Genomic DNA, 115343 nt, shown 5'->3' with positions numbered 1-115343 from the left:
GTCGTCCTCGTCCACCACCACGGCCATCCCCGCCGGGTCGGCGATGATGCGCTCGGTCAGCATGCCCAGCGGGTCGTCCAGCCCGGCGGTCACCGGGTCCCTGCGCACGTTCCTGGACACCAGGGCGGCGTGGCCGTCGTACGGCAGGTCGGCGGACAACCAGTCCATCTTGCCCACCCCGTAGTCGTACACCTCGCCGAACCCCAGCCGTTCGAGCCGGTGCGCGGCCCGCGGGCTCAGGTCGCAGAGCCAGTCGTGGCAGTACACGATGACCGGGCGACCCCGCTCCAGCGGCGGCTCGCCGTCGATGCGGCCCAGCGGCAGGTTCACGGCGCCCGGCAGGTGCGCCCACTCGAACTCACGCTTCGGCAGCACCTCGACGAGCTGCGCCTGCCTGGTGGCGAGCAGGTCGTGCACGGCCTCGCGATCGATGATGTGCGTCATGACCTCCCCGTACCCAGAGTCGGGGGACGCAGCGGACGATTCGTGTCACGATGACGGCGCGTCCTCTTCAGGGAGTATCCGATGTGTGACGATCCGCTGCTGCCTCCCGCCGTCGCCGCCGCGCTGGTGGACTACCGATCGCTGCGGGACACCCACGACGTGCGCTGGGGCGAGCCGCCCCTGGGATACGTGGTGCAGGCCTGGGCCACCGTCTTCCTCGACAACCGCTACGGCTACTGGGCCGCGGCCCTGCGCCAGGTGGCCGAGGGGCACCCCGGCATGCGGGCGGGCGACCTGGAGGACCACCTCGGCGAGGTGGATCCCGACCGGGTGGTGCGCGACGCGCTCGGCGGTGACGTCCTGGACAACCTGGCCGCGCTCCGCCTGACCCCCGAAGGGTGCCTGCTGGAGGCCGACACGCAGGTCGTGCTGGGCGACGCCCGCTTCCGCACCGGGTTGCTGCTCGACTCCAGCCGGGACGAGCCGGTCACGGTGGTCGTGGACGGGATCCCGTACACGCTGGGGCCGCGCGGCGCCAAGGTGGTCGAGGTGGCCGAGTCCGTGCTGGTGAGCGGGCGGCCGGTCGATCTGTCGCCGCTGAGCAGGCGGGCGGAGGCGGCTCTGATCAGGGTGCGGGCCGGGCTCCCCTGCCGGTGGAGCGTCATGGGAGCGAACGGGCAGGGCTGGTATCCGCGGGGCGCTCCGCCCAAGCGGGACGCGCACCGGCGGCCGTACTTCCACGGTGACGATCTCGTCGTCGAGGTGCCCGCCGAGGAGCCGGTCACCGTGAGCGTGGCCAGGGGCATGGAGTACACCACCGCCGAGATCGTGCTGACCCCGGAGGCCGGGGCGCCGACGCTGGTGGAGCTGACGCCCGAGCGGCTGTACGACGCCGCCGCCCGCGGCTGGTACGGCGGCGACCTGCACGTCCATCTGAACTGGATGGGCGAGGAGCCGGCCGCGCCCGCCCTGGCCGCCGCGGCGCAGCACGGTGAGGACCTGCACGTGCTCAACCTCGTGGCGGGCAACGTCGCCGGTGAGCGGGTCTACGACGTGGAGGCGCTGGAGCACTGGGCGGGCGAGGACCTGCCGTGGTCCGACGACCGGCACCTGGCCAGGCTCGGCGTCGAGTACCGCAACGACCTGATCGGCCACTGCACCGCGTTCGGGCTGCGCGAGCCGCCGCGCCGCTACCACTCGGGCTTCCGCGACACGGCCGACTGGCCGCCGAACGCCGTGGCGCTGGAGGAGCTGCGGGCGCTGGGCGGGGTGACCGGGTACGGGCACCCGTTCCACACGCCGTTCGACGACGACGACCCGCCGGACATCGCGATCGACCGCGGACGCTCCTGCGCGGCCAGGGAGATCGTGGCCGACGCGGCGCTGGGCCTCATCGACACCCTCGACGTGCTCAACCACTCCTCGATCGCGGCCACCGCCGCCGTCTACCGCCGCCTGATCGGCGCGGGCAACCGGCTGGCGGTCACGGCCGGCACCGACGCCGTGCTGTCGTTCTGCCGCCGCGGCACGGCCTCCTCCCCGCCCGGCTGGGAACGCGTGTACGCCGACGTCGCCGGCCCGCTCACCGCCGAGTCGTACGCCGAGGCGATCCTGCTCGGCCGCACGTTCGCCACCACCGGGCCGTGGCTGGAGCTGACCGTGAACGGGCACGGCCCCGGCGACACGCTGCAGCTGGCGCGCGGGCAGGAGGTGGAGATCGCCGTCTCCTCGATCGGGCCGGAGGTCGAGACGCTGGAGATCCGCACCGCGGACGGCGTGCTGGCCAAGGGCCCGCCCGGGCGGCTGACGGCCCGCGTGGCGATGCGCGAGCCGACGTACGTCGTCGCCGTCGCCTCCGGCGGGCCGCACCCGCGCAGCATGCACCGCTCCGGCGCCTACGCGCACAGCAGCCCGGTGTACGTGGACGTCGCGGGCGGGCACGTGGCCAGGGAGGCGGACGTGCGGTGGTGCCTGGCCTGGCTGGATCGGCTGGAGGTGGTTCTGCGCAGATTCGGCACGTTCGAGACGCCCGAGCAGCTCGGCGACCACCTCGCCCTGTACGAGCGCGCCAGGGAGGTATACCGGCGACGGCTCCCCTGAGGCGCCGGTTTCCTGAACCCCTCGGCGGGCCTGGCTCGCCTCAGGGCACGCGCGGCTCGATTGGGGACACGCCGGCGAGAACCCGTTCCAGGCCCCAGCGGAACTGGTCGGTGGAGACGTAGGCCGCGATGGCGTCGGCGGCGGCGTGCGTGCGGGGGAAGGCTTGGTCGTCCGCCGCGGTGGTTCATCGCGCTGGGTGCGGCCTCCGCCGTGGCCGTGGCCGCCGGGGTGGTGGCGCCGCTGGGCGCGCCGGGGGCCGATCTGGCGAACTTCGCCGGGTATGTGGCGTGGAGCGGATGGGTGCTGGCCCTCGCCGTCCTACGCGACCGTCTCCTGCCCGCACCCGCCTGAGTCTCGCCTCACCTCAACCATGCCTCACCCCAGCCTCACGCCACCCTCACCTCAGCCTCGCCTCGCCTCATCCGCGTCCACCGGCCGCCTCGCTCCCCTGGTCGCGTCCTGCGGTCACCCCTGTTGGATCGTCTGGATGTACGCGGTCGCCGTCGCCACGGCGACGGGCTCGCCGTCGGGGGCGAGCAGTTCGCCGGACAGGAAGCACACCTGGCGCCCCCGCCGCACGACCCTGCCCCGGCCCACCAGCCGGCCGGGGCGGGCCGGGCGGAGGAACTGGACGTGCAGGTCGAGCGTCGGCGCGAACTGCCCGGGCGGCAGCATCGCGCCCAGTGCGGGCCCGAGCGTGTCGTCGAGCATCGCCGCCAGGAAGCCGCCCTGGACCACGCCCATCGGGTTGGTGAAGCTCTCGTCGGCCGTGAACGCCACCTCGATCGTGCCCCCGTCGGGATCGACCTGCAGCAGCTCCCAGCCCAGGGTGGTGGCGGCGGGCGGCGGGGGCAACCGGCCGGCCATCACGTCCCAGAACGGCCCTTCGCGGGTGGGGGTCTCCATGCGGGATATTCAACGTCAGGGCACCGACAGTTCCGGGTCTGGTCGCCTGGCCTGCGGAAACCGGCTTCGCACACCCGGGGTTAGGCTGCTGTGAGGAAGCCGATGGACGAGCAGAGGAAGGCGGCTGACCGCATGAGCGCGCCGGGCCATCTGACAGCGGAGGCCGGAAGTAACCAGGGGGCCACGCTCGCCGACCAGGTGAATCGCATGATCGCGCTGGCGGAGGAGGCGCGGGCGGAGGAGACGTGGGCGTTCGATGCGCTCAGCCGGTTCGTGGCGGGGTGTGCGGAGCTGGGGCTGGATCCGCTCGCGGCGGTCGAGGGGGCGCGCGCCCGCGAGGCTGCCGTCGGCGCTGCCACGCGCGAATCCGGCAGCGCTTCGGCGCATGATGGCGACAGCGCTTCGGCGCATGATGGCGCTGGCGGCGCTGCGGCGCAGGATGTGGCCGGTGCTGCACGCGATGCGGACGCCGCGCCGGAGGTCGGTGCGGTGAGTGATCGCCTGTTGAAGGTGCTCGAAGACATCGTGCGGGCCGGTCACGACGAGGGTGCGCTGCGTGCGGACGTCGGCGCGGGTGATGTGGCGGGGGTCGTCGGGCTGCTCGTCCGGGGGCTGCCGACTGTGCCCGCCGGGTTGGGCGAGGAGTTGCGGGTACGGGCAGCGCGCCTGGTGCTCGCCGGGATGCGTGCCCATCCCGCGCCGGTCCCGCCGGGTGCGGCGCTGACGGCCGGGGAGCTGGCGCGGCGCGTTTCCGGCTAGGGCTTGGCGCCGTCCGCTTTGCGCCGAGTCCCACCGCACGACAACGCGCCGACCCGGCGCGTCAAGACAACGCGCCGCCACCCGGCGCGCTTGGGAACATGCCGCCCCGGCACGCTTGGGGGCATGCCGCCACCCGGCGGGCCATGGCAACGTGCCGCCAGGTGCTGCGCCAAGGCGACACGTTGCCGGACAGGGGCGCCGGGCCGGCGTGACACCGGCTCGGCGCGGTGGCGGGCCGGGGCCCGTGGCGGGTCAGGTGGGCGGGTGGAAGCCGGTCAGGCCGTCGGGCATGCCGCGCCGTACGGCCTGGACGATCTCCTGGTGGAGGCGCGGTCCAGGACCGGTGGCCCGCCCCAGGGGGCTGCCCTCGACCTCGTACCACTCGTCGGCGTCCAGGTACTGCACGCGTACCGTCACCAGCTCGCCGACCACCACCGTGCGCACCGTCACCTCACCGGTGATGACGCCGACCTCCTCGGTCATCACGCCACCGGGCCCGGCGACGACGTTGCTCTGGTAGGCCTCGGCGCCCACTCAGACCCCGGTGCGCCCGTAGCAGGTCGCCACCATCTCGCTCAGCGCGTCCCGCTCGGCCTCGGTGACGGTGAGGTCGTAGCGGGACTTGACGTCGATCCAGGCCCGGCTGTACGTGCACCAGTACGACCGCAGCGGCGGCTTCCACTGGTCGGGTGACTGGTCGCCCTTGGAGCGGTTGGAGGCGGCCGAGACCGCGAGGAGCTGCGGCCCTTCGAGGTCGTTGGCGAACTGCCTGCGGCGGGCGTCGGTCCACGTGTTCGCACCCGACCGCCACGCCTGGGCCAGCGGCACCATGTGGTCGATGTCGAGGCTCGAAGCGTCGGTGAAGTCCTTGCCGTCGTAGACGCTGTGCCAGGTGCCGCTGTAGGCCCGGCAGTTCTCGTCCTGTTTGACGTCGACGCCGTCGCGGGCGAGGACGGTCTCGCGGGTGTCGCAGGAGTACCCCTGCGCCGTCCAGTGCGGGAAGCGGGAGCGGCTGTAGCCGGCCATCGCACGGGGTTCGGCGATGACGAGCTGCTGGAGCTGCGCCTGCGCGGCCGGGGCGGAGAGGGTGGGCGGGAGTTCGGCGGGGGAGGCGGCGCCCGCGCCGGCCGCCGGGACCAGGGCCAGGATGGTCATGGTCGCGGTGGTCGCCGTGCGGGCGGGCCATGATCGCAATGAGAACATGGCCCATGACTACTGCGATGATTACGCTAAGTAATCAATGGCGCGCCCCCCTTGTCACTTAGAGTGACAGACTTGGGTTTGACTTGATCAGGCGGTGCCCGAGAGGCGTTCGACGCCGCGCAGCAGCGCCGAGTGGTCGAGGGCGCCGTCGCCGACCGCGTTCGCCGACGCGACCAGCTGGGCCACCAGGGCGCCGAGCGGTAGCACGACCCCGGCCTCGCGGGCGGCCGAGGTGACGACGCCCAGGTCCTTGTGGTGCAGCTCGATGCGGAAGCCGGGCTCGAAGGAGTGGCCGGCCATGTTGGCGCCCTTCTGCGCGAGCACGGCGGAGCCCGCCAGGCCGCCGCCGAGCACTTCCAGCGCCGCCTCCAGATCCACCCCGTACGCCCGCAGGAACACCACCGCCTCCGCCAGCGCCTCGATGTTGGCCGCCACGATGAGCTGGTTGGCGGCCTTCACCGTCTGGCCGGAGCCGCTCGGCCCCACGTGCACGACGGTCCTGCCCACCGCCTCGAAGACGGGCCTGGCGGCCTCGAACGCGTCCGCGTCCCCGCCCACCATGATCGACAGCGCCGCGTTCCTGGCGCCGGCCTCGCCGCCCGAGACGGGGGCGTCGAGGTAGCGCAGGCCGCGGCGGCCCGCCTCCTCGGCCAGCTCACGCGTGACGTCGGGGCGGATCGAGGAGAAGTCGATGATCAGCGTGCCGGGGGCGGCGTGCTCGAAGACGCCGCCGGGGCCGGTCAGCACGTCCTGGACGTCGGGCGAGTCGGGCACCATGAGCGCGACGACCTCGGCGCCCGTCACGGCGTCGGCGATCGACTCCGCCGCCCGCCCGCCGGCCGCCGTCAGCGGCTCGGCCTTGGCGGGCGTGCGGTTGTAGCCGGCCACGGCGTGCCCGGCCTTGACCAGGTGTACGGCCATGGGGCTGCCCATGATGCCGAGGCCGATGAAGGCGATGGCGGTCACGTCGGAAGGTCCTTTCGTGTCGAGTTCGGTGGACGTCACGCGGACGGTCGCTGCTCCCTGGGCAGCCAGGCGAACGCGTCCGGCCCCTTGGCGAGGTATTCGAGGCCGACGTGCCCGTCGTACCCGCCGGCGCGCAGGTCGTCGATCCACTGCCGCAGCGGCAGCTCGCCGCTGCCCGGCGCGCCTCTGCCCGGCGCGTCGGCGATCTGCACGTGGGCGACGCGCGAGCCGTACCGCTGGATGGCGGCGGGCACGTCGTCACCGTTGACGGCCAGGTGGTAGAGGTCGGCGAGCAGCCCCGCACCCGGCACGCGGTCGAGCACGGCCACCGCGTCGGCGGCCGTCAGCAGCGGGTAGCGCGGCGCGCCGCTGACCGGCTCCAGCAGCACGGTGCCCGGCACCCCCGCCACGCAGGCGGACAGCAGCTCGACGGCCAGCTCGTCCTGCTCCTCGGCGGCGGCCCCCTCGACGCGGTTGCCGTACAGGGCGTTGAAGGCGCGGCAGCCCAGCCGCTCGCCGATGGCCGCCACCACGGGGATGTTGTCGCGCAGCTCGCGCGAGCGGCCCGGCCACGACACCACGCCGCGGTCGCCGCCGGGCATGTCGCCGGCGAAGAAGTTCAGCCCGGTGAGCCGGACGCCGGCGTCCTCGATCGCCCGCACGAACGCGTCCACGTCGCGGTCGCCCGGCGCCGCCACCGGCCACGGCCACCAGAACTCCACCGCCGTGAACCCGTCGGCCGCCGCCGCGGCGGGACGTTCGAGCAGCGGCAGGTCGGTGTAGAGGATGGAGCAGTTCACCGTCCACTTGGTCACGCGCGGGCCTCTTCCGGATCTTCAGGTCGTTCGCGGCGGAGCCGGCTCGGGGCGCCGTCGCCGATCCCTTGAGTATGTCGCCGTGCTCGCGCGCGGCGTTCGCCAGGGGCCGTGCGAGCCGGGCATGGGGCGGGTGTGTCATGCGGGCAACATGAAGCCGCAGCGGGTCTATGATGTTGGAAAGTAAAGCGGCGGGAGGTCGGGCATGCGGATGTCCCAGTGGGCCCACGACACGTTCGGGCAGCGCGTTCCCCTGATCAGACAGGGCGTCGCCGAGGCGCTGTCGGTGGCGCTGGAGAATGCGCTCGACGCCCAGAAGGTGGCGCAGACCGATCATCTGCATCCGTTCGGGTTCACGCTGATGTCGCGCAAGTTCGAGGCGCTGGCCGAGGCCTTCGAGGACCTGGGCGACGTGCGGGTCGTCAAGCCCGGCGGCTCCCAGCACGAGCTGGTGCTGCTCGACGGCAAGCTGCTGTTCCCGTTCCGCTACGCCAAGGACCGCTCGATCAGCGTGATGAGCGCGCGCATCGGCGACGGGCGGCCGTCGGCGCTGGTGCAGGCGCTGTTCAACCGGTTCGGGCCCGAGCCGCGGATGCGGCAGCTCGCGCTGCACGACGTCGCGCCGCACGCCGTCCCGGTCGCCGAGGCGCTGGGCGACCTGCCCGAGGACACCCGGCTGGTGCTGATCGCCTACGCCTGCAACGCGCACGCCGGGCTGCTCGACGCCTGGTGGGGCGAGGCCGAGCTGCTCGACCGCACCGGCAGCCTGCGCTGGCACCACTGCGAGGAGATCCCGCTGGCGCAGGAGAGCGCGGCGCCCGCCCGGAGCGAGGGCGAGGCCGCGGCGTTCGACGAGGGGGTGCCGCCCGCGCCGGCGCTCAATCCGCGCAGGGGCGCCGCGCGCCTCGTGGCGCCGGTCAGCGAGCAGCTCCCGTTCGGGCCAGAAGCCGCCAGCGGTGCGTGACTCCGGCACGGGCGGGCGGCCGCCGCGTGACGCGAGCGGCCGGGGCTCCAGGGTGGGCGGGCCGAGCCCGCAGGCGGTCGCCGACGCGTTCGACGCCACCCGCCTCACCCAGGCCCGCCACCTGGCCGCGCTCACCAAGAAGGAGGTCGCCGAGCACCTCGGCGTCTCCCCCGCCGCGGTCGGCCAGTACGAATCGGGCGTCACCCGGCCCCGCCCCGACCTGATCCCCCGGCTGGCCGAGGTGCTGTCGGTGCCGGCGGCGTTCTTCCTGTCGGGTCGCCCGCACGGCAAGCTCGACGGCTCCATGGCGCACTTCCGCAGCCTCCGCTCCACCCGCGCCTACCAGCGGGCCAAGGCCGTGGCCTTCGTCGAGCAGGTGTGGGAGCTGACCTACGCGCTGGAGAAACGCGTCCAGCTTCCCCTTGTCGACCTGCCCGGGTTCGCGGGCGGCGAGATGCACTCCGACCTGCCGCGCGACCCGGCGGGCGCGGCCCGCGCGCTGCGCGCCCACTGGGGGCTGGGCACCGGCCCGATCGGCCATCTCGTACGCCGCATGGAGTCGCACGGCATCGTCGTGGCCTTCCCCCGCCACGACCCCGACGCGGTCACCGTCGACGCCTTCTCCACCTCCAGCCTGCCGCGGCCCATCGTGGTGCTGACGCCGAACCGGTTCGACGACATCTACCGCCACCGCTTCACCGCGGCCCACGAGCTGGGGCACCTGGTGCTGCACGGCGACACGGCGGCGGGCGATCCGCAGCAGGAGCGGGAGGCCGACGCGTTCGCGGCCGAGTTCCTCACTCCGCGCGACAGCATCCTGCCCCGGCTTCCGCTCCGCGCCGACCTGCGGCGGCTGGCCGAGCTGCGGCAGACGTGGGGGGTCTCGGTCGACTCGCTGCTCTACCGGTGCAGGGAGACGGGGCTGCTGTCCGACTCCGCCGCCGGTCGTGCCTACCAGCGGCTGGCCGCGCTGCGCGATCAGCCGGGCTTCACCAACGAGCCGGTCTCCGGCTATCCGGGCGAGCAGCCGGTGCTGCTGGCGCAGGCGTTCGAGCTGGCCGGCCGGGAGAGCGGGCTGAGTGTCGCCACGCTGGCGCAGGAGCTGGCCTGGCCCGTCGCCCGCGTACGCGAGCTGATCGGCCTGCCCGACCGGCGCCCCTCGCTGACGCTCGTGCCCTGACCCGCGTCCGTCCGGGCGCCTGGGCCGGGGTGCGGCGGGCGCGTCGAGCGCGGGTGAGTCGAGGTGGCGGGGTGGTCAGCGTTCTTCCGGCCGCGGGGTGGCGGGGTGGTCAGCGTTCTTCCGGCTGGGGGGTGGCGGTCAGGGCGAGGCTTCCCGGCAGGGCCGCCACCGCGTCGCGCACGCGATCGGCGAGCGCCGGCACGGAGGGCCGCTCCCCCGCCTCGGCCACCCACTCGCCGACCGCGACCCGCCACGCCGCCACCAGCATGTCGCCCGCGAGCCGGGTACGCCGATCGCCGAGCAGATCGAGCCGCCGGTGCAGCACCTCCACCACGGACCGCATGGTGCTCTCGCAGAAGTGCAGGTTGTACGCATCCATCGTGGACGTCTCCTGGGACAGCCGGTAGCTCAGCGCCGCCCGCCCGGCCCACGCCTCGTCGGCCACCCGCTCCAGCGCGCCCAGCAGGGCCGCCTGCATCAGCTCCACCAGCGGCCGCCCGTCGGCGGGGATGGTCTCCAGCTCCACGAGGAAGGCCCGCCACATGTCCTGCAACGGCGCCATCGCCACGTCCTCCTTGCCGGCGAAGTACCGGAAGAACGTGCGCTTGGACACCTCGACCTCCTCGCACAGCTCGTCCAGGGTGACCCCGCCGAAGCCGCGGCTGCCGAACAGGTGCAGCGCGGCGTCGATCAGGGCCTGCCGGGTGCGCTGCTTCTTGCGTTCGCGCAGGGGCGGTGCGGAGGTCATGCATGGAAGTGTAGGCGAGCGGCGAACGCCACTTGCGCGCTTATGCCACTGAGTGGCATAAATGAGCCGTTCCTCTCTTCCGAAAGGCGTGAACTCATGCGTGCTCTGCTGATCGACCATTCCACCGCCTCCGGCCTGCGCCTCGGCGAGACCGCCGATCCCGTACCGGAGCCGCACCAGGCCCTGGTCCGGGTGCACGCCACGTCGCTCAACTTCGGCGAGGTCAGGCACGGCATCGAGCACGCCGGCGACGGTGCCGTGCTGGGCTGGGACGCCGCGGGCGTGGTCGAGCGCGCCGCGGCCGACGGCTCGGGCCCGGCCGCCGGCACGCCGGTGATCACCATCGGCTACGACGGCGCGTGGGCGGAGCTGCGTGCCGTGGACACCTCGATGCTCGGCGTCGTGCCGGCCGGAGCCGACCTCGGGGCGATCAGCACGATCCCGGTGGCGGGCGCGAGCGCGCTGCGCGCGTTGCGCAGGATCGGGCCGCTGCTGGGCAAGCGGGTGCTGGTCACGGGCGCCACGGGAGGTGTGGGCCGGTACGCCGTGCAGCTCGCCCGCCGCGCCGGCGCCCACGTCGTCGCCTCGACCGGAGACCCGGCGGGGCACGGCGACGGGCTGCGCGCGCTGGGCGCCCACGAGGTGGTCGCCCGCCCCGAGCTGGCGGACGGCCTGGTGGACGGGGTGGTGGACAACGTCGGCGGGCCCCAGCTCGTGGCGGCGTTCGACAGGCTCGCGGCGCACGGCACGCTCGTCTCCGTCGGCCACGGCACGGGCGAGGCGGAGGTCTTCCCGTTCGGCGCGCTCTTCGGCGACGAGGGGCGGCACGACCGCTCCGTCGTCACCTTCTACCTGCTGGACGGCACGGACCTCGTCCCCGACCTGACCTGGCTGGCCGCCCGCGTGGCCGCCGGCGACCTCGACCCCGGGATCTCCTGGCGCGGCGAGTGGAAGCGGGCGGACGAGGCCGTCGCCGCCCTGGTGGAGGGTCGGCTGCACGGCAAGGCGGTGCTCGACGTCGGCTGACGACTTGACCTGAAGCAAAGTTGAGGTTGCACGCTCGTAGGGAGCAACCGGACAGAGCCCTACGGGAGAACACCATGCACGCCGTCGTCCTGCACGCCTTCGGTCCCGCCGAGAACCTGAGTTACGAGACCGTCCCCGATCCCGAGCCCGGCCCCGGTCAGGTGCGCATCGCCGTCAAGGCGGCCGGGGTGCACCTGGTCGAGACCATGATGCGGTCCGGCCTGGCCAGTGACTCGCTGCCGCCGCTGCCCGAGCTGCCGGCGATCTTCGGTGGCGAGGTGTCCGGGCAGGTGGACGCCGTGGGGCCGGGAGTGGACCCCGCCTGGATCGGCCGTGACGTGGTCACCTCGGGCGGACAGCCCGGCGGGTACGCGGAGCTGGCCGTGGCCGGCATGGACGGCCTGCACCGGCTGCCCGCCGGGGTGAGCCACGAGGCCGCCGTCGCGATGATCGTCACCGGCGTCACCACGCTGCAGTTCCTGGACGTGGCCGAGCTGACCTCCTCGGACGTCGTCCTGGTGACCTCGGCGGCGGGCGGGATCGGGCGGCTGATCATCCAGTACGCGCGCCGCCTCGGCGCCCAGGTGATCGGCGCGGCGGGCGGTCCCGGCAAGGTCACGGCCGTCCGCGAGCTGGGCGCCGACTTCGCCGTGGACTACGACGCGCCCGCCTGGCAGGAGGAGGCCGGCGCGTGGCTGGGCGGCAGGAAGGTCACCGCCCTGCTCGACGGGGTCGGCGGCGGCAAGGCGCGGGCGGCGTTCGAGCTGCTGGCCGACGGCGGCCGGTACGTCACCATCGGCAACGCCTCCCAGGGCGACTTCACGCCGGACCCCGAGACCGTGCGCGAGCGCGGCCTTACCGTGACCAACGCCCTGCTCCTGCTGCTCGGCCGACCGGACGACCGGCCCGCGTACGAGGTCAGGGCGCTGGCGGCGGCGGCCGACGGGACGCTGGTGCCGGACGTGCAGGTGTTCCCGCTGTCGCAGGCGGCCGCGGCGCACGCGGCGCTGGAGTCCCGGCAGACCACGGGCAAGGTCGTCCTCGTGCCGTGATCGCCGGGCGTCCGCTCGCGGTGCCCCTACCGCTGGATCCGGACTCGGCGCTCAATAGGGTGCAAGACATGGCGGAACGGACGATGAATCCGGGCACCCCTGACTGCCGCAGCGCCGGGCGGTACCTGTGGTGGCTCGTCACCCAGCAGCGCGGCCGGGTTCTGGCGGGAGCCTGCCTGGGCACCGCCTGGATGGTCTGCCTGACGCTGCCGCCGTACTTCCTGTCCCGCGCCATCGACGACGGCCTGGCCAGGGGGCGCTGGCCCGTGCTGGCCGGATGGACCGCCGCCGTGTTCGGCATCGGCCTGCTGAACGCCTGGCTGGCCATCATGCGCCACCGGACGATGACCCGGGTGCGCATGGACGCCGCGTTCCGGACCGTACAGGTGGTGGCCCTCCAGGCGACGCGCCTGGGCGCGGCGCTGCCACGCAAGGTGACGGCCGGGGAGGTCGTCACGATCGGGTTCGGCGACGCCGCCATGATGAGCAGCACCCTCACCGTCACCGGCCCGGGCGTCGGCGCGGTCCTGGCCTACGCCGTGGTGGCCGGGCTGCTGCTGACCGTCTCCCCGCTGCTGGCCGCCGTGGTGCTGCTGGGAGTGCCGCTGCTGGTCGTGCTGCTCGGCCCGCTGCTGGGCCGGTTACGGGGCGCGGAGACGGCCTACCGGGTACGGCAGGGCGAGCTCGCCGCCCGGTTCGCCGACATCGCGGGAGGGCTGCGGGTGCTGAACGGCATCGGCGGCAAGGACGTCTACGCCGCCCGCTACCGGCACGACTCCCAGGAGCTGCGGGAGCAGGGTTACCGGGTCGGGGCGGTGACGAGCTGGATCCACGCCCTGGGGGTGGGCCTGCCCACGCTGTTCCTGGGCGCGGTGACGTGGCTGGCGGCCCGGATGGCGGTGCAGGGGGACATCACGGTCGGGGAGCTGGTGGCGGTGTACGGGTACGCCGCCGTGCTCGTGGTGCCGGTCTCGTTCTTCGTCGAGGGCGGCTACGACATCGGCCGCGGCCTGGTCGCCGCCCGCAGGGTCGTGCACTTCCTGACCCTGAAACCCGACACGCCCGGCGGCGAGCTGGACCCTCCGGCGTCGCCCGCGCCGTTGCACGATCCGGCGTCCGGCGTCGAGATCGCGCCCGGCAAGCTCACCGCGCTGGTCAGCGCCCGGCCGTCGGAGCCGGTCGCGGTGCTGGACCGGCTGGGCGGCTTCGCCGCGTCGGACGCCACCTGGGGCGGGATGCCGCTGCGCGACCTCGATCCGGTACGGGTGCGCGAGCGGATCCTGGTGGCCGACAACGAGGCGGACCTGTTCGCGGGCACGCTGCGCTCGATCGTCGCCAGCCGCCACGACACGCCGGACGCGGCCGATGCCGGCCGCCCACACTCGCCGGGCCAGGCCGATGGAAGAGACCCACGCCCCTCACGCGAGTCCCGTGCAGGCAGCACGCACCCGTGCCACGAGGCCGGCGGGGATCGCGTGCGTTCGCTGGACGAGGACGTGGCGCGCGCGATCCACGCGGCCATGGCCGACGACATCGTGCAGGCGCTCCCGGGCGGGCTCGCCTCGGCCATCGCCGCCCAGGGCCGCAACCTGTCGGGCGGGCAGCGGCAGCGCCTGCGGCTGGCCCGCGCGTTGCTGGCCGACCCGGAGATCCTCCTGGCCGCCGAGCCCACCTCCGCCCTGGACGCCCACACGGAGGCGACGGTGGCGGGACGGCTGCGCGCGGCCCGTGCCGGCCGCACCACGGCCGTCGCCACCACCTCGCCGCTCGTCCTGGATCGCGCGGACGTCGTGCACTACCTGGTGGACGGCGCGGTGGCGGCGTCGGGCTCCCATCACGACCTGCTACGCGACCAGCCCGGCTACCGAGCGCTGGTCTCGCGCGGAACGGATGACGACGAGAACGGCATGGACACCGACGGCGCTGACGGCGACAGCGGGAGCGGCGTCGAGCGTGGCGACGCCGACGGTGGTGGCGGGAGCGGCGGCCGGCGTGGCGGCGTTGCGACCGAGGAGCGGGTCCGATGAGCACCGCCGGTCCGCGGTCGGCCGGTGCCGCCCAGGGCGACGACACCGGCCGCCTGCCCATCGCCGAGGCCAGGCAGACCCGGCGGGCCGCGCTGCGCCTGATCCGCGTGGACGGTCGTGCCTTCGCCTGCATGCTCGCCCTCAACGCCCTGGCCGCCACCGCCGGCCTGGCCGCGCCGTGGCTGCTGGGGCGCATCATCGACGAGGTCAAGGCCGGTGCGAGCCTGACCACGGTGGACCGGCTGGCGCTGGCCATCCTGGTCTGCGCGGTGGCCCAGCTCGTGCTGTCCCGGTACGCGAGCTACGTCGGCCACCGCTTCGGCGAGCGCACGCTGGGCCGGATCAGGGAGCAGTTCGCCGAGCGGGCGCTGGCCCTGCCGTCGCCGGCGGCCGAGCGGGCCGGCACGGGGGACCTCACCACCCGGGGCACCACCGACGTCGCCTCCGTCGGGGCCACGCTGCGTGACGCGGGGCCGGACGTGGCGATCGCCGCCGTGCGGGCGGTGTTCGTGCTGGTCGCCGTCTTCGTGCTGAATCCGCTGCTGGGCGCGTGCGGGCTGCTCGGGCTGGTGGGCATCTGGTTCGCCTCCCGGTGGTACCTGCGCCGGGCGGTCACGGCGTACCTGGACGAGGGCGCGGCGAACTCGGCGCTGGCCGAGGAGCTGGCCTCGACGACCGGCGGCGCCCGCACGATGCAGGCGCTGCGCCTGGAGCGCCGCCGCATCGACGCGTGCCAGGGCGCGATCGAGGAGTGCCGCCGCACCCGGCTCAGGACGTTGTCCCTGCGCAGCGTGCTGTTCCCGGTGGTGGACGTCTCGCACGTGCTGCCGGTCACCGCCGTCCTGCTGCTCGGCGGCGCGCTACTGCTGCGTGAGCCGAGCGCCGTGTCGCTGGGGACGGTGGTGGCCGCGGCGCTCTATCTGACCCAGCTCTCGGAGCCGCTCAACACCATCCTTGAGCAGCTCGAACGCCTGCAGAGCAGCACCGCCTCGTTCGCCCGCGTGGAGGGGCTGGCGCTGACCTCGCGGCCCGCAGAGGTCTCCCCCGTGCCGGCCGACGACCGCATCGAGGTGTCCGGCGTGAGCTTCGCCTACGACGGCGGGCCCGACGTCCTGCACGGGGTGGATTTCCGGGTACGCCCCGGCGAGCGCCTGGCGATCGTCGGCCCCTCCGGCGCGGGGAAGACCACGCTGGGCAGGCTGCTGGCGGGCATGGACGTCCCCGGACAGGGCTCCGTCACGGTGGGCGGCGTGCCCGTGGCCGACCTCGACCCGGCCCGGCTCCGCGAGCGCGTCATCCTCGTCACCCAGGAGCACCACGTCTTCCTCGGCACCGTGCGCGACAACCTGCGCATCGCCGCCCCTTCCGCCACGGACGCCGAGCTGCGCGCGGCCCTGGCGGCGGTGGGCGCGGACTGGATCGGCGACCTCGCGGACGGCCTGGACACCGACCTGGGCCACGGCGCCCACCGCCCGGACGGCGCCCAGGCCCAGCAACTGGCGCTGGCCCGCGTGGTGCTGGCCGACCCGCACACGCTGATCCTCGACGAGGCGACCGCGCTGCTGGACCCGCGTACGGCCCGGCACACCGAGCGCGCCCTGGCCGCCGTGCTGCGGGGCCGCACGGTCATCGCCATCGCGCACCGGCTGCAGACGGCGCACGACGCGGACCGGGTGGCGGTGATGCGGGACGGGCGGCTCACGGAGCTGGGGACGCATGACGAGCTGGTCGCGGCAGGCGGGGCGTACGCGGACCTCTGGCACTCCTGGCACGGCCGATGAGCGCACCCGATGAGCCGGAGCGCGGTGCGCCGGAGCCCGGTGCGCCGGAGATCAAAGGCTGAAAAATATCTTCGCAAAGATCTCGCCTGAGAAGGAAAATGTTGAGACGCTGAACTGCACCACGCGCCCCAGCCCGAGGAGTGCCCATGCGCAGACTGTTGGCGATCTCCCTCGTCGCCGTCCTCCCGTTAAGCAATATCAGCGCAGCCCACGCCCAGGAGCCCGCCGACCGCCAGCAGGCGTTCGCCGCGGCCGCCGAGGAGTTCCAGGTACCGCAGAGCGTGCTGCTGGGCGTCTCCTACCTGGAGTCCCGCTGGGACGCCCACGCCGGCCAGCCCTCCAGCGACGCCGGCTTCGGCCCCATGCACCTGACCGACGCCGCCGCGTTCACCGCCGGCAACCACCACGACGACGGCGCGGAGGACGCCCGCGGTGACGAGAGCCGCCCGCTGCCCGCGCCCGCCGAGCAGCCCGCGCCCGCCGACATCCCCGCCTCGCTGCGGACCATGGAGCGGGCCGCCGCGCTGACCGGTGAGAGCCACGAGAAGCTGCGCACGGACGACGCCGCCAACATCCGCGGCGGCGCGGCGCTGCTGGCCGACTACCAGAAGGCGCTCGGCGCGCCGCTCAGCGACGACCCCGGCGAGTGGTACGGCGCCGTCGCCCGCTACTCGGGCGCCGAGGAGGCCGGGGCGGCCAAGTTCTTCGCCGACGAGGTCTTCTCGGTGATCGAGCAGGGCGTCACCCGGACGACCGACGACGGCGAGCAGGTCGCGCTCAGGGCCGTGCCCGGCCTGGACAAGATCGAGAAGTGGCTGGAGAAGCTCGGCCTGCGCCCGACGCGCACCGACGGCGTGGAGTGCCCCGCCTCGATCTCCTGCGAGTGGATCCCGGCCGCCTACCAGGAACTGCCGGGCGACGACTACGGCCACTACGACCTGGCGAACCGCCCGTTCAGCCAGAAGGTCGACTACATCATTATCCACGACATGGAGGGATATTTCCTGCCCTCCATCCGCCTCAACCAGGACCCGAACTACGGCGCGAGCTGGCACTACTCCCTCCGCTCGTCGGACGGCCACATCGCCCAGCACATCAAGACCAAGGACGTCGGCTGGCAGGCCGGCAACTGGTATGTCAACGCCAAGTCCATCGGTCTCGAACACGAGGGCTTCCTGGCCGAGGGCGGCACCTGGTACACCGAGGCGATGTACCGGTCGAGCGCCCGCCTGGTCCGCTACCTGGCGCTCAAGCACGGCGTCCCGCTGGACCGCGGGCACATCCTGGGCCACGACAACGTCCCCGGCACCCTGCCGACGACCGTGCGCCAGATGCACGAGGACCCGGGGCCGTTCTGGGACTGGGCGCACTACTTCCGGCTCATGGGCGCCCCGATGCACGCCTTCGGCGGCCCCGGCGCCGGATCGGTCATGATCAGGCCCGACTTCGCCACGAACAAGCCCTACTTCTACGGCTGCGACCGCAAGAACCCCGAGGCCGCCTGCCCGCCGCTGCCCGCCGGCACCGTCTGGCTGCGTACCGAGCCGCGCGCGGACGCGCCGCTGGTCAAGGACATCGGCAAGCACCCGACCGGCGAGTCCCTCTACAGCGTGTACGACCACAGCGCCCGCGCGAGCACCGGCCAGCGCTTCGCCGTGGCCGAGCGCCAGGGCGACTGGACGGCCATCTGGTACCTCGGCCAGAAGGCCTGGTTCCACAACCCGGCGAGCGCGCCGACCGCGGTGCCGTCGATGGGCCTCGTGGTCACGCCGAAGCCGGGCAAGGCGACCGTCCCGGTGTACGGCAGGGCGTACCCGGAGCAGGAGGCGTACCCCGAGGGTGTCCCGTACCAGGCGGTGACGCCGCTGCAGTACACGTTCTCCGCCGGGGAGAAGTACACGCTCGCGGGCCCGGCCGCCACGGAGTACTACCGCGCGGTCACCTTCAACCTGGAGGACCACCAGGTGGTCCGGGGCAAGACCAGGTACCTGGAGATCCAGTTCGGCCACCGCGTGATGTTCGTCAAGGCTGACGACGTGCGGGTGACGTTCTCCGGGTGAACTCCTTGACGGCGCGCCTGGTGCTCGCCAGCGCCTCCTGGGAGGAGTCGAACGTGCGCTGGGCGACGCCGACGAACAGGCAGTCGACCACGAGGAGCTGACTGATCCGGCTGGCCAGGGCGCCGGGACGGAACTCCGTCTCGCGCCCGGCCGAGATCAGCACGTGCTCGGCCAGCTCCGCGATGGACGAGCGCGGGTTGTTCGTGATCGCGACCGTGGTGGCCCCGGCCTCCTTGGCCCGGCTCAGCGGCTCGATCACGTCGGGGGTCTCGCCCGAGGTGCTGATGCCGATGGCGACGTCGCCCTCGCGCAGCAGCACCGCGCTGGTCAGCGCCAGGTGCGCGTCCTGGAAGGCGTGGCTGGACAGGCCGATGCGCAGCAGCTTCTGGGCGACGTCCTCGGCGACCAGCCCGGAGGCGCCGACCCCGAAGGCGTCGATCCGCCTGGCCCCGACGATGGCGTCCACGACCAGGCCTAACCGCTCGGAGGTGAGCTGGGCGACGGTGTCGTTGATCGCCTCCGACTCGGCCCGCGCCACCTTCTGGATGACCTCCGACAGGGGGTCGTCGGGGGCCAGGTCGCCGGGCACGAGCCGGTCGGGCTGCGCGGCCGCCGCCGCCAGGGCCAGCCTGAGCTGCGGATATCCGGCGAAGCCGAGCAGCCGCGCCGTGCGTACGATCGTGGCCTCGCTGGTGCCCGAGGCGGCGGAGAGCTCCGTGATGGTGCTCCTGGCCACCGTCGCGGGATCCTCCAGGATGAGGCGGGCGACGGTCTGGGCGGCAGGCGTCAGGGACGGCAGCACACCGCGGACCGTGGCCACCAGAGTGTCGGCGCGCAAGCCGTTCCCACTGTCGTCCACGGACCGATTATGCCGCCTGTGCCCGATAAGCGAGCGCCACGTCTCCCGCCGTACCGCTCCTGCCGCAGGATGCCTCCCGCCGTGCCGCCCGGCGCAGCGTGCCTTCCGCCGCTCCGCTCCTAGCGCAGCGTGCCGTTCGTCATCCCCGCCGGCTCCTCCGGAACGGCGATCAGGCCGAGCTCGGCCGGGGTGGCGAGCAGCGCGTGACTCGGGACCACGCGCACCGTGTAGCCGAAGGCGCCGGTGCGGTCGAGCGGCACGGCCCCGGTGTAGTGGGCGCGGCCGTCGTCGTCCACCGAGCGCACGGTCAGCTTCGTGTACGAGGGGTGCACGAGCTCGTCGTGCGGGCCGACCTTGCCGTGCGCGGCCTCCACCAGCACGTCGTCCGGCTCCAGGTCGCCGAGCGCGATCGTGGCGTGCAGCTCGATGGCGGCGCCGACCTCGGGGGTGTCGCCCACGCCCGCGGCCTCCACGTGCTCCACCCGCACCCCTGGCCAGGCCCTGGTGACCCGCACCCGCCAGGCGGCGAACGCCTTGGCCGGAGCGTAGGAGTCGGCGCTCAGGGCGCGGGCCGCGGCGGCGGCCGGGTTGTACAGGTCGACGACGTAGTCGCGCAGCATGCGCCCGGCCAGCACCTTCGGCCCGAGAGAGGTCAGCGTGTGCTTGACCATCTCCATCCAGCGCCGCGGCAGGCCGTCGAGCGCCCGGTCGTAGAACCGGTCGGACACCTCGTGCTCGATCAGGTCGTACAGGGCGGCGGCCTCCAGCTCGTCACGCCGGTCGGGGTCGCTCACCCCGTCGGCGGTCGGGATGGCCCAGCCGTTGGTGCCGTCGTACCACTCGTCCCACCAGCCGTCACGGATCGACAGGTTGAGCCCGCCGTTCAGCGCGGACTTCATGCCGGACGTGCCGGACGCCTCCAGCGGCCGCAGCGGGTTGTTCAGCCACACGTCGCAGCCCTGGACCATGAGCTGCCCGAGCGTCATGTCGTAGTCGGGCAGGAAGACGATCCGGTGCCGCACACCGGTGCGGTCGGCGAACTTGACGATCTGCTGGATGAGCTTCTTGCCGCCCTCGTCGGCGGGGTGGGCCTTGCCCGCGATGACGATCTGCACCGGCTTGTCGGGGTCGAGCAGCAGCTCGCTGAGCCGCTGGGGGTCGCGCAGCATGAGCGTGAGCCGCTTGTACGACGGCACCCGCCGGGCGAACCCGATGGTCAGCACCCCGGGGTCGAGCGCGTCGTCGATCCAGCCCAGCTCGGCGTCGGAGGCCCCGCGCTCGCGCCACGACCGGCGCAGCCGCGCCCTGGCCCCTTCGACGAGCCGGCGGCGCAGCACGCCGCGGATCTCCCAGATGTCGGCGTCGGAGATCTTCTGGATGGCGTCCCAGCCGCGGGCCCGCTCCAGCAGCGAGGGCACCTCGCGCCCGGCGAGCTCCATGAACTCCCTGCCGACCCAGGTCGGCGCGTGCACGCCGTTGGTGATCGAGCCGATCGGCACCTCGTCGAGGTCGAATCCCGGCCAAAGATTCTTGAACATCTCCCGGCTGACCTCGCCGTGCAGCTCGGACACCCCGTTGACCCGCTGGGCCAGCCGCATGCCCATGACGGCCATGTTGAACCGCCCGGGGTCGGATTCGGCACCCAGCGCGAGGATGCGCTCCACCGGCACCGTCGGCCAGGCGTTGGCGCCGCCGAAGTGCCGCTCGATCATGTCGACGGGGAAGCGGTCGATGCCGGCGGGAACGGGGGTGTGCGTGGTGAACACCGTGCCCGCGCGCACCGCCTCCAGCGCCTCGTCGAACGTCATCCGCGCCTCGGTCAGCTCGCGGATGCGCTCCAGGCCGAGGAAGCCGGCGTGGCCCTCGTTGGTGTGGAAGACCTCGGGCTCGGCATGGCCGGTGATCTTGCAGTAGGCCCTGATCGCGCGCACGCCGCCGACGCCGAGCAGCAGCTCCTGCATGAGCCGGTGGTCGGTGCCGCCGCCGTAGAGGCGGTCGGTGATGTCGCGGGCGGCGGTGTCGTTGTCGGCCACGTCGGAGTCGAGCAGCAGCAGCGGGATCCGCCCGACCTGCGCCACCCACACCTGCGCGTGCAGCACCCGGTCGTCGGGCAGGGCCAGGCGGATCTTGACGGGCGCGCCCTCGGCGTCCTTCAGCAGGCTCAGCGGCAGCCCGCCCGCGTCGAGCGACGGGTAGTGCTCCAGCTGCCAGCCCTCGGGCGACAACGACTGGGTGAAGTAGCCGTGGCGGTAGAGCAGGCCCACCGCGAGGATCGGCACGCCCAGGTCGCTGGCCGCCTTGAGGTGGTCTCCCGCCAGGATGCCGAGGCCTCCGGAGTACTGCGGCAGCGCGGCGGCGATGCCGTACTCGGGGGAGAAGTACGCGATGGCCCGCGCGCCCTCGGGCAGCGTCTGGTACCACCGCGGCGATGTCATGTATTCGCGCAGGTCGTCTGCGGCGTCGGCGAGGCGGCGCAGGAAGCGGCGGTCGGCCGCCAGCTCGCTCAGCCTGGCCGGCGTGACGGCGCCGAGCAGCGCGACGGGATCGTGCCCGACCTGTTCCCACAGGGCGGCGTCCACTTCCGCGAAAAGGTCCATCGTCTCCGGGTGCCAGGACCATCGGAGATTGTGGACGAGCTCGCCGAGGGCGGCCAGCTCCGCGGGTAGGACGGTGCGGACGGTAAACCGGCGGATAGCTCTCACGTTTCTGCACCCTACGGGCTAGGAGGGACCTCTGAGTCCTTCACCCTCATGAAGGCCGTTCAAACCCCTTCCGGGAACAAGCATGAAGAGGGACTATTGGGGCAACTTTCCAGGTTGTTGGGCTCTCCCGTACACACCGACGGGAGGTCTATCCGCTGCTGTCCACAATTTACATGCAAGGATCGTTCCTGCCAGGGAAGCCTCCGGCGGCACCGGGAGTGCCGCCGCAAACTCTCGAATGCGATGATCGGACGAATTCCCATCACGGACATCTCCCCCGTCGTCGACTGCGGGCAATGGCCCGCCAAGGCGGTCGCCGGCGAGACCTTCCAGGTCTCGGCGACCGTGTTCAGAGAGGGCCACGACGCCGTGGCCTCGGGAGTGGTGCTCACCGCGCCCGACGGCCGGCGAGGCCGCCTGAAACCCATGCGTGAGCTCGCCCCGGGCACCGACCGGTGGGGCGTGGACGTGAGCCTGCCCACCGAGGGCGATTGGCTGTTCCGCGTGGAGGCGTGGAGCGACCCGATCAGCACCTGGTTGCATGACGCCGAGATCAAGATCCCGCGCGGCATGGACGTCGATCTCATGTGCGAGGAGGGCGCGCGGCTGTTCGAGCGCGCCGCCAAGGCCGTGCGCGCCGCCGACTGTCCCAACGGCGCGCCGCCGGCGAGCGAGGCGTCCAAGCAGAACGGCACGCGCAAGCAGAACGGCAACGGCGACACCGCCTGCGGCCACCGCGCGGCGCTGCTGTCGATCTCGGCCACGCTGCGCGACCAGAACCTCGACCCCCGGGCCAGGCTCTCGATCGCCCAGCTCCCCGAGACGGCGGCGCTGCTGGACGCGCATCCGTTCCGGGAGCTGGTGACCAGGTCGAAGTCCCACAAGGTCCGGGTCGACCGGCGCAGGGCGCTCTACGGCTCCTGGTACGAGTTCTTCCCGCGCTCGGAAGGCGCGGTGGTCAACGAGCTCGGCATCTCCAAGTCCGGAAATTTCCAGACAGCAGCGAAGCGGCTGCCCGCGATCGCCAAGATGGGCTTCGACGTCGTCTACCTGCCGCCCATCCACCCGATCGGCACGACGTTCCGCAAGGGCCGCAACAACACGCTCAGCCCCGAGCCCGACGAGCCGGGCTCGCCGTGGGCGATCGGCTCGGAGGACGGCGGCCACGACGCGGTCCATCCCGACCTGGGCACGATCGAGGACTTCGACGAGTTCGTCGGCCGGGCCAGGGAGCTCGGCATGGAGGTCGCGCTCGACTTCGCCCTGCAGTGCTCCCCCGACCATCCCTGGGTCAAGGAGCACCCCGAGTGGTTCACGGTCAGGGCCGACGGGTCGATCGCGTACGCCGAGAACCCGCCGAAGAAGTACCAGGACATCTACCCGGTCAACTTCGACAAGGACCCGGAGGGCGTCTACACCGAGGTCAGGCGGGTGCTGCGGCACTGGATGGACCACGGGGTGCGCATCTTCAGGGTGGACAACCCGCACACCAAGCCGGTGGCCTTCTGGGAGCGGATGCTGGCCGACATCCACCGCACCGATCCCGACGTGATCTTCCTGTCGGAGGCGTTCACCAGGCCGGCGATGATGCGCGCGCTGGCCAAGACCGGTTTCCACCAGTCATACACGTATTACACCTGGAAGAACTCCAAATTCGATGTGGAGACATATCTGACGGAGCTCGCCCACGAGACCTCCTGCTATCTGCGGCCGAACCTGTTCGTGAACACGCCGGACATCCTGCACGAGTACCTGCAGCACGGCGGCGTGCCCGCGTTCAGGATCAGGGCCGTCCTGGCGGCGCTCGCCTCGCCCACCTGGGGCGTCTATTCGGGGTACGAACTCGGAGAAAATGTCCCGGTTCGCCCGGGTAGTGAGGAATACCTCGATAGTGAGAAATATCAATACAAACCGCGCGACTGGGCTGCGGCTGAACGTGAAGGATGGAGCCTGGCTCCCTTCATCACGCATCTGAATTTGTTCCGAAGAGCGCATCCGGCGCTGCAGGAGTTGCGTAATCTACGGTTCCACAGGGTCGACCAGGCGGACATCGTCTGCTTCTCCAAACGACTCCCGGGCGCCTATGACACGGCCACACGAAGGCACGGGCTGGGCGACGTCGTTCTGGCGGTCATCAACCTTGATCCGCACCATACCCACGAGGCGACGGTCGACCTTGACCTGCCCGCCCTCGGCCTCGACTGGAACGCCGAGTTCGTCGTCGACGACGAGCTGTCAGGCGAGTCGTACCGCTGGCGGCAGAGCAACTACGTACGCCTCGACCCCCACATCCAGCCTGCCCATATTCTCACCGTACGAGCCGCGCCACGGTAGATACTGAATTCAGCGGGGAGTCTTCAACGTGTGTGTCAGCGCCTCCCTCATGAGCCACCTGCGGGGCGGCTCATGAGCTCCACACCCATTCCCAACACCTTTGACGAGGAAAAGCCGCGCGATCCTTACTGGTACAAGCGCGCGGTTTTCTACGAGGTCCTGATCCGCGGGTTCGCGGACTCCAACGGCGACGGGACCGGCGACGTCAGAGGGCTCATCAGCAAGCTCGACTACCTGCAGTGGCTGGGCGTCGACTGCCTCTGGCTGCTGCCGCTGTACGAGTCGCCGCTGCGTGACGGCGGCTACGACATCGCGGACTTCATGAAGATCCTCCCCGAGTTCGGCGACCTCGGCGACTTCGTGAAGCTGGTCGACGAGGCCCACAAGCGCGGCATGCGCGTCATCGCCGATCTCGTCATGAACCACACCAGCGACGCCCACCCGTGGTTCCAGGCCTCCCGGCACGACCCCGAGGGCCCGTTCGGCGACTTCTACGTGTGGTCCGACACCGATGAGAAGTACCAGGACGCCCGGATCATCTTCATCGACACCGAGACGTCCAACTGGACCTACGACCCCGTCCGCGGCCAGTACTACTGGCACCGCTTCTTCCACCACCAGCCGGACCTCAACTACGAGAACCCGGACGTGCAGGAGGCGATGCTGGAGGTGCTGCGGTTCTGGCTGGACCTCGGCATCGACGGGTTCCGGCTGGACGCGGTGCCGTACCTCTTCGAGGAGGAGGGCACCAACTGCGAGAACCTGCCGCGCACGCACGAGTACCTCAAGCGGATCAGGGCCGACGTGGACCGGCTCTACCCCGACCGCGTGCTGCTGGCCGAGGCGAACCAGTGGCCCTCGGACGTCGTGGAGTACTTCGGCGACCCGGTCGGCGGCGGCGACGAGTGCCACATGGCCTTCCACTTCCCGCTGATGCCGCGCATCTTCATGGCCGTGCGCAGGGAGTCGCGCTACCCCATCTCCGAGATCCTCGCCCAGACGCCGAAGATCCCCGAGCACTGCCAGTGGGGCATCTTCCTGCGCAACCACGACGAGCTGACGCTCGAGATGGTCACGGACGAGGAACGCGACTACATGTACACCGAGTACGCCAAGGACCCCCGCATGCGGGCCAACGTCGGCATCCGCCGCCGCCTGGCTCCCCTGCTGGAGAACGACCGCAACCAGATCGAGCTGTTCACCGCCCTGCTCCTGTCGCTGCCCGGCTCCCCCGTGCTCTACTACGGCGACGAGATCGGCATGGGCGACAACATCTGGCTCGGCGACCGTGACGGCGTGCGCACCCCCATGCAGTGGGACCCCGACCGCAACGCCGGCTTCTCGGACTGCGACCCCGGCCGCCTCTACCTGCCGGTGATCATGGATCCGATCTACGGCTACCAGGCGATCAACGTCGAGGCCCAGCAGAAGAACGCCGGCTCGCTGCTGCACTGGACGCGGCGCATGATCGAGATCCGCAAGCGGCACCCGGTCTTCGGGCTGGGCGGTTACGCGGAGCTGAACTCCTCCAACCCCAGCGTGCTCGCGTTCGTCAGGGAGCTGGGCGACGACCGGATGCTCTGCGTGAACAACCTGTCACGCTTCCCGCAGCCGGTCGAGCTCGACCTGCGGAGGTTTGTCGGCGTCTCCCCCGTGGAAACCATGGGAGGCGTACCATTCCCGGCAATTGGCGAACTTCCGTATCTTTTGACGCTTCCCGGGCATGGGTTCTATTGGTTCACACTCCCGCCGGCCATCACCCAGGAGGAGTAAGCCGTGCTTGACGAGCTCCTTGCCGCATGGATCAGCCGCCAACGTTGGTTCGGCGGCAAGGGGCGCCCGATCGACGAACTGTCGATCGACTCGGACGTCGAGCTGACGCCCGGACTGAGGCACCTGATCATCGCCGTCTGGCAGGAGGGCTCGCGGGACCGCTACCAGGTGCTGGTGGGCGAGCGGGACGAGCTGCCCGACCGGCTCTCCCACGCCCTCATCGGCACCGTCGGCGACACCTACCTCTACGACGCCGTGCACGACAGCGGACGCACGGGCTGGCTGCTCGACGGCATGGCCCGCGACGAGACCCGCAGCGGCCTGCGCATGCGGCACGTGCCCGGCGTCACCATCGACACCACCCCGCGCAGCCTCGTGCTCGGCGCCGAGCAGTCGAACACCTCGCTGGTGTACGGGGACTCCTACATCTGCAAGCTCTTCCGCCGGCTCATCCCCGGCGTGAACCCCGAGCTGGAGATCATCACCGCGCTGGCCGGCCGGAACGCGCCGCACATCGCGCAGCCGTACGGATGGATCGAGACCGACCTCGACGGCGCCAACACGACGCTCGCCATCATGCAGGAGTTCCTGACGCCCGCCAACGACGGCTGGGACCTGGCGCTGGCCAGCGTGCGCGACCTGTACGCCTCGCTGCCCGAGCTGCCGGCGGCCGAGGCGGGCGGGGACTTCGCGGCCGAGGCGGTGCGGCTGGGCAGCGCCACCGCCCGCGTGCACCACGAGCTGGCCGCGGCCTTCCCGACGGGCGTCGTGGAGATCCACGAGGTCAAGCGCATGGCCGAGGGCTTCAGGCGCCGGCTGGGGCGGGCCGTGTCCGAGGTGCCCGAGCTGCGCGAGCATGTGAGCGCCATTGAGGAGGCCTACCACCAGGTCGAGCTGCTCACCAACGAGGTGCCTGTGCAACGCGTTCACGGCGACTTCCACCTCGGGCAGGTGATGCGGACGCCGATGGACTGGATCATCCTCGACTTCGAGGGCGAGCCGGGCCAGCCGCTGGCCGAACGGCGGGCGCTCTACTCGCCGCTGCGCGACGTGGCGGGCATGCTGCGCTCGTTCGACTACGCGGCCAGGCACCTGCTGGCCGGCCACGCCCGGGCCGAGGAGCTGGAGCCCAGGGCCCAGGAGTGGGCCGACCGCAACCGGGCCGCCTTCCTCGACGGCTACACCGAGGGCGGCGGCGTCATCTCCCCCGCGGACGCGGCGCTGCTGCGGGCGTTCGAGCTGTCGAAGGCGGTCTACGAGGTCGTGTACGAGGCCCGCAACCGGCCCTCCTGGATCCCGATCCCGCTCGCCGCCTTCCGCCCCCGCTAGGGCTGGAGCTCCTCGACCAGGCCCGACAGCCCCTCGTGGCCCAGCCCCCTGGCGGTGCGCTGGTCGATGACCGCCTTCAGGGGCAGCAGCAGGTCCGGCTTGACGCCCTGCTCGTAGAAGGCCCGTACCAGGTTCTCCACGCCGGCCCGGTTGATCTCCAGGTTGGAGACCTCGGTGCTGTGGTCGCCCGACTCCATCTTCCCGGCCCACAGGGGCTGCTGCGCGGCCATCGCGTTCAGCCACGGCACCAGCAGCGACGAGACGAAGTCCGTGAGCGGGTAGCCAGCCGACCTGACCAGCGCGGCGGCCTCCAGCAGGCCGGCGATCTGGCCGTACATGCCGGTCAGCATGGCCAGGTCGAGCAGCGGAGCCAGACCGGGATCGGCGCCGGTGAAGCGGGCCTCCGCCATCGCGGCCAGCGCTGCCTCGTACCGCTCGAAGGCCGGCTCCGAGCCGCTGTAGAGGATGAGCGCGCCCGGCTGGGCGATCATCTGGGGGACGGCCATGATGCCGCCGTCCAGGTACTCGCCGCCGCGCCCTGCCACCCACGCCGCCGTCTCGCGGGCCTCGGCGGGGCGGCCGGTGGTGAGGTTGGCGATGATCCGCCCCTCCAGCCGCGCGCCCGCCAGCGTGGCCGTCACGGACGGGTAGTCGAGCAGGCAGACGATCACCAGCGGGCTCGCCGCGACGGCCTCCTCGGGGGTGGCCGCCTGCTTGGCGCCCTTGGCGAGCAGGGGCTCGGCCTTGGCGGGCGTCCGGTTCCACACCGTGACCTGGTGCCCGGCGGCCAGGAGGCTCCCGGCGAGCGCGGTGCCCATGAGCCCGAGGCCGAGCACGGAGATGTTTTCCGACATTTCGGTGTTCCTTACAGGTGAGGATGTCTCTGCGACCCACCCTGCTCGCGGGCGGTTATGGTCGCATTCGGAGTTGGTTATGGGGGGGCTTGATGCGGTTCGGGGTGCTTGGTCCGCTCGCGGTGTGGACGCCTGACGGACGGCCGGTCCAGGTGCCCGAGGTCAAGGTCAGGGCGCTGCTCTCCGGGCTGCTGATCCAGGCGGGGCGGACGGTCTCCGCGGACCGGCTGATCGAGGACCTCTGGGGCGACCGGCCGCCCGCCGACGCCCCGGCGGCGCTGCGGGTCAAGGTGTCCCAGCTGCGGCGGGTGCTGGGCGATCGGGAGCTGGTGGCGTACCGGGCGCCCGGGTACGTGCTGCGGGCCGAGCCGGAGTCCGTGGACGCCGGGCTGTTCGAGTCGCTGCTCCTGCGCGCCCGGCGCGCCGGCGACCTCGACGCCCGGGCGGCGCTGCTGCGCCAGGCGCTGGAGTTGTGGCGGGGCGGCGCGTACGCCGAGTTCGCCGACGAGCCGTTCGCCAGGGCGGCGGTGGCCCGGCTGGACGAGCAGCGGCTGGTGGCGCTGGAGGAGCTGGCCGAGACGCGGCTCGGGCTCGGCGAGCACGGCCCGCTCGCCGCCGAGCTGGCCGACCTGGTGGCCGGGCATCCGCTGCGGGAGCGGCTGCGGGCCGTGCACATGCGGGCGCTGTACCGGGCCGGACGGCAGGGCGAGGCGCTGGCGAGCTACGGGGACCTGCGGCGGCGGCTCGCCGACGAGCTGGGGCTGGATCCCGGGCCGGAGCTGGCGGCACTGCACCAGGCGATCCTGGAGCAGGACCCCGGGCTGGACGCGCCCGCCGCGCGGCCCCGGACGAACCTGCCCGCCCCGCTGACCGATCTGGTGGGGCGGGACGAGGCGGTGGCCGAGGTGCGGGCGCTGCTGCGGGCGAACCGGCTCGTCACGCTCACGGGCCCCGGCGGCGTCGGCAAGACCCGCCTGGCCCTGGCCGCCGCGTCAGAGCTGGGCGGGTTCGACGGCGGGGTGTGGCTGGTGGAGCTGGCCTCGCTCGGGGCCGGGGCGCAGGCGGTCGAGGTGGCCGAGGCGATCGCGGGCGTGCTGGGCCTGCGCGACGACGCGCCCGGCTGCATCGTGGAGCGCCTGCCCGGCGCCCTGGCGGCCAGGCCGACGCTGCTGGTGCTGGACAACTGCGAGCACGTGGTCGAGCAGGTCGCCACGCTCGCCGCCACGCTCCTGCGGGCCGCTCCCGGGCTGCGCGTGCTGGCGACCGGCCAGGAGTCGCTGCGGATCGAGGGCGAGGCCCTGTGGAGCGTGCCGCCGCTGGGGCTGGAGGCGGCGATGGAGCTGTTCGCCGCGCGGGCCGGGATCGAGCCCGACGGCGACGTCGCGGAGATCTGCGAGCGGCTGGACGGGATCCCGCTGGCCCTGGAGCTGGCGGCCACGCGGATGCGCGCGCTGACCCCGAGGCAGCTCGCCGACCGCCTCGACGACCGCTTCCGGCTGCTCGCCTCCGGCCTGCGCGGCGCTCCGGCCCGGCAGCAGACGCTGCGCGCGATGATCGACTGGAGCTGGGAGCTGCTGACGGAGGCCGAGCGGGTGGTGCTGCGGCGCCTGGCCGTGCACGCCGACGGCTGCACGCTGGAGGCGGCCGAGGACGTCTGCGCCGAGCCGGGCCTGGACGTGCTCGACCTGCTGGCCCGCCTGGTCGACCGCTCCCTCGTGGCGCGCGCGATGGGCACGGGCCGCGAACCGGCGCCACCCCTGGCAGGGCCGCGTTACCGCCTGCTGGAGTCGGTGGCCGCCTACTGCCAGGAGCGGCTGCGGGAGGCGGGCGAGCTGGACACCGTGCGGCTCAGGCACGTACACCACTACGCCGCTCTGACCGGACGCCTGGAGCCGGCCCTGCGCGGGCCCGGGCAGCACGGCGCGCTCGCCCGGCTCGACGCCGAGGCCGCCAACCTCAGGACGGCCCTGGACACGGCGGTCCGCGTGCGGGCGGCGGGCCCGGCGCTGGCCCTGGTGAACAACCTGGCCTGGTACTGGGTGCTGCGCGGCAGGCTGGGCGAGGCCCGCCGCGCCCTGGAGTCGGCCCTGTCCGTGGCGACGCCGGGTGACCCGGCCACCGCCCAGGCCGGCGTGTGGCTGGCCGGGTTCGAGATGCTCGGGGGCCGCCTCGTACGGCGGGACACCGCGCTGATCGAGAGCATCGAGGACCCGCAGGCGCGGGCACGGGCGCGATGGTTCGCCGGGTTCGCCCTGTTCGGCTACGAGGACCTGACGGCGAGCCACGACCTGGTGGAGACGGCGCTGGCGGAGTTCGGGCGGCTCGGCGACGCGTGGGGCACGGCCGCCGCGCTCACCCTGCTCGGCCGGCACGCCGCCATGCGGGGTGACCTGGCGACCCTGCGGGACAGCGCGGAGCAGGGCCTGAGCCTGTTCCGCGGGATCGGCGACCGGTGGGGCGAGCTGCGGGCCACGGAGAACCTCGGCACGCTGGCCGAGATCACCGGCGACTACGAGCGGGCGACGGCGCTGCGGCTGGAGGTCCTCGCGATGGCCGAGGAGCTCGGGCTGTGGAGCTCGGTGTCGGAGGCGCTGTCGCGGCTGGGCAGGATCGCCATGCTGACCGGCGATCACGTCCGGGCCGACGACTACCACGAGCGGGCCAGGCGCCTGGCGGCGGCGCAGTCCAACCGTCCGGCCGAGGAGTTCGCCGAGCTGGGCCTGGCGCTGAGCGCGCGCAGGCAGGGCCGGCTGGACGAGGCCGAGCGACGGTTGCGGGCCTGGCTGGGCTGGGTCGAGGACGTGTCGGGCGATCCCGGCGCGGCGCTGATCCTGGCCGAGCTGGGGTTCGTGGCCGAGCAGCGCGGCGACGCGACGGGCGCGCTGGACCTGCAGCGCCAGGGGCTGGCCGTGGCCAGGAAGGTGGGCGACCCGCGGGCCGTCGCGCTGGCCCTGGAGGGCCTGTCGGGCGCGCTCGCGCTCGGCGGGCGGCCCGAGGAGGCAGGCCGACTGCTGGGCAAGGCCGCCGCGCTGCGGGAGTCGGTGGGCGCCCCGCTGCCGGAGGGCGAGCGCGGCGACGTCGAGCGCATCGCGGCGGCGGTGCGGCGCGCGTCGGGAGCGGACGCCCTCACGACGGCCATGAGCGCCGGCGCGGTCCTCGCGCTGGAGACGCTCCTCTCCACGGCGCTCGGCCCGGAAGCCGGCGCCTGACGCCCGTCAGTACGCCGGGTAACCCCCGCGGGCGTCCGGCATGGGAGCCGGGGCCTGGAGGTGCCGCTCCTGGGCGTTACTGATCTTGCGGATGACCCCGATCGCCAGCACCGCCGCGACCAGCAGCAGCCCGATGCTCACCACGTCGAACCGCGCGGCCCCCGCCAGGGTCTCCAGGTCGTCGGCCGCGAACAGCAGCCGCCCGGCGAAGTTGCTCACCAGGCTGCCCACCAGCCACGCCGCCCACCAGGCGTTGATCAGCCCCCTCGACGGGGAGCCGGGCTGGGAGGCGTACCAGATGTCGTCCACGATCTGCTTCGGGTACCAGAAGTTGATGATCGGCACCACCCAGCCGAAGATCACCCAAGGCCGGGTGCGCCGGTGACCGCCCGGCGAGAGGAGCTCCGCGTTGGCGCGCACCCTGGACAGCCAGACCAGGAACGCCACGACGGCGACCACGTAGACGCCGAACTCCGCGATGCCGGACAACCCGTAGACCAGGTCGGCGGTGTCGATCTCCGAATCGCTCACGGAGTCGAGATCCGCGATCATGCGATCCACGAACGCCCCGTACCACAGGCCGATCCCCGCCGAGAAGAGGCCGACGACGGAGTCGCACACCAGGGCCACGATCGCGAACAGCGCGACGCCGCGGACCGGGCGTAAGGGGGGCGGGGGCGGCGCGTATGCCTGCGGTGGGTACCCGGGCGGGGCGTAGCCCTGCTGAGGAGGTCCGGGTGGCGGGTAGCCGTGCTGGTCGGGCGGAGGAGGGTACAAGGCTCGCCTTTCTGAGAGGGGGGACGCGAGCAGCACCCCAGTATGTCGAGCCAAGAACCGGGAAAGGATCTCTCGGCCACCTCGGCATCTTCCTGTGATAAACCCGGGATTTTGCACATCCGGTGATTGTCGCGGTGAAAGCGGGCAGTGCCTGGGATGGACGGTCATCTTAGGGCAGTGTTGGGAGCATGCCGATGAGGACAGAGCTCGACCGCCTCGCGGGCGGTGCGCACCACGACCCCCACTCCGTGCTGGGAGCACATCCAGCGACCGGCGGAGTGGTGTTCCGCACGTTGCGACCCCTGGCCGAACGCGTGCGGGTGGTGCTGGAGGACGGCTCTGCCCACGACATGAAACACCAGGCCCACGGGGTGTTCGAGGTGACGGTGCCGGGGCTGGACAAGGTGCCCGCGTACACGCTGAGCGTCAAGTACTCCGGCGCGGAGCCGTACGAGGTGCGTGACCCGTACCGGCACTGGCCCACGCTCGGCGAGGTGGACCTGCACCTGATCGGCGAGGGGCGGCACGAGCGGCTGTGGGAGGTGCTCGGCGCTCGCGTGATGGAGCACGAGGACGTCCAGGGCACGGCGTTCGCCGTCTGGGCGCCGAACGCGCGCGGGATCAGGGTCGTCGGCGACTTCAACCACTGGGACGGCGTCGCCTACCCGATGCGGTCGCTGGGCCGGTCCGGGGTGTGGGAGCTGTTCGTACCCGGGCTGCAGGCGGGCCAGCGGTACAAGTACCAGGTCCTGGGCGCCGACGGGGTGTGGCGCGACAAGGCCGACCCGATGGCCAGGCGGACCGAGGTGCCGCCGATGACGGCGTCGGTGATCGACAAGTCCGACTACAGCTGGCAGGACGACGCCTGGATGGTCGAGCGGCGCGGCCGGCAGGCGCAGAGCGGGCCGATGAGCATCTACGAGGTGCACCTGGGCTCGTGGCGGCCGGGGCTGTCGTACGTGGAGCTGGCCGACCAGCTCTCCGAGTACGCCGCGGACCTGGGCTTCACCCACGTGGAGCTGCTGCCGGTGGCCGAGCACCCGTTCGGCGGGTCGTGGGGTTACCAGGTGACCTCGTACTACGCGCCGACGGCGCGGTTCGGCACCCCCGACGAGTTCCGCCACTTCGTGGACCGCATGCACCAGCGCGGCATCGGCGTGCTGCTCGACTGGGTGCCGGCGCACTTCCCGATGGACGAGTGGGCGCTGGCCCGCTTCGACGGCACCCCGCTGTACGAGCACGCCGACCCGGCCAGGGGCGAGCACCCCGACTGGGGCACCTACGTGTTCGACTTCGGCCGCAGGGAGGTCAAGAACTTCCTGGTGGCCAACGCCCTGTTCTGGCTGAAGGAGTTCCACATCGACGGCCTGCGCGTGGACGCGGTGGCCTCGATGCTCTACCTCGACTACTCGCGGCGCGAGGGCGAGTGGACGCCGAACGTGTACGGCGGCAGGGAGAACCTCGACGCGGTCGAGTTCCTCAAGGAGATGAACTCGGTCTGCTACCGGGAGGCGCCCGGCATCACGACCGTGGCCGAGGAGTCGACGGCCTGGCCGGGGGTCTCGCGGCCGGTGCATCTGGGCGGCCTCGGGTTCGGGTTCAAGTGGAACATGGGGTGGATGCACGACACGCTCAAGTACCTGCAGCACGAGCCGATCTTCCGCCAGTACCACCACCACGAGATGACGTTCTCGCTGCTGTACGCCTACTCGGAGAACTACGTGCTGCCGCTGTCGCACGACGAGGTCGTGCACGGCAAGGGCTCACTGCTGGGCAAGATGCCGGGCGACGAGTGGCAGCGGTTCGCGCAGTTGCGGGCGCTGCTGGCGTTCATGTGGGCGCATCCGGGCAAGCAGCTGCTTTTCATGGGCGGCGAGTTCGGCCAGGGCTCGGAGTGGTCGGAGAGCCGCGGGCTCGACTGGTGGGTGCTGGAGTTCGACGGGCACCAGGGCGTGCAGCGGCTGGTCCGCGACCTGAACCGGATCTACCGCGACACCCCGGCGCTGTGGGAGCAGGACGCCAGGCCCGAGGGCTTCCGGTGGATCGACGCCGACGACGCCTCGGGCAACACGCTGTCGTTCGTCCGCTACGCCGGCGACGGGTCGGCGGTGGCGTGCGTGGTGAACTTCAGCGGCGGGCCGCACGAGAACTACCGGCTCGGGCTCCCGTACGCGGGCCAGTGGGCGGAGGCGGTCAACACCGACGCCTACGACTACTGGGGCAGCGGCGTGGGCAACCTGGGGGTGGTCGAGGCGGCGGACGAGCCGTGGCACGGGCTGCCGTACTCCACGACGCTGCGCGTGCCGCCGCTGGGCGCGGTGTGGCTCACGCACGAGGGAACAGGCTGAACGATTGAGGTGCACCCGCTGAAAGTTCGGTGAGAAACCGCCCTGAGGCCTGTGCCTCTGGGGCAAATCGCCCTAAACTCCGAGATCATCCCCTTCGGAGGACGCGTGCGATTCCGCCCCCTGATCGTCAGCACGATCGCCCTGGCCCTGCTGCCGCTGTCGGGCCCCGCGTACGCGCAGGACCCGGCACCGACCCCGGCGCCGGGCGCGACGCAGACGCAGACACCGACGGAACAGCCCCCGGTGGAACAGCCCGCGGAGGAGACCCCTCCCGCGGAGGACCCCGCCGACCCTGAGAGCAAGGTCGAGGACGGCTTAGGCGTGGACGGCGGCACCGAGCGCGCCATCGTCGAGCTGACCGACCCCGCCGAGACCGCGCCCGTGGCCACCCAGGCCGCCGCCGAGAGCGTGGACGTGGTGCTGCAGCCGCAGAGCCAGCCGTTCATGGTCGTGGAGGGGACGGCGGAGGAGCTGGCCAAGCTGGCCGAGGACCCGCGGGTCTCCTCCATCCACCGCGACCGGACGTACACGCCGGCCGAGGTCGCCCCCAGCCTCTCCCTGATCGGCGCCGACAAGGTGCACGCCGCCGGCACCACCGGGACCGGCCAGGTGGTGGCCGTGATCGACACCGGCATCGACGTCGACCACCCGTGGTTCCAGGGCCGGATCGTGGCCCAGGCGTGCTTCTCCGCCACGGAGGACAGCGGGGTCGTCTCGCTCTGCCCGAACGGCCTCAACCAGCAGACGGACGGGAACGCGGCGGACGCGACGACCCCCAACTGCCTGCTCGACGGCGTGAACCTGTGCGACCACGGCTCCCACGTCGCGGGCATCGCGGCCGGCACCGGAGGCGTGGCGCCGGGCGCGGGCATCGTGGCGGTGCAGGTGTTCAGCCGGCTCAACGACGAGGACAGCTGCGGCGAGCCGGCGTGCCTGGTGGCGTACGAGTCGTCGCTGCGCCAGGCCCTCGACTACGTGGCGGGCCTGAACCAGCCCCTCGCGGCGGTGAACATGAGCCTCGGCGGCATGCTGTACGAGACGAGCTGCGACGCCACCGAGGAAGGCGCGATCTTCAAGGAGAAGTTCGACGCGCTGCTGGCCAGGAACATCGCGACCGTGGTGGCCGCGGGCAACGAGTACTTCGAGGGCACGGCCCACCCGGCCTGCGTCTCCACGGCGGTGACCGTCGGCGCGAACGACAACGCCGACGCGATCGCGGAGTGGTCCAACCGGGGCTCGCTGCTCGACCTGTTCGCGCCGGGCGTGGACGTCGAGTCGGCGGTGCCCGACAACACCACGACCGTCTACAGCGGCACCTCGATGGCGACCCCGCAGGTGACCGGCGCGCTGGCGCTGATGAGGGCGGCCGCGCCGGACAAGCCGATGGCCGAGCTGATCGAGACGCTGAAGACGACCGGCAGGCCGTACGTGTACGACGTCGCCGGCGCCCAGGTCACCACCCCGCGTCTGGACCTGGCGGCGGCCCTGACCGGCGCGGCCGTGCAGCCGCCCGTCACCCAGAGCCCGTCCCCGGTGGCGGACGGGCCCGCGGACGACAGCGCGCCCGAGCCCGACCCGAGCGACAGCAGCGGGCCCACCCCCGAGCCCGGCGACCCGGCGGAGCCGGCGCCGTCGCCGTCCTCCACCCCGGTCCCGCTGCCGACGGTGACGGTCACGGTGACCGTGACGGAGACGGCCAAGGTGCCTGCCGCGGTCTGCACGCGGGGCACCGACGCGCGGAAGCTGACGACCGCGAGGTGGGCGGTGGAGCTGCACCGCGCCAGCGGCACGATCTCGGACGAGACGCTGACCTGCTACCTGAAGCTGATCGGCAAGTCGAGCAAGGTGTTCCCCGAGCTGACGAAGGCCTCGTCGCTGGGCAAGGCGTACCGCGTGCTGAAGAGCCCCAAGACCCGCAAGGCCAAGCTGGACAGCGCCCTGCTGACGGCCTGGCTGAACTGGGCGAACGGCACGAACGGCACGACGGCGCTGGGCGCGGCCGAGAAGGTCAGGCTCAGCAGCAAGCCCACCGCGGCGGCGTTGAAGAAGGCCACCAGCAACATCCTCAAAACCGTTAAATAGCAGCATTTCCGAAAAGGCCGGTCACTTCAGACCGGCCTTTTCGCTTGTGTCGCATAAATGCAAAATAGCCTCCAACGTTTAATCGGGTTACATACGTCACTGACATCACAGATGTCACAGGTGGGGAGGTAAGCGGCTGTACGCAGCCGAGGGAGCCGGAAACGCTTCACGGCTCCAGCCTCCGGGAGGAAGAAGTGAGGCTACGGTCTCTGCTGGTCGGCGCAACGATGCTGGCCATGACGTCCGGCGCTCTCTGCGCCGGTCCGGCTCTCCAAGCCGACACCACCGACACCGGTGACCCGATCATCAGTCCCGCGCTCGTCTCGGAGATCCAGGAGAAGAGCGCAGTACGCTCCATCATCCAGCTCAAGCCCGGCCAGAGCGTCGAGGCCGTGGCCGCCGACATCGAGCAGGCCTCGGAGGGCAGCCGCGTCCTGGAGGCCGCGGAGTCGCCCAACTTCTTCGTCGCCGAGCTCGACGGCGCCACGCTGGAGAAGCTCAAGCAGGATTCCCGCGTCCAGTCCGTCTACAAGGACGAGCTGAGCATGCCCCTGCTCGACGCCAGCACGGCCAGGATCCGCTCGGTCCAGGCGAACACCGCGGGCTGGAACGGCACGGGCACCACGGTCGCCGTCATCGACACGGGCATCGACAGCGACCACCCGTTCTTCACCGGCCGGATCGCGGACGAGGCGTGCTTCTCCTCGTCCAGCGGCAGGGACGGCGCCGTCTCTCTCTGCCCGAACAACCAGCCCAGCCAGACGGGCCCCGGCGCGGCCAACGTCGAGATCCCGCAGTGCACGGTCAACGGCCAGAACGCCTGCTCGCACGGCACGCACGTGGCGGGCATCGCGGCGGGCAAGATGGTCACGGGCGCGCCGGGCAACGGCGTCGCGCCCGAGGCCCGCCTGATCCCGATCCAGGTGTTCAGCCGCATCGACAACCCGCTGACCTGCGGGATCGGCGGTTCCACCGCGCCCTGCTTCCTCAGCTACACCTCGGACCAGAAGCTGGCGCTGGAGTACGTCACGCGGGTGGTCAGGACGTTCAACATCGCGGCCGTGAACATGAGCCTGGGCAGCGCCCGCGGCTACACCGAGGCCTGCGACACGGACACGACGGCCGCGGCGGTCAAGCCGGAGTTCGACGCCCTGGTGAGCCTGGGGGTGGCTCCGGTCGTCGCGGCGGGCAACGCCGGCCTGCCGAACGCCGTCGCCTCACCCGCCTGCATCTCCTCGGCCGTCTCCACCGGCGCCACGGACGACGCCGACGCGCTGGCGACGTTCACCAACCGCGGCAACCTGCTCGACCTGTTCGCGCCGGGCGTGGCCGTCAACTCCGCGGTGCCGGACGACGTGTACGGGGTCAAGGCCGGGACCTCGATGTCCGCGCCGCACGTGGCGGGGGCGTTCGCGCTGATGCGGCAGCGGTACCCGGAGTACACGGTGGCCCAGAGCCTGCAGCGGCTGCAGGACACCGGCACGCCCATCCAGTTCGACTCCTCGGGAACAGCGGTGATCAAGTCGCGGATCGACCTGGAACGCGCCACCACGAGCACCCAGGGGCCCGCCAACCCTGGCGTCTGATCAGGATCCAGCGAGGGGCCGGGCCACCCGGCCCCTTTCCCATGTCCGGAGACATGAACAAGAAGCTATAACGGAACACACCGCCCCCTCTGACATCAGTTGTCCGATTACTACACTTCTGCTGACAAAAACCCCCCGAACCCCCGGAGGAGCAGTTGAGACTCGCGTCTCTGCTGGCCGGCGCCATCGCGTTAGCCGCCACCTCGGCGGCGCTGGTGGCCACCCCCGCACTCGCCGACCCGGAAACCAAGCTCGACCCCGCGATCACGGCGAGCGGCGAGCACCGCGCGATCGTCCGCGTCCGCCAGCCCGCCCAGGTCCCGTCCGCGCAGTCCAGCGCCGAGGCGGTCGAGCAGGACCGGAGGAACGTCGGCGCGGCGCCACCCGCCGACGTCGCCGGCAAGCTCGACTTCTTCGTCTACCGCGGCACCCGGGCCGAGCTGGAGCAGATCGCCCAGCAGTCCGACGTGGTCTCGATCCGCAAGGACAAGCTCAACGGCGCCACCCTGGTGGAGAGCATCCCGCTGATCGGCGCCGACAAGGCGCACCGCCTCGGCTACACCGGCAAGGGCACCGCCGTGGCGATCCTCGACTCCGGCATCGACACCGACCACCCCGCCTTCGGCGACCGCATCGTGGCCCAGGCGTGCTTCTCGGCCACGGACCCGGTGGACGGCTCCACGCCGCTGTGCCCGAACGGCAGCCAGTTCCAGATCGGCGACGGGGCCGCGGACGCCGGGACGGCGGCGTGCATGACGGGCGCCCCGCAGCCGCAGTACGGCCTGTGCTACCACGGCACCCACGTGGCGGGCATCGCCGCGGGCCGGCGCACCGCCGAGTTCGCCGCCGACGGCGTCGCCCCCAAGGCGAAGATCATCCCGGTGCAGGTCTTCAGCCGCTTCGACAACTCGCCGTACTGCGCGGGCCGCCCGGTCTGCGTCCTGGCCTACGACTCCTCCATCCTGACCGGCATGGCCTACGCCGACCTGCTGGCCGACCAGTACAACCTCGCCTCGGTGAACCTGAGCCTGGGCGGCGGCCAGTACGACACGGCCTGCGACGAGGGCGACGGCGCCGACTTCAAGGCCGAGGTGGACAAGCTCCTCGCCAAGGACGTCGCCACGGTGGTCGCCTCCGGCAACAACGGCTTCGAGGCGTCGGTGTCGTGGCCCGCGTGCGTCTCCAACACGGTGGCCGTGGGCGCCACGGACAAGCAGGACGCGGTGGCGAGCTTCTCCAACCGGGGCCCGCTGCTCGACCTGTACGCCCCGGGCGTCGCGATCACGGCGGCCATCGCGGGTGACACGTACGCGGCGCTGAACGGCACCTCCATGGCGACCCCGCACGTCACGGGCGCGTTCGCGCTGCTGCGCCAGAAGAGCAGGCACGCCACGGTGGACAGGCTGCTCAGCGCGTTGCGGCTGACGGGCGAGCCGATCACGTACCCGAGCGCGGGCGACGAGGTCACCACGCCGCGCATCGACGTCCGGGCCGCCCTCCGCAAGGTGTAGGCAGCCCGGAACCCGGGAGAGCCCCGCCGGATCGAGCCGGACCGGCGGGCGCTCTCGTACCATGATTGCGTGCAGGGCCTCCTCCGCTCGCTGTGGGACGAGCCCCGTCCGCCCCAGGCGCCGCGCCGCGTGTGGCGAGACCGGGCGCTCGTGGGGCTGCTCGCCGTGGCCATCGCGCTCGAAGGCGTGTTCAGGACCGACCTCCAGTGGCGGCCGATCTCCGTGATCTTCGCCGCGGCGATGTTGCCCACGCTCTTATGGCGCCGTACGCAGCCGCTGCTCGCCGTGGCGATCCCGGTCGTGCTCTCGACCGTGGTCCAGCTCGTCACGGCGGCCGATCCGGCCGAGATGGGCTCCGCCGCCTACATCCTGATCCTGCTCTACGCGCTGTGCCGCTGGGGGTCGGGCCGGGAGGCCGCCGCGGGGCTGGTGCTGATCACCGTCGCTGTGCTGGCCGGCGTGGTGTCCGGGCACATCCACGCGGGCGACGTCGCCGGGGCGTTCGCCGTCGTGTTCGCGGGGATGACGCTGGGCGGCACCTTCCGCTACCGGGCCAGGGCCAGGATGCGCGAGCTCGACCAGGTCAAGCTGCTCGAACGCGAGCAGCTGGCCCGCGACCTGCACGACACCGTCGCCCACCACGTCTCGGCGATGGCGATCAGGGCCCAGGCGGGCATCGCGACCGCGAGCGCCGACCCCGCCGCCGCCGTCGACGCGCTGCGGGTGATCGAGGCCGAGGCGTCCCGCACGCTCGCCGAGATGCGCACCATGGTCCGTGTCCTGCGCCGCGACCAGGGAGGCTCCGCCCCCGAGATGGCGCCGAACCCGCACCTCGCCGACCTGTGGGAGCTCGCCGGGCGCGGCCGGGTCGGCCCCGCCGTGGACGTGCGGATCGACGGCGACCTCGACGGCGTGCCCGCCTCCGTCGGAGCCGCGATCTACCGGATCGCGCAGGAGTCGGTCACCAACGCCCGGCGGCACGCCCGGCACGCCACCCGGATCGAGGTCCGCGTGGCCGCCGACGACGCGTCCGTGCGCCTGCGCGTGAGCGACGACGGCGACAGCACCGCGGGCCGGCCCGTCACCGCGTCCGGCTACGGGCTGCTCGGCATGATCGAACGCGCCGGGCTGCTCGGCGGCACCTGCGAAGCCGGTCCCAACCCCGGTCGCGGCTGGACCGTGACCGCCGAACTGCCTCGAACGGGAGCCTCCACATGACCACAGGGCCGGCGGAGCACCCGGGCGTCCCGCAGGAGAACGCCGGGATGCCGGGCGGACCGGGCCACGACGGTCCCGTCCGGGTGATCGTCGCCGACGACCAGGAGATCGCCCGCACCGGCCTGCGGATGATCCTCGACGCCCAGCCCGGCATCGAGGTCGTCGCCGAGGCCGCCGACGGTCACCGCGCCGTCGAGCTGGCCCGGCGGCTGCGGCCCGACGTGTGCCTGTTCGACATCCGCATGCCCCGCTGCGACGGCATCGAGGCCACCCGCGCCCTGGCCGGCCCCGACGTGGCGGACCCGATGGCCGTCGTCGTGATCACCACGTTCGACCTCGACGAGTACGTCTACGCGGCGCTCAGGGCGGGCGCCCGCGGGTTCCTGCTCAAGGACGCCGGCCCCGCCCTGCTCGCCCAGGCGGTCCGCGCCGCGGCGGGCGGCGACGCGCTCATCGCGCCGAGCATCACGGCCCGCCTGCTGTCCGCCTTCGCCGGCACCGGCCCCGCCCGGCCCCGCCTGCAGCCGATCGAGGCGCTCACCGAGCGGGAGGAGGAGATCCTGCTCACCGTGGCCCGCGGGCGGACCAACAACGAGATCGCCGACGAGCTGCACATCTCGCTGAGCACGGTCAAGAGCCACGTGGCGAGCCTGATGACCAAGCTCGGCGTCCGCAACAGGGTGGAGATCGCCATGTGGGCGTACGAGACGAACCGCGTCAGGCAGCGCTGACCCGCCACCCCCGCCGCCGGATGATCGCCTCGGCGACGGCGGCGTTGATCGCCCAGGCCGCGCCCAGGAGCAGCGCCCGGGTGAGGTGGTCCGGCTCGCCGGCGGCCGCGATCCACACCCCCTGCGTCACGGCCTGGGTGCCGGCGCCGGCGCCGATGGCGTACGCGCGCATCATCCAGGCGCGGTGCCGGCGCACCTCCCCGCGGCGGACGGCGACGAAGCCGAGCACGAGGGAGCCCAGCATGGCCGTCCCCGCCACCCACCGGAACACGCTCAGCAGCCCGTCGTCACCCGGCGGCAGCTCGGCGAACGCGGTCATCCACAACCCCGACAACGCCGCCACCAGCCCGAACCCGACCAGCGCCCGCCCAGCGGCCCGGTGCCACCCGCGCCTGCGCCGCCGGAACCGGGGCGCGAACTGGAACGCGCCCACCGCGCTGTAGACGGAGACGGCCACGATGTGCGCCACGACCGGCGCTGGCGCGGCGAAGAAGCGGGCGTTGGCCTGCGTGATCTCCGCCCCTCCGGTCAGCTCGGTGAGGCGGATGCCGCCCGCGAGCAGGGGGACGAAGCTGAGGGCGATCAGTCCGGCAGGCACGAGCCAGCTCGTCCTGCGTGCGGCGGCGAGGTCTTCGGGCATGCCCCGATGGTGTCCGCCGGGGCCGCTGCGGCTCATCGCCCTGGAGGCCGGACCTGGATGAGCCGATCGGCCGGTCAAGAGGTCGTACTTTCGACCGTTATGCCGCCCCGCAGGTCGCGCCCACACTGAGGCCCATCGACCCTCCCGGAAGGAGATCCCGATGAAGGCCTACGTCCTCACCTCGTACGGCTCCCCCGACGCCCTGGAGCTCAAGCACGTCGCCCAGCCCGCACCCGGCCCCGGCGAGGTCCTGGTACGGGTGCGCGCCGCCTCCGTCCAGCCCGCGGACTGGCACCTCATGCGCGGTGAGCCGTTCATCTCCCGGCTCATGCCCGGCCCCCTGGGCCTGCGCAAGCCCAAGATCACCATCCTGGGCGCGGACGTGGCGGGAGAGGTGGAGGCGGTCGGGCCGGGCGTCACGCGGTTCCAGCCGGGCGACGAGGTGTTCGCGATGACCGCCAAGGGCGGCGGTTTCGCCGAGTACGTGTGCGTGCCGGAGACCGAGCTCGCGCCCAAGCCCGCGAAGCTGTCGTTCGAGGAGGCGGCGGCCGTGCCCCTGGCCGCCGGCACCGCCCTGCTGGCCCTGCGCGACCAGGGCCGGGTGCGGCCCGGGCAGCGGGTCCTGATCAACGGCGCCTCGGGCGGCGTGGGCACGTTCGCGGTGCAGCTCGCCAAGGCGTACGGCGCGCACGTCACGGGCGTGTGCAGCACGCGCAACCTGGACCTGGTGCGCTCGCTCGGCGCGGACGAGGTCGTCGACCGCACGAAGGAGGACTTCACCCGCGCCGGGCAGGTCTACGACGTGCTCCTCTACATCGCGGGCAACCGCTCGTTCTCCCAGTGCCGCAGGGTGCTGGCGCGCAAGGGCGTCTGCGTCCTGATCGGCGGCGCGGCCAGCCGCTGGCTGCAGCCCGCCGGCCACGTCTTCGCGACCCTCGCGGCGTCGGCGTTCGTCCCGCAGAAGGCGGTGCTGACGGACGTGCTGGGCGCCAAGGGGAACCGGCGCAACCTGGAGGAGCTGACCGGGCTCGTCGAGGACGGCAGGCTCGCGCCGGTGGTGGACCGCGTGTACGACTTCGAGGAGCTGCGGGCGGCGATCCGCTACCAGGAGGAGGGGCACGCCCCCGGCAAGGTCGTCGTCCGGGTGTGACCGGACGCGCGCCACCTCTGCGCTCGGTGGGAACACGCCCCAGCCCATTTCGGAATGTGTCGCTTAGGGTGGCTTCTATGGACGCAGGCAAGGCGATCTTCGAAACCGTCGACAAGCTCCGTCAGCGGCGGACGGCCCCGCTGATCCTGGAGCTCGATCTCACCGAAGGCCTCACCGAGGGCCCGCCGGCGGATCCGCTCGCCGCGGTGCTGTCCATGCGCAAGACGCGCCTGGCCGACGTGCTGTCCGGGCTCAAGCGGGCCCGGCAGGACCCCAGGGTCAAGGCGCTGGTGGTGAAGATCGGGGGGCAGCCGCTGGGCCTGGCCATGGTGCAGGAGCTGCGCCAGGCCGTGATCCACTTCCGCGCCTCGGGCAAGCTGACCGTCGCGTTCTCCGAGACGTTCGGGGAGTTCGGCGGGGGGACGGTGCCGTACTATCTGGCGACCGCCTTCGAGCGGCTCTACCTGCAGCCCAGCGGTGACGTCGGGCTGACCGGGGTGGCGCTGGAGCAGCGCTTCGTCAAGGGGGCGCTGGGCAAGCTGGGCGTCGGGTTCGAGGCCGGGCAGCGGCACGAGTACAAGACCGCGCCCAACACCTTCACCCAGGACCACATGACCGACCCGCACCGCGAGTCCATGGCGCGCATCGTCGAGTCGGTCACCGAGAGCATGGTCGCGGGCATCGCCGACGGCCGCCGCCTGGACCCGGGCAAGGTGCGGGAGCTGATCGACCGCGGCCCGTTCACCGCCGCCGAGGCGCAGGAGGCCGGGCTGGTCGACGGGCTGGCCTACCGCGACGAGGTGTACGACGAGCTCAAGCGGGCCGCGGGCGACGAGGCGCACCTGCTGTACGTCTCCCGCTACGCCAGGGGCGCGGCCGTGCGCAAGCTGCCGCACCCGATGGCCGACGCGATCGCGCTCGTGCACGCCACCGGCATGATCAGGACCGGCCGCAGCGGCCGCAGCCCGCTCGGCGGGGGCGGCGCGATGGGCTCCGACACGATCAGTGCGGCGCTGCGCGCGGCCAGGCGCGACGACCACGTCAAGGCGGTCGTGTTCCGGGTGGACAGCCCCGGCGGCTCGTACGTGGCCAGCGACACGGTCTGGCGCGAGGTGACGCTGACGCGCAAGGTCAAGCCGGTGATCGTGTCCATGGGCGACCTGGCGGCCTCCGGCGGCTACTTCATCTCGATGGCGGCCGACGTGATCGTGGCCCAGCCCGGCACGCTGACCGGCTCGATCGGCGTGTACGGCGGCAAGCCCGTCTTCTCCGAGCTGCTGGAGAAGGCCGGGATCACCTCGGAGATGGTGGCCGAGGGCGCCAACGCCGGCATGTTCTCCACCTCGCGCGGCTTCTCGCCCGAGCAGTGGGAGCGCATCAACGCCTGGCTCGACCGCATCTACGACGACTTCGTGGGCAAGGTGGCCCAGAGCCGAGACCTGTCGCGCGAGCGCACCCACGAGCTGGCCCGCGGCCGGGTCTGGACGGGCGCCGACGCCCGGGCGAGCGGGCTGGTGGACGAGCTGGGCGGGCTGGAGGACGCGCTGGCCATGGCCAGGAAGCGGGCCGGTCTGGCCGACGACGCCCCGGTGCGCACGTACCCGCGGCTCAATCCGCTGGAGCGGCTGCGCGGGCCGGAGTCGAGCGAGGACAGGTCGGCGGCGCTGGCCAGGATCCGGATGGACGCCTGGGGGCCGCTCGCCCGGCTGTCGGCCGAGCTGGGCCTGCCCGCGGTGGGGCCGCTGATCCTGCCCGGCTGGTACTCCATCCGCTGATCCTGCCCGGCCGGCGCTCCGTCCGCTGACCGCGTGACGGCTTTGCGGTCGAGAAGCCGGTCAACTCTCGGACACCATGAAAGCGCAGGTCAGACACCCTCATTTCGAGATATATCCGCATTCGGCGGACGAATCTGATCTTGCGCGGTAATCTTCCTGCGTCATTCGCCGGGCCCCGGAGAGGCATGCCTCTCCGGGGCCCGGCGGCGTGTTCATGGACACGACGAAACGAGGAAGGCTCGTGATCCGACCCTCCAGGGCTCTCTTACCCGCAGCCGCCGTCCTGCTGGCCTGCACCGCCGCGCCACCCGCCACCGCGGACGACGCCGGCGCTCCAGGATCCGCGATCGTACGGCCCGTCTCGGGCGTCAGCCCGCTGCCCGCCGACTGCGGGCCTCCCCCCGCCGACGGCTACACCCTGAACCCGAACACCGAGGTCCTGCCCATGCTGGCGCGGGACCCGAACCGTCCGGAACGCCTCGTCACGGTGTTCCAGCAGGACCGCTGGAACCGTTACGGCAGCAACGGCACGGGCGTCGCCGTGTCGGACGACCGCGGCCTCACCTGGCGGCAGTCCGCCGACCGGCCCGCCTTCTCCCGGTGCGACGGCGGGGACTACGACGTCGCGACGGACCACTGGGTCACGATCACCCCGTCCGGCACGGCCGTGGCCGCCGCCCTGTCGATGTCGCGCGCCGGCGACGTGACCGCCATCCTGGTGTCCCGCTCCGGTGACGGCGGCCGTACCTGGGAGGCGCCGGTCACCCTGCAGCGGGACGACAACGTGCGCTTCTTCAACGACCGCCCTGCGGTGACCGCGGACCCGTACCGCCCCGGCGTGCTCTACACCGTGTGGGACCGCATCGACGACCAGTCGACCAGCACCACGCCGAACTGGGTGCAGCCGGTCTACCTGGCCAAGTCGACCGACGACGGGCGCACCTGGACCACGAGCAAGGTGTACGACGTGCCCGCGAACAGCGGCGTCATCGGCACCCAGCTCGTGGCGCTCCCGGACGGGACGCTGCTGATCGGCATGCACCACGAGACGATCACCGAGGGCTCGACCCAGGTCATCCGCTCGACCGACGGCGGCAGGACCTGGTCGGCGCCGACGCTGAACGTCCCCGCCCCGCTCGCGGTGGGCCCGCGGATCCCCGACCCCGACGACTCGGGTGACCCGATCCGCAACGCCGCCCTGCCGCTGCTGGCCGCCCAGCCGGGCACGCGCATGGTCAACGCCGTCTGGCCGAGCCAGGACCCCGACGGCACCTTCCACGTGGCCTACTCGCGGTCGGCGGACGGCGGGAAGAGCTGGTCCAGCCCGATCCGCGTGGACAAGACGCCCGCGGGCTCGGCCGCCGTGCCGGTCATCGCCGCGTCCAGGACGGGCACCGTGGCGATCACCTACTACGACTTCCGCAACAACACGCCCGACCCCGCCACCCTGCCCACCGACCTGTGGGCCATCACGTGCGCGAGCGGCTGCACCAAGCCGGGGGCCTGGCGCGAGCGGCACGTCGAGGGGCCGTTCGACACGCGGAAGGTTCCGCTGACCAGCGTGGGGCGCCTGCTCGGCGACTACACCGGGCTGGTCTCCACCGGCAGCGCCTTCACGGCCGTGTACGGCGTCGCCACCGACGACGACGCCAACCCGGTGGACCTGCACAGCGCGATCTTCGCCGGCTGAGCGGCCGTGCGCGGGGTCCGGCCGGACCGGGCCCCGCCTCCGGTCAGGAGGCGGCCGTCGAGCGGTAGCGGCCGCGCAGCCGTACCAGGGGCTGCAGGGCCGAGTCGACGTAGTCGACGGCCAGCACGGCGGCGATGAAGATGGTGTGATCGCCGGCCGGGACCACCTTGGTGGTCTCGGCCTCGATCGCGGCCACCCCGCCCTCGACGACGAGCGCCTCCGTCAGCTGCCCCCGATGGTGCGGGGTGCCCGCCACCAGCAGCCGGGCGCTGGGCCGCCCCGCGGTGGCGAAGCGGCTGGCGATCGCGGCCTGCCCGGACGACAGCAGGGAGGCCGCCCAGCGGTCCTGCCGGAGCAGGACCTCGTTGAGGTAGCCGCGGCTGGCCAGGCTGACCAGCACCAGCGGCGGCTCCAGCGAGACCGACATCAGCGCCGACACCGTGGTGCCGAGGTCGTCGCGCCCGTCGCGCGCGGTCACGACCGCCACGCCCGCGGCGAGCTGCGCCATCGCCTCCGTGAACAGCTCGCTCATCGCGCGGGCCCCCGGCGGCCGGGGGCCCGCGGCACGGGGGTCATCCGAGACCGTTGGTGGTCAGCCAGTCCTTGGCCACGACCGCGGGCTCGTCCTTGTTCACGGAGATCTTCTGCATCATCTGCAGGAGGGAGTCCGTCGTCAGCTTCGCCGAGATGCCGTTCAGGGTGGTCCTGATCGTCTCGCTGGCCGAGGCCTTGTGCAGCAGCGGGGTCACGTTCTGGGCGGGGAAGATGTTCTTGGGGTCCTGCAGCGCCACGAGGTTGTTGGCGGCCATCTTCGGGTCGGTGGTGAAGACGTTGCCGACCTGGATCGAGCCGTCCTTGATCGCGTCGGACGTGGTCGGCCCCGTCGGCTTCCACTCCTTGAACTCCAGGCCGTAGACCTCCTTGAACCGCGCCTCCCACCGCTTCTTGAACTCGGGCGGGCCGCCGACGACCATGTCCTTGGAGACCTTGGCGAGGTCCTCGATCGTGTTGAGCGACTGCTTGGTCTGGGTGTCCTTGGAGACGGACAGGCTGTCCTTGTCCTCGGCCGGGGAGGCGTCGAGCACCTCCAGCTCGGCCGGCAGCTTCTCCTTCAGCGCCGTGTTGACCTCGTCGGTCGTGGCGGCGGTGGCCTGCGGGTCGATGAAGGCGAGCAGGTTGCCGTTGTACTCGGGGACGATCGTCAGCCCGCCGCTCTTGACCTGGTCGTAGACGACCTCGCGGCTGCCGATGCGGGGCTTCTCCTCCACCTGCACGCCCTTGGCCTCCAGCGCCTGGGCGTAGATCGAGGCGAGCAGCACGCTCTCGTCGAAGTCGAAGGAGCCGATGACGGCCTTACCCCCAGCGCTCGAGGCCGAGCCGGTGGGAGCGGCGCTCGTCGTGTCGAGCGGGTTGCCCCCGGTGCTGCCTCCGCCACCGCAGGCGGCGAGGGCGAGCATCGCCGTGAGGAAGACCCCGGCGACGCCGTACGTGCGTCTCATCTTGCTTTTCCCTTCTAAGCGGGAGGTAATACAGGAGAACCTATCGAACCTTCAGTCGCCGGCTCACCCCAGGAGAGACCGTCACCCTCTGGGCGAGCGCGAACAGGACCTGCACCAAGAGCGCGAACAGCACAATCAGTACTGAACCGCCGACGACGCTCGCGTAATCCTTGGTCGCGAAACCGTCGATCACGTAACGCCCGAGACCGCCGAGCCCGGTGTAGGCGGCGACCGTGGTGGTGGCCACGACCTGGATGGCCGACAACCGGCAGCCGAGCAGGATCAGCGGCAGCGCCACCGGCACCAGCACCCGGCCGAGCACCTGCCCGCCGCGCAGCCCCATCCCGTACGCGGCGTCGCGCAGCTCGGGATCGACCCCCTTGATCCCCTCGAACGTGTTGACCAGGATCGGCGGCACCGACAGCAGCACCAGCGGGATGATCACCGGCCAGATCGAGGTCGTGCCCAGCAGCAGCACGAACATCACCAGCAGACCCAGCGTGGGCAGCGCCCTGGCCAGGTTCGCGGACACCACGACGAGCAGCTCACCGCGCCCGGTGTGCCCGATCGCCAGGCCCAGCGGCACGGCGATCAGCACGGCCAGCAGCAGGGCCAGCGCCGAGAACTCCAGGTGCTCCAGCAGGCGTACGGGGATGCCGCCGGAGCCCGACCAGTTCTCGCCGTTGCCGAAGAACTCGCCCAGCCAGGTCAGGAACGAGGTCAGCCAGTTCATGCCACCGCCCCCTTCCTGGCGCGCACGCGGCCGGCCTTCCGCTTCCGGCGCGACTGCCCCTTCCGGGCGCGCACCCAGGGGGTGAGCAGCCGCTGCGCCAGGACCAGCAGCCCGTCGGCGATCAGCGCCAGCAGCACGATGAGCACGATGCCGACGATCACCGGCGGCATGAACGGGTTCTGGTACGCCCGCGTGAACAGCCCGCCGAGCCCGCCCTGCCCGATCAGCGCTCCCACGCTGACCAGGCTGATGCTGGAGACCGCCACCACCCGCATGCCCGCCAGCACCACCGGCGCCGCGATCGGCAAGTCGACCAGCAGCAGGCGGCGCAGCGGCGTGAAGCCCATCGCCACGGCCGACTGGCGCACGTGGTCGGGCACCGAGTCGATCCCGTCGACCACGGCCGGGATCAGCACCGCCATGCCGTAGAACGTCAGCGGGATGATCACCGTGGTCTGCGACAGCCCGGTCACCGAGATCAGCAGCATGAAGACCGGCAGCGACGGCAGCGCGTACACGACGTTCATGAACCCCGCCGTGGGCTGGTAGAGCCAGCGCCAGCGCACGGAGGCCAGGCCGAGCGGGAGCGCGAACAGCAGCGCGAGCACGATCGGCACCAGCGACATCGTGAGGTGGTCGGTCAGCAGGTTCCTGATGCTGTCGGCCCGGCCGGTGTCCCAGTTGCGCCCGATCCACTCCCAGATGGAGGGAGGCCCGTCACCCATCTGCGGCCTCCGCCAGCGCCTCGTCCAGCGCCTGCCTGGTGGCCACGCCGACGGCCCTGCCCCGCTCGTCCACGGCCACCGCGCAACCCGACGGCGACAGCAGCGCCGCGTCGAGGGCGGAGCGCATGTTGTCGCGGCCGTGCTCGTACGTGCCGGCGGGCTCCAGCTCGCCCGGCCGGTCGCCGCGCCGCCAGCCCACCGGCCGGCCGTCGCCGTCCACGACGAGCAGCCACGGCTCGGACGTGCCGCCGTCGAAGCCCTCGGCCACCGTCAGGTCGGTACGCAGCCGCAGCCCCGCCGTGGAGATGAAGCGCAGCCGCCTGATCCCCCTGTCCTGCCCGAGGAACTCGCGCACGAAGTCGTCGGCCGGCTCCGACAGCAGTGTCCTGGGGTCGGCGAGCTGGGCCAGCCTGCCGCCCACCCGCAGCACCGCCACCCGGTCGCCGAGCTTGATGGCCTCGTCGATGTCGTGCGTGACGAACACGATCGTCTTGTTCAGCTCGCTCTGCAGCCGCAGCAGCTCGTCCTGGAGGTTGGTGCGGACGATGGGGTCGACGGCGCTGAACGGCTCGTCCATGAGCAGCACGGGCGGGTCGGCGGCCAGCGCCCTGGCCACGCCGACGCGCTGCTGCTGGCCGCCGGAGAGCTGGAACGGGTAGCGGCCGGCGAGCGCGGGGTCGAGGCCGACGCGCTCCAGCAGCTCCATGGCCGTGGCGCGGGCCTTCTTCCGGTCCCAGCCCAGGAGGTAGGGGACGGTGGCGATGTTGTCGATGATCTTCCGGTGCGGGAAGAGGCCGGCCTGCTGGATGACGTACCCGATGCCGCGCCGCAGGGTCGGCGGGTCGATGCCCTGCACCGGCTTGCCGTCGAGGAGGATCCGGCCCTCCGTGGCGTCGATCATCCGGTTGATCATGCGCAGGGAGGTCGTCTTCCCGCAGCCCGACGGGCCGACGAACACGGTGATCTCGCCGGTGGGCGCCTCCAGGCTGAGGTCGTCCACGGCGACCGTTCCGTCCGGATAGCGTTTGGTGACAGACTCGAATGTGATCACGCGCGAACTCTCGCTTCGGGGCCTCCGGCGGCAGCGCCGCAGCCCCGTGCCACGACCGCCGCATGATCTGCTGAACCCACAGACTACGGCGGCGCGGACCGGCCTGTCCCCTCGGGTTTTCCTGAAGCGTTTCACCTGAGCTGCGAGATTTCGTATGAAATCTGGATCTGGTAGTGCGCCGGACCACCGTGTGTTGGCATGATTACCCTCACCATTCCTGACGCATCAGCTCACAACTCCTGACGCGCCCCTCACCCCCCAGCGTCCGCATCCAGCAAGAGGAACCGGCCCCGTGTCTCAGTCGCTCACCGATCAGCGCCAGCGCGCAGAACTGATCGCAGAGCTCTACGACCTCCATGCCGCCGGGCTGTTCGCGTACTGCGCCGACCAGCTCGGCGACCTCGGCTCGGCCTCCGATGTCCTCGTGGCCGTGCTCAGCAGCGTCCCCGACACCGCGCCGCCCCGCGCGGCGCTCTACGCCTTCGCCCGCCGCGAGATCCATCGGCGGGACATCGTCTACTCCCCGCCCGCCGTCGACCCGCTCATCGACCCGGCCACCGCACTCGTCGAGCGTTCCCTGCGCGAGCTGCGCCCGCACCAGCGCGAGGTGCTGATGTTGTGCGCGGTGTGCGGGCTCAGCAAGGCGGAGCTGGCGTGGGTGCTCGACGTCGCGCCCGACACCGCCGAGGAGCTGGCGGTGGGCGCGGGGCACCGGTTCAGGCAGTCGCTGGGAGCGGCGCTGGCCTCGACCGGGGTCCGCGTGCCCAAGCCCGTCGCCGACATCTACGGCGCGCTCGGCGTCGCGCCGCTGCGCGACGTGCTCGGCCGCCTGCCGTGGCCGCAGCCGCCGGGGGCGCTGCGCATCCACTTCGCGGGCTCCCGTACGGCGGCGCCCGCGCCGCTGTTCGTCAAGCCCCGCTGGCCCAGCCCGCCCGTCTGGCCGCAGCCGCTGGCGGACGCCGATCCGGCGACCAGCACGGTGATCTTCCCTGCCGAGCTGCTGACCCCGCCCTCCCCGTCGCACGCCCCCGTGCACGAGGCGACCACGGCCCCGATGCCCAAGTTCCGCGACCCGCTCTCGCCCCCGAGGGACGTGCTGGATCCCGGCCCGCCGTTGCGGGATCCGCTGGGGTCGGCGCGGGCCCTGCGCGATCCGCTGGGCGGCTCCCGGCCCTCCGCGCCCTTCACGCCCTCCACGCCCTCCGCCGGAGAGCGGCCGGGCGCCGGCGATCGTCGCGCGGACGATCGACGGGATGGCGATCGGCGGGATGGCGCGCCGTACGCCGGGGACCGGTGGGTCGCCGGGCCGTCCTCCGGGGCGTCGCCGCGGGAACGGCCGTTCTTCATGGCGGCTCCCGACCCCATGGCCGCCGAGCCGTTCGCGACGGGTGACGTGATCCTGCCCAAGGACGCGCCTGACCCGTACATGACCGGCGACGTGCTCCTCCACGAGAGCTCCTCCCGGCCGCTCCCCCCGCCCCGGCGGGCGCCCGCCGAGGAGCGCCGCAGGCCGCCGCTGGAGCCGCAGCCTGCTCCGGAGGAGTTCCGCCGGACGTTGTCGGCGCAGGCCGCCCCGGCCGCACCTGCCGTCCCGGCCACCCAGCGCCGGCGGGCGTCGCGGTCGGAGGAGCCGGTACGCGGACCGGCGGCCCCGCTGTTCAAGCCCCGGGCCAAGCCGCGCTCCAAGGCCGGATCCGAGCCGGTGTACCGGCTGCCGGACCCGCGCGGGGACGAGCCGGACCAGGCGGGATCGCTCGGCCGGCCTCTGGAGAGACCCCTGGAGAAGCCGCTGGAGAAGCCGCTGGACCGGCCCCGGCAGGACGGGGATCCGCGCAGGAAGGACGGTCCGGCGGACAGGCCGTCCGGCTCGTCCGTCCTGGCGCCGCGCCCCGTACGGGCCAGGCCCGCCCCCAAGCGGCGCCCGGAGAGCGGGCGCCCGCCGAAGAAGGTGCGCCGCCGCAGGGACCGGCACCACGACTGGGTCTGGGAGCTCGTCGGGTTCCTGCTCTGCGTGGCGATCGCGATGATCGTGTTCTTCTCCATGCCGGTCTTCACGAATCCGTGACGACCGCTCCGGTGGCGGGCCGGAAGGCTCCCGCCCGCCACCGGATGCGCGGTCACGGAGAGACCCGCCACCGGATGCGTGGTCAGCCGAGAGGCCCGCGCCCGATGCGCGTCAGGGCCGGCCGGTGAGGGCGGCCACGTCGAGGGCCGCCAGCCGGGCCGGGTCGCCGAGGATGTCCATGGTCAGGATCTTGCCGTCGGCGATGGTGAAGGCTCCCACCGCGGTCGTCCGCCCGTCCAGCACCATGAGCGCCCCCGCGACGCCGTTGACCAGCACGGGGCGCGCGTAGGGCGCCATCCGCCGGAACATGAGCGCCTGCTGCGCCACCGTGAGCGCCCCGCGCAGCTCGTTCCAGCCCCGGGCCGCCGAGGGCCCCACGTCCGTGCGGAGCACGATGTCCGGGTGCAGGAGCGACACGAGCGTGTCGAAGTCCCCGTCGCGGGCCGCCGCCATGAACGCGTCCACCACCTCGCGCTGCCGCGACACGTCCGGGTCCGGCGACGGGGCGGCCCCGCGCACCCGGCGGCGGGCCCGGCTGGCGAGCTGCCTGGTGGCGGCCGGCGTGCGGTCGAGGATCGGCGCGATCTCGTCGAACGGCACCGCGAACATGTCGTGCAGCACGAACGCCAGCCGCTCCGTCGGCTCCAGCTGTTGCAGCACCACGAGCAGCGCCAGCCCCACCGAGTCCGCCAGGAGCGCCTCCTGCTCGGGATCGACGCCGTCCGGCGAGCTCACCACCGGCTCCGGCATGCGCTCCTCCAGCGGGTCCTCACGCCGGTGCTCGCGGGAGCGCAACATGTTCAGGCAGATGCGGGACACGACCGTGGTGAGCCAGCCTCCCATGTTCCGCACGTCGCCGGTGTCGGTGCGGTTGAGCCTGAGCCACGTCTCCTGCACCGCGTCGTCGGCCTCGCTCACCGAGCCCAGCATCCGGTACGCCACGGCCCTGAGCTGCCCGCGCTGCGCCTCGAAGAGCCGGGTCAGCGATTCGTCGTCGTTCACCTGTCACAATCCTTCTTCGTCCCGCGTCATTGCTTCGACCCATGAAAGCGGGTCGATGTGACGTCATCGGCCCCGGGACCCCTTGGAGTGACCGATGGATGCACGGATGGGCCAGCCCGCCTTCGTCCTGCCCGATGCGCTGCAGTCCCTGATGTCCCTGGAGAAGACCATCACCGCGAGCGGCGTCTCCAAGCAGTTGCTCAACCTCGTGTACCTGCGCTGCAGCCAGATCAACGGGTGCAGCGTGTGCGTCGACATGCACGCGCGGGACCTGAAGAAGCACGGCGAGAGCGACGAGCGGCTCTGGTCGGTGGCCGGCTGGCGGGACGCGCCGTACTTCACCGACGAGGAACGCGCCGCCCTCGCCCTGGCCGAGGCCGCCACCCGGCTGAACGACCGGTCCGACCCGGTGCCCGACGACGTGTGGAGCGCCGCGGCCGACCACTTCGGCGAGACCGAGCTGGCGGCGATCATCATGGGCATCGGCCTGGTCAACCTCTGGAACCGGCTCAACGCCGCCACCCGCCAGGTGGCGGGCGCCTGGACGGGCTGAGCCCCCGAGGGGGCGCAGCCCGCTCAGCCGGCCGACAGGATGAGGCCGCTGGTGGGGACGCCCGTCCCGGCCGTCACCAGGACGTTGGTGACGTCCTGGAGCTGGTTGACGGCGGTGCCCCTGATCTGGCGGACGGCCTCCGCGATGCCGTTCATGCCGTGGATGTACGCCTCCCCGAGCTGCCCGCCGTGCGGGTTGACCGGGAGGCGGCCGTCCAGCTCGATGCCGCCGTCGGCGAGGAAGCCGGGGGCCTCCCCGCGCCCGCAGAAGCCGAGCTCCTCGAGCTGGGTCAGCACGAACGGGGTGAAGTGGTCGTACAGGATGGCCGTCTGGATGTCGGCGGGCGACAGGCCCGAGATCTCCCAGAGGCGGCGCCCGACGACGGACATCTCGGGCAGCCCGGTCAGGTCATCCCGGTAGTAGCTGGTCATCATCATCTGACCGGCCCCCGCGCCCTGCGCCGCGGCGGCGATCACGGCCGGGGAGCGGCGCAGGTCGCGGGCCCGCTCGGTGGAGGTGACCACCAGCGCCACCGCCCCGTCGCTCTCCTGGCAGCAGTCGAGCAGGTGCAGCGGCTCGGCGATCCACCGGGACGCCTGGTGCTCCTCCAGCGTGATCGGCCGCCCGTGGAACCAGGCGGCCGGGTTCGTGGCCGCGTGCCTGCGCATGGCCACCGCCACGCGGCCGAAGTCCGCCGAGGTGGCGCCGTACACGTGCATGTAGCGCCGCGCGAACATGGCCACCCACGCCGCCGGCGTCATCAGCCCGAACGGCACGTGCCAGCTCATCTCCAGCCCCTGCGAGCTGGGCTGCCCGGTGAGCCCCGCGTTCGGCTGGCCGAAGCGGCGGCCCGAGCGCTCGTTGAAGGCCCGGTAGCAGACCACCGTGCGGGCCGCGCCGGTGGCCACCGCCATGGCGGCGTGGGCGACGGTGCCGCAGGCCGCGCCGCCGCCGTACTCGACGCGGGAGAAGAAGGTCAGCTCGCCGATGCCCGTCTCCCTGGCGACGGCGATCTCCTGGTTGGTGTCCTGGCTGTAGGTGACCAGGCCGTCCACGTCGCCGGGTGACAGGCCGGCGTCGTCCAGCGCCGCGAGCACGGCCTCGGCGGCCAGGCGCAGCTCCGAGCGTCCCGACCGCTTGCTGAACTCGGTGGCGCCGATGCCCGCGATGGCCGTGCTCACGTGCCCTCCAGCGTGACGGTGCCGGTGGCGTGCTCGCCCAGGCTCACCCGGCCGCGCACCTCGACGGTGACCCGGTCGCCCTCGCCGCCGACGACCGTGCCGCTGAAGGTCAGGCGGTCACCGGCGTACGCGGGGACGCCCAGCTTGACGTCGATGCTCCTGATGACGGCCCCGGGGCCCGCCCAGTCGGTGACGTAGCGCTCGACCAGGCCCATGGTGGTCAGGATGTTCAGGAAGATGTCCGTGGAGCCCTGGGCGCGGGCGAGTGCCGTGTCGTGGTGCACCGGCGTGTAGTCCATGGTGGCCAGGGCCGTGGAGACGACCATGGTGGGCGTGAGGTCGATCGACAGCTCCGGCAGCGCGGCCCCGATCATGGCTCCTCCGGCGCCCACATGGGCAGGACGAGCCGGTCGTCCATCCGTCGGTACGTCACCCGCAGCGGCATGCCGATCCTCACTTCCTCGACGGGGCAGTCCACGACGTTGCCCACGACCCGCACGCCCTCCGGCAGCTCCACCACCCCGACCACGAACGGCGTCTGCCTGCCGGGCACGGGCGGATGGTGGTGCACGACGTAGCTGAACAGGGTGCCCGTGCCGCTCGCGAGCCGGTACGCGCGCTCGGCCGAGCGGCAGCGGGGGCACAGCGGTCCGGGCGGGTGGCGCAGCTCGCCGCAGTCGGCGCAGGACTGGACGCGCAGCTCGCCCCGGTTCACGCCCTCCCAGAAGAACGCGGTGTCCTGGTTGACGGCGGGCTGGAGCGGATACGGCTCGGCGGCCTTCTTCGCCGGTGGGCGGAATTTCAGGACCCGGAACATCATGCCGGCGACCGGCTCGTCGTCCTCGGTGTACCAGGTGATGTTCCAGGTGGCGAAGTAGCCGACGCCGAGAGCGGTCCGCTTGGGGCCCGCCAGCCCGGCGAACCTGGTGGCGGGCGTGAGGCGCTCGCCGACGCGGACGTACCGGTGGTAGGTCTGCTCGCAGTTGGTCGCCACCACGCCCGTGTAACCGCTGTCGTTGAGCGCGCTCATCATGTCGTCCACCGGCGAGCGTTCCTTCTGGCCTCTGGACAGGCCGGGCATGGTCCACACCTGGGCCATCGCGGGCGGGGCCAGGCCCTGCTCCAGGTAGAGCGGGTTCTCGTCGCCCATGGCGGTCAGCCAGTGCCTGATCATGGGGACGTTGACGGGGTCGGCGGCCGGGGCGCCGCGCACCTCGCCCAGCGCCGCCTGCTTGCCCGCGAGCTCGTGCAGCTCCTCGTCCGTCATCGTCCTGCGCCGGGTGCCGTCGCCGGGACCGGTCATCGCGGGGGCCTCGGCAGGTTCAGGCCGAGCATGGCGATCAGCTCGCGCTGCACCTCGTTCACCCCGCCGCCGAACGTCAGCACCACCGCCCCCTTCACCCCGTGGTCGAGGCGTTCGAGCAGCTCGGCCGTCTCCGGGTCCGACGGGTCGCCGTACCTGGCCAGGACGTCCCCCACGATCCTGCCGATCTCCTGCATGCGCTCGGAGCCGTAGATCTTGGTGGCCGACGCGTCCGGAGCGCCCAGCCAGCCTAGGTCCATGTTCGCCGCCACCTGCCAGTTGAGCAGCTCGTTCGTGCGGAAGGCCGCCCACACCCGCGCCAGCGCCCGCCGCACGTCGGGCTCGGCGTCCAGGCCGGTGCGGCGGGCCCAGGCGCGGAAGCGGTCGTAGGTCTGGCCGAGGTTCCCGGCGGGGCCGAGCGTGACGCGCTCGTGGTTGAGCTGGTTGACGATCAGGTCCCAGCCCTTGTCCACCTCGCCCACCACCATGTCCGCGGGGACGCGCACGTCGGAGTAGTAGGTGGCGTTGGTGTGGTGGCGGCCGTCCATGGTCACGATCGGGGTCCACGAGAAACCGGGGTCGTCCGTCGAGGCGATCATCATGGTGATGCCCTTGTGCTTCTTGGCCGTGGGGTTGGTGCGGGCGGCGAGCCAGATGTACTGGGCGTAGTGGGCGCCGCTGGTGAAGATCTTCTGGCCGTTGACGACGTAGTGGTCGCCGTCGAGCACCGCCGTCGTCCGCAGCGAGGCCAGGTCGGTGCCCGCCTCCGGCTCGCTGTAGCCGATCGCGAAGTGGCACTCGCCGGCCAGGATGCGCGGCAGGAAGTGCTCCTTCTGCCGCTCCGTGCCGTACTGCATGAGCGTCGGCCCCACGGTCTGCACCGTGATGATGGGGTACGGCACTCCGGCGCGGGCGATCTCGTTGGCGAAGATCTGCTGCTCCAGGGGGCCGTAGCCGCTGCCGCCGTACTCCTTGGGCCAGCCGAGGCCCAGCTTGCCGTCCCGGCCGAGCCGCCGGCAGTGCTCCATGTACGCCCCGCCGAACGGATCGGCGGCGATCTTGGCGCGGTCCTCGGCGGTGAGGCAGCCCTGGAAGTACTCGCGCAGCTCGTCGCGGAGCCTGCGCTGCCCGGGGGTGAGGTCGATGAGCATCAGACGAGCGCTCCGATCAGGTCGAGCTGGGCGTCGGCGCCGCCGAGCAGCTGTGACAGGTGCCTGGCCTGGGCGAAGTAGCGGTGCAGCGGGTAGGTGACGTCGAGGCCGAGGCCGCCGTGCAGGTGCTGGCAGGTGTAGAGCGCCCTGGACGCCTCGCTGACGTGGTACGCGGCCAGCGCCAGGTCCTCGTCGGCCGGCAGCCCCTCGCCCAGCCGCCAGACGGCCGACCACATGGCCACGTCCAGCGCCCTGGCGGCGATGTAGACGTCGGCGATCTGCATCGTCACGGCCTGGAACTCGGCCAGCGCCCGCCCGAACTGTTTGCGCTGCCTGATGTAGGAGGTCGTCAGCTCCAGCGCGCCGGCCAGCACCCCGCTGGCCTGCGCGGCGACGGCCGCCATGAGGATCCGCCGCGCGTCCGCGACCGCCTCCTGGCCCGCCACCCGCTCCGCCGGGGCGCCGTCGAGCACGATCGTGGCGGCGGGCTCACCGGTGGAGGTGAACTCGGCCGCCGTCACGGGCTCCGCCACCAGGAACAGGCCGCTGTCGGCGGTGACCAGCACCTCGGCCGAGGGGTAGGGGACCGAGACCTTCCGCCCGGTCAGCACCCACCCGGCTCCTGCCACCGTCGTCCCGGCTCCGCCCGTGGTCGCCGTGGCGGCGGTCGTGGGCGGGTCGGCGAGGGCGCGGGCGGGCTCGCGGAGGGCCAGGGTGAGGCGGCCGGCGCGGCCCCGGCGGCCCGGGGCGCCCTGGCGGGCCAGGAGCAACGTGGCGGCCAGCGACGGCAGCGCGGGCACCATGGCCGCCCGGGCACCTACCTCGCGCAGGACCACGGCCATCTCCACCGGCCCGAGCCCGGCTCCGCCCGCCTCCTCCGGCACGCACACGTCCAACAGCCCGGCCTGCCGCAGCCGCTCCTCGTCCCCTTCCTTGGCGAGGACCTCGGCGGCCAGCTTCTTCAGATCCTGCTGGGTTTCGTCCAGGTTGAAATCCACTACGTCTCCAAGAGGTGTTGCCTGCCGTGCCGTACGAACTCCTCCTCGATCCCCTTCACGTCCGCCTCCGTCAGCAGCCGCAGCCCGTCGGGGCCGCGCACCCAGACCGGGTCGGTGGTGCGCCAGGCGTCCCTGGCGAGGTGCCGCTTGATGACCTTGTGCGAGGCCGTCTGGGGTAACTCCCGACACAGTCGGACGAAGCGGGGCAGGGACTTGGCGCCGAGGTCGCGGCGCGAGGCCAGGAACGCGGCGAACGCCCCCGGATCGAAAGCGCCCGATGCGGCGGCCCCAGCAGCCCCCGAGCCTGCGACCTCCGCACCGGCGGCCCCGGAGCCGGCAGCGCTCACGGCGGCGGTCTGCGCACCGGCGGCGCCTTCCAGGACGAGTGCGGCCATGACCTGGTCGCCGGCCGCCGGGTCGGGCACCGGGTACACCGCCGCCTCCACCACCCCGCCGAACTCCCGCAGCGCCGCCTCGATGGGCGCGACCGCCAGGTTCTCGCCGTCCACGCGCAGCCGCTCGGTGCCCCGGCCGGCGAAGAAGACGTAGCCGCCGGCGTCCTGGTAGGCCAGGTCGCCGGACCAGAACGCGCCGTCCCTGATCCGCTCGGCGTCGGCGTCCGGGTCGTTGTAGTACCCCTCGAACAGGCCGAGCCCGCCCGTGTTGACCAGCTCGCCGATGGCCTCGTCCGGGTTGAGCAGGCGGCCGTCCTCGATCCGCGCGGGCGGGCAGGGCCGGGCGGTGAACGGGTCGAGGATCCGCACGCCCTCGGGCAGGCGGCCGAGGCAGCCCGGCGGCCCGGCGGGGTCGGGGGTGAGCGAGATGGCGGTCTCCGTGGAGCCGAAGGCGTCGATGACCAGGCATCCGAACCGCTCCCCGAACCTCCTGACGGCCACCGCGCTGCCCTCGTTCCCGAACGCGATCCTGAGCGGGTTGTCGGCGTCGCCGGGCTGTTCGGGGGTGGCCAGGACGTAGGAGAGCGCCTTGCCGACGTAGTGGAGGTACGTACAGCCGTATCGCCTGATGTCGGGCAACAGCCCCGAGGCCGAGAAGCGCTGCCGCACCACCAGCGCCGCCCCGGACGCGACGGCGGGGGCGTAGGCGGCCATCAGCGCGCCGGAGTGGAACAGCGGCATGGAGCAGTAGACGGCGTCGTCGGGGGTGAGCAGCGCGGCCAGGCTCGATCCGGGCACGGCCAGCTTGCGCTGCGTGATCCGCACGGCCCGGGGACGGCCGGACGTGCCGGAGGTGAAGATCAGCATCACGAGGCCGCCCGGGTCCGGACCGGCACCCGCCGCTCGCACAGCACCTTCAGGCACAGCCTCGCGCGCGGCGGTCCGGGGCGCGGCGCATGGCGCCTCCGAGGCGAGCGGGAGCGCCGTCACGCCCAGCGCCTCCGACACCGCCCGCGCGATCCCGCCGCAGGACCCGTCCGCCAGGACCAGGTCCACGTCGGTGGCGCGGGCGTCGCGGATCAGCTCGTCCACCGACCGCGTCGGGTTCAGCGCCACGACCACGTGCCCGGCCAGCGCCGCGCCGCCGATCAGGACGACCAGCTCGGGAACGTTCTCACTGAGCACCCCGACGTGCGTCCCGGCCCCGCGCGCGGACAGCCGGTCCCCGGCCGCCCGGCAGGCCGCGACGTGCTCGCGCCACGACCACACCCTCCCCTCGTACACCAGCCCCGGCCGGTCGTCCTCGGCCCGGGCGAGCAGCAGGGAGGCGAGCGTGTCCGCGGTCATCGCTCCTCCAGCAAGCGCTAGGTAAGCCGATTCGCAAACTAGAACAGATTCTAATACCTGTCCAGTATCGACTTTTGGAGATAAGCCCGGATATATCCGTGTAACGCCGGAGACATGGGCCGATACGGCTCGTTTGTGACCCGCGAGTAACAAGCCGCGTAATCGAGAAATCAGATAACGTGTTCTTATGCGTACCCCGCGGCCCGCAATCGCCGTGCCCCCGAGCGAGACCGAGGGACCCTTGGAGAGCCACCCCGCGCCGGGCGGGCACAGCGTCCGGACGCGCAGCCAGCACCAACGCCGCAAGCGCATCGTCCAGGCCGCCGCCGCGCTGGCCTCGCGGGGCGGCGTGGAGGCCATGCAGATGCGCACGGTGGCCGAGCGCGCGGGCGTGGCGCTCGGCACGCTCTATCGATACTTCCCCTCCAAGATGGACCTCGTCGTGGCCGTCGTCGGCGAGGAGATCGACCTGCTGGAGAGCAGCATCGAGCGCCGTCCGCCGGGGGCGGCGACCCCGGCCAGCCGCGCGGTCGACGTGCTCATGCGGGCCACGCGGGGGCTCATGCGCGAGCCCGAGCTGGCCGACGCGCTGATCCGGTCGCTGATCCTGGCGGAGGTGCAGACCCCGTTCGGCGACCGCATGACCGGGCTGCTGCTGCGCGTCTCGGCCGACGGGCTGACGCTGGAGGAGGCCGGCGAGGAGCAGCTCGACCTCGCGGGGTCGCTGTCCAGCGTGTGGGTGCAGGAGCTGCTGGAGATGCTGCGCGGCCGCCGCACCTACGATCAGATCCAGCGCCGCATCGAGACCGCCGCCGCCCGCCTCCTCGCCGACATCTGAGCCCGGGGTCCGATCAGGGCCCCGGCCCGCGGGCGTGGCGGGGCATCAGCCCTGGCGCTCCACGAAGGCGGCGACCCCCTCGTAGTGCGCCTGTGACGCCTGGCCCGCCGGCTCGTACTCCAGGAGCAGCAGCCCGCTCGCCGTCGCCTCGTGCCGGACCAGGCGCAGGCCGGACGTGGCGCCCTGGCCGGCCAGGAGGCGCCGGCCGGTCCGCAGCACGGTGGGGGCGACCACGAGGCGCAGGGTGTCGATCAGGCCCGCCGCCAGGAGCGTGTCCCCGAGGCGGGCGCTGCCGTGGATCTGCAGCTCCCGTCCCGGCCGGGCCCTGAGCGCGGCGACCGACCGGGCGGGGTCGCCGTCGAGCACGGTCGTGGGGTGCCAGGAGCCCTCGGTGAGGGTGTTCGACACGACGTACTTCGGCAGGCCGTTCATCCGCTCGGCGTACGGGTCGGCCGGGTCGGTGATCTTCGGCCAGTCGCGGGCGAAGGCCTCGTACGTGCGCCGCCCGAACAGCAGGCCGTCGGCGAGGCCGAGCCATTCGGAGGTGCGCCGGACGAACGTCTCGTCGAGGTGCGGCACGAGCCAGCCGCCCCGGGTGAAGCCGCCGGCGGTGTCTTCGTCCGGCGAGCCGGGGCCCTGGCTGACGCCGTCGAGCGTGACGAACTCGGTGAGGGTGATCTTCATGGGGTGATCGTCCCTTCGGCGAGCGCGGCGAGCTGGGCGGTGACCGTGCCCCAGCCGTCGGCGAAGCCGAGCTTCTCGTGCAGGTCGCGGGCCTCGGGGTCGCCGTGCCGGACGAGGATCCGGTAGCCGGTGCCGTCGGGGTGGTCGTTCAGCGTGATGGTGGCGGTCATGGCGACCGGGGCGGGGTTCGCCGGGCGCCAGGTGCTGGTGATCGCGTTGGTGAAGACCAGGCGTTCGTGCTCGTCCACCGCGAGGAAGCAGGCGTCCAGGTGCGGGGCGAACGCGTCGCCGCCATCGCTCAGCCGGGTCACGAACGCCCCTCCGGGCCGCAGGTCCAGCCGGTCCACCCGGCAGCGGGCGGGAGCGGGGACCCACCACTGTTCGAGCCTGGCCGGGTCGGTCCAGGCCCGCCACACGGTCGTGCGCGGGGCGCGGATGATCCGCTCCAGGACGAGGTCGAGATCGGGATTCACGGGTTGCTCTCCTCCGGGCCTGTGACGAACCGTTCGAGGCGGTCGGTGCGCTCCTCCCAGATCCTGCGCTGCTCGGCGAGCCAGTCGTCGACGAGGGCGAGGCGCTCGCGGTTGAGCACGCAGGTGCGCACCCGGCCGGACTTGGCCGTGCGGATGAGGCCGTGCGACTCGAGCGTCCGCACGTGCTTCATGAACGAGGGGAGCGTTATCGGGAACTCGCGGGCGAGGTCGCCGACGCTAGCGGGCCCGTGGCCGAGGCGCCGGACCACGGCGCGCCGGGTCGGGTCGGCAAGGGCGACGAACACGCCGTCCAGTTGCGCCGAATACTGTGCCATGAGGCTAAGTATTAGGAGAGGGCGACAGTAAGCGCAAGGGCTAAGTTTTCAGCGGGCTTGTCCAGGGTTTCGGTTTTCTGTCGGTGGCGGGAGCTATACAGGGTGGTATGACCGACAAGCCGACGAACGAGGACTTCCTCCGGCTGGCTGATCCGATGCGGCGCGAACTGCTGGCGCACTGCTACCGCATGATGGGGTCGGTGCACGACGCCGAGGACCTCGTGCAGGAGACGTATCTACGCGCGTGGCGCGGCTACGACAACTTCGAGGGGCGCTCCTCACTGCGCACCTGGCTCTACCGCATCGCCACCACCACCTGCCTGACGGCGCTCGACAACCGCGCCAGGCGCCCGCTCCCGACCGGGCTCGGCGCACCGAGCCTCGACGCGAGCGCGCCCCTGGTGCAGGACGGCGAGGTGCCGTGGCTGGAGCCGGTGCCCGACACGCTGGCGGGCGTGTCCGGCGACGACCCCGCCTCGATCGTGACCTCCCGCGAGAGCATCCGGCTCGCGCTCGTCGCCGCGCTGCAGCACCTGCCGCCCCGGCAGCGGGCCGTGCTGATCCTGCGCGACGTGCTGAAGTGGAAGGCCGCCGAGGTGGCCGAGGCCGTCGGCACCTCCACCGCGGCCGTCAACAGCATCCTGCAGCGGGCCAGGGCGCAGCTCAGCGAGGTGTCGCCGAGCCTCGACGACCCGGTGGAGCCGCTGACGCAGGAGCAGCGGGCCCTGCTCGACCGGTACGTCGCGGCGTTCGAGAACTACGACGTCCAGAGCCTGGTGGACCTGTTCACCAAGGACGCGGTGTGGGAGATGCCGCCGTTCGTCGGCTGGTACCAGGGGCCCGAGAACATCGCGGAGCTCGTCGCGACGCGGTGCCCGGCCGAGCGGGCCGGCGATCTCAAGCTGGTGCCCATCGGGGCCAACGGCCAGCCGGCCTTCGCCGTCTACCACCGGCGCGACGACGACGTCTACGAGCAGTTCGCCATCATGGTGCTGACGTTCTCCGGCGAGCGGGTCGGCCACGTCGGCATGTTCTTCGAGGGGTCGCTGTTCGAGACGTTCGGGATGCCGGCGAAGTGGGAGGGTTCCGAAACAAAGTAGAACGCGTTACAGTCGCGCCAGAGCGTTGTTCTGGAGGCGGCCATGGGCACACCGGTAATAGTCGAGGCCGTTCGCACGCCCATCGGCAAGCGGGCGGGATGGTTGTCGGAGCTCAAAGCGCAACAGGTTCTGGCCGCGGCGGTGAACGGTCTCGTCGAGCGCTCCGGCCTCGATCCCAAGGCCGTGGAGCAGGTCTTCGCGGGCTGCGTGACCCAGGCCGGCGAGCAGGGCGGTCACGTCGGCCGTCACGCGTGGCTGTATGCCGGGCTGCCGTACCAGACGGGGGTCACCACCGTGGACGCCCAGTGCGGCTCCTCGCAGCAGGCGGTGCACCTGGCGGCGGCGATGATCGGCGCGGGCGTGATCGAGGTCGGCGTCGGGTGCGGGGTCGAGGTGATGAGCCGGTCGCCGCTCGGCAGCAACGTGCTCCCCGCCCGGCCCAGGCCGGACGACTGGAGCATCGACCTGCCCGACCAGTTCACCGCCGCCGAGCGGATCGCGCGGCGGCGCGGGCTCACGCGCGAGCGGCTCGACTGGTTCGGGGCACGCTCGCAGCAGCGGGCCGGCAAGGCGTGGGCCGACGGGCGGTTCGAACGGGAGATCGTGCCCGTCGGCGACGTCCGCAGGGACCAGGGCCTGCGCGAGACCACCGAGGCGGGGCTGGCCGGGCTGAGGCCGGTGGTCGAGGGCGGGCTCCACACGGCCGGCACCTCGTCGCAGATCTCCGACGGGGCGGCTGCCGTGCTGGTGATGAGCGAGCAGGCGGCGCGGCGGCACGGGCTGCGGCCCAGGGCCAGGATCCTGGCGCAGGCGCTGGTCGGGGCCGAGCCGTACTACCACCTGGACGGGCCCGTGGACGCCACGGCGCGCGTGCTGGCGGCGGCCGGCATGACGATCGGCGACATCGACCGCTTCGAGGTGAACGAGGCGTTCGCCTCGGTCGTGCTGTCCTGGGCGAGCGTGCACGAGCCCGACCTCGACCGGGTGAACGTCAACGGCGGCGCCATCGCGCTCGGCCACCCCGTGGGCGCCACGGGCGCGCGGCTGATCACCACGGCGCTGCACGAGCTGGAGCGCTCGGACTCGGCGACCGCGCTGGTCACGATGTGCGCGGGCGGCGCGCTGGCCACGGCCACCATCCTTGAACGCATCGGCTGATCAGGTATCTGATCGTCATCTCCGGCGCTCAGAGCACGTACGCACTCATCTCTCGGGGGGCACATGAAGTCCAGGCGGAGGCCGTATGCGGAGCAGCGGCCGCAGGACCTCGGCGGCGGGGTCTGGAGCGTGCCGGTGCCGATACCGGGCAATCCGCTCGGCTACACGCTCGTCTACGCCATCGAGTCGCCCCGCGGCCCGGTGCTGGTCGACGCCGGCTGGAACCACCCCGAGGCCTGGGAGGCGCTCAGCGGCGGCCTGGCCGCGGTCGGGCTGGACGTGAGCGCGGTGAGCGGGGTGGTCGTCACCCATTTCCATCCCGACCACGCCGGGCTCGCCGGGCAGGTCAGGGAGGCGTCGGGCGCCTGGATCGCCATGCACCAGAGCGACGCGGCGCTGGTCAGGCTCATGACCGAGTACGCCGACGGCAAGCACGAGGCGTTCCAGGCCGACATGCTCAGGCGGGCCGGGGCCGATCCCGGCGAGGTCAGGCAGGTCGCGGGCGAGCGCCCGGCCCCGCCCGCGCTGCCCGACAGGGAGTTGCGCGACGGCGACCTGGTGGACCTGCCGGGCCGCAAGCTGCGCGCGGTGCACACCCCCGGCCACACGCCGGGTCACATCTGCCTGCACCTGGAGGACGCCGACCGGCTGTTCACCGGCGACCACGTACTCCCCGACATCACCCCACATGTCGGGATTTATCCCTATGATCGGGACGACGTCGATCCCCTGGGCGACTTCCTGGACTCCCTGGATCGGGTGAGAGACCTCGGGCCGCTCGACGCTCTCCCCGCGCATGAGTGGATATTTCCTGATGTGGCCGCACGGGCCGTTCAGATCCGCCACCATCACGAGGAGAAACTCGAACGGCTGCGCGCCCTCCTGGTCCAGCGGCCGGAACCGCTGACCATCTGGGAGGTCGCCGCGATGATGACGTGGAACAGGCCGTGGGACGAGCTGCCGCCCCCGCTGCGGGGCATGGCGGCCGGCGAGGCCGCGGCCCACCTGCGGGCCCTGGAGGCCAGAGGCCAGGTGCGCCGCGTCCCGGGTGTCGATGCCGTGCGCTTCCACGCTCTAGACTCCTAGACATCCGATGTCTAGGGAGAAAAGCGTGGCGGTCACCGATGCGGCCATCGACAAGATCAAACACATGATCCTCTCCGGCGAGCTGGCGCCCGGCGACCGGCTGCCGAAGGAGGCCGACCTGGCCGAACGGCTCGGCCTGTCACGCAACTCGTTGCGCGAGGCCGTGCGCGCGCTGTCGCTGATCAACGTGCTGGACGTGCGGCAGGGCGACGGCACGTACGTCACCAGCCTGGAGCCGCGGCTGCTGCTCGACACCATGTCGTTCGTGCTGGACCTGCACCGGGACGACACGGTGCTGCAGTTCTTCGAGGTGCGCCGGATCCTGGAGCCGGCCGCCACGGCGATGGCCACGGAGCAGATGACCGACGCCGACATCGCCGAGCTCCGGGTGATCCTGGAGTCGCTGCCCGAGCGGCCCACGGTGGAGGAGCTGGTGGCCAACGACCTGCAGTTCCACCTGCGGATCGCGCAGGGGTCGGGAAACAGCGTGCTGTGCTCGTTCATCGAGAGCCTGTCGGGGCCGACCACCAGGGCGCGGATCTGGCGCGGGCTCACGCAGGAGGGCGCGATGGACAAGACGCGGGAGCAGCACACCGCGATCTACGAGGCCATCGCCGCGCGTCAGGCCGACGTCGCCCGCTCCTGGGCGACCGTGCACGTGGCGGGCGTGGAGTCGTGGCTGCGCCGGGCGCTGGAGCTCGACTGACGCATCCGGCCTGGTCACGGGCGCCAGGGGGCCGCGTAGACACATCGGAGGACTCGTCTGCGCGCCTCGCCGGCCCGGCGCGGGGCCTCGCCGGTGGCCTGGCCCGGGAGGTGCGAGTGCCGTACCGGCCGGTGATCAGGGAGAGCACGAGCGGGTAGTACCGGTGCTGTGTCCGACAAACTCTCGAAATACCGGAGCAAACGCGACCCGAAACGTACCCCGGAGCCCGTCCCCGACGCTCCCTCCCCCTCCCCCGAAGGCAACGCCTTCGTCATCCAGGAGCACCACGCCCGCTCCCTGCACTGGGACCTGCGCCTGGAACGCGACGGCGTCCTCGTCTCCTGGGCCGTCCCCAAGGGCCTGCCCGCCGACCCCGGCACCAACCACCTGGCCGTGCACACCGAGGACCATCCGATGGAGTACCTCACCTTCCACGGCGAGATCCCCCAGGGCGAGTACGGCGGCGGCACCATGACCGTCTGGGACACCGGCACCTACGAGACGGAGAAGTGGTCGGAGCGCGAGGTCAAGTTCGTGCTGCGCGGCGAGCGGGCCTCCGGCCGGTTCGTGCTGTTCCGGACGCGGGGCAAGAACTGGATGATCCACCGCATGGGCTCCGCGGTCCGCGACCCGTTCCCGCCCCTCTCCCCCATGCTCCCGACCGAGCGCGCCAGGCTGCCGAAGGACGTCGCGGCGTACGCCTTCGAGTTCGCCTGGGGCGGCCGGCGGCTCCTGGTGCCCATCGACGGCGGCCGCACGGACGCCGCCCGCGAGCACCCGTGGCTGCGCGGGCTGGCGGAGTCGTTCGGCAGCCGTACGGCGGTGCTGGACGGGGAGGTCGCCACGCTCGGCGGCGCGGAGATCCTCCTCTTCTACGACCTGCTGTACGACGACGGGCGGGCGCTGCTGGACGAGCCGTACACGGCCCGGCGGGCCGCCCTGGAGGCGCTGGAGCTGACCGGAGCCCACTGGCAGACCGCGCCGTCCTGGCCGGGCGAGGCGGGCGCGGTGCGGCAGGCGGCACGCGAGCAGGGATTGCCCGGGGTGGTCGCCAAGCGGCTGGACTCGCCGTACGAGCCGGGGCCGTCGAAGGCGTGGCTGTTCGTCGAGTCCTGACCGGTGGCGACCGGCCCATCAGGTGGCCGCCGCCAGCAGCCCCTCCCCCTCCAGGTCCGCCCACAACTCCTCGGGCACCGGCCGCGACCACAGCCCGGCGTTGCGCCGGACCTCGTCGGGCGTGCGGGCCCCCAGCACGATCGTGGCGACCGCCGGGTGGCGCAGCGGGAACGCCATCGCCGCGTGCGGCAGCGTGACGTCGTGCCGCTCGCAGACCCGCGCGATCCGCGTGGCCCGTTCAAGCAACTCCGGCGGCGCCGGCGCGTAGTCGTAGGTGCCCGCGGGCTCGCGGGTGGCCAGGATGCCGCTGTTGAACACCCCGGCCGCCAGCACCCGCACGCCCCGCTCCGCGCACTCCTCCAGCAGGGGCAGGCCCGACTGGTCGAGGAGCGTGTAGCGGCCGGCGAGCATGACGACGTCGATGTCGCTCTCCCGGACGAAGCGCAGCGGCGCCTCCCACTGGTTCATGCCGACGCCGATCGCCCGCACCCGGCCCTCGGCGCGCAGTTCGGCCAGCGCGGGGGCGGCCTCGGCGATCGCCTGGTCCACGTGGTCGTCCGGGTCGTGGATGAGGGCGATGTCCACGGCCGGGAGCCCCAGGCGTACCAGGGAGTCGTCCAGGGACGCGCGGACGCCGGCCGCCGAGAAGTCCCACACCCGCTCCAGGTCGCCCGCGACGTCGAAGACGTCGTCGTCGCGGCCGTCGCCGGACGCCTTGGGCCGCAGCAGGCGGCCCACCTTGGTGGACAGCAGGTAGCCCGACCGGCCGGCGAGCGCGGCGCCCAGGCGGCGCTCGGACAGGCCGAGGCCGTAGTGGGGCGCGGTGTCGTACAGGCGCACCCCGCTCTCCCAGGCCGCGTCCACCGTGGCGCGGGCCTGCTCCTCGGCGACCTCGTCGTACAGGTTGCCGATGGGCGCGCCGCCGAAGCCGTGGCGGGGCAGGTCGATCGCCATCAGTCGTGCACCCTTCCACCCGCGATCGCCATCAGTCGTGCACCCTTCCACCCGCGATCGCCATCAGTCGTGCACCCTTCCACCCGCGGTTGCCATCAATCTTGCGCCTTTCCGCCCGCGATCCGGCTGATCATGAGGGCGATGAGGATGATCGAGCCGTAGATGACCGGCTGCCAGAAGCCGGAGACGCCGATGAGGGTCAGGATGTTCTGGACGAGGCCGATCACCAGCACGCCGGTGAGCGCGCCGAGGATCGTGCCCTTGCCGCCGTCCATGCTGACGCCGCCGATGACGGCCGCGGCGAACACCATGAAGATCCAGCCGACGCCCTGGTTGTTGCCGATCGCCCCGAGGCGTCCGGTCTCCAGGATGCCGGCCAGCGCCGCCAGTGTCCCGCCCAGGATGAAGACGCCGTACAGGACCCGGTCCACCCGGATGCCGGCGGCGCGGGCCGCGTCGATGTTGCCGCCGATCGCGTAGAGCGCGCGGCCGATCCGGAGGTAGCCGAGGCCGAAGATGCCGGCGGCGAACAGCAGGCCGGCGATCCAGATGGCGGCCGGCAGGCCCAGCCACATGGCGCTGCCCAGGTAGAGGATCGACTCGGGGAGCTGGAACAGCGTCTTGCCCTCGGTCGGGCCCTGGAGGAACCCGTGCACGATGATCAGCATGGCCAGCGTGACGATGAACGCCGAGAGCTGGAACCTGATGATCAGGAAGCCGTTGAACGCCCCGATCGCCGCCCCGATGAGCAGCGCCAGCGGGATCACCAGCGCCCCGGGCAGCCCGATGCCGAAGCCGCCCGCCGCCACCGGGACCACCAGCATCACCGCGATGGCCGGCGCGGTGCCGACCGTCGACTCCAGCGAGAGGTCGAACTTGCCGGCGATCAGGATCATCGCCTCGGCCAGCACGAGCAGCGAGATCGCCGCCTGCTGCTGGAGCACGTTCGTCAGGTTGCCCGCCGTCAGGAACGTCGGGTCCAGGAACGCGCCCACGATCAGCAGGAGCACGATCACCGGCACGAGCGTCAGGTCGCGGAACCTGGCCAGCTTCAGCCGGGGGGCCGGCGCAGTCAAAGTCGTCACTCTTCCATGCCTTCCATCACGGCCACGAGCTCGTGGTCGGTCCAGCCACGTGGCACGTCCTTCACCACCCTGCCGTGGAACATCACCAGCACCCTGTCGCAGATCCGCAGGTCGTCCAGCTCGTCGGAGACCACCACGGCGCCCGCCCCGCGCTCGACCGCGTCCTCGACGGCGCCGAGCAGGGCCTGCTTGGCCTTGACGTCCACGCCGGCGGTCGGGTTGATCACCACCAGCACGGTCGGGTCGTCCACGAGCGCCCGGGCGAACACGACCTTCTGCGCATTTCCTCCGGACAGGTCGCCGACCGGCTGGTCGGGGCCCTCGGTCTTGATGTCCAGCGTCCCGATCATCCGCTCGGCGGTGGCGCGACGCCTGGCCGGGGAGACCATGCCGTAGCGGCCCAGCTTGCGGGCGATCGGGAACGTGGCGTTCTCCCCCACCGAGAGCAGCGGGACGAAGCCCTCGTGGTGGCGGTCCTCGGGCACGAACCCGAGCCCGGCCTTCATGGCGGCCGGCACGTCGCCGGGCCTGACCTGGGTGCCGTTCACCGTGACCGTGCCGGTGTCGGGCCTGCGCAGCCCGACCAGGGTCTCGGCGAGGCCGACCTTGCCGCTGCTCGCGGAGCCGGCCAGGCCGACGACCTCGCCCTCCCGGACGGAGATGTCGATGTCCGTGTAGCGCCCCGCCAGGCTGAGGCCCGCGCCCCGCAGCACCACCCGCTCGCCGGGCGTGTGCTCGCGCGCCTCGTACGCCGCCGTGGCCTCCCCCGTCATCGCGGCCACCAGCTCGTCGTGCGGCAGGTCGGCGACCGGCCTGGTCGTGACGTGCCGGGCGTCGCGGAAGACGGTGACGCTCTGGCAGATCTCGTAGACCTCGTCGAGGTGGTGCGAGATGTACATCATCGTGACGCCCTGCTCGCGCAGCGACCGCATGCGCGTGAACAGGCGCTCGATGGCCGGGCCGTCCAGCCGCGCCGTCGGCTCGTCCAAGATGATGAACCTGGCGCCGAACGACAGCGCGCGGGCGATCTCCACGAGCTGGCGCTGCTCCACGCTCAGGTCGCCGGCCAGCGCCTGCGCGTCCACGTCCACCTCGTAGGTGTCCAGCAGCTCGCGCGCCCTGGCCCGCAGCCCCCGCCAGTTGATCCTGGCGCCCTTGGCGGACTGGCGGTTGAGGAACAGGTTCTCGGCGACCGTGAGCGCCGGGATGATCGTGGACTTCTGGTAGACGCAGGCCACGCGCTGCCGCCAGGCGTCACGGTCGGCCAGGGCGGGCGCGGCCTGTCCCGAGAACCGCACCTCGCCCTCGTCCGGCCGCTGCAGCCCGGTCAGGATCGACACGAGCGTGGACTTGCCCGCGCCGTTCCTGCCGACCAGCGCGTGTGTCTCGCCCTCGGCGATCGCGAGCTCCGCGCCGTTGAGCGCGGTCGTCGGGCCGAAGCGCTTGACCACGTTCCGGGCTTCAACGTGAAGGTTCATCTACTTGACCTGGTTGCCCCAGAGGGCCTTGTCGTCCACGTTCTCCTTCGTCACCAGCGGCGCGGGGAGCTGGTCCTCCAGGCCGTTGGGAAGCTGGATGATCGTGCTGTCGTGGTCGGTCGGGCCAGGCTTGAACGTCTTGCCCTCCGCCGCGGCCTTGGCGTAGAAGAGGGCGTACTTGGCGTACAGGTCGGCCGGCTGCGACACCGTCGCGTCGATCTCGCCCTTGCGGATCGCCTCGAACTCCTGCGGGATCCCGTCATTGGAGATCACGAAGATGTGCTTGGGGTCCTCCGGCGCGACGAGCAGGCCCTTCTGCTTGAGCACCTGCAGCGTCGGCGCCAGGTGCACGCCGCCCGCGTGCAGGTAGACGCCCTTGATATCCGGGTTCTGCTCCAGGCGGGTCTGCAGCATGGACGCCGCCTTGCTGCCCTCCCACTCCGTCGGCTCGCTGAACACCGTGATGCCGGGGAACTTCGTCTTCATGCACTCCAGGAACGCCTCCGACCTGTCACGGCCGTTGATCGAGCTGAGCGCGCCCTGGAGCTGCACGACCTTGCCCTTGCCGCCGAGCTTCTCGCCGAGGAACTCGCACGCCTTGGTGCCGTACGCGCGGTTGTCGGCGCGCACGACCATGTAGACCTTGCCCTTGTCCGGACGGGTGTCCACGGTGACGACCGGGATCTTCTTGTTCTCCAGCTGCTGGAGCGTGTTGGCGATCGCGCCGGTGTCCTGCGGGGCCATGACGATGACCTTGGCGCCCTGGCCGGTCAGCGCCTGCACGTTGTTGACCAGCTTGGCCACGTCGTTCTGCGAGTTCGTGGCGGGCATGAGGTCCACCTTGAGCTCGCCGGCCATCTGCGGGACGTACTTGATGTAGGAGTTCCAGAAGTCGGAGTCGGCCCGCGGGTGGTCGATGCCGACCTTCCCGCCGCCGCTTCCTCCTTCTGCCGTGGTGCCTGAGCCGCACGCGGTCACGACCGCCAAGAGGGCCGCTGCCGCGACCGCCCGTCCGAACTTCATTGGGGGGGTTACCTTCCTTGAGTTGCTTGGCCCTAGTTGGCGGGCCGGAGCCGCAGCCCCTGCATGCCGCCGTCCACCGCGAGCGCGGTGCCGGTGGTCGAGGCGGAGTCGGGGCTCGCGAGATACGCGATCGCCGCGGCCACCTCCTCCGCGGTGACCAGGCGGCCCATCGGCTGCCTGGCGTTGAGCGCCGCGCGCTCCGCCTCAGGGTCGTCGGCCGCGTCCAGCAGCCTGCCCACCCACGGCGTGTCGGCGGTGCCCGGATTGACGCAGTTGACCCGGATGCCCTCGCGGATGTGGTCCGCCGCCATCGCCAGCGTCAGCGACAGCACCGCGCCCTTGGTGGCGCTGTAGAGCGCCCGCTGCGGCAGCCCGGCGGTGGCGGCGATCGAGCAGGTGTTCACGATCGCGGCGTGCTCGGACCTCCTCAGGTACGGCAGCGCCGCCCGCGCCACCCGGACCATGCCGAGCACGTTGACGTCGAACACCTTGTGCCACTCGCTGTCCGGGTTGTCCTCGATGGTGCCCTGCGCGCCGATGCCCGCGTTGTTCACGAGCACGTCGATGCCGCCCAGGCGCTCGGCCGCCTCGGCCACCGCCGCGCGTACCTGCGCGTCGTCGGTGACGTCGGCCTTGATGCCGACGAACGGCTCGCCGGGCGGGTTCAGGTCCAGGCAGGCGACCGTCATGCCGCGCCCGGCCAGCGCCTGCGCCGCCGCCAGCCCGATGCCCGACCCGCCGCCGGTCACGACCGCTTTCAGACTCACGCCTCTTCCCTCCAGACCTCGCCGCCGGGGAACGTGTGGGCGGCGATCGACTCCGCGTGCATCTCCGCGCTGAACCCGGGCCTGGACGGCGCCACGTACCGGCCGTCGCGGATCACCACCGGGTCCACGAAGTGCTCGTGCAGGTGGTCGACGTACTCGATCACGCGGCCGTCCATGGTGCCGGTGACCGCCACGTAGTCGAACATCGACAGGTGCTGCACCAGCTCGCACAGCCCGACCCCGCCCGCGTGCGGGCACACCGGCACGCCGAACTTGGCCGCCAGCAGCAGGATCGCCAGGTTCTCGTTGACACCGCCGACGCGGGCGGAGTCGATCTGCACGTACGAGATGGCCTCGGCCTGCAGGAGCTGCTTGAACACGATGCGGTTCTGGACGTGCTCGCCCGTGGCCACCGGGACGGGCGCGATGCCCCTGGCGATGGCGGCGTGCCCGAGCACGTCGTCGGGGCTCGTCGGCTCCTCCACCCAGTGCGGCCTGAACTCGCGCAGCGCGTTGATCCACTCGATGCCCGAGCCGACGTCCCAGCGCTGGTTGGCGTCGATCGCGATGGGGAAGTCCGGCCCGCACACCTCGCGCGCCACCCTGAACCGCCGCCGGTCGTCCTCCAGATCAGCGCCGACCTTCAGCTTGATCTGCCCGAACCCCTGCTCCAGCGCCTCCTTGCAGAGCCGCCGCAGCTTCTCGTCGTCGTAGCCGAGCCAGCCCGGGGACGTGGTGTAGGCCGGGTAGCCCTCCTGGATCAACCGCTCGATCCGCTCGGCCTTGCCCGCCTCGTTCCTCTTCAGGAGGTCGAGGGCCTCGTCCTTCGTCAGGGCGTCGCTCAGGTACCGGAAGTCGATCAGCTCGACGATCTCCTCCGGCGCCATCTCGGCCAGCAACCGCCACAGCGGCCTGTCCGCCCGCTTCGCCTTGAGATCCCACAGGGCGTTGACCACGGCGGAGATCGCCATGTGCATGACGCCCTTCTCCGGGCCCAGCCAGCGCAGCTGCGAGTCGCCCACCATGTCGCGGTAGAGCGCGCCGAGGTCCTCGACGTCCCTGCCGAGCACGTACGGCTCCAGGGCGCTGATGGCCGTGGTCTGGATGTCGTTGCCGCGGCCGATCGTGAACGCGAACCCGTGGCCCTCGTACCCGTCGTCCGTCTTGAGCACCACGTAGGCGGCGGAGTAGTCGGGGTCGGGGTTCATCGCGTCGGAGCCGTCCAGCTCGCGGGAGGTCGGGAACCGCACGTCGTGCGTCTCCATCTCCACGATCCGGTACGCGCCTGCTGCCGTGGTGGACGTGCCTGCCGTGGCGGTCATGCCTGCCCCACCGTCTGACGCTGCCGCCCGAGCCCTTCGATCTCCAGCTCCACCACGTCACCGGCGCGCAGGTACGGCTGCCCTGGCATCCCCATGGCCACGCCGGCCGGCGTACCGGTGTTGATCACATCGCCCGGCTCCAGCACCATGAACTGGCTCAGGTACCGCACGACCTCGGCCACATCGAAGATCATGTTCTTGGTGTCGCCGTCCTGCCGCAGCTCCCCGTTCACCCAGAGCCGCATCGCCAGGTTCTGCGGGTCGCCCACCTCGTCGGCCGTCACCAGCCACGGGCCCATCGGGTTGAACGTCTCACACGACTTGCCCTTGTCCCACTGGCCGCCCCGCTCCAGCTGGAACTCCCGCTCGGAGACATCGTTGGAGATCGCATACCCGGCGACCACGCCGAGCGCCTCCTCCCGGCTGCCGAGGTAGCGGGCCTCCTGCCCGATGACGATGGCCAGCTCCACCTCCCAGTCGGTCTTCACGCTGCCGCGCGGGACGAGCACCTCGTCGTACGGGCCGACCATGGTGTTGGCGGCCTTCATGAACACGACAGGCTCGGCCGGCACCGCCGCGCCGGACTCGGCGGCGTGGTCGCTGAAGTTCAGCCCGATGCAGACGATCTTCCCGGGCCGTGCGATCGGCGCCCCGATCCGCAACCCTTCGCTCTCGACCACGGGCAGATCACCGCGCTCGAGCGCCTCGCGGACGCGCGCCACTCCCCCGGAAGCGAGGAAAGCCCCGTCGATCTCGGGCTCTCCGATGTCGCGCAGGTTACCGGCGTCGTCCATGACCACCGGCCGCTCCTGACCGACGGGTCCTACTCGCAGCAGCTTCACACCGCATCCTTCTTATCGATACATCGGATGTCTCGATTCAAGATGCTGGGGCTGGGGGTGGGAGCATGTCAAGGGCCGCAAGACGGATACATCCGATCCGTGACCACGACATACACCCCCAAACTCCCCCTTGCTGCCTGTGAACCCACTTAACCGCCTCAACCCGCCCGTTCCCTGAGCCGAGAGGTCGTCCCCTCATACATCGGACCACAAACCACCCACTGGGCGCTGGCGGCTGGTGTGAAGCGGCTGAAACATGGGGGCGTCGCGAAGGTGCAATGCCAGGACACCGCCCACCTCGGTCTCGGCAAGGGACGGCAGCGAGCGATCGCGGCGCACGACAGCACCGCACGACAGCACCGCACGACAGCACCGCACGACAGCACCGCACGACAGCACCGCACGGCAGCACCGCACGGCAGCACCGCACGGCGGTGAGCAACGGGAAGCAAGCGGCGGGTCAGCGGTGGCAACAAGCGGCGGTGAGCTCCCACAAGCGACGCGACGGCGCCGGCCAGGGCGAGGACCAGCGTGCGACACGACAGCGACAGATCTAAACGTCCGGCCCGGTCGAGCCCCCATACGTGGCGATCTTGTACTCGATCGCCGTGAGAGAAAGAGTCAACTCACGAATCCGCCGCCGCACGGTATCGCGATGTTCGAGCAGCAGGTCGAGCCGTTCGGGCACCGTCCGCTCCCCAGCATCAGCCAGCGAGAGGTAGTGCTGAAGGTCTCGCATCGGCATCCCGGACAGCCGCATCCGGGTCAGGAACACCAGCCGCCGCACCGCCGCGGCATCGTACAGGCGATGACCACTGCCGTCGCGAGCCACCTCCACCAGCCCGGCCCGCTCGTAATAACGCAGCGTATGAGGCGAGATGTCGAGCAGGTCAGCGACCTCCGCGATCGTCATCGGCTCAGACACCTCCGCCAGGTCGGCCAAGCGAAGGATCGCCTCGATCGACGGCGGTCCGTCCTCCAACGTTTCGAGCGCCCTCGTCATCAGGTCGTCGGTCGTCATGCCGTGAGCCTAAATCGGCCGTACCGACGCCGGCGCATCCGCGAAGTCGGCGCTGCGGGCGATCTCGGCCCACCGCTCGACCTCCTGCAACCCACGCCGGTGGACGCCCGAGATGCGTTCAACGGCTTCCCGCCCCAGCGGCAGCCGCAACGGCACTTCCTCAGCGTGCGCGAGGTACACGATGATCTCGGCGGCCCGCTTCGGGTTACCTTCCTGCCGGCCGTCGGTCCCGGCCATGTCCGCACGAACGCCGGCGAGCACGTCCCGATAAGTCTCGGACGCCTCAGCGAACTCCAGCACGCCGGCCCCGTTGAACCCGGTCCGGAACCGGCTCGGCTCAACGATCAGCACCCGGATCCCGAACGGCGCCACCTCCCCCGCCAGCGACTCCGACCAGCCTTCGAGCGCGAACTTCGACGCCGAGTAGGTCGACACCCCGGGGAACGACATCCGCCCACCCTGACTGCTCATCTGCACGATCGTGCCGAAGCCCCGCCCACGCATGGCGGGCAGCGCCGCCCGTACGAGCGCGGCAGGCCCGAACAGGTGCAGCTCCATCAGCTCACGCAACTGCGCGTCCCCGACCTCCTCAACCGCCCCCACCACGGCCCTGCCCGCGTTGTTGACGAGAACATCGATCTGACCGAAACGGTCAAGGGTGTCGCGCACGAGCCCCGGAGCCGCAGCGACCTCTCGAACATCGAACTCCGCGACCATGCAGTCGTCCGGATGGGCGGCCTGCAGATCCGCCACACTCTCGGGCCGGCGCACCGCCGCCACCACACGGTCACCCGCCTCGAGCGCCGCTTCCGCCAACGCACGCCCGAAGCCACGGGACGCGCCGGTAATGATCCAGGTCTGTGTCGTCATGGCGGCGACGCTATGCCTTCGAGCGCACTCAAACGCAAGCCATCCACCCGTGGCCCGACCTCCAGCGACGCAAGCCATCCACCCGCGCGGGCCCGAGTTCCAGCGACGCGACACGGCCCCCACACGACACGGCCCCTCGCCACACGGCCCCTCGCCACACGGCCCCTCGCCACACGGCCCGGCGGCGACATGGCCCGGCGCCACGTCAGGCGACGGCACCCGGCACCGTCCGACGCCGCCCTACGCCATCCGAGACACTCCGACACAAGCCGATGCCCGACAGCGGTAAGTGATCCGGCGAGCGCAACGTGCGGATCACCCGAGATCAGAGGCATCCCGGGCGCGGACGAATCAGGAACGACACACGCCCGTCCTTGACGACCGTACAGCGCCGTAATAGAACACGTTTCAGAAAGGCTAACCAAGCGCTTGATCAAGAGGTGACCAGCGTGCACATCGACCTTGTCGACAGGGACATTTACGCGAACGCCGGACCACCCCACGACCAGCTCACCTGGCTGCGCGCGAACTCTCCCATCCACTGGCACGAGGGCGAGCCCGACTTCTGGGCCGTGACCCGCTACGAAGACGTCGTGCACGTGTCGCGGCACTCCGACCTCTTCTCCTCGCACCGTAAGCTCGCCCTCTTCGATGACCTGCCGGAGGAGCAGATCGCGCTCCAGCGCCTCATGATGCTCAACCAGGACCCACCGGAGCACACGAGGCGGCGCTCCCTGGTCAACCGGGGGTTCACCCCGCGGACGATCGGAGCGCTCGAACAGCACATCCGCGACATCTGCGACGACCTCCTCGACAAGCTGACCGACGAGATCGACTTCGTCACCGAAGTCGCCGCGCCCCTGCCTCTCTACGTGATCTGCGAGCTGCTCGGCGCCCCGGCATCCGACCGCGACAAGCTGTTCAACTGGTCCAACCGGATGATCGGCTCCCAGGACCCCGACTACGCCGCCAGCCCCGAGGAGGGCTCGGGCGCCGCCATGGAGGTCTACGCCTACGCCAACCAGCTCGCAGCGCAGCGCAGGGCGAACCCCAAGAACGACATCGTCACCAAGCTCCTCCAGCCCGACGAGCACGGCGAGACCCTGGGCGAGGACGAATTCGACCTCTTCGTCCTCCTCCTGGTGGTCGCAGGCAACGAGACCACCAGGAACGCGGCCTCCGGCGGCATGCTCGCGCTCTTCGAGCACCCCGACCAGTGGGAGCGCCTGGTCGCCGATCCGAGCCTGGCGAAGACCGCCGCGGACGAGATCGTCCGCTGGGTGTCCCCCGTCAACCTCTTCCGGCGCACCTCCACCACCGACCAGGTGCTGGGCGGGCAGGAGATCAAGGAGAACGACAAGGTCGTGGTCTTCTACTCCTCCGCCAACCGCGACACCTCCGTCTTCCCGAACGCCGGAACCTTCGACATCGCCCGCGACCCGAACCCGCACATCGGCTTCGGCGGCGGCGGAGCGCACTTCTGCCTGGGCAACCATCTCGCCAAGCTGGAGCTCCGCGTCCTCTTCGAACAACTGGCCCGCCGCCGCCCTCGCCTCCGGCAGACGGGCGAGGCACGGCGGCTGCGCTCCAACTTCATCAACGGCATCAAGGAGCTGCCGGTGACCATCGGCTGACCCACCTGCGTCTTCCCGCCCCCGGCCCTACGCCCCTCGCACTCCGCCTTCCACCCGTTCCCGAGCTGCGGCGGCGATGAGGAACAGCCGCCGCCCTGGGGTAGAACGAGCCGGCCGTTCAGCAGCGATGCGGCGAGGGTGCCGGCGCTGGGGACCAGGACTGCCGGCACCAGCGCCGGCGTGCCGGTGCCCGACTCTCGGTGCCGGCGCCATGGCCGGTGCCGACTCTCGGCGCCGGTGCTGTACCGGCGTGCCGGCGCGGTGCCGGGAGTGCCGGCGCGGTGCCGGAGTTCAGGTGGAGTGCCGGCGCGGTGCCGGAGTTCAGGTGGAGTGCCGGCGCGGTGCCGGAGTTCAGGTGGAGTGCCGGCGCGGTGCCGGAGTTCAGGTGGAGTGTCGGTGGGGTGCCGTGAAGGTAAGCGGTAGCGGCGGCTGCGGCGGGCTGCGCGGATACGGCTCAGGATGCGGATCGTGCCTTGAGGGCCCGGGCGCCAGCCGCGTTCGATCAAGGCGCTGGCCACGTAGTGGAGGAGGTCAGCGATCTGGCCGGGTATGACGTCTCGGCGGACGGCGATCACCCGCCAGCCGTGGCGGCGTAGCTCCTCACGGCGGTCGGCGTCGTGCTGTTGGTCGCGGGGTGAGGTGTGGTGTTCCTGGCCGTCGTACTCCACTGCGACCTTGAAGTCCTCCCAGCCCAGGTCCAGGTAGGCGAAGCGGTCTTCGCCCAGCTCCACCCTGATCTGGGTGGTGGGTCTGGGGAGGCCGCCATCGATGAGGATGACCCTGAGCCAGCTCTCCCGGGGAGAGGCTGCGCCGCGGTCGGCGAGGCTGAGGGTTTCGCGGAGGGTCCAGGTGTTGAGGGGGCGGTGCCACAGGGCTTTCAGGTCCATGCCTCTGCGAGCGAACTGGTCGAGGACGGCCACGGCTTCCACGCGGGGCAGCCAGCGGGCGCAGTCGAGGGCCGTGCGTTCCATGGTGGTGAGGCGGATGCCCTTGTGCTCCGTTATGTCCTCGGCGGGGAGAGGCACCATGTAGGTGACGCAGCCGGGCATCGCGAGGTGGTTCGGGGCGGTCAGCTCCACCGGCCAGTCGTCCTCCGGGGTGGAGAGGGTCTTGATGCCCCAGATGTGTGCGGCGGTCTGACGGCAGACGGTGGCTTGGGGGGCTGCTCGGGTGATGCTGCGGGCGCGCTCCATGAGGGAGGGCGATGGCAACGCACGGGGTGATGGCGAGGTACGGGGTGATGGGGAGGTACGGGGCGGGTGAGGAAACGACGGTGGGGAGGTGACGGGTGTAGGAGGCTGCGGGTTTGAGGGCGGTGAGGCATTCATGGCGCCAAGGGTGCCGGGGCTGAGGTGGAGGGGAAGGGACCGAACGGGGTTCTGTGGATGACGCGCACACGCACCGTCACATGTAGTGCCGTGCACGCATGCGCCGTCCAACCGTCCCGTCCCCGCCCCCACGCCAGGCAAGCGCCACGCGCCACGCGCCACGCGCCACGCGCCACGCGCCACGCGCCACGCGCCACGCGCCTACGCCATGATGACCGGCTTCCAGCCGGGCACTTCCAGGTAGCGACGCAGCTCGGCCAGCCCGGAAAGGAAGCCGCCCCACGCCGCGTACGGAGGGTGCGCCTGGTCGAAGCCGCTCTGCACCAGCGTCAGCCGCGTCTTCCCGCCGGACCCCGCCAGCTCCCACGTCCCGACCCCGCCGTCGCCCCAGTCCACGGAGAACTTGCGGTCGGGCACGACCTCCAGCACCTTCGCCGGGTCGGGGTTGTTGTCGAAGCCGCCCATGGCCAGGCGCCCGCCCTCGTACGGCTCGATGTCGATCGTGTAGCCGAACCACCGCGACACCGCCTCGGAGTCGGTGATCGCGTGGAACACCTTCGCCGCCGGCGCGTCGATCGAGACCTCGACCCGCATGTCCGTGGAGGTGTAGTCCTGCATGGGCGTCAGCGCGCGGCCTTCCAGGTGCTCGGCCAGGTTGGTGAGCACCTGGCACCAGTACGTCTGCAGCACGCCCCGGATGCTCTTGCCCGTGATGACGTCCTGGAAGTCGAAGTGCGTCTGCGACAGGGTGAGGGTCGTCCGGTCGTCTCCGGCGGCCTCGATCGACAGCTCGGTGGTCGTCTCCTCGCCGTCGAGCAGCCACGCGAAGCGCAGCGTGCGCTCGTCCGCGTGCAGCAGCCGCTGGTGCGGCGCGTCGCCCTCCGGCGTCGTACGCCCCCAGAACGCGAACCGTTCCGGCAGCTCCACCTCGACGTGCTCGGCCAGCCAGATCCGCAGGTCGGCCGGGTCGGTCAGCGCGCGGCTCACTCGCTCGACCGGCGCCGGGATGTCGGCGCGCACGATCAGGGGCTCAGTCATGGTCTCGTTCTCCTCTGGGCTCTTGAACGGTCTGCGGATAGCAGGCGAGGGCCAGCTTGAAGGCGTCGCCCTCGGCCCCGCCGTAGCGGGTGAACAGGTTCTGCAGCATGCTCTGCAACTCGGTCAGGAACTCCTGGCGGTTCTCCGGACGCACGCGGATCTCGCCGGACAGACCGATCGACGGCAGCTCAGGGGCTGTCCTGTCGAGGGCCGCTATGTCGGCCTGGACCTCCTCCATGAGGTCGAGCAGGTAGCCGAGGCTGAGCTGGTCCCGGGCCTTGCGCAGCCCGAGGCGGCCGACGAGCCGGGGCGACAGCCAATAGGAACGGGCTCCGGCCTGGTAGATGCCCTCGTGGATGCCGCGCACCTTGCGCTCGGACACCTGGTCGACCAGGCCCGCTTCGACCAGCCGCTTGACGTGGTAGTAGACCCGCTGCGGGGTCTGGCCGAGGCGTTCGGCGACCTCTGAGCAGGTGCGCGGCTCGGCGAGTTGCCGCAGCACTTCTATGCGCTGCGGCTTGAGCAGGGCCTCTGCCTGCTCGATCACTTCGAGGTACAGGACATCTCTCATCGCAAAAGCGATTTTTTACATAAAAATCTGGTTTGTCAATGGCCGACGCGTGAAGGCGACCGACAGGCAAGCGGTACGGGTTGGAGGAACGGCGCACACGGAGGCCGGCCGGAGGAGGGGACGCAGAACGGGCGCCCGCGGGAGACCGCGAGCAAGGCAGGGCGCTCCCGAGCAGGGCGCCATCGGGGCAGGGCGGCGCCAGAAGGGACGCCTCAGTCAAGCTCCGAGAGACAGGGTCAAAAGCCGGAGCGCCGCGCGCAGGACAGGATCATCACCGGCTCAGGGCCAGGAGCTGTCGTCGTGCGGGTCGCCGCCGTCCGCGAGCAGTCGCAGATCGGCCTCGACCATCATCGCCACCAGCTCATCGAACGAAACCCGGGGCTCCCACCCCAGCTGCACCCGCGCCTTCTTGGGGTCCGCGCACAGCAGATCCACCTCGGCCGGCCGATGCAACGTCTGATCGGTGACGACGTACTGCTCCCAGTCCAGCCCGGCCGCGCTGAAGGCCGCCTCCACCAGCTCCCGGACCGACTTCATCCGCCCGGTCCCGATCACGTAGTCCTCGGCCCTGCCGGCTTGCAGCATCAGGTGCATGGCCTTGACGTAGTCGCCGGCGTACCCCCAGTCGCGCCGCGCCTCCAGATTCCCCAGCCGCAGCTCGCCGGCCAGCCCCAGCTTGATCCGGGCCACCCCGAGCGACACCTTCCTGGTGACGAACTCGGCTCCGCGTCGCGGCGACTCGTGGTTGAACAGGATCCCGGACACGGCGAACATCCCGTACGACTCGCGGTAGTTCTGCGTGAGGAAGTGCCCGTACGCCTTGGCCACCCCGTACGGCGACCGCGGGTGGAAGGCGGTGCGCTCGTTCTGCGGAGTCTCGCTGACCTGGCCGAACATCTCGGAGGACGAAGCCTGATAAAAGCGGATCTGCCCGCCTGCACCCGGAGAGACCCCCCGGGACACGCCCGAGCACACCCGGATCGCCTCAAGCATCCGCAGGACGCCCATCCCGGTCACCTCGGCCGTGAGCTCGGCCTGCTCCCACGACATGGGCACGAACGAGATCGCCCCCAGGTTGTACACCTCGTCCGGCTGCACCCGTTCGACGGCGGAGATCAGCGACCCCTGGTCGAGCAGGTCGCCCCGCACCACCCGGACCTCGGTCAGCAGCTTCCGCATCCGCGACACGCGCGGGTTCGCCTGCCCGCGGGCCAGCCCCCAGACCTCGTACCCCTGCTCCAGCAGGTGCTCCGCCAGATAGGAACCGTCCTGGCCGGTGATGCCGGTGATCAGAGCGCGCCTGGCCAAGGGGTCCTCCAACTATCGCCTGCCCTGTCCCTTTGAGACGGGAATGTACAGCTAAGCACCCCACAAGGACATCAGGCCACATAGAACACGTTCCACCGAACCACGCTCGGTTACGGCAATGTCGCAGTTCGCACGCCCTGCGACGGCCATTGTGAACAATTCCAGCCGACCTACCGAATGGTAGCCTTCTCGGACTAAGGTCATCTTTCACGGTACACGCCCGTCCCTGGGCCCTACCGGCGGAGAAAGGGGTGTCCGTGCGGGAGCGAAGGCTGCGGATCGCGCTTCTGTCCTACCGCAGCAAGCCCACCTGTGGTGGCCAGGGGGTCTACCTCCGCCACCTGAGCCGGGAGCTGGTCGCGCTCGGGCACCACGTCGAGGTGTTCTCCGGCCAGCCCTACCCCGAGCTGGACGAGGGCGTCGTCCTCCGGAAGGTGCCCAGCCTCGACCTCTACCGCGACGAAGACCCGTTCAGGACGCCCAAGCTGCACGAGTACCGCGACTGGATCGACTGGCTGGAAGTCGGCACCATGTGGACCGCCGGGTTCCCCGAGCCGCTGACGTTCACGCTGCGGGCCCACCGCGAGCTCAAGAAGCGCGTCGGCGACTTCGACGTCGTGCAGGACAACCAGACCCTCGGGTACGGCCTGCTCGGCATCCAGAAGCTGTTCCCCGTGGTCGGCACCATCCACCACCCGATCAGCGTCGACCGCCGCATCGAGCTGGAGGCCGCCCAGGGCGCCAAGAAGCTCACCATGCGCCGCTGGTACGGCTTCGTGAAGATGCAGTCCCGCGTCGCGCCGAAGCTGAGCCCGATCCTGACCGTCAGCGAGTCGTCGCTGGCCGACATCCACCGCGACTTCAACGTGCCCCAGGCGAACATGCGCCTGATCCCGCTCGGCGTGGACACCCGCTACTTCCACCCGCGCCCGGACAAGCCCAGGCGCAAGGGCTCGATCGTGGCCGTGGCCAGCGCCGACTCCCCCATGAAGGGCGTCGCGACGCTGCTGCGCGCGGTGGCGAAGCTGGCCACCGAGCGCGACGTGAACCTCACCGTGGTCAGCAAGCCCACCCCCGGCGGCCCGACGGAGCAGCTCGTGCAGGAGCTGTCGCTGCAGGAGCGGGTGCGGTTCGTGCACGGCATCTCCGACGACGAGCTGGGCGAGCTGATCGCCACCTCGGAGATCTCCGTCGTGCCCTCCCTGTACGAGGGCTTCTCGCTGCCCGCCGTCGAGCACATGGCCTGCGCGACGCCGCTGGTCGCCAGCCGTACGGGCGCGCTGCCCGAGGTCGTCGGCGACGCGGCCGTCCAGGTGCCGCCGGGCGACCCCGAGGAGCTGGCCGCGGTGCTGCGCCGCCTGCACGACTCCCCGGAGGAGCGCGAGCGGGTGGGCAAGGCCGGATACGACCGCGTCATGGAGCGCTACACCTGGCACGTCGTGGCCAAGCGGACCGTCGAGGCGTACCACGAGGCCATCGAGAACCACAAGAGGAGAGGCTGACCAGTGCTGACCGTGGACTTCGCCCGGCTGCCCGTGGGTCCGGGCGTGCGCGTGCTCGACCTGGGCTGCGGCGGCGGCAGGCACGCCTTCGAGGTGCTGCGCCGCGGGGCGGACGTGATCGCGTTCGACATGGACCAGTCCGAGCTGGACGGCGTGGCGAGCATGTTCGTGGCGATGGACAAGGCGGGCGAGGTGCCCGACGGCGCCACCGGCGAGACCGTGCAGGGCACCGCGCTGGACATGCCGTTCGAGGACGACAGCTTCGACCGGGTCATCGCGGCGGAGGTGCTGGAGCACATCCCCGACGACATGGCGGCCATGCGCGAGATCTTCCGCGTGCTCAAGCCGGGCGGCACGGCGGCCGTGACCGTGCCGAGCTTCCTGCCCGAGCGGATCTGCTGGGCGCTGGACGAGGACTACCACACCGCTCCGGGCGGTCACGTGCGCATCTACACGCTCGCCGAGCTGTCGGCCAAGCTCAAGTCCATCGGCTTCGAGATCGGGCCGCACCACCACGCTCACGGCCTGCACGCGCCGTACTGGTGGATCAAGTGCGCGGTCGGCGTCAACAACGACGGGCACCCGCTCGCCAAGGCGTACCACGAGCTGCTGGTCTGGGACATCATGAAGCGCCCCGCCGCCACCAGGATCGCCGAGACCCTGCTCAATCCGATCATCGGCAAGAGCGTGGTCCTGTACGTGCGGAAGCCATGATCTCCCGAGAGGAGGTCGTACGGACGGCCGGCAGCATCGCGGCGATCCAGCAGGACGACGGCGGCGTGCCCTGGCCCGAGGGGCACGTGGACGCCTGGAACCACATCGAGTGCCTCATGGCGATGTCCGTGGCGGGGCTCGACGAGCCGGTGCGCCGCGGCTACGCCTGGCTGGCCCGTCACCAGCGCGCCGACGGCGCCTGGCCGATGAAACTGGTCGACGGCGTGCCCACGGAGGCGAACGGCGAGACCAACCACGCCGCCTACATCGCGGTCGGCGTGTGGCACCACCACCTCGTCACCGGCGACCGGCGCTTCACGGAGGAGAGCTGGCCGATGGTCAAGGCCGCGCTCGACTTCGTGGCGGGGCTGCAGACCGAGCGCGGCGAGATCGTCTGGGAGCGCGACGCGCACGGCAGGCCGGCGGCGTACGCGCTGCTGACCGGCTGCTCCTCCATCCACCAGGGGCTGCGCTGCGGCGTGCTGCTGGCCGACCACCTGGGCGACCCGCAGCCGCACTGGGAGCTGGCCGCCGACCGGCTGGCCCACGTGCTGTCGGCGCACCCGGAGGCGTTCGCGGACAAGAGCCGCTTCTCCATGGACTGGTACTACCCGGTGCTGGGCGGCGCGGTGCGCGGGCAGCAGGCGCTGGAGCTGCTGGAGCGCGAGTGGCCGACGTTCGTGGTGCCGGGGCTGGGCATCCGGTGCGTGTCGGACCAGCCGTGGGTGACGGGGGCCGAGACGTGCGAGCTGGTGCTGGCGCTCGACGCGCTGGGTGACAAGGAGCGGGCGCACGCGCTCTTCGCCGACATGCAGCACCTGCGGCACGAGGACGGCTCGTACTGGACCGGCTGGCAGTTCGCCAACCGCAAGCACTTCCCGCACGAACGCTCCGGCTACACCGCCGCCGCCGTCGTGCTGGCGGCCGACGCGTTGCTCGGGCTCTCGCCCGGGGGCGGGCTGTTCCGCGACATCGACGGGACCGCCGTGTTCGACCCGGAGGTGTGCGGCTGCGCCGCGGTGCACACCGAAGGCCTCTGAGGCGCCCGTACAACCGCTTTTGCGGGTTCTTTGCCAACAGGGGCCGGTGCGCCGCCGATGGGTCGCTCAGCGGGCTTACTAGCTTCTGAGTGACGTACGAGGCGTCTTCGGGGGAAGCGTGGGCGACACGGGCACACCATCGTTCTTGGACCAGGCCAGGACCGAGCCGACACTCTCCGGCCCCAGGGGGCTGCGGCGGTTGCTGGCCAAGGATCCGCTGGAGTCCGATCTGAGCCGGCGCAGGTTCCGGCACAGGGGCGCGCAATCGCGGACGGTCTTCACCAGGTCCGAGCGATCGTACGTGTTCGGTTACAACGCGGTGATGTCACAAGAAGCCGAGAAGGTCGAGGAGATCCCGGAGGACCAGCGGCCCTTCGCCTACGAGGGGGCCGCGGCCGCCTGCACGATGCTCGACCTGCTCACCCTGACCCGGGGCCGGCGCCTTCACGAGCTACTGGCCGGCCCCGCCCAGCATCACCGCCACGCCGCCTACCTCGGCGCCGGCCGCGCGTACGCGCTGCTGCGGCTGCGACCGGTGTGGGGCGCGCGGCGGGCCCATCCGCTGCTGCGGTGGCTGGCCGTGGACGGGTTCGGCTTCCAGTGGAGCCTGTCCAGGGCCGACCGCATGGTGGGCGAGCGCACCATGCCCGACCTGCTCACCAGGGCGCACTGCGCGGTGTTCGACCAGGGGCTGGGGCGGCTGCTCTGGTACCACGAGGGCGGGGCTCCGGACGACGTCTCCGCCAGGATCGGCGGGTACGCGATCCCGCGGCGGGCCGATCTGTGGAGCGGGGTCGGGTTCGCGGCGGCGTACACGGGAGGGGCCGAGGCCCACGAGCTGTGGTGGCTGACCGAGCGGGCCGGGGCCGACGGCTTCCGCGCGTACCTGGCGCAGGGCTGCGCCTTCGCGGTGGCGGCGCGGCTGCGTTCGGGGGAACTGCCCGACCACACGGCGCAGGCGGCGCCGATCCTGGCGGGCGCCGGCCCTGAGGAGGCGGCCTCGTGGACCGACCGGGCGCTGATCGCGCTCGGCCACGAGGCGCACACCCACGAGGACTTCCAGCGCTGGCAGTCGCAGATCCGCGGCTCCTGGACCCGCCGCCACCACTACTGAACGAGCCGGACGGCCGACGGCAGTGGCGCGGCGACGGGGGCGGGGGCGGCGCGGAACGACTGGAGCGGGATCGGGCGGGTCCAACTGATCAGATGCCCGGCCCGACGCGCTCCAGGACGCGCATGGAGCCCGTGACGGCCACCTCCTCGAACGCGCCGGAGTCCAGCGCCCGCCGGTACACCCGGTACGGCGCCTGCCCCCCGTCGGCCGGATCGGGGAAGACGTCGTGGAAGACGAGCGCCCCGCCCGTCATCACGTGCGGCGCCCAGCCCTCGTAGTCGCGGGTCACGGGCTCCTCGGAGTGACCGCCGTCGATGAACAGCATGCCCAGCGGCGTGTTCCAGAGCCCGGCGACCCGCTCCGACCTCCCGACGACCGCGATCACCTCCTCCTCCAGCCCCGCGGAGGCGATCGTGGCCCTGAACGTGGGCAGCGAGTCCATCTTCCCGAACCGGGGATCCACCAGGGTCGGGTCGTGGTGCGCCCAGCCGGGCTGGATCTCCTCCGAGCCCCGGTGATGGTCGACCGTCACGACCACGGACCCGCTCTGCCGGGCCGCCGCGCCGAGGTAGACGGCCGACTTGCCGCAGTAGGTGCCGATCTCGCAGATGGGGCCGAGCTTGCCGTACCGGCAGGCCGTCTCGAACAGGGCCAGCCCCTCGTCGGGCGGCATGAAACCCTTGGCATGTTTCGCCGCGTACAGCAGCTCTGACGGCATCGTCATGGGTATGCACCCTAGCCGAACCGAACAACATTCCAAACGGCTCTTGCAGGGCTGATCTGCAACCTGTTCTACTTGGCAGCGTGAATCAGCGCGCTCGCATCGCCATGTCGGACGACGAGGTCACCGCCTTCCTGGAGGGCTCGCGCAAGCTGCAGCTCGCGACCATCAACCCGGACGGCACCCCCCACCTCGTCACCATGTTCTACGGCCTGGACGAGGGCCGTATCGCCTTCTGGACCTACGCCAAGGCGCAGAAGACCCGCAACCTGGGCCGCGATCCCCGGGTGAGCTGCCTCGTCGAAGCCGGCGACGACTACGACGAGCTGCGCGGCGTCCTGGTGTACGGCAAGGCCGTGCAGGTGGACGACCGCGACCGGGTCCTGACCGTCGGCCTGGCGATCGCGCGCCGGATGACTCCGGGCGTACCCGACGAGCTGTTGCGCCCGTACGTGGAGAAAACCGGCGCCAAGCGGGTTGCGTACGTCGTCGAGCGCACGAAAGTGGTCTCATGGGACCACAGGAGGCTCTGAGATGAAGGTCAAGGTGGACGAGCTGGTCTGCGAGGCCAACGCCGTGTGCATGGGGCTCGCGCCGGAAGTGTTCGAGGTCGACGACGACGACCAGCTGCACATCCTGCTCCCGGAACCACCCCCCGAGATGCGGGACCGCGTCCGCCACGCGGTCAGGTCCTGCCCGAAAGCCGCTCTGTCCCTCGAGGAATAGCCCCGCAGGAAACGAGGAGGAACCCCCATGCGCGCCGCGATCCTGCACGCCGTAGGCAACGACAAGCTCGACATCCGCGACGACGTCACCCTGGCCCCCGTCGGGCCCGCCGACGTACGCGTCCGGATCAGGGCGACGGGCGTCTGCCACTCCGACCTGTCGGCCATGACCGGCGTGCTGCCCCAGCCCGTGCCGCTCATCCTCGGCCACGAGGGCGCGGGTGAGGTGGTCGAGGTGGGCGAGCACGTGACCTCGGTCAAACCGGGCGACCACGTCGTGATCAGCTGGCGCCCGGCCTGCCAGGAGTGCGACCTGTGCGTGGGCGGCCAGCCGTTCCTGTGCATGAAGTACGTCATCGAGTCCTTCAGCAAGGGCAACTTCCGGCTCGGCGACGGCTCGACCGTGTTCGGGATGGCCGGGTGCGGCACCTGGGCCGAGGAGATCGTCGTGCCCTGGCAGGGCGCGATCAAGATCGACGACGACGTGTCGTGGGAGGCGGCGGCCCTGATCGGCTGCGGCATCACGACCGGCGTCGGCGCCGCGCTCAACACCGCGAAGGTGCGCCCCGGCTCCACGGTGGCGGTGGTCGGCTGCGGCGGTGTCGGCCTGGCCGTCATCCAGGGCGCGCGGATCTCCGGCGCCAGGACGATCCTCGCGGTGGACCCGCTGGCCTCCAAGCACGAGCTGGCCAGGAAGGTCGGCGCCACCCACGCCGTCACGCCCGAGCAGGTCCCCGACGCGCTGAACGAGCTCACCGCCGGCGGCGGCTTCGACTACGCCTTCGAGGTGGTCGGCAAGTCCGCCACGATCCAGAGCACCTGGCAGCTCGCCCGCCAGGGCGGCGACGTCATCGTCGTCGGGGCCGGCGCGATGGACGACATGGTCTCCATCTCCGCCTTCAGCCTGCTGTTCGAGGGCAAGAACCTGCTGTCCAGCCTGTACGGCGAGGCCGACGTGCGGCACGACTTCCCGTACTTCGCCAAGCTGCACAAGTCCGGCCTGCTGGACCTGGAGTCGATGATCAGCTCCCGCATCCGCCTGACCGACCTGAACGACGCCGTCGCGGCCCTGAAGGGCGGCGAGGTGCTGCGCCAGATCGTGCTGATGGACTGACGACCGCGCGCATCCTCCCCCGGCCCCTGGGGGAGGATGCCGATCATGACCAGATCCCGGCGGATGCCTCCCTCCGCGTTCCTCCGGCTGCTGCGCAGGCACACCAGCGGGCCGTTCCGCCTCGAAGGCGTCACCGTCACCGGCGACCTCGACCTGAGCGGGCAGTCGTTCGGCTTCGACCTGGAGCTGCCGGGCTGCCGGATCGAGGGCGCGCTGATCCTCGACGGCGTCACCGGCCAGTCGATCGACCTGACGGGCCTGCACGCCGAGGCCGTGCAGGCGTTCCGGCTGCGGCTGAGCACCGACCTGACGCTGCGGCAGGCCGTGATCGGCTCGGGGAACGGCACCGAGCCCCTGGCCGACCAGCGCGTCACGGGCAGCGGTGACGAGGTCGCCGGCCCGTTCGGCGTTCCCCGGCACAAGGCCGTCTCCTCGGCGGTGCTGGAGCTCAGCGACGCCCGGATCGACGGCGATCTCATGCTCGCCGACCTCACGCTGGGCTCCTCCGGCCAGTGGTCGTTATACGCCGACCAGCTCCAGGTGACCGGCTCCGTCACGGGGACCGGCCTGTCCGCGACCGGTGCGGTCCATCTGCGTGCCGCGAACATCGGCGGCGCCGTCTACCTCAACGGCGCCAGGATCGCCGGCATGGAGGCGTCCGTGGCCCAGATCCGCCGCGGGCTGTACGTGGACTGGGGCTTCACCTCCACGGGGCAGGTCCGGCTGCGCAGCTCCGAGGTCGGCGTGCTGGTCACCTTCCACGACGCGGTGATCACAGGCGGGCTGAACCTCGCCCGGCTGCGCACACCCCGCCTGCGGCTGGACTTCCGCGACCGCCCCGAGGGCCGGATCGTGCTGCGCGACGCGCAGGTGGACGCGTACGTGGACAACCGCGAGAGCTGGCCCGAGCCCGGCCGGCTGGACCTGGAAGGCCTCACCTACCGCCGGCTCGCCGAGGGGCCCGGCACGGACCATCAGGAGCGCCTGCGCTGGCTCCGGCTCGACCAGCACGCGGGAGCGGGCTCGTACGAGCAGCTCGCGCTCTGCTACGCCCGTGCCGGTGACGAGCGCGCCGCCCGCCTGGTACGGCTGGCCAGGCAGCGTCGCATCCGCAGGGGCGACCGGCTGCCCGCCAGGGTGTGGAGCGTGCTGCAGGACGTGCTGTTCGGCTACGGCTACCTGCCGGGACGGGCCCTGGCCTGGCTGCTGTTCCTGGTCACGACCGGCGCCCTGTGGTTCGCGGCCCATCCGCCCCGCAGGGTGAAGAACGACGGGCCCGCCTGGGACCCCGTCCTGTACGTGCTCGACCTCATCGTCCCCGTCGCGAACCTGGGCCACCGCACCGCCTGGGACCCGGCCGGGATCGACAAGGCGGTGTCCGTGGTGCTGATCCTGTCGGGCTGGCTGCTGGCCACGGCGGTGATCGCGGGCGTCGGGCGCGTGCTCAACCGCGGTTGAGCACGCGCCCGGCGGCTGCCGCTTACGTGGTGGAGAAGGCGGCGTCGAAGGCCGTCGTCGGCGGGGTGATGGAGTTGAGCTTGCGGATGTAGCCCAGCGCCTCCTTGGCCCCGTCGAGCCGGTCCATCCCGGCGTCCTCCCACTCGATCGAGATGGGTCCTTCGTACCCGATCGAGTTGAGGGCGCGGAAGCAGTCCTCCCAGGGCACGTCGCCGCGCCCCGTCGAGACGAAGTCCCAGCCCCTGCGCATGTCGGCCCACGGCAGGTGGGACGACAGGCGGCCCCGGCGGCCGTCGCCGACCCGCATCCGCGTGTCCTTGCAGTCCACGTGGTAGATGCGGTCCTTGAAGTCGAGGATGAACCCGACCGGGTCGAGGTCCTGCCACACCATGTGGGACGGGTCCCAGTTCAGGCCGAACGCGGGCCGGTGGCCGATGGCCTCCAGCGTGCGCACGGTGGTGTGGTAGTCGTAGGCGATCTCGCTCGGGTGCACCTCGTGGGCGAAGCGCACGCCCACCTCGTCGAAGACGTCGAGGATGGGGTTCCAGCGGTCGGCGAAGTCCTGGTAGCCGGCGTCGACCATGGACGCCGGCACCGGCGGGAACATCGCCACCGCGTGCCAGATCGACGAGCCCGTGAAGCCCACCACGGTGTCCACGCCGAGCAGGGCCGCGGCGCGGGCGGTGTTCTTCATGTCCTCGGCCGCGGCCTGGCGCACCGACTCCGGGTCGCCGTTGCCCCAGATGCGGGCCGGGAGGATGGCCTTGTGGCGCTCGTCGATGGGGTGGTCGCAGACCGCCTGGCCGACGAGGTGGTTGGAGATCGTCCACACCTTCAGGCCGTGCTTGTCGAGCTGGGCGCGCTTCTGCTCCACGTACGCGGGGTCCGCCACGGCCTGGGCCACGTCGAAGTGGTCGCCCGAGCAGGCGATCTCCAGGCCGTCGTAACCCCATTCGGCCGCCAGCCTGCACACCTCCTCGAACGGCAGATCGGCCCACTGTCCGGTGAACAGCGTGACTGGTCGCATCAGTCCTCCACGTTCGTGTAGCGGCTGCCGTCAGCCGCGCTGCGCTCGACCGCCTCCAGCACCCGCTGCACCCGCAGGCCGTCGGCGAACGACGGTGACGGGTCGGCGCCGGTGGCGACCGCCTCCAGGAAGTCCTTGATCTCGTGGGTGAAGGTGTGCTCGTAGCCGAGGCCGTGGCCGGGCGGCCACCAGGCGCCGACGTACGGGTGGTCGGGCTCGGTGACCAGGATGCGCTCGAAGCCGCCGCCACCGGTGCTGAACCACAGCTCGTTCATGGCCTCGAAGTCGAAGGCCAGGCTGCCGAGCGAGCCGTTGAGCTCGATGCGCATCGCGTTCTTGCGGCCGTTGGCGAAGCGGGTCGCCTCGAACGAGGCCACCGCGCCGCCCGACATCCGCCCGATGAACAGCGCCGCGTCGTCCACCGTCACCTCGCCCCTGGCCGCGGACCCGGTGGCCCCGAGGCCGGCCGACTCCGTCGCCAGGGGGCGCTCCTTGATGAACGTCTCGGTCAGCGCCGACACGCCCAGCACGTTCTGCCCGGTGATGAACTGGGCGGCGTCCACGATGTGCGCGCCGATGTCGCCGAGCGCGCCCGAGCCGGCCTTGTCCTTCTGCAGCCGCCAGACCAGCGGGAACTCGGGGTCGACGATCCAGTCCTGCAGGTACTGCGCCCGCACGTGCCTGATCTCGCCGATCCGGCCCTCCTCGACGAACCGGCGGGCGAGCGCGATCGCGGGCACCCGCCGGTAGTTGAAGGCCACCATGCTCCTGCCTTGCGCGGCGGCCGCCGCCGCCACCATCGCCTCGGCCTCGGCGACGGTGTTGGCCAGCGGCTTCTCGCAGATCACGTGCTTGCCGGCCTGCAACGCGGCGATGGCGATCTCCGCGTGGGAGTCACCGGGCGTGCAGATGTCGACGATCTGCACGTCGTCGCGCTTGACCAGCTCTCTCCAGTCCGTCTCGACGTCGGCCCAGCCGAGCTGTGCCGCGGCCGCCTCGGTACGTTCCTTCGACCGGCCCGCGAGCACCGCCATGCGGGGCGCGAGCGGCAGGTCGAAGAACGCCCCGACGCTGCGCCAGGCCTGGGAGTGGACACGGCCCATGAAGGCGTAGCCGACCATGCCCACGCCGATGGTGGTTCTGTCTGACATGCAACCCCCGATCAGGATCAGGATTCGAAGCCGAGTGCCAGGTACTTCTCGACGTTCTCCTTGGTAATGGTCTCGGACGCGAGCGTGATGGACTGGGGAACCTGGTTCTCCACCAGATCACTCATGCCCTTCCCCTGTGCTATCAGACGCGCCAGCTTGATCGCCGAGGAGGCCATGGTCGGCGAGTAGGTGACCGTGGCCTGCAGCACGGAGCTGCCCGACTGGATCTCGCGCATCGCGTTCAGCGAGCCGGCGCCGCCGACCATGATGAACTCGTTGCGGCTGGCCTCCTTGATCGCGGCCAGCACGCCGACGCCCTGGTCGTCGTCGTGGTTCCAGAGCGCGTCGATCTTCTTGTGCGCCTGGAGCAGCGACGTGGCCACCTCGTTGCCGGTCTCGACGGTGAACTGGGCGTCCTGCTTGGCCGTGACGCTGAACCCGTACGACTTCAGCGCGTCGGCGAAGCCCTTGCTGCGGTCCTGCGTCAGCGGCAGCGTGGCGATGCCCTGGATCTCGACGATCACCGGGTTGGACACGCCCTTGTCCTTGAGCTGCTTGCCGATGAAGTGCCCGGCGGCCACGCCCATGCCGTAGTTGTCGCCGCCGATCCACGAGCGGTAGGCCAGCTTGTCGGGGAAGATCCGGTCGAGGTTGACGACCGGGATGCCGGCCGCGGTGGCCTGCAACGCGACCTGGTTGAGCTGCTGGCCGTCGTTGGGCAGGATGACCAGCGCGTTCACCTTGGCCGCGATCAGCGACTCCACCGCGGAGATCTGCTGGTTGATGTCGTTCGTCGGCTCGACCGGCTTGAAGTCGATGTCGGCGTACTGCTTCGCGGTGGCCTCGGCGTTCTTGGCGATGGCCGCGATCCAGCCGTGGTCGGCCGCGGGCGCGGAGAAGCCGATCGTCACCTTGGTGCCCGGCTGGTCGTTGCCGCTGGCCGCGGGGGCGGGCGCCGGGGCGGCGCTGGTGGGGCTCGCGGCGGGCTCGTTGCTGGTGCAACCCGCCGCTAACAGCGCAGCTCCGCCGAGTCCGCCGATGAGGAATCCCCGGCGCGCGACGTTGTCACTCATGGTGCTCTCTCCTTCAGATTCCGCCGCTGGAGAAGGACGGCGACGACAATGATCAGGCCCTTGGCGATCAGCTGGTCGCTGGTGTTGAGCCCGTTGAGGATGAACAGGTTGGTGATGAGGGTGAAGATCAGCAGGCCCAGGATCGAGCCCACGATCGTGCCGCGGCCGCCGGTGAGCAGCGTGCCGCCGATGATCACGGCGGCGATGGCGTCGAGCTCGTACAGGTCGCCGTGGGTGGACGAGCCGGTGGTGGTGCGGGCCATGATCAGGATGGCCGCGATGCCGCAGCACAGGCCCGACAGCGCGTACAGCAGCATGGTGTGCTTGCGTACGTCGATGCCGGCCAGGCGGGCCGCCTCGGGGTTGCCGCCGACCGCGTACGTGCGCCGTCCGAACGTCGTGCGGTTGAGCACGATCCAGCCGAGCACCACGACCAGCGCGAAGATGTAGACCAGCAGCGGGATCCCGAGCAGCCGCGTGGTCGACAGCTCCACCATGGCCGAGTTGTCCGCCCCGATGAGCTGCGTCTTGCGGTCGGACATGCGCTGCGCGAGCCCCCGGGCGGCCACCAGCATGGCCAGCGTGGCGATGAACGGCACCAGCCGCCCGTAGGCGATCAGTAAGCCGTTGACCAGCCCCGCTCCGGTGCCGACGAGGATCGCGCAGATCGCCATGACGACCGGCCCGTACGACTGCGTGGCCAGGGTCGTGGCCCACACGCTGGCCAGCGCCATGACCGCGCCCACCGACAGGTCGATGCCCCCGCCGATGATGACGAACGTGGCGCCGACCGTGATCACGCCGATGGTGGCGGCCAGCGACAGGATGCTGACCAGGTTGGAGGTGGTCAGGAAGTTCTCGGGGCGGGTGATCAGGCCGACGACGACCAGCAGCGCCAGCGCGCCGAGCAGGCCGAGATGGCGCATCTCGCTGACCCCGCGGATCGACGGCAGAGCCGGCGCCGCCTTCGTCGTGGGCTCGCCCATCAGGCCGCCCTCCCATTCATGATCATGTCCAGTACGCGGTGCTCGTCCAGCTCGGCTGCCTCTCCCTCGTGGATGACGGCCCCTTCCCGCAGCACCAGCACGCGGTCGGCCAGGCCCAGCACCTCGGGCACCTCGCTGGAGACCAGCAGCACGCCGATGCCCTGCTCGGCCAGGTCGTGGATGACCGCGTACAGCTCGGCCCTGGCTCCCACGTCCACGCCGCGGGTGGGCTCGTCGAGCAGGAGCAGCTTGCGCCCGCCGAGCAGCCAGCGGGCGAGCACGGCCTTCTGCTGGTTGCCGCCGGAAAGGGTTCTGATCGGGCGTTCGGGATCGGGGGGGCGGATGCTCAGCAGCTCCGACAGCCGCCTGGCCTCGTCCCGCTCCCGCTTGCGGTCGATCCAGCCGAACCTGGCGAAGCCCGGCAGGCTGCCCAGCGTGATGTTGGCCGTGACGCTCTGGTCCAGGAGCAGGGCCTGCGCCTTGCGCTCCTCGGGAGCCAGGCCCATGCCGCTCCTGACCGTGCCGACCACGCCGCGGCGCACCTGGCGGCCGTCGAGCAGCACCCGGCCCGTGGCGGGGCGGGCGCCGTACACGGCCTCCAGGATCTCCGAGCGGCCCGAGCCGACGAGGCCGGCCAGGCCGACGATCTCGCCCGCCCGCACGGCGAACGAGACGTCCTCGAAGACGCCCGGCGAGGACAGGCCCTCGACGCGGAGCACCTCCTCGCCGAGCTTGCGGCCTCCCCTGGGCGGGAAGACGTACTCGACGTTCCTGCCCGTCATGAGTGAGACGATCTGCGTGGTGGGCGTGTCGCGGGCGGGCAGGCCGACCGCGACCGTGCGGCCGTCCTTCAGCACCGTGACGCGGTCGCCGATCTCCCGGATCTCCTCCAGGCGGTGCGAGATGTAGACGACGGCCACGCCCTGGGCGGTGAGCTCGCGGATGATGCGGAAGAGGTTGGCCACCTCGTCGTGGGCGAGCGCGGCCGACGGCTCGTCCATGATGATCAGGCGGGCCTCGTGGGAGAGCGCGCGGGCCATCGAGACGACCTGCTTGGCCGCCGGCGACAGCCGCCCGACCTCCACCGAGGGCCGGATCTCGGGGTGTCCCAGGCGCTCCAGCACCTCGCGTGCGGCGCGCCGGCCCGCGGCCCTGTTCACGAAGCCGAGGTGGGCGTGCTCGTGGCCGAGGAAGATGTTCTCGGCCACGCTGAGGCCGTCCACCAGGTCGAGCTCCTGGTAGATGGTGGCGAAGCCGAGCTTGATGGCGTCGATGGGGCTGCCGGGGCGCACCTCGGCCCCGTTGAACGAGATCGTGCCCTCGTCCGGCTGGTGAACTCCGGCCAGGACCTTGATCAGAGTGGATTTGCCGGCGCCGTTCTGGCCGAGCAGGCAGTGCACCTCGCCCGCCCGCACGTCCAGATCGACCCCGTCCAGCGCTCGCACGCCGGGGAACTGCTTGACGATGCCCTTCATGACCAGCATCGGGAGGTCCCTTTCAGGCGTTGACGATGCGGTTGATGTTGTCCGGTGACAGGTAGTGCTCGATGGCGAGGATCCCGGCGCCGAGTGCGGCGGCGTTGATCCCCGTACGGCTGGGCGTGATCGACAGGTGGTGCGTGGCCAGCGGCAACGATCTGCGGTAGACCGTCTCCCTGATCCCGGCCAGCAGGTGCTCGTGCACCCGCGACAGCGCGCCGCCGATCACGATGACTTCGGGGTTGAAGAAGTTGACCAGGCTGGCCAGCACCTCGCCGATGAGCCGGCCGGCCTCCCTGACCAGGCGCAGCGCCTGGGTGTTGCCCGACTGCACGAGAGCGACCACGTCGGCGCCCGTCTCGGCCGCCAGGCCCAGCTCGGTCAGCCGCCGCGCGATGGCCGCCCCACCGGCCACCGCCTCCAGGCAGGCGCTGTTGCCGCACCGGCAGCCGGCGTCCTCGTGGCCGCTGACCCGGATGTGGCCGATGTCGCCCGCCGAGCCCTGCGCGCCCCTGTGCAGCTTGCCCTCGGCCATGATGCCGCAGCCGATGCCGGTGCCGACCTTGACGAACAGCAGGTGCCTGGTGTCGCCGAAGGCCTCCCGGTGCTCGCCCAGCGCCATCACGTTGACGTCGTTGTCCACCAGGACCTCGACGCCCTCGAAGTAGTCGGGGACGGGGTAGTCGTTCCAGCCGGGCATGATCGGCGGGTTGTTCGGCCTGCCGGTGGCGAACTCCACCGGCCCCGGCACCCCGATCCCGACCGCCCGCAGGGCGCTCCTGGGCCTGCCCACCCGGCCGAGCAGCTGGTCGAGCCGCTGGTCCACGTGGGCGAGCACCTTCTCGGGACCCTCGCCGATCAGCAGGCCGTCCTCGCACTCGGCCAGCACGTTGCCCGAGATGTCCATGAGCGCGACCCGGCAGTGGGTGGCGCCCAGGTCCACGCCGGCGAAGGCGTGGTCCTCGGTGTGCAGGCGGAGCTGGCGCGGAGGACGGCCACCGGTGGACTCGCCGCTCTCGGTCTCCTCGACCAGTCCGCGCTCGATCAGCGCGTCCACGCGCTGGGAGATCGTGGACCTGGCCAGGCCGGTGAGCCTCGCCAAATCGGAACGGGTCGTCGCGGAGCCCGCGCTGATCAGCGTGAGCACGTCGCCGGCGGAGCCCGGCTGGGGGGTCATGCCGCGACAATAAGATCACCGATGGGGCAAATCAAGAGTGAGGATCGACCAAACTCCCCCAACTTCCGCCGAAGATCGAACAAAGCCCGCTTATTGCCCGGTTTGTCCTAGAATGCGAAAGCGCCGGCCCCCCGATTCCCGGGGACCGGCGCCTGGGCTTCCGTCGATCAGAGCATGGCCTTCATGGAGTCGCCCGCCGTCAGCACGTACGGCTGCTCGGCCATCACCGACCCCCAGTTGCCCGCGATCGTCTCGGGCGTCAGGTCGTCGCTCTTCCATCCCGGCCCCTCGGCCACGAACACCCGCGCCACCTTGCCGCCCCCGACCGTGAACACCTCGCCGCTGGCCTCGCACGACTCGTGCACGAGGTAGGCCACCAGCGCGCTGACCCGCTCCGGGGTGAACTTGGCCTCGAACTCGGCGGGCAGCAGCGCCTCGGTCATCCGCGTCCACGCGACGGGCGCGATCGCGTTGGCCTTGATGCCGTTGCGCGCGCCCTCGATGCCGATCGTCTTGGTCAGGCCGACCAGGCCCATCTTGGCGGTGGAGTAGTTGGCCTGACCGAAGTTGCCGAACAGGCCGGCGGGGCTGGAGGTGTTCACGACGCGGCCGTAGCCGGCCGCCTTCATCAGCGGGTACGCGGCCTGACTGACGAGGTAGGAGCCGCGTACGTGCACGGCCAGCACCGCGTCGAACTCCTCGACCGTCATCTTCCCGAACGACTTGTCCCGCAGGATGCCCGCGTTGTTGATGACGATGTCCACCCTGCCGAACGCGTCCGCCGCGGCCTGGACGATGGCCTTGGCGCCCTCGGGGGTCGCGACGTTGTCGGTGCTGGCCACGGCCTGGCCGCCGTTCTTCGTGATGAGGTCGGCCACCTCGGCCGCGGGGCCCGCCGAAGCGCCCGTGCCGTCGAGCGCGCCGCCGAGGTCGTTGACGACGACCTTGGCGCCCCGCTCGGCCAGCAGGAGCGCGTGCGACCTGCCGAGGCCGTGCCCGGCCCCCGTGATGATCGCGACCCTGTCATCGAACCGCAGCATCGAACCTCCCAGGCGAGGAGAACAACATTCTAGTCCTCAGTACGATAACCGCCCCTACCCCCGGTTTCGAGGCCGAAGACCGCCTTTCCCCGTACGCGTCGCCCGCGCACCGGAGGCGTCCAGGCCCAGTGGCGCTCCGACCGGGACGCGCCCGGAGGTGGCGTCGTTGATGTCGGCGTAGTCGGGCGAGGCGTGCAGCACGTCGACCAGCAACTGGCCGGGGCCGGCGACGGGGTCCGAGGTCCTGGTGCGCCGGCTCGCCTACCGGCAGGTCAGGGCAGACGCCACAGATCGGGCTCGCCCGGCTCCTTGACCAGGCGGCCCTTGGCCTCCAGCCACGCCAGGTGCGCCAGCGTCTCGTTGTTGGCCGAGCGCCGCATGAACGGCGGGATCGTCTCCCACGGGCGCGACCACGTCAGCCGGGTGGCCACGTCCCAGCAGGCGGCGGCGCCGGCCTCGCCCACCACCCGCTCGATCTCCGCCAGGCGGTCGTCGTGGTGCGCCATCACGGTGTCCACCCGCTCGGCCAGCTCCAGGAACCGGTACTCGTGCGCGGGCAGCACCTCCTCCACCTCCAGCTTGCGCACGGCGTCCAGCGAGTCGAGGTAGTCGGCCAGCGGGTTCGGCCCCGACTGGGGGTGCACGGCCACGATGGGCGTGATCTTCGCCAGGACGTGGTCACCGGAGAACAGCACCTTGCGCCCGGGCGAGACGAAGCACAGGTGGCCGGGCGAGTGGCCGGGCGTCCAGATGGCCCGCAGGTCCCAGCCGGGCAGGTCGAGATCGTCGCCGTCCTCGACCAGCCGGTCCGGCCTGGCCATGGTTACCATGTGCCTGATCATCATGGAGGCGCCGGCCAGGTCGTCCAGGGTCAGGTCGGGGACGCCGCAGCGGCGCAGCAGCGCCCGCTCGCGCTGCACGAGGGAGTCGATGGCCTCGTCGTCGTAGCGCTCGCGGACCAGGCGGGCGTCCGCGGGGTGCAGCGCGATCCAGGCGCCGGAGCTCTCCCTGACGCGGCCCGCCAGGCCGTAGTGGTCGGGGTGGATGTGGGTGACCAGCACGCCCTTGACGTCGGTGATCGCGTATCCGGCCACGCCCAGGCCCGCCACGAGCGCGTCGTACGCCTCGTCGGTGTTCCACCCGGCGTCGATGATCGCCACGCCGTCTGGCAGCTCGAGCGCGTAGACCAGCACGTACCTGAGGGGGTTGATCGGGATCGGGACCGGGATGGACCACAGGCCAGGACGCACCCGCTCGACGCCGGGGATCGTCCCGCCGACCCACGCCTCCCGCTGTGCCGGGTTTGCCGGGGTCACCACAAATTTCGCCACATGCCCGAATATAGTTCTGCGTCCGAATCATGTTCTACTTGGGGCATGAAGCTGAGCCGCGAGATCTCCGATGATGGCCGCTTCGTCCGGCAGCCGAACCGCTTCACGGATCGGCTCGGCCCTCCCGAGCCCGGCCGCTACCGGGTCTACGCGTCCTATGCCTGCCCGTGGGCGCAGCGCGTGCTGATCGTGCGCAAGCTGCTGGGCCTGGAGGACCTGCTGGACGTCACGATCGTCGATCCCATCCGCGACGAGAAGGGCTGGCGTGTCCCCGGCGGCGACCCGGAGTACCTGTCCGAGCTCTACCACGCCACCGACCCCGGCTACACGGGCCGCTACACCGTCCCGTGCGTCTGGGACACCCGGGACGAGCGCATCGTCACCAACGACTTCCCGCAGATCACCCTGGATCTGGAGACGTCGTGGGGCACCTCCCCCAACCTCTATCCGGAGCGCCTGCGCCCCGACATCGACATCATGAACGACCGCCTCTACCACGGGCTCAACAACGCGGTCTACGAGGCGGGCTTCTCCCGTGACCAGCAGGTCTACGAGGAGGCGGTGGCGCGGGTGTTCACCACCCTCGACTTCCTGGAGGTGCGGCTGGCCGAGTCGGAGTTCCTCTTCGACACGCTCACCGACAGCGACGTGCGCCTCTACACCACGCTGGCCAGGTTCGACGTGGTGTACTACGCGCACTTCAAGTGCTCGGTGCGGCGACTGACGGACTATCCGGCGCTGTGGGCGTACGCGCGCCGCCTCCACGCGATCCCGGCCTTCCACGAGACCACCGACCTCGACCAGATCAAGCGGCACTACTACGTCACCCAGACCAACATCAACCCGAGCCGGATCGTGCCGGTAGGGCCTGAGCTCGACTGGAGCCTGTAGGCGCGGGCATCCGCACGAACAACAGCGCCGAGGCCAGCATCACGGCGGCTCCGACACTCCAGGCGGCGGCGAGGCCCGCCTGGGCGGCCAGGGAGCCGAGCGTGAGATTGGCCACGATCCCGCCGGACTGCAGGGACAGCGAGCTCGTCGAGGAGACCGTGGTGCGCTCGGCGGCGGTGACCTCGTTGTGCGTGAGCTCCAGGCACAACACGCCCGCCACCGACAGGCCCACGAAGAGGGCGACGTAGGCGAGCCCGGCGCTGAGCAGGCCGGGCAGGCCGTCCAGGCCCGCCGTCGCCGCGAGCGCGGCGACGGACAGGGCCGTCAGCGCGGTCCCCGCGATCGCTCCCCTGGCCGACCCGCCCGCCAGGCGGGCCGCGCGGGGAGCGAGCGAGCTGCCCGTCGCGCTGCCCGCGAACCCGAGCGCCGCCACCACGGCGTAGGCCAGGCTGCCCTCCTCGGCCGCGCCGGCGAGCTCGGCCAGGCGGCCGGGCGTGAGCAGCTCGATGGACATCAGCACCATGCCCGACACGGCGGCGGCGAGCATGAGCCTGCGCAACACCGCGCCGCCCAGTGCCAGCCGGACACCGCCGACCACGGTGGCGGGCACCGCGCGCAGCACGCCCGCCGGCGAGCGGCGGCCGTGGGCCGGCTCGGGCAGCGCGAACACCACCACGACCAGCAGGACCAGGGCCGCCATCGCGCCCACCAGGGGCGGCGCGGCCAGCGGGAGCATCAGCGAGGGCGGCACCAGGAGCGGCAGGGCGCCACCCGCCAGCACCCCGAGGCACAGGGCCACGGACTCCATCGCGCCGCCCCTGGCCAGGCCGGGCTTGAGATCGGCCGCGGGCCCCTCGATGCCGTGCAGCGTGTCGACGTACCAGGAGGTGGCGGGGCCGCTGGACAACGCCCGGGCGACGCCCTTGAACACCCCGCTCAGCAGGAACATCCAGAACGTGGTGGACACGCTCATCAGGGCCAGCCCCGCCACGGTGAACGCCGCCGAGGCCGCCAGCACCATGCGCCTGCCGACGACGTCGGCCAGGCCGCCCGTCGGCAGCTCCAGGCTCACGGTCACGACCGAGAACACGGTCACCACCAGCCCGATCTCGGCCAGGCCGAGGCCCCGCCCGGTCATCAGCAGGACCATGGTCGCCATCATGATCCCGGGCGGCAGCCAGGTCAGGAAGCAGACGAGCATGTAACGCCGTAACGCCGATCGCGCGGTCACGGCTCCTCCCTCCGATTTCGGGGGAATCCCCCCACCCAGATCCGGACCTGCTCGGCGTCGGGCGCGCCCCCGTGGCGCGCCTCCAGCTCCCGCAGGATCTCCTCGGTACGCGCCATGAACTCGGCCAGCGCGGCAGGCGGCAGCTCGGTGATGTGGTCGCTCATGCCGGCGATCTCCACCCACTCGGCGGACCACGCGGACTCGTCGAACTCCTGCACGATCCGCCCGAGGGCATCGGCCTGCCACAGCCGCATGACCTTGACCGCCTCGCGGCCCTCGGCCGTGCCCGACATCTCCCGGCTGTTCCACGAGGTGTAGCGGTGGCGGGCCCGCCAGCGCCGCTCCCGGCCGTCGCGCTGCTCGGGGTCCTCCTCGATGAAGCCGTACTTGAACAGCTCCCGCAGGTGGTAGCTCGTCGAGCCGGAGCTCTCGCCCACCTTGCGCCCCAGCTCGCTGGCGGTGGCGGGGCCGTCGGCGCGCAGCAGGCCGAGCATGCGGGCTCGCAGCGGGTGCGTGACCGCCTTGAGCACCTGCGGATCGCTGATCTTGTATTGCTCCTCCATGCGATAGACGATAAATCGCAAAGACAATTTTGCAAAGTGAATTTTGCGGTTTGTCGGCTCCCTAGACTGTGGGGATGCTCGACGACATCTGGGTGGACGACTCCGTCCTCGCACTGCGCCCCGACTTCGCGGTGCTCATCGTGACCGCGCACGGCCTGCGCAACGGCCCCACCGACGACCGCTCCCGGGCGTGGCTGGAGGCCGCCTCCACGGTGGAGGTGCAGACGGACAAGATCGACGCCTGGAAGGACGCCTACCGGGCGTTCGGCGCCAAGCCGCAGCGGACCCGCCCGTCGGTCGACGCCCTGACCCGGCGCATGCCGCTGCCGGAGATCAACCGGGTCGTGGACGCGTACAACTCGATCAGCGTCAAGCACGCGCTGCCCATCGGCGGCGAGGACCTCGACAAGTACGCCGGCCCGGCCCGCCTGGTGCGCGCGACCGGCGAGGAGGCGTCGGAGGAGGCGCTCGGGCAGCCGGAGCCCGGTGAGGTCGTCTGGCGTGACGACATCGGTGTCACCTGCAGGAGATGGAACTGGCGCCAGGTGGTGCGGACCCGTCTCACGGAGGAGACCACCAACGCGATCTTCCTCCTGGAGCGCCTGGAGCCCATGTCCCTGGAGGAGCTCAAGCAGGCCGGCGAGGAGCTCTCAGACCTTCTGTCCGAGTTGTCCCCCGAGGTGCGCATCGCAAGCCGACTGGTGTCCGGCGGGAAATAAACCTCTTGTCGAGGTGTTGATACCAAAGAGTAATAATCGCTACACCACCCGGATTGACGAGGCGGGCGTGACCTCTTTGCGCGCTCCTGAGAGGATCGTTCGAGGCGGCACGGGTCCTTCGGCGCGCGCTGCCAGTCCGGGCGAGTAGCCTTGGACAGGTTCTCTAACATCAACGCCGATCTGCGGAAGAGGGCGATTTCCGCCGTGTCGTCTGAGTCGTCGCGGACAAACCCGCTGGCAAGCTTTGGTCAGAACGAGTGGCTTGTCGACGAGCTGTACCAGAAGTACCTCCAAGATCCAGAGTCTGTCGACAAGGCCTGGTGGAACTTCTTCGCTGACTACAACCCTGATTACGGACCGGGGCGAACCCCGGTCAGGGAGGCGGCGAACGGCACGGTGACCGCGCCCGCCCCTCCCCAGACCCCCAAGGCGCCACCCAAGGCTCCTGCCAAGACACCGCCGGCGGCCGAGAAGCCGAAGCAGCCGGCCACCCCGGTGCCCAAGGGCGCCGAGGAGGTCAAGCTGCGCGGCGCCGCCGCGCGCACGGCCGCCAACATGGACCTGTCGCTGACGGTCCCGACGGCGACCAGTGTGCGGGCCATCCCGGCCAAGCTGCTCATCGACAACCGCATCGTGATCAACAATCACCTCAAGCGGGGCCGCGGCGGCAAGGTCTCCTTCACGCACCTGATCGGGTTCGCGATCGTCAAGGCGCTGAAGGCCATGCCGGAGATGAACTACTCCTACGCCGAGATCGACGGCAAGCCGACGCTCGTCAAGCCCGAGCACGTCGGGTTCGGCCTGGCGATCGACGTCCAGAAGAGCAACGGCGAGCGCCAGCTCCTCGTGCCCTCGATCAAGGGCGCCGAGGAGATGGACTTCCGGCAGTTCTGGATGGCCTACGAAGAGGTCGTGCGCAAGGCCCGCGCGGGCAAGCTCGGCGTCGACGACTTCTCCGGCACCTCGATCTCCCTGACCAACCCCGGCACGATCGGCACCGTGCACTCCGTGCCGCGCCTGATGCCCGGCCAGGGCACGATCATCGGCGTGGGCGCGATGGAGTACCCGGCCGAATACCAGGGGGCCTCCCCCGACACGCTCTCGCGCCTGGCCGTCTCCAAGGTCATGACGCTGACCAGCACCTACGACCACCGGATCATCCAGGGCGCCCAGTCGGGCGACTTCCTGCGCCAGATCCACCGGCTGCTGCTCGGCGAGGACGGCTTCTACGACGAGATCTTCGAGGCGCTGCGGATCCCGTACGAGCCGGTCCGCTGGATCCAGGACATCTCGGCCACCCACGACGACGACGTGGCCAAGTCCGCGCGCGTGATCGAGCTGATCCACGCCTACCGCGTGCGCGGCCACCTGATGGCCGAGACCGACCCGCTGGAGTACAAGCAGCGCAAGCACCCCGACCTCGACATCCAGTCGCACGGCCTGACGCTGTGGGACCTGGAGCGCGAGTTCGCGACCGGCGGCTTCGGCGGCAAGCCGCTGATGAAGCTGCGCGACATCCTGGGCGTGCTGCGCGACTCCTACTGCCGCACGGTCGGCATCGAGTACATGCACATCCAGAACCCCGAGGAGCGGGCCTGGATCCAGGCCCGGGTGGAGAAGCCGCACAAGTCGCCCGAGCGCGACGAGCAGCTCAACATCCTGTCCCGGCTCAACACCGCCGAGGCGTTCGAGACGTTCCTGCAGACGAAGTTCGTCGGCCAGAAGCGCTTCTCGCTGGAGGGCGGCGAGTCCCTGATCCCGCTGCTCGACTCGGTGATCAGTGACGCCGCCGACGAGGACCTCGACGAGGTCGTCATCGGCATGGCCCACCGCGGCCGGCTCAACGTCCTGGCCAACATCGTGGGCAAGTCCTACGCCCAGATCTTCGGCGAGTTCGAGGGCAACATCGACCCGCGCACGGCGCACGGCTCCGGCGACGTGAAGTACCACCTCGGCGCCACGGGCCGGTTCACCGCGCCGAGCGGCAAGACGATCACCGCCTCCGTGGTCGCCAACCCCTCCCACCTGGAGGCGGTCGACCCGGTCCTGGAGGGCGTCGTCCGCGCCAAGCAGGACCTGCTGGAGCGCGGCGAGGAGGGCTTCACCGTCCTGCCCGTGCTCGTCCACGGTGACGCGGCCTTCGCCGGCCAGGGCGTCGTGGCCGAGACGCTCAACCTGTCGCAGCTGCGCGGGTACCGCACCGGCGGCACCGTGCACGTGGTGGTCAACAACCAGGTCGGCTTCACGACCTCGCCCGCCTCCTCCCGTTCCTCGGTCTACGCGACCGACGTGGCGCGGATGATCCAGGCGCCGATCTTCCACGTCAACGGCGACGACCCCGAGGCCGTGGTGCGCGTGGGCGAGCTGGCCTACGAGTACCGCCAGGCGTTCCGCAAGGACGTCGTCATCGACCTCATCTGCTACCGCCGCCGCGGCCACAACGAGGGCGACAACCCCGCCTTCACCCAGCCGCTGATGTACGACCTGATCGACGCCAAGCGCTCGACCCGCAAGCTCTACACCGAGGCGCTGATCGGCCGGGGCGACATCACGGTCGAGGAGGCCGAGCAGGCGCTGCGCGACTACCAGGCCAAGCTGGAGCAGGCGTTCACCGAGACCCGCGAGGCGGCCAAGAAGCCGGCCGAGGCGGCCGCGATGCGCGTGCCCCCGACCGAGGTCGTCAAGTGGTCGCACGACGACACGCCGACCGGCATCACGCACGAGACGCTCAAGCGCATCGTCGACACCCAGCTCAACCTCCCCGACGGCTTCACGCCGCACCCGCGCCTGGCGCCGGTGCTGCAGCGCCGCGGCCAGATGGTCGAGCAGGACGCGATCGACTGGGCGATGGGCGAGACGCTGGCCTTCGGCTCGCTGCTGATGGACGGCCACCCGGTGCGCCTGGTCGGCCAGGACTCCCGGCGCGGCACGTTCACCCAGCGCCACGCCGTCCTGGTGGACCGGATGACCGGCGCCGACCACACGCCGCTCAAGACCTTCAACCAGGGCACCACGAAGTTCTACGTCTACGACTCGCTGCTCAGCGAGTTCGCGGCGCTCGGCTTCGAGTACGGCTACAGCGTCGTGCGCCCTGACGCGCTGGTCCTGTGGGAGGCGCAGTTCGGCGACTTCGTCAACGGCGCCCAGACGATCATCGACGAGTTCATCTCGTCGGGCGAGCAGAAGTGGGGTCAGAAGTCCTCGGTCGTGCTGCTGCTGCCGCACGGCTACGAGGGCCAGGGCCCCGACCACTCCTCCGCCCGCATCGAGCGGTTCCTCCAGGTCTGCGCGCTCGACAACATGACGGTCGCGCAGCCCACCACCCCGGCCAACTACTTCCACCTGCTGCGCTGGCAGGTGGAGTCGGAGCGGCACAAGCCGCTGGTGGTCTTCACGCCCAAGTCGCTGCTGCGCCACAAGGCGGCCACGTCGAAGGCGTCCGACTTCACCGCGGGCTCCTTCCAGCCGGTCATCGGCGACACGACCGCCGACGCGGCCAAGGTCACCAAGGTGGTGCTCACCTCCGGCAGGCTCTACTACGACCTGGCGGGGCACCGCGACAAGAGCGGTCGCGACGACGTCGCGATCGTCCGGCTGGAGCGCCTCTACCCGTTCCCGTCCGAGGAGCTCGCCACCGAGCTCGCCCGGTACGGCGACCAGGTGGAGCTGTTCTGGGCGCAGGACGAGCCGGCCAACATGGGCCCGTGGCCGTACCTCACGCTCAAGCTGGCCGAGGACCCGCAGACCCTGGGCGGCCGGGCGGTGCGGCGCGTCTCGCGCACGCCGAACAGCTCGCCGGCGACCGGGTCGCACAACTCGCACGACACGGAGCTCGAGGAGATCCTTCACCAGATCTTCGGCTGAGCCACCGGCATCCGAGCCCCCGGCCCGCTCATTCGGGCGGCCGGGGGCTCGCTGCTGCTCAGGCAGGCTAAAGTGCAGGCCGGGTGCCTGCTGACGTTGTGAATGGAGAGCGATGTACTTCACCGATCGGGGGATCGAGGAGCTGGTCGAGCGGCGCGGCGAGGAGGAGGTCAGCCTGTTGTGGCTGGGCGAGCGGCTGCGCGAGTTCGTCGATCTCAACCCGGAGTTCGAGACGCCCGTCGAGCGGCTGGCCACGTGGCTGGCGCGCCTCGACGACGAGGAGGACGACTGACCGCCGCCGCGGCTGCCTGCCGGATGCCGTAGTCTCGAATAACGCGATACATCTTGAGTTTCGACGAAACGCGACATATCGTGATTCGTGAGAAGCGGTGTCGCCTAGAGAGGGGCGGGGGAGCCATGCAGCAATGGACCATCGACGAGCCGGGGCAGCTGACGTTCGGTGAAGTGGAGACGCTGGACGTCCGCATCGTCGCCGGCCGCCTGGACGTGCTGGCCAGCGACGGCCCGCCGACACTGGAGATCACCGACATCGAGCCCGCCTCACCGCTCACCGTGACCTACGACGAGGCCACCCGGGCGCTCACCATCGCCGACCGCGACCTCACCTGGGACGGCGTGCTCGGCTGGCTGCGCCGCGACAGGCACAGGTCGGTGCTGTCCATCGCCGTGCCCAAGACCTGCAAGGTCAGGGCGGGCGTGGTGTCCGCCCCCGCCGTGCTGGCCGGGTTCGAGAAGATGACGCACGTCAAGAGCGTCTCCGGGGACGTCGTGCTCGACGGGGTCAGCGGCGACGTCGCCGCCAACACCGTCTCGGGCGCCGTCGAGACCCGGGCCATGGACGGCGACCTGTCGTTCATCAGCATCTCGGGCGACCTGACCGTAGCCGACGGCACGCCCCGCCGGCTGAAGGCCAACACCGTCTCGGGCCGCATCACGGCGGATCTCGCGCTGCGGCCGACGGGCCACGTCACGTTCAACAGCGTTTCCGGTGACATCCTGGTCAGGCTGCCGGAGAACGTGGAGGCGGACGTCAGCATCAGGTCCACCTCCGGCAGGCTGGTCAGCACGTTCGAGGAACTGTCCAACACGAGCGGTCCCGGCGCGAAGTCGCTGTCGGGGCGGCTGGGTGGCGGCATGGCCTCGCTGTCGGCCATCACGGTCTCCGGCGAGGTCACGCTGCTCAAGGGAGAGAAGGAATGAGCCCTGTCTTCGGTCACGGCCGGCTCCGGCTGTACCTGCTCAAGCTGCTGGAAGAAAGCCCGCGCCATGGCTACGAGGTCATCCGGCTGCTCCAGGACCGCTTCCTCGGCGTCTACTCGCCGTCTCCCGGCACGATCTACCCGCGCCTGGCCCGCCTTGAGGAGGAGGGCCTGGTGACGCACGAGGTGGTCGAGGGCAAGAAGGTGTTCTCCATCACCGACAAGGGGCGCGAGGAGCTGAACGCGCGGCTCGACGAGCTCGACGACCTGGAGCAGGAGATCTCGGCCTCCGTCCGCGACATCGCCCGCGAGGTCAAGGAGGACGTGCGCGACACGGTCAAGTCGCTGCGCGACGAGCTGACCCGGATGGCCAAGGACGTCCGCACGGGGGCGGCCGAGGACACCAGGCGGCTGCGCGACCAGCAGAAGGAGGACCTCAAGCGGCTGCGCGACCAGCAGAAGCGGCAGTGGATGGAGCACGCCTACCACTGGCAGGACGAGGGCGAGCGGATCGGCAACGAGTGGCGCAGGATCTGGTCGGAGGTCTGGGCCACGCTCGGCGGCCCCGCGTCCGGCGGCTCCTCGCCCAACCGGGCCGCGCTCGACGCCGAACTCGGCGAGCTGCTCGCCGACTTCGTCGCCAAGGCCCGCGAGGAGGCCTCGGAGGCGCGCCTGACCGCGGAGAAGCTGGCCGAGCTGCGGACGACGCTCGACGAGGCCGCCCGCAGCATCCACGACATCCTCGGCCGCTGACCCGCCGGGGAGCGCGCCCCGCCTCCCCGGCAACCCGCGCCCCGGAAGAACGCGGCGCTCCGAACGGCCCGCCCGCTCACCCCTCGCCCGGGGGCGGCGCACGCCGGGCCGCTAGGCCGACAGGCGTTCGAGCCGGCGGCGGCGCGAGCTCCGTGCGGCCCTTCTGGCGTGGTAGGCGATCGGCATGTACCGCAGCCGCTCGGGCAGCCGCGGCGTCACCATCGCCACCGCGTGCCCGAGATGCCGCAACCGCCGCTCGTCCCTGGCGGTCCAGCGCAGTCCCAGCTTCTCCCGAACGGCAGGCGGCAAGGTGCCGACGGTGACGAAGTAGTTGAACTCGCCCGCCCCCGCCCCCACCGGCGTCCACAACCGCCGCAGCGGAGCGGGCAACCGGGGCGGCGCCGGTGTCCCGCGCATCACCGTCAGCACGTCGAGCGCGGTGGCGTGCGCCTCCAGCCGGCCGCTCACCATCTCGTCGAAGTACCGCCAGAACGCCTCCAGGTCAGCGGGCATCTCCCGCTCGGGCACCCGCAGGATGGCGCCGAGCTGCCGCGACTCCGCGTAGAGCCGCCGCTCCTGCGCCGTGGTGAACGGGGTGCCGAAGTACCGGTTGAGCGCGATGAACCGCTCGAACAGCGACAGGTGCACCCACGCCCAGGCCTCGCCGTTCAGCGCGTGGTAGTGCCTGCCCTGCTCGTCCACCCCGCTGATCGGCTTGTGCAGCTCCCTGAGCCGCCGCCCCTCGGCGGGACCGTCCGCGCCGCCGTAGACCCATTTCTGCACGGAGGCGAGCGTGCGCTCCAGCCTCCCCCACGGGTCGTCCTTGTACGTGGAATGCTCGGCGACCGCGGCCCCGACGGCCGGATGCATCGTCTGGAGGACCAGCGCGCTGCCGGCCACGAGCAGGTTGCGGTACTCGCCGGCGGTGTCCCAGTGCATCGAACCTGGGCCGAAGGGCTCAACGTCCATGATGACTGCCTCCTGGGTGGTACAACCCCATTCTTCTTGTATCACCCAGGAGGGTCAGAAGTAACCCTTCACTTATTCAGCCCGTAAAGACGATCTTTCCGAAGATCTCCCCGGCGTCCATGGCGGCGAACCCGTCACGCGCCTCGGCCAGGGGCAGCACCCGGTCCACCACGGGCCGCAGCCCGGTCTGCTCCAGGAACACCGCCAGCCGCCCGAGCTGCTCCCGCGTCCCCATCGTCGTGCCGATCACGGAGAGCTGCAGGAAGAAGACCCGGTTCAGGTCGGCCGGCGGGACCGCGCCGCTGGTGGCGCCGGAGACGACGATGCGGCCACCCGGTTTGAGCGACTTGAGCGAGTGGTCCCAGGTGGCCTGCCCGACCGTCTCCATGACAGCGTCCACCCGCTCGGGCAGCCGCGCACCGGACTCGAACGCCTGGTCGGCGCCGCACTCCAGGGCCCGCTCCCGCTTCTCCTCCGAGCGGCTGGTGGCCCACACCCGGTACCCGGCGGCCCGGCCGAGCGCGATCAGCGCGGTCGCGACGCCCCCGCCCGCCCCCTGCACCAGCACGGTCGAGCCGGGCTGCAGCCCGGCCTTGTCGAACAACATCCGGTACGCGGTCAGCCAGGCCGTCGGCAGGCAGGCGGCGTGCTCGAAGCTCAGCCCGGCGGGCTTGGGCACCAGGTTGCGGCGCGGCACGGCCACGCGCTCGGCGAACGTGCCGTCGTACACCTCGGACAGCAGCGTGCGCTTGGGGTCGAGCGTCTCGTCGGCCCCGGTGCCGATCACCGAGTGCACGATGACCTCGTTACCGTCCTCGTCCACGCCGGCGGCGTCGCAGCCGAGCACGATCGGCAGCCGGTCCTGCCTGATGCCGACGCCCTTGAGCGTCCACAGGTCGTGGTGGTTGAGCGCGGCCGCCCGTACGGAGACGGTCGTCCACCCGTCGGGCACCTTCGGCTCCGGGTGCTCGCCCAGCGCCAGGCCGGCGAGCGGGTTGTCGGGATCGGTCTGTGTGGCGGTTACGGCGAACATGGCCGCACCCTACTTCAGCCCGGCCTGAGGCTCACGTGAGCGCGACCCGGATGCCGGAGATCGCCTTCGCCCGGAACGACGGCGGCCCGATGGCGGCGACCAGCACGTCACCCCGGCACACCATCTCGGCCCGCCGCCCGGGCCTCTCGATCGCCCCGGGCATCCTGGCCTGCTTCCCGCAGTCGGGCGTCGGCACGAGCGCGACCATCTCCCCCGCCCCGCCCCCGAACCACAGCTGCGGCCCGACCGGCTCCCCCTGCACGTGCTCTCCGGGCTCGGCCAGCTGCACCCCGCCCTGGGCCGTCAGCACGAGATACCCGTCCTTGGTCACCCGTCCCTTCAGACCTTCGGCCACGGTCTTGCGCTGTTCGAACGTCAGCCCCTGCCCCCGGTCGTACATCGCCAGCCGCCACGGCCCGAACGCGAACAGCAGCACCTGCCCGTACTGCCCGCTCCCGGCCTGGCGCGGCCACAGCGTCACGTTGGGGGCGTAGTTCCTGAGCGGCCGCCCACCCCGCGTGACCTCGGCCTCGCCGCCGTACGGCGCGACGAACTGCCGGAACATCCCGTCGATCCACCCCGCCCGGAACGGCCGCGACCCCATCTCGGCGAGCCCCAGCTCGGCCGGATACCGCACCTCGGCCCGCACGCCGTGCGGGAACACCACCTGGATGACCTCGTCGCCACCCTTGCTCCTGGCCGGCACGCTGAGAAGGTTGGGCACGTTGTCGAGCGTGGTCAGCGACCTGATGGGCCCGGGAGTCCGGCTCGCCGGAGCGGCCTCGGGCACGGGCTCGGGGTCCCGGCTGACGAGCAGGCCGACAACGGGGATCAGCAGGAGCGCCAGAACCACCACCAGCCCGGTCCACCGGCGACGGCCGCGCTCGCCTGCCTCGATGACGTCGAACTGGTCAGCCACGACGTTCCTAGCCGAGTAGTGCCGGCTTGCGCCCTTACGACCCAGTTCAATTGAGCGGCGACCGCCGGCGCAAGCCCGAAATCCTTGTCACAGGTCACGAATTCACAACCGCGCATCACCAGACAGCCACATTGACCTTCCCGTCACTGGACACCCGCACCTCCTCCCCCACCAGCTCCCGGCCCTCCGCCTCCTCCAGCAGCCCCCGCTCCGACACCACCGCGTAGGCCCTTCCTCCAGGCACGTCCACGACCAGGAATCCCTTCTCGGCCCCGCCATCGCGCCCGTGCGCCACCGTGTAGCCCGCCACCACCCCCACTCCTTCGTACGAGTCCACCAGCGGCACCTCCTTGGCCACGTGCACCGGCGCGACATCCCCCAGCCGCCCGCCCGGCTCGCTCGACCACACCGCATACGTGTGCTTCGTCAGATGCATCCCCACCCCGCTCACCAGCCCGTGCCCCGACTGGGCCCGGAGCAGCCCCGCCATCGTCGCGGTCGAGTGCAGCACGTAGTCACTGGCCGGCCCGCCCGCGTACGGCAGTCCCCCGGTCACGGTGAGCCCGCGCGGATCCAACGGGTCGAGCCCGATGGCGTCGCACGCCTGCCGCAGCGCGATCGCGAAGCAGCTGTACAGGTCCAGGGCGTTCATGTCGTCCAGGCCGAGCCCGGCCCGCTCGAAGGCGGCCTCGGCGGCGTGGGCGATGGCGGGCGAGGAGCCGAGCGCGGGCCGCGTCGCCACCTCCCAGGTGTCCTCCGCGTACGCCCACCCCCGCAGGTAGACCCGCTGATCCGCCGGCACCCCCAGCCGATCGGCCAGCTCCGAGCTGGCCAGGACGACGGCCGCGGCCTGGTCCACCTCCAGCACGGCCACCGTGTCGCTGGTGTAGGGCCAGCCGACGAAGCGGCCACCGGCGAGCTCGCCGGGGGTGCGGACGGCCCTGCGCCAGGCGTGCGGGTTGGCGGCGGCGACCTCGGTCATCGGCGCCATGATGCGCGCCCGCTCGCGGATCTCCCCCTCGATGGTGAGCCCGGCCGCCGCGCGCCGCGCGGTTTCCATGATCGGATAGGTGTGCACCGGCAGGAACAGCCCGTGCGCGAGCGCCGACGGGTGCGGCGGCCGCTCCCACCCGTACGGGGGCTTGGGGTCGGCGGGGTGGCTCCACGGCGCGTGCTCCCCCGCCTTCCTGTACGCCCTGCGCGTGGCGAGCGCCTCGGCCCCCGCGATCAGCGCCGAGTCGAGCTCGCCCGCGGCGATCGCTGCCGCCGCGGCGCCGATGAGCAGTTGCGGGGCCGTACCGCCGACCTTGGAGTAGACCTGGTGGCGCGGCGCGGCGCCGAGGCGCTCGGCGAGGCGGCCGACGGGCGAGTCGTAGTACCAGGAGTCGGTCCACACGATCTGGATCGAGTCGAGCCGCTCGACGGGCAGCCGCGCGTCGGCGGCGGCCTCGCGCGCCACGGACTCCCAGAGATCGAGCGGCTCGGGGCCGGGCTGCTCGCGAATCGTGCGCTGGGCGATGCCGATGAGACAGGGGGTGCGAGGGTCCATGCCCCATGCTAACCAGAACATCGCTCGGTTGACAGGGAGTGGCGTTTGATAATTGGCGTTACCGCTGTGACCAGAGAAATTCAAACCCGACGCTGACCTGCGGAAATGCCAATGTCGAATACATGCTTAATTGCTATTTCTATAACGGAATGGAACCGGCCCATGCTTTTTGACGTCGTTTCCTGGCCGTCGCGCCGAGCCGTTCATTAACGTTCCGAACGTTTTCCTGGCCCACCGGGGCGCAGTACCCCGCTCTGGGCCGCCGAAAGCTGAGAGGAGCTCCATGTATTCCCGAGCAAGGCGCATCGCGATCCCCCTCGCCGGCCTCGTGGCCATCGGGCTGGCGGCGGGAATGGTCGGCGGCGCCGCGGCCAACGCGACGACCGCACCCTCAGACGTCGTCTCGAAGAACTCGGCGACCCCCGCCGAGCAGGCGGTCCAGTTCTGGACGCCGGACCGCGTCAAGCTGGCCACCGACCACAACGACGGCCTCGACCTGTCCTCCAAGGGCGTCAAGGGGAGCAACGACGCTCCCGACGGGCCCGCCGGCTCCGTTCCGCCGATCGGCGCGGAGAAGGCGAAGACCTCGAAGAGCAAGCACGTCAACCTGCCGAACACGGTCGGCCGCGTGTTCTTCACGCT

General features: G+C 71.6%; 101 protein-coding genes and 1 pseudogene (2 of these 102 only partly in view). 47 read left to right on the top strand and 55 right to left on the bottom strand.

The window, feature by feature from the left end; translation table 11 throughout:
* Positions 1-444: the 5' portion of a rhodanese-like domain-containing protein gene (locus HD597_RS59180; RefSeq protein WP_253757727.1), read on the bottom strand. Its footprint begins 243 nt before the window's first position; only the first 444 of its 687 coding nucleotides appear in the window; its start codon is at positions 442-444; its stop codon lies beyond the left edge, outside the window.
* 81 nt (positions 445-525) lie between these two features.
* Between HD597_RS59180 and HD597_RS59175 the strand changes: the two genes are divergently transcribed.
* Positions 526-2544, top strand: a complete 2019-nt coding sequence (locus HD597_RS59175) for a CehA/McbA family metallohydrolase (RefSeq protein ID WP_253757725.1) — start codon at positions 526-528, stop codon at positions 2542-2544.
* A gap of 210 nt (positions 2545-2754) precedes the next feature.
* Positions 2755-2895 carry a hypothetical protein gene (locus HD597_RS59170; protein ID WP_253757723.1) on the top strand — a complete coding sequence of 47 codons (141 nt, stop codon included), beginning with the start codon at positions 2755-2757 and terminating at the stop codon, positions 2893-2895.
* 114 nt (positions 2896-3009) lie between these two features.
* On the opposite strand, the gene HD597_RS59165 is transcribed toward HD597_RS59170, so the two are convergent.
* Positions 3010-3450: a PaaI family thioesterase gene (locus HD597_RS59165; protein ID WP_253757721.1), complete on the bottom strand. Its 441-nt coding sequence runs from the start codon at positions 3448-3450 to the stop codon at positions 3010-3012.
* Between the two features lie 102 nt (positions 3451-3552).
* On the opposite strand from HD597_RS59165, the gene HD597_RS59160 reads away from it, so the two are divergent.
* Entirely contained in the window at positions 3553-4209 is a 657-nt protein-coding gene (locus HD597_RS59160; RefSeq protein ID WP_253757719.1) for a hypothetical protein, read from the top strand.
* Positions 4210-4461: 252 nt separating this feature from the next.
* Here HD597_RS59160 and HD597_RS59155 read toward each other — a convergent pair whose 3' ends face one another.
* The 4 genes from HD597_RS59155 to HD597_RS59140 all read right to left on the bottom strand — a co-directional run bounded on the left by HD597_RS59155 (position 4462) and on the right by HD597_RS59140 (position 7193).
* Positions 4462-4743: a hypothetical protein gene (locus HD597_RS59155; protein WP_253757717.1), complete on the bottom strand. Its 282-nt coding sequence runs from the start codon at positions 4741-4743 to the stop codon at positions 4462-4464.
* Positions 4744-5364, bottom strand: a complete 621-nt coding sequence (locus tag HD597_RS59150; RefSeq protein ID WP_253757715.1) for an HNH endonuclease family protein — start codon at positions 5362-5364, stop codon at positions 4744-4746. It lies immediately after the preceding gene.
* Between the two features lie 135 nt (positions 5365-5499).
* Entirely contained in the window at positions 5500-6378 is an 879-nt protein-coding gene (locus HD597_RS59145) for a 2-hydroxy-3-oxopropionate reductase (protein WP_308210920.1), read from the bottom strand.
* A 35-nt stretch (positions 6379-6413) separates the two neighbouring features.
* Positions 6414-7193 (bottom strand): hydroxypyruvate isomerase family protein, encoded by a 780-nt coding sequence (locus HD597_RS59140; RefSeq protein ID WP_253757714.1) that lies wholly within the window; start codon positions 7191-7193, stop codon positions 6414-6416.
* Positions 7194-7398: 205 nt separating this feature from the next.
* Here HD597_RS59140 and HD597_RS59135 point away from each other — a divergent pair, with 205 nt between their 5' ends.
* Together HD597_RS59135 and HD597_RS66375 are read left to right on the top strand one after the other, a co-directional pair.
* On the top strand, positions 7399-8157 hold the full coding sequence (locus HD597_RS59135) for a hypothetical protein (protein ID WP_253757712.1): 759 nt from the start codon (positions 7399-7401) through the stop codon (positions 8155-8157).
* Positions 8150-9337 carry a helix-turn-helix domain-containing protein gene (locus tag HD597_RS66375; protein ID WP_253757710.1) on the top strand — a complete coding sequence of 396 codons (1188 nt, stop codon included), beginning with the start codon at positions 8150-8152 and terminating at the stop codon, positions 9335-9337. Before HD597_RS59135 ends, HD597_RS66375 begins: the two co-directional genes overlap by 8 nt.
* A 109-nt stretch (positions 9338-9446) precedes the next feature.
* On the opposite strand, the gene HD597_RS59125 is transcribed toward HD597_RS66375, so the two are convergent.
* Positions 9447-10085: a TetR/AcrR family transcriptional regulator gene (locus HD597_RS59125; protein ID WP_253757708.1), complete on the bottom strand. Its 639-nt coding sequence runs from the start codon at positions 10083-10085 to the stop codon at positions 9447-9449.
* Between the two features lie 96 nt (positions 10086-10181).
* Here HD597_RS59125 and HD597_RS59120 point away from each other — a divergent pair, with 96 nt between their 5' ends.
* From HD597_RS59120 to HD597_RS59100, 5 genes are all read left to right on the top strand, one after another.
* Complete coding sequence (locus HD597_RS59120) at positions 10182-11111, top strand: zinc-binding dehydrogenase (RefSeq protein WP_253757706.1); 930 nt, start codon at positions 10182-10184, stop codon at positions 11109-11111.
* A gap of 74 nt (positions 11112-11185) precedes the next feature.
* Positions 11186-12163: a zinc-binding dehydrogenase gene (locus HD597_RS59115; protein WP_253757704.1), complete on the top strand. Its 978-nt coding sequence runs from the start codon at positions 11186-11188 to the stop codon at positions 12161-12163.
* Positions 12164-12231: 68 nt separating this feature from the next.
* Positions 12232-14190 carry an ABC transporter transmembrane domain-containing protein gene (locus tag HD597_RS59110; RefSeq protein ID WP_253757702.1) on the top strand — a complete coding sequence of 653 codons (1959 nt, stop codon included), beginning with the start codon at positions 12232-12234 and terminating at the stop codon, positions 14188-14190.
* Positions 14187-15971, top strand: a complete 1785-nt coding sequence (locus HD597_RS59105) for an ABC transporter ATP-binding protein (protein ID WP_253757700.1) — start codon at positions 14187-14189, stop codon at positions 15969-15971. Before HD597_RS59110 ends, HD597_RS59105 begins: the two co-directional genes overlap by 4 nt.
* Positions 15972-16117: 146 nt before the next feature.
* Entirely contained in the window at positions 16118-18031 is a 1914-nt protein-coding gene (locus tag HD597_RS59100; RefSeq protein WP_253757698.1) for an N-acetylmuramoyl-L-alanine amidase, read from the top strand.
* Here the strand turns inward: HD597_RS59100 and HD597_RS59095 are convergent.
* Together HD597_RS59095 and glgP are read right to left on the bottom strand one after the other, a co-directional pair.
* Positions 17994-18890 carry a MurR/RpiR family transcriptional regulator gene (locus HD597_RS59095; protein ID WP_253757696.1) on the bottom strand — a complete coding sequence of 299 codons (897 nt, stop codon included), beginning with the start codon at positions 18888-18890 and terminating at the stop codon, positions 17994-17996. The two genes, HD597_RS59100 and HD597_RS59095, sit on opposite strands and share 38 nt — an antisense overlap.
* A 119-nt stretch (positions 18891-19009) precedes the next feature.
* Entirely contained in the window at positions 19010-21592 is a 2583-nt protein-coding gene (gene glgP / locus HD597_RS59090) for an alpha-glucan family phosphorylase (protein WP_253757694.1), read from the bottom strand.
* 243 nt (positions 21593-21835) lie between these two features.
* Here glgP and HD597_RS59085 point away from each other — a divergent pair, with 243 nt between their 5' ends.
* The 3 genes from HD597_RS59085 (at position 21836) to HD597_RS59075 (ending at position 27028) form a co-directional block, all read left to right on the top strand.
* Positions 21836-23926, top strand: a complete 2091-nt coding sequence (locus tag HD597_RS59085; protein ID WP_253757692.1) for an alpha-1,4-glucan--maltose-1-phosphate maltosyltransferase — start codon at positions 21836-21838, stop codon at positions 23924-23926.
* A gap of 72 nt (positions 23927-23998) precedes the next feature.
* Positions 23999-25699 (top strand): maltose alpha-D-glucosyltransferase, encoded by a 1701-nt coding sequence (gene treS / locus HD597_RS59080; RefSeq protein ID WP_253757690.1) that lies wholly within the window; start codon positions 23999-24001, stop codon positions 25697-25699.
* Between the two features lie 3 nt (positions 25700-25702).
* Complete coding sequence (locus HD597_RS59075; RefSeq protein ID WP_253757687.1) at positions 25703-27028, top strand: maltokinase N-terminal cap-like domain-containing protein; 1326 nt, start codon at positions 25703-25705, stop codon at positions 27026-27028.
* On the opposite strand, the gene HD597_RS59070 is transcribed toward HD597_RS59075, so the two are convergent.
* Positions 27025-27882 carry an NAD(P)-dependent oxidoreductase gene (locus HD597_RS59070; RefSeq protein WP_253757685.1) on the bottom strand — a complete coding sequence of 286 codons (858 nt, stop codon included), beginning with the start codon at positions 27880-27882 and terminating at the stop codon, positions 27025-27027. The genes HD597_RS59075 and HD597_RS59070 overlap by 4 nt on opposite strands.
* 92 nt (positions 27883-27974) lie before the next feature.
* Between HD597_RS59070 and HD597_RS59065 the strand changes: the two genes are divergently transcribed.
* On the top strand, positions 27975-31091 hold the full coding sequence (locus HD597_RS59065; RefSeq protein WP_253757683.1) for an AfsR/SARP family transcriptional regulator: 3117 nt from the start codon (positions 27975-27977) through the stop codon (positions 31089-31091).
* Positions 31092-31097: 6 nt separating this feature from the next.
* On the opposite strand, the gene HD597_RS59060 is transcribed toward HD597_RS59065, so the two are convergent.
* On the bottom strand, positions 31098-31868 hold the full coding sequence (locus tag HD597_RS59060; protein WP_253757681.1) for a DUF4328 domain-containing protein: 771 nt from the start codon (positions 31866-31868) through the stop codon (positions 31098-31100).
* Positions 31869-32062: 194 nt separating this feature from the next.
* Here HD597_RS59060 and glgB point away from each other — a divergent pair, with 194 nt between their 5' ends.
* The 6 genes from glgB (at position 32063) to HD597_RS59030 (ending at position 41344) form a co-directional block, all read left to right on the top strand.
* Positions 32063-34216, top strand: a complete 2154-nt coding sequence (gene glgB, locus HD597_RS59055) for a 1,4-alpha-glucan branching protein GlgB (RefSeq protein ID WP_253757679.1) — start codon at positions 32063-32065, stop codon at positions 34214-34216.
* A 105-nt stretch (positions 34217-34321) separates the two neighbouring features.
* On the top strand, positions 34322-36298 hold the full coding sequence (locus tag HD597_RS59050) for a S8 family peptidase (protein WP_253757677.1): 1977 nt from the start codon (positions 34322-34324) through the stop codon (positions 36296-36298).
* Positions 36299-36492: 194 nt separating this feature from the next.
* Positions 36493-37884 (top strand): S8 family peptidase, encoded by a 1392-nt coding sequence (locus HD597_RS59045; RefSeq protein WP_253757675.1) that lies wholly within the window; start codon positions 36493-36495, stop codon positions 37882-37884.
* 155 nt (positions 37885-38039) lie between these two features.
* Positions 38040-39395, top strand: coding sequence for a S8 family peptidase (locus HD597_RS59040; RefSeq protein ID WP_253757673.1), 1356 nt, complete (start codon positions 38040-38042; stop codon positions 39393-39395).
* Positions 39396-39464: 69 nt separating this feature from the next.
* Entirely contained in the window at positions 39465-40613 is a 1149-nt protein-coding gene (locus HD597_RS59035; protein ID WP_253757671.1) for a sensor histidine kinase, read from the top strand.
* 47 nt (positions 40614-40660) lie between these two features.
* Entirely contained in the window at positions 40661-41344 is a 684-nt protein-coding gene (locus tag HD597_RS59030) for a response regulator (RefSeq protein WP_253759940.1), read from the top strand.
* Here HD597_RS59030 and HD597_RS59025 read toward each other — a convergent pair.
* Positions 41331-41984, bottom strand: coding sequence for a DUF2306 domain-containing protein (locus tag HD597_RS59025; RefSeq protein WP_253757669.1), 654 nt, complete (start codon positions 41982-41984; stop codon positions 41331-41333). The two genes, HD597_RS59030 and HD597_RS59025, sit on opposite strands and share 14 nt — an antisense overlap.
* Before the next feature lie 160 nt (positions 41985-42144).
* Between HD597_RS59025 and HD597_RS59020 the strand changes: the two genes are divergently transcribed.
* From HD597_RS59020 to HD597_RS59010, 3 genes are all read left to right on the top strand, one after another.
* Positions 42145-43134, top strand: a complete 990-nt coding sequence (locus tag HD597_RS59020; RefSeq protein WP_253757667.1) for an NAD(P)-dependent alcohol dehydrogenase — start codon at positions 42145-42147, stop codon at positions 43132-43134.
* Positions 43135-43211: 77 nt separating this feature from the next.
* Positions 43212-44909, top strand: coding sequence for a signal peptide peptidase SppA (gene sppA / locus HD597_RS59015; protein WP_253757665.1), 1698 nt, complete (start codon positions 43212-43214; stop codon positions 44907-44909).
* Between the two features lie 241 nt (positions 44910-45150).
* Positions 45151-46599, top strand: a complete 1449-nt coding sequence (locus HD597_RS59010; RefSeq protein WP_253757663.1) for a sialidase family protein — start codon at positions 45151-45153, stop codon at positions 46597-46599.
* A 43-nt stretch (positions 46600-46642) separates the two neighbouring features.
* Here HD597_RS59010 and HD597_RS59005 read toward each other — a convergent pair whose 3' ends face one another.
* The 5 genes from HD597_RS59005 to HD597_RS58985 are packed head-to-tail and all read right to left on the bottom strand — an operon-like array spanning position 46643 to position 50607.
* Positions 46643-47131, bottom strand: coding sequence for a flavin reductase family protein (locus HD597_RS59005; RefSeq protein ID WP_253757660.1), 489 nt, complete (start codon positions 47129-47131; stop codon positions 46643-46645).
* A 40-nt stretch (positions 47132-47171) separates the two neighbouring features.
* Positions 47172-48098, bottom strand: a complete 927-nt coding sequence (locus HD597_RS59000; RefSeq protein ID WP_253757658.1) for an ABC transporter substrate-binding protein — start codon at positions 48096-48098, stop codon at positions 47172-47174.
* 40 nt (positions 48099-48138) lie between these two features.
* The gene (locus HD597_RS58995) at positions 48139-48831 is read right to left on the bottom strand and encodes an ABC transporter permease (RefSeq protein ID WP_253757656.1); all 693 of its coding nucleotides are present in this window, start codon (positions 48829-48831) and stop codon (positions 48139-48141) included.
* Positions 48828-49556: an ABC transporter permease gene (locus HD597_RS58990; RefSeq protein ID WP_253757654.1), complete on the bottom strand. Its 729-nt coding sequence runs from the start codon at positions 49554-49556 to the stop codon at positions 48828-48830. The genes HD597_RS58995 and HD597_RS58990 overlap by 4 nt, the downstream gene beginning before the upstream one ends.
* The gene (locus HD597_RS58985) at positions 49549-50607 is read right to left on the bottom strand and encodes an ABC transporter ATP-binding protein (RefSeq protein WP_253757653.1); all 1059 of its coding nucleotides are present in this window, start codon (positions 50605-50607) and stop codon (positions 49549-49551) included. The genes HD597_RS58990 and HD597_RS58985 overlap by 8 nt, the downstream gene beginning before the upstream one ends.
* Before the next feature lie 292 nt (positions 50608-50899).
* Between HD597_RS58985 and HD597_RS58980 the strand changes: the two genes are divergently transcribed.
* The gene (locus HD597_RS58980; RefSeq protein ID WP_253757651.1) at positions 50900-52672 is read left to right on the top strand and encodes an RNA polymerase sigma factor; all 1773 of its coding nucleotides are present in this window, start codon (positions 50900-50902) and stop codon (positions 52670-52672) included.
* 111 nt (positions 52673-52783) lie between these two features.
* On the opposite strand, the gene sigJ is transcribed toward HD597_RS58980, so the two are convergent.
* Entirely contained in the window at positions 52784-53674 is an 891-nt protein-coding gene (gene sigJ / locus HD597_RS58975) for an RNA polymerase sigma factor SigJ (protein ID WP_253757649.1), read from the bottom strand.
* Between the two features lie 94 nt (positions 53675-53768).
* Between sigJ and HD597_RS58970 the strand changes: the two genes are divergently transcribed.
* Positions 53769-54227: a carboxymuconolactone decarboxylase family protein gene (locus tag HD597_RS58970; RefSeq protein ID WP_253757647.1), complete on the top strand. Its 459-nt coding sequence runs from the start codon at positions 53769-53771 to the stop codon at positions 54225-54227.
* Between the two features lie 23 nt (positions 54228-54250).
* Here HD597_RS58970 and HD597_RS58965 read toward each other — a convergent pair whose 3' ends face one another.
* Genes HD597_RS58965 through HD597_RS58940 form a run of 6 tightly spaced genes read right to left on the bottom strand, consistent with a single transcriptional unit; the run spans position 54251 to position 60602 of the window.
* A complete protein-coding gene (locus HD597_RS58965; RefSeq protein ID WP_253757645.1) occupies positions 54251-55408 on the bottom strand; it encodes a lipid-transfer protein in 1158 nt (385 codons plus the stop codon).
* Positions 55405-55782 (bottom strand): MaoC/PaaZ C-terminal domain-containing protein, encoded by a 378-nt coding sequence (locus HD597_RS58960; protein WP_253757643.1) that lies wholly within the window; start codon positions 55780-55782, stop codon positions 55405-55407. Before HD597_RS58960 ends, HD597_RS58965 begins: the two co-directional genes overlap by 4 nt.
* Positions 55779-56711 carry a bifunctional MaoC family dehydratase N-terminal/OB-fold nucleic acid binding domain-containing protein gene (locus HD597_RS58955; protein WP_253757641.1) on the bottom strand — a complete coding sequence of 311 codons (933 nt, stop codon included), beginning with the start codon at positions 56709-56711 and terminating at the stop codon, positions 55779-55781. The genes HD597_RS58960 and HD597_RS58955 overlap by 4 nt, the downstream gene beginning before the upstream one ends.
* Positions 56708-57862 carry an acyl-CoA dehydrogenase family protein gene (locus HD597_RS58950; protein ID WP_253757639.1) on the bottom strand — a complete coding sequence of 385 codons (1155 nt, stop codon included), beginning with the start codon at positions 57860-57862 and terminating at the stop codon, positions 56708-56710. The genes HD597_RS58955 and HD597_RS58950 overlap by 4 nt, the downstream gene beginning before the upstream one ends.
* Positions 57862-58860, bottom strand: coding sequence for an acyl-CoA dehydrogenase family protein (locus tag HD597_RS58945; RefSeq protein ID WP_253757637.1), 999 nt, complete (start codon positions 58858-58860; stop codon positions 57862-57864). The genes HD597_RS58950 and HD597_RS58945 overlap by 1 nt, the downstream gene beginning before the upstream one ends.
* Complete coding sequence (locus HD597_RS58940; RefSeq protein WP_253757635.1) at positions 58860-60602, bottom strand: AMP-binding protein; 1743 nt, start codon at positions 60600-60602, stop codon at positions 58860-58862. Before HD597_RS58940 ends, HD597_RS58945 begins: the two co-directional genes overlap by 1 nt.
* Positions 60603-60789: 187 nt before the next feature.
* Between HD597_RS58940 and HD597_RS58935 the strand changes: the two genes are divergently transcribed.
* Complete coding sequence (locus HD597_RS58935) at positions 60790-61440, top strand: TetR family transcriptional regulator (RefSeq protein WP_253757633.1); 651 nt, start codon at positions 60790-60792, stop codon at positions 61438-61440.
* A 45-nt stretch (positions 61441-61485) separates the two neighbouring features.
* Here the strand turns inward: HD597_RS58935 and HD597_RS58930 are convergent, their stop codons facing one another.
* The 3 genes from HD597_RS58930 to HD597_RS58920 are packed head-to-tail and all read right to left on the bottom strand — an operon-like array spanning position 61486 to position 62932.
* On the bottom strand, positions 61486-62124 hold the full coding sequence (locus HD597_RS58930) for a dihydrofolate reductase family protein (RefSeq protein ID WP_253757631.1): 639 nt from the start codon (positions 62122-62124) through the stop codon (positions 61486-61488).
* A complete protein-coding gene (locus tag HD597_RS58925; RefSeq protein ID WP_253757629.1) occupies positions 62121-62597 on the bottom strand; it encodes an SRPBCC family protein in 477 nt (158 codons plus the stop codon). The genes HD597_RS58930 and HD597_RS58925 overlap by 4 nt, the downstream gene beginning before the upstream one ends.
* Positions 62594-62932 carry an ArsR/SmtB family transcription factor gene (locus HD597_RS58920; RefSeq protein WP_253757627.1) on the bottom strand — a complete coding sequence of 113 codons (339 nt, stop codon included), beginning with the start codon at positions 62930-62932 and terminating at the stop codon, positions 62594-62596. Before HD597_RS58920 ends, HD597_RS58925 begins: the two co-directional genes overlap by 4 nt.
* 107 nt (positions 62933-63039) lie before the next feature.
* Here HD597_RS58920 and HD597_RS58915 point away from each other — a divergent pair, with 107 nt between their 5' ends.
* The 5 genes from HD597_RS58915 (at position 63040) to HD597_RS66370 (ending at position 68098) form a co-directional block, all read left to right on the top strand.
* Complete coding sequence (locus HD597_RS58915; protein WP_253757625.1) at positions 63040-64032, top strand: sigma-70 family RNA polymerase sigma factor; 993 nt, start codon at positions 63040-63042, stop codon at positions 64030-64032.
* A gap of 42 nt (positions 64033-64074) precedes the next feature.
* Positions 64075-65190 (top strand): steroid 3-ketoacyl-CoA thiolase, encoded by a 1116-nt coding sequence (locus HD597_RS58910; RefSeq protein ID WP_253757623.1) that lies wholly within the window; start codon positions 64075-64077, stop codon positions 65188-65190.
* A 63-nt stretch (positions 65191-65253) separates the two neighbouring features.
* A complete protein-coding gene (locus HD597_RS58905) occupies positions 65254-66276 on the top strand; it encodes an MBL fold metallo-hydrolase (RefSeq protein ID WP_253757621.1) in 1023 nt (340 codons plus the stop codon).
* 25 nt (positions 66277-66301) lie between these two features.
* Positions 66302-66982 (top strand): FadR/GntR family transcriptional regulator, encoded by a 681-nt coding sequence (locus HD597_RS58900; RefSeq protein WP_253757619.1) that lies wholly within the window; start codon positions 66302-66304, stop codon positions 66980-66982.
* A gap of 168 nt (positions 66983-67150) precedes the next feature.
* The gene (locus HD597_RS66370) at positions 67151-68098 is read left to right on the top strand and encodes a DNA polymerase ligase N-terminal domain-containing protein (protein WP_253757617.1); all 948 of its coding nucleotides are present in this window, start codon (positions 67151-67153) and stop codon (positions 68096-68098) included.
* 18 nt (positions 68099-68116) lie between these two features.
* Here the strand turns inward: HD597_RS66370 and HD597_RS58890 are convergent, their stop codons facing one another.
* The 9 genes from HD597_RS58890 to HD597_RS58850 form a co-directional block, all read right to left on the bottom strand.
* Complete coding sequence (locus HD597_RS58890; RefSeq protein WP_253757615.1) at positions 68117-69052, bottom strand: aldo/keto reductase; 936 nt, start codon at positions 69050-69052, stop codon at positions 68117-68119.
* A 95-nt stretch (positions 69053-69147) separates the two neighbouring features.
* Positions 69148-70137 carry an ABC transporter permease gene (locus tag HD597_RS58885; protein WP_253757613.1) on the bottom strand — a complete coding sequence of 330 codons (990 nt, stop codon included), beginning with the start codon at positions 70135-70137 and terminating at the stop codon, positions 69148-69150.
* A complete protein-coding gene (locus HD597_RS58880) occupies positions 70134-71615 on the bottom strand; it encodes a sugar ABC transporter ATP-binding protein (RefSeq protein WP_253757611.1) in 1482 nt (493 codons plus the stop codon). Before HD597_RS58880 ends, HD597_RS58885 begins: the two co-directional genes overlap by 4 nt.
* Entirely contained in the window at positions 71616-72638 is a 1023-nt protein-coding gene (locus tag HD597_RS58875) for a sugar ABC transporter substrate-binding protein (RefSeq protein WP_253757609.1), read from the bottom strand.
* Between the two features lie 32 nt (positions 72639-72670).
* The gene (locus HD597_RS58870) at positions 72671-73405 is read right to left on the bottom strand and encodes an SDR family NAD(P)-dependent oxidoreductase (protein WP_253757607.1); all 735 of its coding nucleotides are present in this window, start codon (positions 73403-73405) and stop codon (positions 72671-72673) included.
* Positions 73402-74727 (bottom strand): L-fuconate dehydratase, encoded by a 1326-nt coding sequence (locus HD597_RS58865; RefSeq protein ID WP_253757605.1) that lies wholly within the window; start codon positions 74725-74727, stop codon positions 73402-73404. Before HD597_RS58865 ends, HD597_RS58870 begins: the two co-directional genes overlap by 4 nt.
* Entirely contained in the window at positions 74724-75569 is an 846-nt protein-coding gene (locus HD597_RS58860) for a fumarylacetoacetate hydrolase family protein (RefSeq protein ID WP_253757603.1), read from the bottom strand. The genes HD597_RS58865 and HD597_RS58860 overlap by 4 nt, the downstream gene beginning before the upstream one ends.
* Positions 75570-76122: 553 nt before the next feature.
* Positions 76123-76590 carry a MerR family transcriptional regulator gene (locus tag HD597_RS58855; protein WP_253757601.1) on the bottom strand — a complete coding sequence of 156 codons (468 nt, stop codon included), beginning with the start codon at positions 76588-76590 and terminating at the stop codon, positions 76123-76125.
* Positions 76591-76599: 9 nt separating this feature from the next.
* Entirely contained in the window at positions 76600-77460 is an 861-nt protein-coding gene (locus HD597_RS58850; protein WP_253757599.1) for an SDR family NAD(P)-dependent oxidoreductase, read from the bottom strand.
* A gap of 449 nt (positions 77461-77909) precedes the next feature.
* Here HD597_RS58850 and HD597_RS66365 point away from each other — a divergent pair, with 449 nt between their 5' ends.
* Entirely contained in the window at positions 77910-79094 is a 1185-nt protein-coding gene (locus tag HD597_RS66365; protein WP_253757597.1) for a cytochrome P450, read from the top strand.
* A 533-nt stretch (positions 79095-79627) separates the two neighbouring features.
* Here HD597_RS66365 and HD597_RS67140 read toward each other — a convergent pair.
* The 4 genes and pseudogenes from HD597_RS67140 to HD597_RS58830 all read right to left on the bottom strand — a co-directional run.
* Positions 79628-79981: pseudogene (locus HD597_RS67140) on the bottom strand (DUF559 domain-containing protein); the annotation flags it as partial.
* 642 nt (positions 79982-80623) lie between these two features.
* Entirely contained in the window at positions 80624-81460 is an 837-nt protein-coding gene (locus HD597_RS58840) for an SRPBCC family protein (protein ID WP_253757595.1), read from the bottom strand.
* The gene (locus HD597_RS58835; RefSeq protein WP_253757593.1) at positions 81453-82031 is read right to left on the bottom strand and encodes a transcriptional regulator; all 579 of its coding nucleotides are present in this window, start codon (positions 82029-82031) and stop codon (positions 81453-81455) included. Before HD597_RS58835 ends, HD597_RS58840 begins: the two co-directional genes overlap by 8 nt.
* 279 nt (positions 82032-82310) lie before the next feature.
* A complete protein-coding gene (locus tag HD597_RS58830) occupies positions 82311-83339 on the bottom strand; it encodes a GDP-mannose 4,6-dehydratase (protein WP_253757591.1) in 1029 nt (342 codons plus the stop codon).
* A gap of 251 nt (positions 83340-83590) precedes the next feature.
* On the opposite strand from HD597_RS58830, the gene HD597_RS58825 reads away from it, so the two are divergent.
* From HD597_RS58825 to HD597_RS58810, 4 genes are all read left to right on the top strand, one after another.
* Positions 83591-84841, top strand: a complete 1251-nt coding sequence (locus HD597_RS58825) for a glycosyltransferase family 4 protein (RefSeq protein WP_253757589.1) — start codon at positions 83591-83593, stop codon at positions 84839-84841.
* A 3-nt stretch (positions 84842-84844) separates the two neighbouring features.
* Entirely contained in the window at positions 84845-85555 is a 711-nt protein-coding gene (locus tag HD597_RS58820; RefSeq protein WP_253757587.1) for a class I SAM-dependent methyltransferase, read from the top strand.
* A complete protein-coding gene (locus HD597_RS58815; protein WP_253757585.1) occupies positions 85552-86595 on the top strand; it encodes a glycoside hydrolase family 15 protein in 1044 nt (347 codons plus the stop codon). Before HD597_RS58820 ends, HD597_RS58815 begins: the two co-directional genes overlap by 4 nt.
* A gap of 145 nt (positions 86596-86740) precedes the next feature.
* Positions 86741-87709: a DUF1702 family protein gene (locus tag HD597_RS58810; protein ID WP_253757583.1), complete on the top strand. Its 969-nt coding sequence runs from the start codon at positions 86741-86743 to the stop codon at positions 87707-87709.
* Between the two features lie 88 nt (positions 87710-87797).
* On the opposite strand, the gene HD597_RS58805 is transcribed toward HD597_RS58810, so the two are convergent.
* A complete protein-coding gene (locus HD597_RS58805) occupies positions 87798-88427 on the bottom strand; it encodes a class I SAM-dependent methyltransferase (protein ID WP_253759938.1) in 630 nt (209 codons plus the stop codon).
* An 86-nt stretch (positions 88428-88513) separates the two neighbouring features.
* Here HD597_RS58805 and HD597_RS58800 point away from each other — a divergent pair, with 86 nt between their 5' ends.
* From HD597_RS58800 to HD597_RS58785, 4 genes are read left to right on the top strand one after another with little or no spacing between them, the layout of a single operon-like run.
* Positions 88514-88963 carry a pyridoxamine 5'-phosphate oxidase family protein gene (locus HD597_RS58800; RefSeq protein WP_253757581.1) on the top strand — a complete coding sequence of 150 codons (450 nt, stop codon included), beginning with the start codon at positions 88514-88516 and terminating at the stop codon, positions 88961-88963.
* A 1-nt stretch (position 88964) separates the two neighbouring features.
* The gene (locus HD597_RS58795) at positions 88965-89156 is read left to right on the top strand and encodes a ferredoxin (RefSeq protein WP_253757579.1); all 192 of its coding nucleotides are present in this window, start codon (positions 88965-88967) and stop codon (positions 89154-89156) included.
* Between the two features lie 27 nt (positions 89157-89183).
* Positions 89184-90269 (top strand): alcohol dehydrogenase catalytic domain-containing protein, encoded by a 1086-nt coding sequence (locus tag HD597_RS58790; protein ID WP_253757577.1) that lies wholly within the window; start codon positions 89184-89186, stop codon positions 90267-90269.
* 45 nt (positions 90270-90314) lie between these two features.
* Positions 90315-91727: a hypothetical protein gene (locus HD597_RS58785; RefSeq protein WP_253757575.1), complete on the top strand. Its 1413-nt coding sequence runs from the start codon at positions 90315-90317 to the stop codon at positions 91725-91727.
* 22 nt (positions 91728-91749) lie between these two features.
* Here the strand turns inward: HD597_RS58785 and HD597_RS58780 are convergent, their stop codons facing one another.
* The 8 genes from HD597_RS58780 to HD597_RS58745 all read right to left on the bottom strand — a co-directional run bounded on the left by HD597_RS58780 (position 91750) and on the right by HD597_RS58745 (position 100990).
* A complete protein-coding gene (locus tag HD597_RS58780; RefSeq protein ID WP_253759936.1) occupies positions 91750-92757 on the bottom strand; it encodes a sugar phosphate isomerase/epimerase family protein in 1008 nt (335 codons plus the stop codon).
* The gene (locus HD597_RS58775) at positions 92754-93905 is read right to left on the bottom strand and encodes a Gfo/Idh/MocA family protein (RefSeq protein ID WP_253757574.1); all 1152 of its coding nucleotides are present in this window, start codon (positions 93903-93905) and stop codon (positions 92754-92756) included. The genes HD597_RS58780 and HD597_RS58775 overlap by 4 nt, the downstream gene beginning before the upstream one ends.
* Before the next feature lie 17 nt (positions 93906-93922).
* Positions 93923-94978, bottom strand: coding sequence for an ABC transporter substrate-binding protein (locus tag HD597_RS58770; protein WP_253757572.1), 1056 nt, complete (start codon positions 94976-94978; stop codon positions 93923-93925).
* Positions 94975-95964, bottom strand: a complete 990-nt coding sequence (locus HD597_RS58765) for an ABC transporter permease (RefSeq protein WP_253757570.1) — start codon at positions 95962-95964, stop codon at positions 94975-94977. The genes HD597_RS58770 and HD597_RS58765 overlap by 4 nt, the downstream gene beginning before the upstream one ends.
* A complete protein-coding gene (locus HD597_RS58760) occupies positions 95964-97448 on the bottom strand; it encodes a sugar ABC transporter ATP-binding protein (RefSeq protein WP_253757568.1) in 1485 nt (494 codons plus the stop codon). Before HD597_RS58760 ends, HD597_RS58765 begins: the two co-directional genes overlap by 1 nt.
* A gap of 13 nt (positions 97449-97461) precedes the next feature.
* Positions 97462-98619, bottom strand: a complete 1158-nt coding sequence (locus HD597_RS58755; RefSeq protein ID WP_253757566.1) for an ROK family transcriptional regulator — start codon at positions 98617-98619, stop codon at positions 97462-97464.
* Between the two features lie 167 nt (positions 98620-98786).
* Positions 98787-99659, bottom strand: coding sequence for an SDR family NAD(P)-dependent oxidoreductase (locus HD597_RS58750; RefSeq protein ID WP_253757564.1), 873 nt, complete (start codon positions 99657-99659; stop codon positions 98787-98789).
* A 272-nt stretch (positions 99660-99931) separates the two neighbouring features.
* The gene (locus tag HD597_RS58745) at positions 99932-100990 is read right to left on the bottom strand and encodes an MBL fold metallo-hydrolase (protein WP_253757562.1); all 1059 of its coding nucleotides are present in this window, start codon (positions 100988-100990) and stop codon (positions 99932-99934) included.
* A gap of 45 nt (positions 100991-101035) precedes the next feature.
* On the opposite strand from HD597_RS58745, the gene HD597_RS58740 reads away from it, so the two are divergent.
* On the top strand, positions 101036-101881 hold the full coding sequence (locus tag HD597_RS58740) for a glutathione S-transferase family protein (RefSeq protein WP_253757560.1): 846 nt from the start codon (positions 101036-101038) through the stop codon (positions 101879-101881).
* Here the strand turns inward: HD597_RS58740 and HD597_RS58735 are convergent.
* Positions 101829-103112, bottom strand: a complete 1284-nt coding sequence (locus tag HD597_RS58735) for an MFS transporter (RefSeq protein ID WP_253757558.1) — start codon at positions 103110-103112, stop codon at positions 101829-101831. The two genes, HD597_RS58740 and HD597_RS58735, sit on opposite strands and share 53 nt — an antisense overlap.
* A complete protein-coding gene (locus tag HD597_RS58730; RefSeq protein WP_253757556.1) occupies positions 103109-103675 on the bottom strand; it encodes a winged helix-turn-helix domain-containing protein in 567 nt (188 codons plus the stop codon). Before HD597_RS58730 ends, HD597_RS58735 begins: the two co-directional genes overlap by 4 nt.
* Positions 103676-103749: 74 nt before the next feature.
* Between HD597_RS58730 and HD597_RS58725 the strand changes: the two genes are divergently transcribed.
* The 5 genes from HD597_RS58725 (at position 103750) to HD597_RS58705 (ending at position 110231) form a co-directional block, all read left to right on the top strand.
* The gene (locus HD597_RS58725) at positions 103750-104394 is read left to right on the top strand and encodes a B3/B4 domain-containing protein (RefSeq protein WP_253757554.1); all 645 of its coding nucleotides are present in this window, start codon (positions 103750-103752) and stop codon (positions 104392-104394) included.
* A 204-nt stretch (positions 104395-104598) separates the two neighbouring features.
* Positions 104599-108258 (top strand): multifunctional oxoglutarate decarboxylase/oxoglutarate dehydrogenase thiamine pyrophosphate-binding subunit/dihydrolipoyllysine-residue succinyltransferase subunit, encoded by a 3660-nt coding sequence (locus tag HD597_RS58720; protein WP_253757552.1) that lies wholly within the window; start codon positions 104599-104601, stop codon positions 108256-108258.
* 112 nt (positions 108259-108370) lie between these two features.
* Positions 108371-108550, top strand: a complete 180-nt coding sequence (locus tag HD597_RS58715; protein WP_253757550.1) for a DUF6104 family protein — start codon at positions 108371-108373, stop codon at positions 108548-108550.
* Positions 108551-108675: 125 nt separating this feature from the next.
* Entirely contained in the window at positions 108676-109479 is an 804-nt protein-coding gene (locus HD597_RS58710) for a DUF4097 family beta strand repeat-containing protein (RefSeq protein WP_253757548.1), read from the top strand.
* Positions 109476-110231, top strand: a complete 756-nt coding sequence (locus HD597_RS58705; RefSeq protein ID WP_253757546.1) for a PadR family transcriptional regulator — start codon at positions 109476-109478, stop codon at positions 110229-110231. The genes HD597_RS58710 and HD597_RS58705 overlap by 4 nt, the downstream gene beginning before the upstream one ends.
* A 111-nt stretch (positions 110232-110342) precedes the next feature.
* Here HD597_RS58705 and HD597_RS58700 read toward each other — a convergent pair whose 3' ends face one another.
* The 4 genes from HD597_RS58700 to HD597_RS58685 all read right to left on the bottom strand — a co-directional run bounded on the left by HD597_RS58700 (position 110343) and on the right by HD597_RS58685 (position 114701).
* Complete coding sequence (locus HD597_RS58700; protein ID WP_253757544.1) at positions 110343-111200, bottom strand: oxygenase MpaB family protein; 858 nt, start codon at positions 111198-111200, stop codon at positions 110343-110345.
* 76 nt (positions 111201-111276) lie between these two features.
* Positions 111277-112233: a zinc-binding dehydrogenase gene (locus HD597_RS58695; protein ID WP_253757542.1), complete on the bottom strand. Its 957-nt coding sequence runs from the start codon at positions 112231-112233 to the stop codon at positions 111277-111279.
* Positions 112234-112264: 31 nt separating this feature from the next.
* Entirely contained in the window at positions 112265-113152 is an 888-nt protein-coding gene (locus tag HD597_RS58690; RefSeq protein WP_253757540.1) for a hypothetical protein, read from the bottom strand.
* A 115-nt stretch (positions 113153-113267) separates the two neighbouring features.
* Entirely contained in the window at positions 113268-114701 is a 1434-nt protein-coding gene (locus HD597_RS58685) for a TLP1 C-terminal extension domain-containing protein (RefSeq protein WP_253757538.1), read from the bottom strand.
* A 283-nt stretch (positions 114702-114984) separates the two neighbouring features.
* Between HD597_RS58685 and HD597_RS58680 the strand changes: the two genes are divergently transcribed.
* A protein-coding gene (locus HD597_RS58680) for a trypsin-like serine peptidase (protein WP_253757536.1) crosses the window boundary here: on the top strand, positions 114985-115343 show its 5' end (the start). 766 nt of this gene lie beyond the right edge of the window; 359 of the gene's 1125 nt are visible here — the first part of the coding sequence; its start codon is at positions 114985-114987; the stop codon falls past the right edge of the window.

This window comes from Nonomuraea thailandensis (assembly GCF_024172165.1).
In the GTDB taxonomy this organism is placed as follows: Bacteria; Actinomycetota; Actinomycetes; order Streptosporangiales; family Streptosporangiaceae; genus Nonomuraea; species Nonomuraea thailandensis.
Note: the sequence above shows the minus strand (reverse complement) of the source record. Positions and strands in the feature narration are given on the sequence as shown.

Bases quoted from the DNA above. Each gene is read 5' to 3' on its own strand.
- HD597_RS59175 (WP_253757725.1), top strand. From the start codon at position 526: ATGTGTGACGATCCGCTGCTGCCTCCCGCCGTCGCCGCCGCGCTGGTG.
- HD597_RS59165 (WP_253757721.1), bottom strand. From the start codon at position 3,450: ATGGAGACCCCCACCCGCGAAGGGCCGTTCTGGGACGTGATGGCCGGC.
- HD597_RS59160 (WP_253757719.1), top strand. From the start codon at position 3,553: ATGGACGAGCAGAGGAAGGCGGCTGACCGCATGAGCGCGCCGGGCCAT.
- HD597_RS59150 (WP_253757715.1), bottom strand. From the start codon at position 5,364: ATGACCATCCTGGCCCTGGTCCCGGCGGCCGGCGCGGGCGCCGCCTCC.
- HD597_RS59135 (WP_253757712.1), top strand. From the start codon at position 7,399: ATGCGGATGTCCCAGTGGGCCCACGACACGTTCGGGCAGCGCGTTCCC.
- HD597_RS59125 (WP_253757708.1), bottom strand. From the start codon at position 10,085: ATGACCTCCGCACCGCCCCTGCGCGAACGCAAGAAGCAGCGCACCCGG.
- HD597_RS59120 (WP_253757706.1), top strand. From the start codon at position 10,182: ATGCGTGCTCTGCTGATCGACCATTCCACCGCCTCCGGCCTGCGCCTC.
- HD597_RS59115 (WP_253757704.1), top strand. From the start codon at position 11,186: ATGCACGCCGTCGTCCTGCACGCCTTCGGTCCCGCCGAGAACCTGAGT.
- HD597_RS59110 (WP_253757702.1), top strand. From the start codon at position 12,232: ATGGCGGAACGGACGATGAATCCGGGCACCCCTGACTGCCGCAGCGCC.
- HD597_RS59105 (WP_253757700.1), top strand. From the start codon at position 14,187: ATGAGCACCGCCGGTCCGCGGTCGGCCGGTGCCGCCCAGGGCGACGAC.
- HD597_RS59100 (WP_253757698.1), top strand. From the start codon at position 16,118: ATGCGCAGACTGTTGGCGATCTCCCTCGTCGCCGTCCTCCCGTTAAGC.
- HD597_RS59085 (WP_253757692.1), top strand. From the start codon at position 21,836: ATGATCGGACGAATTCCCATCACGGACATCTCCCCCGTCGTCGACTGC.
- treS (WP_253757690.1), top strand. From the start codon at position 23,999: ATGAGCTCCACACCCATTCCCAACACCTTTGACGAGGAAAAGCCGCGC.
- HD597_RS59070 (WP_253757685.1), bottom strand. From the start codon at position 27,882: ATGTCGGAAAACATCTCCGTGCTCGGCCTCGGGCTCATGGGCACCGCG.
- HD597_RS59065 (WP_253757683.1), top strand. From the start codon at position 27,975: ATGCGGTTCGGGGTGCTTGGTCCGCTCGCGGTGTGGACGCCTGACGGA.
- glgB (WP_253757679.1), top strand. From the start codon at position 32,063: ATGAGGACAGAGCTCGACCGCCTCGCGGGCGGTGCGCACCACGACCCC.
- HD597_RS59030 (WP_253759940.1), top strand. From the start codon at position 40,661: ATGCCGGGCGGACCGGGCCACGACGGTCCCGTCCGGGTGATCGTCGCC.
- HD597_RS59025 (WP_253757669.1), bottom strand. From the start codon at position 41,984: ATGCCCGAAGACCTCGCCGCCGCACGCAGGACGAGCTGGCTCGTGCCT.
- HD597_RS59020 (WP_253757667.1), top strand. From the start codon at position 42,145: ATGAAGGCCTACGTCCTCACCTCGTACGGCTCCCCCGACGCCCTGGAG.
- sppA (WP_253757665.1), top strand. From the start codon at position 43,212: ATGGACGCAGGCAAGGCGATCTTCGAAACCGTCGACAAGCTCCGTCAG.
- HD597_RS59005 (WP_253757660.1), bottom strand. From the start codon at position 47,131: ATGAGCGAGCTGTTCACGGAGGCGATGGCGCAGCTCGCCGCGGGCGTG.
- HD597_RS59000 (WP_253757658.1), bottom strand. From the start codon at position 48,098: ATGAGACGCACGTACGGCGTCGCCGGGGTCTTCCTCACGGCGATGCTC.
- HD597_RS58995 (WP_253757656.1), bottom strand. From the start codon at position 48,831: ATGAACTGGCTGACCTCGTTCCTGACCTGGCTGGGCGAGTTCTTCGGC.
- HD597_RS58990 (WP_253757654.1), bottom strand. From the start codon at position 49,556: ATGGGTGACGGGCCTCCCTCCATCTGGGAGTGGATCGGGCGCAACTGG.
- HD597_RS58970 (WP_253757647.1), top strand. From the start codon at position 53,769: ATGGATGCACGGATGGGCCAGCCCGCCTTCGTCCTGCCCGATGCGCTG.
- HD597_RS58960 (WP_253757643.1), bottom strand. From the start codon at position 55,782: ATGATCGGGGCCGCGCTGCCGGAGCTGTCGATCGACCTCACGCCCACC.
- HD597_RS58955 (WP_253757641.1), bottom strand. From the start codon at position 56,711: ATGACCGGTCCCGGCGACGGCACCCGGCGCAGGACGATGACGGACGAG.
- HD597_RS58950 (WP_253757639.1), bottom strand. From the start codon at position 57,862: ATGCTCATCGACCTCACCCCCGGGCAGCGCAGGCTCCGCGACGAGCTG.
- HD597_RS58940 (WP_253757635.1), bottom strand. From the start codon at position 60,602: ATGACCGCGGACACGCTCGCCTCCCTGCTGCTCGCCCGGGCCGAGGAC.
- HD597_RS58935 (WP_253757633.1), top strand. From the start codon at position 60,790: ATGCGTACCCCGCGGCCCGCAATCGCCGTGCCCCCGAGCGAGACCGAG.
- HD597_RS58930 (WP_253757631.1), bottom strand. From the start codon at position 62,124: ATGAAGATCACCCTCACCGAGTTCGTCACGCTCGACGGCGTCAGCCAG.
- HD597_RS58920 (WP_253757627.1), bottom strand. From the start codon at position 62,932: ATGGCACAGTATTCGGCGCAACTGGACGGCGTGTTCGTCGCCCTTGCC.
- HD597_RS58915 (WP_253757625.1), top strand. From the start codon at position 63,040: ATGACCGACAAGCCGACGAACGAGGACTTCCTCCGGCTGGCTGATCCG.
- HD597_RS58910 (WP_253757623.1), top strand. From the start codon at position 64,075: ATGGGCACACCGGTAATAGTCGAGGCCGTTCGCACGCCCATCGGCAAG.
- HD597_RS58905 (WP_253757621.1), top strand. From the start codon at position 65,254: ATGAAGTCCAGGCGGAGGCCGTATGCGGAGCAGCGGCCGCAGGACCTC.
- HD597_RS58890 (WP_253757615.1), bottom strand. From the start codon at position 69,052: ATGGCGATCGACCTGCCCCGCCACGGCTTCGGCGGCGCGCCCATCGGC.
- HD597_RS58880 (WP_253757611.1), bottom strand. From the start codon at position 71,615: ATGAACCTTCACGTTGAAGCCCGGAACGTGGTCAAGCGCTTCGGCCCG.
- HD597_RS58875 (WP_253757609.1), bottom strand. From the start codon at position 72,638: ATGAAGTTCGGACGGGCGGTCGCGGCAGCGGCCCTCTTGGCGGTCGTG.
- HD597_RS58865 (WP_253757605.1), bottom strand. From the start codon at position 74,727: ATGACCGCCACGGCAGGCACGTCCACCACGGCAGCAGGCGCGTACCGG.
- HD597_RS58855 (WP_253757601.1), bottom strand. From the start codon at position 76,590: ATGACGACCGACGACCTGATGACGAGGGCGCTCGAAACGTTGGAGGAC.
- HD597_RS58850 (WP_253757599.1), bottom strand. From the start codon at position 77,460: ATGACGACACAGACCTGGATCATTACCGGCGCGTCCCGTGGCTTCGGG.
- HD597_RS58840 (WP_253757595.1), bottom strand. From the start codon at position 81,460: ATGACTGAGCCCCTGATCGTGCGCGCCGACATCCCGGCGCCGGTCGAG.
- HD597_RS58835 (WP_253757593.1), bottom strand. From the start codon at position 82,031: ATGAGAGATGTCCTGTACCTCGAAGTGATCGAGCAGGCAGAGGCCCTG.
- HD597_RS58815 (WP_253757585.1), top strand. From the start codon at position 85,552: ATGATCTCCCGAGAGGAGGTCGTACGGACGGCCGGCAGCATCGCGGCG.
- HD597_RS58805 (WP_253759938.1), bottom strand. From the start codon at position 88,427: ATGCCGTCAGAGCTGCTGTACGCGGCGAAACATGCCAAGGGTTTCATG.
- HD597_RS58795 (WP_253757579.1), top strand. From the start codon at position 88,965: ATGAAGGTCAAGGTGGACGAGCTGGTCTGCGAGGCCAACGCCGTGTGC.
- HD597_RS58790 (WP_253757577.1), top strand. From the start codon at position 89,184: ATGCGCGCCGCGATCCTGCACGCCGTAGGCAACGACAAGCTCGACATC.
- HD597_RS58785 (WP_253757575.1), top strand. From the start codon at position 90,315: ATGACCAGATCCCGGCGGATGCCTCCCTCCGCGTTCCTCCGGCTGCTG.
- HD597_RS58775 (WP_253757574.1), bottom strand. From the start codon at position 93,905: ATGTCAGACAGAACCACCATCGGCGTGGGCATGGTCGGCTACGCCTTC.
- HD597_RS58770 (WP_253757572.1), bottom strand. From the start codon at position 94,978: ATGAGTGACAACGTCGCGCGCCGGGGATTCCTCATCGGCGGACTCGGC.
- HD597_RS58765 (WP_253757570.1), bottom strand. From the start codon at position 95,964: ATGGGCGAGCCCACGACGAAGGCGGCGCCGGCTCTGCCGTCGATCCGC.
- HD597_RS58760 (WP_253757568.1), bottom strand. From the start codon at position 97,448: ATGCTGGTCATGAAGGGCATCGTCAAGCAGTTCCCCGGCGTGCGAGCG.
- HD597_RS58755 (WP_253757566.1), bottom strand. From the start codon at position 98,619: ATGACCCCCCAGCCGGGCTCCGCCGGCGACGTGCTCACGCTGATCAGC.
- HD597_RS58750 (WP_253757564.1), bottom strand. From the start codon at position 99,659: ATGCTGCGGTTCGATGACAGGGTCGCGATCATCACGGGGGCCGGGCAC.
- HD597_RS58740 (WP_253757560.1), top strand. From the start codon at position 101,036: ATGAAGCTGAGCCGCGAGATCTCCGATGATGGCCGCTTCGTCCGGCAG.
- HD597_RS58730 (WP_253757556.1), bottom strand. From the start codon at position 103,675: ATGGAGGAGCAATACAAGATCAGCGATCCGCAGGTGCTCAAGGCGGTC.
- HD597_RS58725 (WP_253757554.1), top strand. From the start codon at position 103,750: ATGCTCGACGACATCTGGGTGGACGACTCCGTCCTCGCACTGCGCCCC.
- HD597_RS58715 (WP_253757550.1), top strand. From the start codon at position 108,371: ATGTACTTCACCGATCGGGGGATCGAGGAGCTGGTCGAGCGGCGCGGC.
- HD597_RS58710 (WP_253757548.1), top strand. From the start codon at position 108,676: ATGCAGCAATGGACCATCGACGAGCCGGGGCAGCTGACGTTCGGTGAA.
- HD597_RS58705 (WP_253757546.1), top strand. From the start codon at position 109,476: ATGAGCCCTGTCTTCGGTCACGGCCGGCTCCGGCTGTACCTGCTCAAG.
- HD597_RS58700 (WP_253757544.1), bottom strand. From the start codon at position 111,200: ATGGACGTTGAGCCCTTCGGCCCAGGTTCGATGCACTGGGACACCGCC.
- HD597_RS58695 (WP_253757542.1), bottom strand. From the start codon at position 112,233: ATGTTCGCCGTAACCGCCACACAGACCGATCCCGACAACCCGCTCGCC.
- HD597_RS58685 (WP_253757538.1), bottom strand. From the start codon at position 114,701: ATGGACCCTCGCACCCCCTGTCTCATCGGCATCGCCCAGCGCACGATT.